The sequence below is a fragment of the Photobacterium nomapromontoriensis genome (assembly GCF_050336815.1).
Taxonomy (GTDB): domain Bacteria; phylum Pseudomonadota; class Gammaproteobacteria; order Enterobacterales; family Vibrionaceae; genus Photobacterium; species Photobacterium nomapromontoriensis.
In genome coordinates, this window is the sequence record NZ_JAKJSL010000039.1 from 1 (window position 1) to 83,322 (window position 83,322).

Sequence of the window (83,322 nt, forward strand, 5' to 3'; positions counted from 1 at the left end):
TGATGATCATCCTCTCAGACCAGCTAGGGATCGTTGCCTAGGTGAGCCTTTACCCCACCTACTAGCTAATCCCACCTGGGCCAATCTTGGCGCGAGAGGTCCGAAGAGCCCCCTCTTTGGTCCGTAGACGTTATGCGGTATTAGCTATCGTTTCCAATAGTTATCCCCCACACCAAGGCATGTTCCCAGGCATTACTCACCCGTCCGCCGCTCGTCAGCAAAAGAAGCAAGCTTCTTCTCTGTTACCGCTCGACTTGCATGTGTTAGGCCTGCCGCCAGCGTTCAATCTGAGCCATGATCAAACTCTTCAATTAAAAGTGTTTGCTGCTATAAATAGCGGCTCAATGAAATACTGTTTGTTCATTACCAAAGTAATGAACGAATTGACTGTGCCAAAATAACTTCTCTATAAATAGATACGCCATTTTGTATTGGTCACTCAGTTTCATTGATAATTCTTTTGTTGACTATCATTTCACGAGTGCCCACACAGATTGCATGGTCAAATTGTTAAAGAACGTTGACTCAACACATCGTGTTGGTCGAGGCTGCGTATATTACCAAGCAAAACCTCAGTGTCAACAAAAAACTTGAATAATCTTTTCTTCAAACCCTTTGCCAACAATGCTTGAGAAGACAAAACCAAAACTTTTAACGCTTAGGTCAGCTTACTCGAGCAAGGCCGCCGATTTTTTCACCATCAAGCTATTAAAGTCAAGCTCAAAGGTGAGAATAAATCGTCAAACCCATTTCATCAACACGTTATACACAGATTGTGCATAGCTTACTAAGAAGCCGTATCCCCGTTGGTGAGGTCGTATTATAGTGAGAAGGACTCGAATGACAACTAGTTTTTTATGTTTTTCGAGCAACAGGCGAGAATTACCTCAGAAACAGGGTAAAAACAGCAAAAATCGATCAGCCCACACTAGAGAAGTTACAAGCAAGATAAGCCTCTACAACAATAAGCGTAGCTAATAATGTGATTTGAAGTCTGAGAATATGAGGGGCGACAGGCATTGCCCCTCTTTTCTGGCTATGTTAGTGAAACAATAAAGGAAGGGTTAAGAAGGTTTTCACGGTGATAACCGAGTGGTTCCCCGCTGAGTTCACGCACTTTTGCTCCCGCACTTTCTGCGATACATTGCCCGGCGGCGGTATCCCACATCATGGTTGGACCCAATCTTGGGTAATATTGAGCGCGCCCCTCGGCTACGAGACAAAATTTCAATGATGAGCCAACTTCAGCGAGCTTGTGATCTCCAAGCAGCTCTAGATAACCCGCTAACTCCTCACTAGGGTGTGAGCGGCTCCCTACCACTGTCGGTATTGTTGCTGGCCGTACCTTTATTAGTTCTTTACCTGCCTTAGTAATCAACCAAGCCTGTTTACCATTAGCAAGCCAGCTTTTTCCTAACGCAGGAGCATGAACAACAGACATGGTGGGTTTACCGCCTTCAATCAATGCAATATTAACGGTGAACTCCCCATTCTTCCGCAAAAACTCTTTTGTGCCATCTAACGGGTCGACAAGCCAAAAAGACGTCCACTCCTGTCGTTCACTCCATAATGAATGCTCGGACTCTTCTGATAGCACGGGGATATAGGGGGTTAATGCAGCCAATTTTTCGATAATAATTGCATTCGCCGCTAAATCGGCCTCAGTTACTGGGCTCTTATCTGCTTTTTCTGTGACCTGCACATGATCATGGTAATGACCCATAATGGTATTACCCGCTTCAATTGCAATGTCATAAAGTGCATCTAGTTGACTTCCCACGTACTACTCCTTGTGTTTATCCAACAATGTTCTGTTCTTGAAGTGAAATGATGCATCGCTCTACAAGCTGCTCGACTGTCAAACTTCCTGCTGACAAATGAATTTCAGCGTTCTCCGGCTGCTCATATTCAGCATCAATCCCTGTAAAGTGTTTTATTTGACCTGCTCGGGCTTTTTTATACAAGCCTTTGGGATCACGCTTCTCGCATTCATCCAGCGGTGTGTCTACAAACACTTCAAGAAACTCACCTTCCGGCAGCATATCTCGTACCAGCTGTCGTTCATGTCGATGTGGTGATATGAATGCACTGAGTACAATAAGCCCTGCATCGGTCATCAGCTTGGCCACCTCACCAATACGACGGATGTTCTCTCGCCTATCTTCTGCTGAAAAGCCCAGATCTTTACATAAGCCATGGCGAACATTATCACCATCCAATAGGTAGGTATGGTAACCCAAGGCTGATAACCTTGATTCTAAGGCACCGGCAATGGTTGATTTACCCGCACCACTCAGTCCGGTAAACCACAATACACATGGCTTTTGACTTTTTTGCTGTGCCCTTAACGCTTTATCGACTTGGTGGTTATGCCACACAATATTCTCATTACTGTTCGATTGAACGGCCGTAGTCATTCTCAACTCCATTTTTTCTCAAACATTAAAAAGGAAACAATTGCGGTATCATCATCAATACCACCACTGAGTAAACACATGAAATAGGTAAACCAACTCGGAGGAAATCCTTAAGCTGATAGTTACCTACGCTGTAAACCAGCAAGTTAGTTTGATAACCATAGGGGGAAATAAAGCTAGCACTGGCTCCAAACAATATCGCCATAATAAATGGCATGGGATCTGAGCCGTAGCTTACAGACAAACTGTATGCAATTGGAAAAGCCAAAGCGGCAGCCGCATTATTAGTCACCAATTCCGTTAGGACCAATGTCAATAAGTACACCGCTATCAACGCGCCATACAGACCCCAGCCACCAAATGCTTGCATCAACATACTGCCCATTTGATCTGACAACCCACTAGACAGCATTAATTGGGCCAACGATAACGCCGAACCAACAATGACAACAATATCGATGGGAAAACGACGACGAAGTTCAGTAAATGAAATCACGCCACTCGCCACTAGTATCAGTAAAAACGTAGCAAGCCCCTTAATGAAGGGAAAGACATCAAACAATGTCATCCCTATCACTGCGGCAAACCCTAATAAAACACCGATACTTTTGCGGCTATCCAAACGAGCACTGGAGTCCAAGCCATTAACCAGTACAAACTCACGATTTAATTGCTGTTTTTTATTATGAAATTCTTTTCCTGGCACGATAACTAACGTATCTCCAGCATGTAATTCAATATTCCCTAATCCACCAGCTAACCTTTCATGACCACGTCGAATGGCAACAACGACGGCATCAAAACGCTCACGGAATTGAACACTTTTCAGCGTTTTCCCCCTGATCCCAGCAGACTGACTCACAATCACTTCCAACATCGACTGGCCATTTAGATGATGCTGACCAAACAATTGAATGCCATTAATCTCCTGCAATGTGGTGACGCTTTCCACATCACCGCAAAACAACAAGGTATCACCAACCTGTAAGCAGGTATCGGGGCACACAGGGGCTATCGTTTTTCCATCACGTAAAATTTCAGCTAAAAACAAGCGTCGCAATGCTCGCAATCCATTCTCAGCTATCGACTTACCTACTAAGGGAGACCCCTCTTTCACTTTCGCCTCTAAAAAATAAGGAAAGTCATCTTGGGAGTGATCATCATAAACAGGCAATAAATAGCTCAATGGGATCAGTATCAGTAAACCAATAACCAATACCACAATACCAATCACCGTAGGCGCAAAGAACCCAAGGCTCGGCAAGCCAGCATCTTCCACAAAACTATTAATGATCAAATTGGTTGAGGTACCAATAAGGGTCAATGTTCCACCGAGGATGGCAGTATAAGAAAGAGGGAGTAGTAGTCGGGATGGAGCATGGCGCTGATTGCGTTTTACCGCACCGATCAGGGATACAACTACCGCGGTATTATTGGTAAAAGAAGAGAGAATAGCGGTCGATAATCCCAACTTTGCTATGACGGTTGATTGACCGCCATGCGAAATTTGCTGCCCAACCCAGCTGATCAACCGCGTTTTTTCAAGCGCAATAGAAACAAGGATCAATAACACTAAGGTTAGTAATGATGAATTAGTAAAATTACCCGCTAATGTGGGTAAATCAATCATCCCAGCCTGAAAGCCAACAAAAGCTGCACCTGCAAATAAATACGCAGGCTTAATTTTGGTGGTCAACAGGCAGGCGATTATCACCATTAACATGGTGAGAACCATTCCTTGTTCCCATTGCATTGTCATTACCCCAACAATTTACTGATATCCTTCGCATCCCAATGAGGGAAATGCTTGCGGATCAGCGCATTGAGTTCGACTTCAAATGCCGATATATCGGTACGGGTTGAAGGCTGTGCATCTGAGAGGGCTTCATGGATCATGCCCGCTCCCACCGTCACATTAGTCAACCTATCGATAATGATAAATCCACCTGTATCTGGACACTGCTGATAAGTATCAACCGCTATCGACTCGGTTAAATTGACGTCACATAGCCCAATGCCATTGAGAGGCAGACTCTCAACCTTAAAGGTATTCAGGTTATTAATATCAACTTGATGACGAATGGACGTTACCGAACCGACCGTTTTCTTGCCCGCGACTTTAATATCATATTCTCGACCCGCCTCTAATGGCGCCTCTGCCATCCAGACAATATCAGCCAGTACATGATTAGTGAGCGGTACATCACTGTCTGCAACAACCAAAGTATCACCGCGGCTAATATCAATTTCATCAGTCAGTGTTAGGGTTACTGCTTGACCAGCAAAAGCCTCTGGTAGATCACCATCAAATGTCACGATGCGCTCAACGGTCGATGTTTTTCCTGATGGTAGAGCTTTAATGACATCACCTGGACGGACAGTGCCTGACGCTATCGTGCCAGCAAACCCTCGAAAATCGAGGTTAGGACGGTTAACGTATTGCACAGGGAAGCGGAACTCACCCGACTGGCGATCACGGCTAATATCGACTGACTCTAATAACGAGAGCAAGGGTTCACCGTCATACCACGCCATTTTGTCACTTAGATCAACGACATTGTCCCCATCCAAGGCCGATAGCGGAACAATGCTAATATCAAGATAAGGGTTGATTTTTTCAGCAAAAGCCAAATACTCGTCTCGGATTGACTCAAAACGTGCTTGTTCAAACTCAACCAAGTCCATCTTATTAATAGCCACCACGAAATGACGAATACCCAATAAGCTTGCAATGTAGGAGTGACGACGAGTTTGATCCAGCACGCCTTTACGCGCATCAATTAATATCACAGCGACATCACAGGTGGATGCTCCCGTCGCCATATTACGAGTGTATTGCTCATGCCCAGGGGTATCAGCAATGATGAATTTACGCAGCTTGGTGGAAAAATAACGGTAAGCAACGTCAATCGTAATGCCTTGCTCACGTTCAGCCTGCAGACCGTCAACCAACAATGCCAAATCGGGTTTATCACCTGTTGTACCAACTTTTTGGCTATCAGCATGGATTGCCGCGAGCTGATCTTCATATATTTGCTGAGAGTCATGGAGCAATCGCCCGATCAGGGTGCTTTTACCATCATCAACCGAACCACACGTTAAAAATCGAAGCAGGGATTTATGCTGATGCTGATCCAGATATGCTTCGATACCCAGTTCAGCAACTTGTTGTTCAATTACGCTGTTCATCGTCTCTCCTTAGAAATATCCCTGGCGCTTCTTAAGCTCCATCGACCCCGACTGATCGTGATCAATCGCCCTTCCCTGTCTTTCACTGGATGTCGCCACCAGCATCTCTTCAATAATGCTCGGCAATGTCTTGGCTTCCGATTCAATCGCCCCTGTCAATGGGTAACAGCCAAGGGTTCTGAATCGAACACTTTTGTGTTCAATCTTTTCTCCAGGTTGCAGCTCCATTCGATCATCATCAACCATGATCAACATACCATCACGATCTACCACTGGTCGCACAGCGGAAAGGTACAAGGGAACAATTTCGATCCCTTCCAGATAGATGTACTGCCAGATATCCAGCTCGGTCCAGTTAGACAACGGAAAGACCCGAATACTCTCGCCTTTATTGATTTGGCCGTTATAAGTTTTCCAAAGTTCTGGACGCTGATTTTTCGGGTCCCAAGTGTGGTTCTTATCGCGAAAGGAATATACTCGCTCTTTGGCGCGCGATTTTTCTTCATCACGGCGCGCCCCACCGAAAGCTGCATCAAAACCGTATTTATTGAGTGCCTGCTTCAACCCTTGAGTTTTCATAATGTCAGTATGCTTGGATGAGCCATGGCTAAATGGGCCAACTCCCATTGCAAGGCCTTCTGGATTTTTATGTACCAGTAGCTCAAAACCATATTTTTCTGCCGTACGATCACGAAACTCAATCATTTCACGAAATTTCCAATCAGTATCAACATGCAGCAACGGGAAAGGGATCGTTCCTGGATAAAATGCCTTTCGTGCAAGATGCAACATCACTGATGAATCCTTACCAATGGAATACATCATTACGGGGTTATCAAACTCTGCAGCGACTTCACGGATGATATGAATACTCTCCGCTTCAAGCTGCTTAAGGTGGGTAAGTCGTTTGGGGTCCATCACTCTCTCCATGTTAAGCCAGCTTCACAACCGTCGTCTGTTGACCACTATTGTTGTGCAAATGCTGTTCCTGTTTTCCAAACCAATGTAGTTTTTCTGAAAGATTAACGACTTCACCAATCACAATCAGTGAGGGTGACGCCGCTTGTTGAGCTAATTCCGCCAGCCTGTTCAGCTGACCTTTATATACTTTTTGTGCCGATTGGGTGCCGCGTTCAATAATGGCAATCGGGGTTTCAGGTGAGCGACCATACGTAATTAACTTTAGCTGAATATCCTGAGAGTTCATCAACCCCATATACACTACAAGGGTCTGGTTGCCGCGTGCCAACGTACTCCAATCAAGATCTTTACCATCGGGCTTAATATGCCCCGTCACAAACATCGCTGTTTGGGCGAGATCTCGGTGGGTTAACGGGATCCCGGCATAAGCAGTGGCACCAGCGGCTGCGGTCACACCAGGGACAACTTCAAAAGGAATGTTATGATCAAATAACACTTCAAGTTCTTCACCTCCGCGACCAAACACAAACGGGTCTCCCCCTTTTAGACGTACAACGCGCTTGCCTTGCTGAGCATAATCAACGATCAGACTGTTGGTTTCCGTCTGTGGGACGCTGTGACTCCCCGCTTTTTTACCCACACAAACCAATTCAGCATCTCGTCGGACGAGATCCATCACCGCATCGGAAACTAAGTAGTCATACAGCACTACATCAGCCTGCTGCATCAACTGTAGAGCACGCAACGTCAGCAGTCCCGCATCCCCAGGGCCGGCGCCAACCAGCGCAACTTTACCCTGGCAATCGATGCCATCAGTCAGTAATTCCAACTCTTGTTTTGCCGCTTCGTCATGACCAGCAGCAATCAATGAAGCAAATCGCCCGGAAAAAACTTGCTCCCAGAAACGGCGACGAGATGCCAACGACGTCACTTTCTGAACGAGACGAGATCGGAAGCGCCCGGCCACCTCTGCCATGGTGCCGAGATGCTGCGGTAGCAGCGCTTCAAGTTGCTCTCGGATCAAGCGGGCAAGCACCGGAGCCTGACCCGAGGAAGAAATCGCAACAATGATAGGTGAGCGATCAACAATGGAGGGAACAATAAAGCTACAGCGCTGGGTATCATCAACCACATTCACCAATACCTGACGCTGATTAGCTGATTGATAAACCAACGCATTCACTGCTTTGTGGTCTGTGGCTGCAATTGCAAGGAAAATACTATCCAGACAGTCAGGTTCAAACTCTGCACCAAGGTGCTTGATCTGACCGTCTTTCAACGCATTTTGAAATTCAGGAGACAACGTATCTGCAATAACACGCACATCCGCTCCCGCCTTAAGCAACATCCGAGCTTTTCGCCAGGCAATCTCGTTACCGCCGACCACTAAACATGGACGTCGTTTCAGATCGGTAAAGATTGGCAAGTATTCCATTTTCCAGCGCCCCTAAATTCCGTTGATAGAAGCACTATAGATGTGACTGAATATTACCTGAAATTCTAAAATTGCATCTTTTATACCCAAAAGTTTCAGTCAGACCATAACGCATCTATTTTTGGATAGTTACGCTAGATAATATTATGACGACTAACTAACACAACATCCTAGGCTATTGATAAACAATTCTGTTTCAAAATAAATGCATCTAGATACCCACCAACCACTTCCTCCTTTTATATAACAAGAACAAAAAATTAATTCTGAAAAATGAAATAGTCGGTTACGTCACTTATTTGACAATAAAAATGAGATACACCACACACAAAGATTAACTCACTAAGTAACAAGCCAACCATTTTTGATACCTTACGCTCACTTTACTGCCCCCCTATCATCATGGAGATGAACATGAAGTTATCCGTCAAACCGCTATCAATCGCAATTTTAGGCGGTATGCTTGCCCTTGCAGGTCCAGCCTCAGCAGAAACCATTAAGCTTCGTATTCTGGAAACGACTGACATCCATACCAATGTTATGGATTATGATTACTACAAAGACAAGCCAACCCAAAAAACAGGCTTAGTACGTACAGCGACCTTGGTAAAACAAGCTCAAGCTGAAGTCGTAAACAGCGTATTGGTTGATAACGGTGACCTCCTTCAAGGCAGCCCGATGGGTGACTATATGGCAGCCAAAGGCATTAAAGCTGGAGAAATTCATCCAGTTTACAAGGCGATGAATCAACTTAACTACGATGTTGGTAACCTAGGTAACCATGAATTCAACTACGGTCTTCCCTTCCTTCACACCTCACTAGCTGGTGCGAATTTCCCTTATATCAATGCCAACGTCTACGATTTAAAGACAGGCAAGAATATGTTTACCCCATACATCATCAAGTCACATACCTTCAAAGATACTGATGGTGTAGAACATGAAGTCAAAGTTGGTTACATAGGTTTTGTTCCACCACAGATCATGATTTGGGATAAGAAAAATCTTGAAGGCAAGGTGGAAGCAAAAGATATCAAGCAAACTGCCGAGAAATATGTCCCGCAAATGAAGGCTGAAGGAGCCGATGTTATCATCGCCATTCCTCACTCTGGCGTATCATCTGATCCGTATCAGGTGATGGCCGAAAACTCGGTATACTACCTGACAGAAGTTGAAGGCATTGATGCCATTGCATTTGGCCACTCACACGCGGTGTTCCCAAGTAAGGCGTTTGCGAATCTTCCCAATACCGATGTAGAAAAAGGCACCATCAATGGCGTAGCTGCTGTCATGCCTGGCCGCTGGGGCGATCATCTGGGCATCATGGATCTAGTCTTAGACAAAGAAGATGACGGCTGGAAAGTCATCTCAGCCCAAACCGAGACCCGTCCAATTTTTGATAAATACAAAGCTAAACCGTTGGTCGATGCTGACAAAGCGATGCTCGATGCAGTGAAAGACGATCACAAAGGCACTCGTGAGTTTGTCAGCCAGCCGATTGGTAAAGCCAATGACGTAATGTACAGCTTCCTTGCCTTGGTTCAGGACGACCCTACGGTACAGATCGTTAGCCTCGCCCAGAAAGATTATGTTGAACGCTTTATTCAAGGTGACCCAGACCTTGATGGTATTCCAGTACTATCAGCAGCTGCACCATTCAAGGCCGGCGGCCGTGGTAACGATCCAACAAACTTCACTGAAGTAGAATCGGGGCAATTGACTTTCCGTAACGCAGCTGACCTATACCTGTACCCTAATACGCTCGTTGCAATGAAAGTGACAGGCAAAGAAGTCAAAGAGTGGCTGGAATGTTCTGCGGGTCAATTCAACCAAATTGATCTGAACAGCACCGCACCACAAGGCCTGATCAATTGGGATGGCTTCCGTACCTATAACTTCGATGTCATTGACGGCGTTAATTACAGCATCGATATTTCACAACCTGCGCGTTATGACGGTGACTGTAAGCTGATCAACGACAAGGCTGAGCGTATCCAGAATTTGACTTTCAACGGTAAGCCAGTCGATCCAAAACAGCCTTTCCTTATCGCAACCAACAACTACCGTGCCTACAGTGGTAAATTTGCGGGCACAGGTGAAGCCTTTGTCGCCTTTGCCTCTCCGGATGAAAACCGTACCGTACTGGCTGATTACATCACGCGTATCAGTAAAGAGCAGGGCCAAGTGATACCAAGTGCTGATAATAACTGGCACTTTGCCCCACTGAAGAGCGACAAGGCGCTGAACATCACATTTGAAACATCACCAAGTGAGAAAGCGGCGACGTTCATTAAAAATAAAGGGGAATACCCAATGGAGAAAGTAGGCAGCGACAAAGTCGGCTTTGCTGTCTACCGTATTGACCTACAAAAATAACGCTTCCTAACCGCTACCATGAATATACCGCAGCCTAGGCTGCGGTATTTTTTTGTTATAATGACGCCAAGATCCCACAAAGAGCCTGCAATAATGAAGTCTGTCCTAGCCCAGTATCTCCAACAACACGATGCCGATCAGACCACTATCGAGCAAGTCTTAGCAGCAGCCGAACTGATGGATCTTCCGACCCGACACATTCTGCTTAATCAAGGGGAGTATCCCGGGTATGCCTTTTTTCTCGTGAATGGAATTTGTCATGCTTGCTATCTCACCGTTGATGGTCGTCAATTCAGCAAAGAGTTTTACTGGGATCAAGATGTGTTGATTGGCTTTGAAAGCCTGCTCACCGACGCGCCTTCCGCCTTTTTGCTTGAAACCCTGTCAACAAGCCAATTATTAGCGATCCCTATTGAACTGATTACCCAATGGCGAGCAGAACAGAACCCACTCTACATCCGCCTTCTGGAGCGTCAGTTACAATTTAAAGAACATAAAGAACGCTTTATGCTTATGCATACTCCCGAAGAACGGCTACAGCTATTTTGTGATAGTTTTCCAGAGCTACTGACACGGGTTACGGATTACCAGATCGCCTCCTACCTGGGTATCACCCCCACCAGCCTGAGCAGAATTCGAAAACGGTTATCACAGCCAAATAGCGACCATTAAAAATAACACGTCAAGATTATCTTTTGTTAAGGCAATAACAGCACCATACCGTTACCCTAACGAGCCATCACGACCTAAACACAGAATAAAACGAGGATATAGCCATGCAATGGCAATGCCTGAGCTTTGAACAACTTACCACCCACCAGTTATACGATTTACTCAAACTGCGCAGTGATGTTTTTGTGGTTGAACAACAGTGTGCCTATCCAGATCTCGATAATCACGACCGCACAGCAGACACTTACCATCTACTTGGTTATCGTAATCATGAACTGGTCGCTTACCTTCGGCTGTTGCCGCCAGAAACGACCTATCCTCAGATCAGTATCGGCCGGGTAACAACAGCAAGCCAAGCAAGAGGGGCCGGATTGGGCCACTGCCTACTCGAGCAGGGGCTGCTTACCGCCGAACGACTATGGCCGGGACAAACCATTGAAATTGGCGCACAGTCTCATCTGCAGCATTATTACCAGCGCTATGGCTTTGAGGCATTTTCGGAAGAATATCTGGAAGATGGGATCCCACATATTGATATGCGTCTGACTAAATCCCGCCCATAAAAAAGCCACATCCGTGGCTTTTTTCTTACCGCTGACTACGAACAAAACTACCATCCGAACGGCGGAAGAACATGATAGGCTCGCCATCCAACTGTTCAATTTGCAACGCATCCAAACTGCCATCTGTGGTCTGTCGGTAGCGTAACCACTGCCCAGCCTTAATCTGGCTCAACGGTTTATCGTTACCTTCAATCGCAGCCACTGCATACAAATCAGATAAGGGTAACGACTTATCTCGGAAAATATTCGCCAGTGTCTCGCCACGCTTTACTTCATAACGCTGCCACGGTTTGGCCACAGGTTTCGTCACTGGAGTCTCCGCAGGGACGGTAGCTTGGCTGATCACTTCAGGCTCTTCCAAGTTCGGCAGCGGCCGAATCACAGAACGTGATGGTGATTCTGGCTCAATACGCTCACCGACTGTTCTGACAGGTTCTGGACGATTATCCAAGTTCAAAGGTAGATCTCGACGAACGAGCTCATCCCCTTGTGAGGGTAATGGCACACGAGTTGGCAATAAAGTGACTAATACCACCAAAGGCACCAATACAGCTAACGCTCGGCGATGAAATCGTGGCAATACATACCATTTCGCTTTTATATTGGCGAATTTCAGTGGACCAAGGCTTAATGCCTGCATCAGCGCCGCTTTATCAAACGTAATGCGAGGCCATGAAAATTCTCTTTTTTTCGTTGAACGGCGTTTGGCCTGTCCCATAAATAACACTCCAGCGCTTGCAAACTCGCGCGATTAAACGACAGCTTGTCACAATGGTTTACCCTCGGGGGGGGAAACTGTTATCCTGCTTGCTTTATTTACTCTACCAAAGAGATGACACCATGTCTGACGTAAAACTAGATACAGTTGAAACTAAAGCAAGCTACGGTATCGGTCTTCAAATGGGCCAGCAGCTAGCACAAAGCGGCCTAGAAGGCCTAAATGTGGCTGCTATCGCTAAAGGTATCGCAACTTCTCTTACTGGCGATATGCCTGAAATCGAAGTTGATGACATCAACAATGCACTACGTGAACTTCACACTCAAGCAGAAGCTGCTCGCCAGGAGCAAGCAAAAGCGGCGGCGGCTGACGGCGAAGCGTTCCTAAACGATAACGCACTACGCTCTGAAGTAACCGTTACTGAGTCTGGCCTACAGTACGAAGTACTTGTAGAAGGCAACGGTGAAATCCCAACGTCTGATAAGCAAGTTCGTGTTCACTACCACGGTGAACTAACTGACGGTACAGTATTCGACAGCTCGGTATCTCGCGGCCAACCCGCTGAATTCCCAGTAACAGGCGTAATTAAAGGCTGGGTTGAAGCACTACAGATGATGCCTGTTGGTTCTAAGTGGAAGCTTTACATTCCTCAAGATCTTGCTTACGGCGAGCGTGGCGCAGGTGCCGCTATCCCTCCGTATGCTGCGCTAGTATTCGAAGTGGAACTACTGGATATCCTGTAAACCTTTCTTAATACAAATAAAAACGGTGCTTCGGCGCCGTTTTTTTTTACTCAATAGTACATCACACCAACGTCTCTAGCTCGCCTTAAATAATCAGTGTGAACTATTCATTTATTTTTCAGTCAATTTATACTCTTAGGGTATTTTAATGACTAGGCTTATAATACGGTCAAACCCTAACTCTCTTTCATTAACTTAATCCCATCACAAGGAGGACAGTGATGACACCGTTCATCTCTCGAACCAACGTTACTTTTTGGTCAGTTTGCCTTATCGTACTCAGCTTGAGCGCACCTAGCACAAGCTACGCCTTTAGCCTATCAGACTTATTTGGTGGTAATGAAGCTGAATCAACAGTTAAGAACCCATTAACTGAAATGCTCAGCAGTCAACTCGATATCTCACCAGAACAAGCCGCAGGCGGTGCAGGGGCATTGCTCTCTATCGCGTCCAGCCAATTAGATGGTGAACAAGCCAGCGAATTAGCAAAAATGATCCCGGGTGCAGAAGCCCTTACCGGTAGTCTACCACCGGGCATCGGTGCACTACTTGGCAATATGGATACCATCCATCAAATCTTTGCAGCGCTTGGCTTAGATAGCAAAATGGTCAGCCAGTTCATCCCTGTCGTGATGCAATTCCTCGGGGATAAGGGCGCCAGTGCCGGACTACTTGAAAACCTCAGCAAGGTATGGAGTATGCCAGCGCCTGACAAACAGTAACAGAATCGCGGAACGATACCTCGATAATGTCCATGTTCTGTCATGTAACCGTCAAAAAACAAAAAGCCTTACTTAAATAATAAGTAAGGCTTTTTTATCGAAGAAAGTGATTAATCAGATCCCTGAACCATCGGTTTCAACATCATCTTCATGAAGACCACATTCACGTTTTAGCCCAAAAAAACGCGTTTCTTCTTCTTTCATTCCTGGCTCCCATTTTTTTGTCGTATGGGTATCCCCAACCGATAAGTAACCTTGATCCCTCAATGGGTGATAGGGCAAACGGTGCTCTGTCAGATAACGGTGTATATCTTGATTATTCCAGTCAATTAATGGCAAAAATTTATAATGGCCATTTTGAATAGCTAAGACAGGCAGCGATGAACGAGTTGCCGACTGCTCACGTCGCAAGCCAGAAAACCACGCCCCGACATTTAGCTCATCCAATGCCCGACGCATCGGCTCCACTTTATTGATCCGATTATATTGCTTGATCCCATCCAAGCCCTGCTCCCACAACCGACCATAACGTGCTTCTTGCCAGCCAGAGCTATGATCAGCCCGATAGACATGCAACGTCAGTCCCAACCGCTCTGTTAATGTATCAATAAACTGATAGGTTTCAGGGAACAAATAACCAGTATCGGTTAAAATGACCGGGATCTTGGGGGCATCTTGCGTCACCATATGCAACATCACCGCCGATTGGATCCCAAAGCTGGATGCCAAAGCAAACTGCCCCGGTAAATGGTCAAGAGCCCAACGAACCCGCTCTTGGGCAGTCATCGTCTCAAGTTTCGCGTTAATCGGTGCCAGTTGAAGGATCTGCTCTACCTTACTTTGTTGAAGCAGTTGCGAAAGTTGAACCTCAGGCATAGAAATCCCTCACAGAAATCTGCACTGATTCTATAATGCCAGTACGGATCGTAAAATCACCAAACGCTTCATCGGCTTCACGCTCTGTGGCCCAACGACCAACCAAACTATCTATTTCAGCCAGAATCTGCTCGACTGTAATATTCTCACGGTACATTTTCGGAATCCGAGTACCATTACGATTTCCGCCCAGATGGACGTTATAGCGCCCAGGCGCCTTACCCACCAGCCCGATCTCAGCCAACATCGCCCGTCCGCACCCATTCGGACAGCCCGTCACACGCAGGATAATATTATCGTCCTTCGGCAGACCATGCTTCGCTAATAGCTGCTCAATCTCGGTCACAAACTCGGGTAAGAAACGCTCTGCTTCAGCCATGGCTAAAGGGCAAGTCGGCAATGACACACATGCCATTGAATTCTTGCGTTGTTCACTGACGGCATCATCGATCAGGCCATGATCGCGTGCGATCTTTTCAATCTTCGATTTTTCTTGTGTTGGCACGCCCGCCACGATCAAATTCTGATTGGCCGTCATCCGGAAGTCACCTTTATGGATCTTAGCGATTTCAGCAATCCCTGTTTTGAGCGCTTTACCCGGGTAATCCAATAATCGGCCGTTTTCAACAAACAGCGCTAAATGGTGTTTACCATCAATACCTTCAACCCAGCCGATACGATCACCACGATCGGTAAACGCATATGGGCGGCTAGGCGCAAATGCGATTCCGGCACGCTTTTCCACTTCCGCTTTAAAAGTATCAACACCAACACGATCCAGCGTATATTTGGTCTTCGCATTTTTACGATTAGAACGGTTCCCCCAATCTCGTTGGGTGGTAACCACAGCAGCCGCAACCTCGAGTGTTTTCTCAAGCGGGACAAAGCCAAAATCGTCGGCCCGGCGCGGATAGGTACTCTTATCGCCATGGGTCATGGCCAGACCGCCTCCCACCAGCACATTAAAACCAACCAACTGCCCTTTTTCAGCAATCGCAATAAAGTTCAGGTCATTGGCATGCACATCAACATCATTTTGTGGGGGGATCACCACCGTCGTCTTGAACTTACGCGGTAAATACGTGCTGCCGAGGATCGGCTCTTCATCGGTTGTCTCGAGCTTTTCACCATCAAGCCAAATTTCCGCATAAGCACGGGTTTTCGGTAGCAAATGCTCACTGATCTTGATGGCCCACTCATAGGCTTGTTGATGCAGTTCTGATTCCACTGGGTTGGTGGTGCACAGTACATTACGGTTTACATCCCCTGCGGTGGCAATCGAATCGATACCAATTTGCTTCAATGTCTGGTGCATCAATTTAATATTAGGCTTAAGCACACCATGGAATTGGAATGTTTGTCGAGTTGTCAGGCGAATACTGCCATACAGGGTATGCTCTTTCGCAAACTTATCGATAGCCAGCCATTGCGTCGGTGTGATCACCCCGCCCGGCATTCTGGCCCGCAACATCACATTCTGGAGCGGCTCTAACTTCTGCTTCGCTCGCTCAGCCCTAATATCACGATCATCCTGCTGATACATGCCATGAAAGCGGATCAGCTGGAAATTGTCGGCAGTAAAGCCCCCCGTAATACGATCTCCCAAATCTGCTTCAATCGTGCCACGTAAGAAATTACTTTCGCGCTTTAGACGCTCGTTATCTGACAGTTTCAGCTCACTCATTAGTACACATCCTTTTGATAACGCTTGCTCTTACGCAGTTCATTAAAATACTGCTCAGCTTGCTCACGGGTTTGCTGGCCTTGTTGCTCGGCAATGGTCAGGAGGGCGAGATGCACATCCTTGGCCATTCGGTTGGCATCACCACAAACATAGACATGGGCGCCATCCTGTAGCCATTGCCATACCTCGCTCGCCTGTTCCAGTAACCGATGCTGAACATAATCTTTCTCTGCCTGATCACGACTAAATGCAACATCAAGACGATAGATAACACCCGACTTGAGGTACTTTTGCCACTCCACCTGATATAAGAAGTCGTCGGTAAAGGTCCGATCACCAAAGAAAAGCCAATTTTTGCCCGTTGCATCCCGGTTATCCCTTTCTTGCACAAAAGCACGGAACGGTGCAATACCGGTCCCGGGACCGATCATGATCACTGGCGTATTATCATCAACGGGTAGTTTGAAGTGATTATTAGTTTCAACAAACACCTTCACCGTATCGCCCTCTTCCAGACGCTGTGCAAGATAACTAGAAGCACCACCTTGACGAACCTCATCGCCTTTGTCGTATTCCACAAGACCAACCGTCAAGTGCACCTCTTCGCCCACCTCTTCCTGACTTGACGCAATCGAATACAAGCGAGGCGTCAACCGTCGTAGCAACCCAACCAACTGATTCGCATTCAACACCGTTTTCTTCTCACCCAGCACATCAATCACTTGTGTATTAGCGGCATAATCACGTAGCTTGTCTTTATCTTCAATCAGCTTTGCCAGCTTCTTGCTTCCGGATAATTCAGCATAACGTGTCACTAACTGAGGATTGGCCGTTGTGATCTCATACGAAGCAATGAGAGCCTGCTGCAGACTGACTGGCTGTCCATCAACCTCAACAACATCGGCTTCTGTCAGCCCGACTTTTGCCAAAATCGCCGCAACTAACGCCGGATCATTGTCATACCACACACCCAGTGCATCGCCGGGCTGATAAGTCAGCCCTGAGCCTTCTAAATCAATTTCGACGTGACGGACATCTTTGCCTGAGTGGCGACCCGTAATTTTCTGACTCACCAGAAGCGAAGCGGCAAAAGGGAATTGCTTACTATAAGCCGTCACCGCCATCTGTGCGGCTTGCCCCACAGGAAGCTGAACCACTTCCGCTTCGGAGACCGCTAGAGTTTCTTTTACTTTCTCCAGAGCCTGCGTGCGCCACTGTGCTGCTGTGATCTCATAATCAACATCACAATCAAGACGTTCAAGCATTGGCGTCGCACCAAGCTTCGTTAGGTAAGCATCAAAATCTTTGGCGGTCTGGCAGTAAAACTCATAACTCGAATCGCCTAAACCAATCACGGCATAGTGCAGATTGGGGAGTGTCGGCGCTTTTTTCGATTGCAAGAATTCATGCAATTCAATGGCACCATCCGGCGCTTCACCTTCGCCATGGGTCGATGCCACAATAATGACATGAGTTTCCTTTGCCAGATTTTTCCCTTTGTAGTCACCGGCAGCAAAAAGTTCAGCGGCAATGCCTGCGGCATCGGCTTCTTCTTTCAATGCCTGAGCGACTCCTTTTGCATTTCCCGTCTGAGAGGCGTAGATAATGACAAGTTTCCCTGCAGGTTGACTGGCCAGTGCCGCGACTGGTTGCTGAGAGGGCAAAGCCTGTCCTGCAACTTGAGTTTGACTTAACCCCCAAAAATAACCACTGATCCACGCCAGCTGCTGTGGCGAAAGCTCTGTGGCAGCTTGTTGAAGTTGATCCATTTTTTGATCATTCAACGGACTGGCCAGAGCTGAAAGTTCCTTTAGTATCATGACACGACGATCCCTATACATTGCGTATGGGTTAGATTAGCCACTCAGGGAAATAACAAGAAAGAATAGATAAGAATGTTTTATAACTTTTGGTTAGGGTATGAAGCGGACACGGGAGACACAAGCCCCCCGTGGCGACACCGGAAGGGGATCAGAAAGTATCAGCGATGCGCACTTGGTGGAAACCAACTTCAAAAGCGCGTTCAGTCGCAGTATCTATATCTCGATAGCACTTTTCACTACCAGAACCATCTGTCAATGGGACGAACCCACCTCTACGATGGCGAAACTCGACGATCCAACCATTGGCTTGAATAGAAGGCTCAATCACTGCCTCCACAATATCACTGGAACTATAGAGCTGCTGCAATTCAGTTAATGTCATACGTACAATCCCCTACCGTCTTGCCTTCTATAAAAATGGTACAAAATGAGGGAAACAGGCAATAAAAAAGCCACGAATTAATCGTGGCTTTACGAATACACTAACTTTTCAAATAATTAGAAGTCGATTTCAACGCCCGCAAACCAACCATCCGCTTTAAATTGGCCACCCGCATTGATAAAATTAAAATCGTAATCCATCACTCGATAACCCGCACGCAAATTTAAGTCAGCAGCAATCAGCGGGATCCCCCACATCACACCAAGCTGGCCATCAACGGTGCTAGTACCGTCATACTCTCCCACATTAAGATCACTGAAAATAGATAGCGGTGTCATTGGAATGCCCAGCTCAACATTACCATAAAGGTTAGGCTGCCATTCACTGAATGATTGGTTGTAGAACTTACCAGAATTAAACTGGCTCAACGTCAAACCCAAATCAAACGCAATAAGATCGTTATCTAAAATTTCATAGTATGCGGTGAAATCAGTCTGACCAAATGATACGCTGCCGTTATCTACATCGGTATAACGAATGCGTGCATTAGGGATAAGAGGGATAAAGTGCTCTAACGCCACGTAGTAAGAACCAGAAGTATTACTATCACCATTCGCATGGCTTTCATTCACTTTTGCATCAGAAAACCATGCATCAGCCCCTGCTTTTACGCCCAAAAGCATTGCCGCCTGAGCTGGCACTGCCACTGATAGTGCGACAGCTGCAGCTATCGCAGAAAACGCCAATTTTTTCATCTTGAGTCTCCGCTCTTTATTAGTATGTTAAAACGGCCAAGACTATACCAGATGCTGCTCAAGAAAACCGCATTTCCATTAGGTATTCAAGTGTTTCTCAAGCAATAATCTACTCTGCTGCGATTTGCTAAAGAATATAATGTTATCGCTCTTCTAGCGATAATCGCGATTACGATGGCGGCGTTCTGCCTGACGTTCACGATAGAACCAGACCCCGATAGCAATAACAATCAACCAAGGTAGTAGCTTAAACATTACCCCGATCATCCCCGCAATAGCCATTACGATAAATCCTGCCGCCACCGCAAACACCATGCCCAACACGCTGATCCCGGTAAAAAGCAGAGCGAAAGCAAAAGCGATTAAAAACAGTAGTTCAAACATTGTAATCTCCATTTTGTTGCATCATCAATTAACTCATTTATATAAAGCACAAACTGGACCAGAATTGCAAAAACAATAAAGTACTTATAAATTAAAGATATAAAAAAGCACGCCATGCATCAGACGTGCTTTACAATTGTTTTACTGGTATTTTTCGCCAACTTAGTTAGTCAAAATAACCACGATATAAATTAAACATCAAGATGGGCAGGAATTTTGGCCAACGCCTGCTGCAGTACTTCAATGCCAGAACCTGGCTTGTGAGCATTCTCACTAATATGACGTCGCCACTGACGCGCTCCTGGCATATTCTGGAATAACCCTAGCATATGACGGGTCACATGATTCAGGTACGAGCCTTCTGCCAGCTGACGTTCAATATACGGATACATCGCCTCAACAACCTCACGACGTTTCATCACCGCGTGAGTACTGCCAAACAGACGCTGATCGATCTCTGCCAGCAAGTATGGATTCTGGTATGCCTCTCGACCAACCATCACACCATCCATATGGATCAAATGGGCTTCAATCTCTTCCATCGTCTTCACCCCACCATTAAGTGCCATGGTCAGATGTGGGAAATCACGCTTTAATTGATAAACCCGTGGGTAATCCAACGGTGGGATCTCACGATTTTCTTTTGGACTCAAACCACTTAGCCACGCTTTACGGGCATGAATGGTAAAATCCTGACATCCGCCTTTTTCACTCACCGTGCCAATAAAGTCGCTCAGGAACTGATATGAATCTTGATCATCAATACCGATACGCGTTTTTACTGAGATAGGAATATCAACCACCTCACGCATGGCTGCCACACCTTGAGCGACAAGATCGGCTTCGCCCATTAAGCAGGCACCAAAACGACCGTTTTGCACCCGATCTGACGGGCAACCTACATTAATATTGACTTCATCATATCCGCGTTCTTGCGCCAGTTTTGCACAATGCGCAAGTTCAGCAGGATTCGACCCCCCAAGCTGCAGTACTAGTGGGTGCTCTTCTTCGTTATAGGCAAGGTAATCCCCCTTGCCATGGATAATCGCCCCCGTTGTCACCATCTCCGTGTATAACTGAGTATGACCACTCAATAAGCGGTGAAAGTAACGGCAATGACGGTCGGTCCAATCGAGCATCGGGGCAATGGAAAAGCGGCATGATGGGTATTCAACCTTCTCTGCGTGCTCGGTAGTTGTATGTTCATTAAGTACAACAGCGCTATCTGTCATCGGAAACCTCATTATTGACCCGCTTAACCTATTATCTCCGGTAATCTCTCATACCGCCCCTGTGCCGCTCTGATACCGTAAACCATCGGCGATCCAGACAACAAAGAAAGCGGATTCTACCGCAATCCCGACCCTATCCCAAATATCATGTTTTTAGTCAGCCCATACCACAACAACACGATATGTTTCACCGACCTACAGCTACCATCAAAAAGAACACCGCGAACCAACATATAATAACAAAAACACTTTAAAATCAATAGAATAAAAATAGCATCAAAAAAATGTACAGCAAATTAAGCTTTTGAACACCAACAACCCAAAAAGCCTGTACAGCAGATATTTAAGCCTTAATATCAATAAATTACATCAGCTAAAGAATGTCAATGTCACATATAGACATATTGGACGTGTATTTTAATCAAAAAGCTGTACGAACACCATTGAGCATCATGTAATCATAAGAGACATAACAAGCCAAATACTTACCAAACAAAAACGCACATAACTAACTGATTATCAAAAACAATTATCCCTCACCTGTCCGTGTACAGCTTTTTGGCTTTTTTACCTATGATGCGACAAAAACAAATTTAGCAAATAAACCCATTATATCAGTCAATTAAACAACAAAGCGTTAACGTAATTGTTCTGTTTTTTGTAAATCGCCCAGTTCAACCCAAAAGCTTCCATTCTGTTCGTATTAAGCGTGATCAACCACACGCTTTATTTGGCATATCCTGACGGAATCTCTATCTCCGAGATACGTTTAGAGATGAATATGATAGGATGATATACTTATCGCTTGTATTTTGAGGTTGTATGTCAAATAAGGGGCAGTTGCTGGAAACTGCACAGCAACTCTGTGAGCAACGAGGTGTAAGACTTACTCCTCAACGGCTTAAAGTTCTGGCGCTCATTATCGAGCACCATAGCTCTATCAGCGCCTACGAGCTTTTAGATCTACTGCGGGTGAGTGAGCCTCAAGCTAAACCACCTACGGTATACCGAGCCCTCGACTTCCTTCTCACTCAAGGTTTTGTGCACAAGGTAGAATCCACCAACAGCTATATAGCCTGTTGTTTGTTAGGCCATGCCGATCACTGCTCGCAGCTGCTGATCTGTGATGAGTGTGGTACGGTAGAAGAGTGCCACGATGAAGAACTGGCAAAGTTACTTCGCCATCGAGCAGAACAAAAAGGCTTTGATGTTTCTAACCATGTTGTTGAAAGCCATGGTATTTGCAGGCAGTGTAAAAACAAGTAAGCACATTATTTTTCTTTAGATAAAGACAGTCGTTATCAGATTATGCGCGCAGAATTCGTAAACCCTTTCTTGGCGTCACTTTTGAATGTTCTCAAAACAATGGCGTCCATGGACTTAGCCCCGCAAAAGCCTCGCCTTAAACGAGATGAAGTCGCCCGAGGTGATGTCTCGGGTCTAATCGGTATGATTGGCCCTCAAACGAGAGGCTCAATGTCGATTACCTTCGATGAAGGCCTCGCGCTGGAAATTATGCAGCGAATGCTCGGTGAGCGCCCGAACGGGATCAACGAGGAAGTCACCGATATGGTTGGCGAAATCACCAATATGGTTACAGGTGGCGCCAAACGTATTCTTTCTGACAAAGGCTATGATTTTGAAATGGCAACACCTGCTGTCGTTTCTGGTCGAGGACATACCATTACTCATAAGTGTGATGGCATGATCATCATCATGCCGTTCGACTCTGAGTACGGAAAAGCCTTTATTGAAATCTGTTTTGACGGTTAATATCCCATCGCAGCAATTCCTTTTTAACAGCCGGTTCATTCCGGCTGCCGTCACACTCCTCTATCATCAAACTTATCACTTTGATTTTTATGTGAAGTTGCCACGGTTCTCGGATAAAAAACTACCAACCGCCATATATTCGATCTAGACTGAGTATGCTGGATAAGCATCAAGGCTCGTATCCTTAGCTGCTATCTAGCGTATCATTTTGCCTGTCTACAGAGGCAAGCAAGGAAATACCCTCATTCAAAGGAAAGATCGTAACATGAGCAAACTGACTGGAACCGTAAAATGGTTCAACGATGAAAAAGGCTTTGGCTTCATTTCTGGTGCGGATGGCAAAGATGTATTCGTTCACTTCAGTGCTATTCAGGCTCAAGGCCGTCGCACACTGCAGGAAGGACAAAACGTCGAGTTTCTCGTCACAGATGGTCAGAAAGGTCCACAAGCAACTGATGTGATTGCCTTGTCATAATGGACTAGTATACCGTTCCCCCGAAAAAAAACGCCGCTAAGCGGCGTTTTTAATAGTTATTTTTTATGCATTAAAATCATTGACGCCACTGTTTGAACGCATTGATTAAACCATTCGTCGAGCTATCATGACTCGCCACTGCATCAGTACCGGCCAATTCTGGCAAAATATTATTGGCCAACTGCTTACCCAGTTCAACGCCCCACTGATCGAAACTGAAGATGTTCCAGATCACGCCCTGAGTAAAGATTTTATGCTCATAAAGCGCAATCAGCGAACCCAACACTGTTGGTGTGATTTGCTTAACCAAGATTGAGTTCGTTGGGCGATTACCTTCGAATACTTTGAATGGTACCTGTTCAGCAACCTCAGCCAATGTTTTACCCGCAGCGAGGAACTCAGCTTCAACCTGTTGCTTGGTTTTGCCAAAGGCCAGAGCTTCAGTCTGTGCAAAAAAGTTCGCCATTAACTTAGGATGATGATCGCTCAGTGGATTATGGCTGATCGCAGGCGCAATGAAATCACATGGGATCAATTTCGTGCCTTGGTGGATCAACTGATAGAACGCATGCTGACCATTGGTACCCGGCTCACCCCAGATAATTGGACCAGTCTGATAATCAATTGGGTTACCGCCACGATCAACACACTTACCGTTTGACTCCATGTTGCCCTGCTGGAAATAAGCCGCAAAGCGATGCATATATTGGTCGTAAGGCAGGATAGCCTCAGTTTCTGCACCATGGAAGTTGTTGTACCAAATACCAATTAAAGCTAACAATACCGGTAGGTTTTGCTCAAGCGGGGTTTCAGCAAAGTGCTTATCCATCGCATGGGCACCATCAAGCAACGCTACGAAATTATCAAAACCAATCGACAAGCTGATTGATAGACCGATAGCAGAGCACAGAGAATAACGTCCACCAACCCAATCCCAGAACTCAAACATATTGTCAGTATCAATACCAAACTCCGCAACCGAGGTCGCATTGGTAGACAGTGCGGCAAAGTGCTTAGCGACATGAGCCTGATCAGCGGCTTCAGCCAAGAACCAGTCACGCGCTGAATGCGCATTGGTCATGGTTTCTTGAGTGGTGAATGTTTTTGAGGCAATCAAGAACAACGTCGTTTCAGGGTTTAGTGTTTTCAGCGTCTCAGCAATATGCGTACCATCGACATTGGATACAAAATGCATGTTCAGGCGCGTCTTATAGGCAGCGAGGGCTTCTGTCACCATGTAAGGGCCCAGATCTGAACCACCGATACCGATATTCACCACATCCGTAATTTCTTTACCGGTATAGCCTTTCCACTCACCATCAACGATACGGGCAGTGAACGCCTTCATTTTTTCCAATACCGCATTAACGCCAGGCATCACGTCTTCGCCATCAACCACGATAGGCGTATTACTACGGTTCCGTAGCGCGGAATGCAGTACAGATCGATTTTCTGTTTGGTTAATTTTCTCACCACTGAACAAATCAGCAATTGCCGCTTTGACTTCTGTTTGCTCTGCCAGTGCAAGCAACTTAGTCATGGTCTCTTCTGTGATAAGGTTTTTCGAGTAGTCCAATAGAATATCGTCGCCGAAGTGGGCTGAGAACTTGTTGAAACGCTCGCTGTCGCTCGCAAATAACTCGCTCAGCTGAAGATCTTGCGCATCTTCAAAATGGGCAGTCAGCGTTTTCCACGCCTCGGTATGGGTCGGATTAATGTTCTTCAACATGGTGATGTTCCTGATTTTGAATTGTTAATCCATTCGCGTTGTTAGGTAAACTCAGCGATGGATCCCCGATCTGAGTGAATGTAATTCTGCCGTGTTGCCTAGTGTAGCTCAACCTACAAGGTCATCACTATTTTGGTAATTTTACAACTTATGAATAATTATGACGTGAAGTGACACCTACCTTCATTGCGTCAGGTCACAAAATACAGAGTAAATGATCCACCAATAAAAGTGCAATATATTCAGCCGATGTCACACTTTAAACACGACAATAACAAAGGATGGGAAAGATGTGGTTCCAAAAAATAATTTCACTGCGAGCTCGCGCTCGTGGATTTCACCTGATCAACGATGAAATTGAACAACATATACCCGAGTTAAAACAGTTTCACATAGGCTTAGCACACTTATTTATCCAGCATACCTCCGCGAGCCTTACTGTGAATGAAAATGCCGATCCGACAGTAAGAAGTGACATGGAACGGTTTTTCAATCGTATTGTGCCGGAACGAGCTCCCTATTATCAGCATACCGATGAGGGCGATGATGATATGCCAGCTCATATCAAAGCCGCATTACTGGGTAATAGCCTGACTTTACCTATTTCACAAGGCCGTCTGGCACTGGGGACATGGCAAGGGATATATTTGGGTGAGCATCGGGATCACGGTGGGTGCCGCAATATTGTCATCACACTGCAGGGCGAAGAACCCAACGATTGGAGATAAGAACGGTCGATTCAAACAAAGAAAAGCCGCACTGGAAACGAAAACGGTACGTTAACGGGATCCATAGCGGCTATAACATTGCGCATTGCAATGGGAGAACGATGAGAAACTTATACGTAGGCCATCGCAACCCGAGACGTCAATTTTGTCACGAGTTCATAAGCAATAGTCCCGATGTGCTCTGCGACAATCTCTGCTGGCAGTCCTTGCCCCCACAGAACCACTTCATCGCCAACCTTGTCGGTCGTATCCGGACCTAAATCAACCGTCAGCATATCCATCGATACCCGTCCAGCCATCGGCACAATCCGGCCATTAACCAACACGGGCGTCCCATTCGGTGCGGTACGAGGATACCCATCACCATAGCCAATAGCGATCACCCCAATTTTTGTATCACGCTGACTGGTCCATATACCGCCGTAACCGACCGATTCACCCTGCTTAACGTCCCGCACAGCGATCAAACTTGAAGTCAGGGTCATGACAGGTTGTAGGGCAAAAGCCGCAGCAGAATGCTCTTCCTCAACAAACGGTGAGACGCCATACATGATGATACCAGGACGAATCCACTCCATGTGGCTATCCGGCCAGGCTAAAATTCCAGCGGATGCTGCGAGCGAGCGCTCACCACTACACCCCTGGGTAAGACTAAGGAATGTACTAACTTGATGATTGGTCACTTCGCTGCTCAATTCATCGGCACAACCAAAGTGACTCATATAACGCAATGGCTTCGCGACATTTTTACAATGATGAAGACGCGAGACAAATTCAGCATATTGTTCAGGGCGAACCCCTAAACGGTGCATTCCCGTGTCAATTTTTAGCCAAACGACAACTGGGCCATCCAGTTCAGCCTGCTCAAGCGCTTCAAGTTGTTCAATAGAGTGAACAACTGTATGAATATTATTCGTCACCAGAACAGGAAGGTCAGCAGCACCATAGAAGCCTTCCAGCAACAAAATAGGCTTAACAAGACCTCCGGCACGTAATGTCAATGCCTCCTCGATACGAGCAACACCAAAGCCATCTACGTCAGGCAAACTACTGGCGACCCATGACAGACCATGACCATAGCCATTGGCTTTCACCACCGCTAAGATTTTGCTATCCGGTGCCTGAGCTCGGATCTGGTTGAGGTTATGGGTTAACGCCTGTGTATTGATATAAGCTGTTGCCGCTTTCATCGAAAATCCTACTTCTACTGCTCCGGTATTCCGGGACTACTTCTATTTGTTATTCGTCATCAAAGGCCGGGCCGGCATAATTGTCGAACCGTGAAAACTGCCCTTGGAAGGTCAGGCGTACAGTACCAATCGGACCATTACGCTGTTTACCCAGAATAATTTCAGCAATCCCTTTCAGGGCACTGTCTTCGTGATAAACCTCATCACGGTAAATAAACATAATTAAATCGGCATCCTGCTCGATCGCACCAGATTCACGTAAGTCTGAGTTAACCGGACGCTTATCCGCACGCTGCTCCAATGATCGGTTAAGCTGCGACAGGGCAACGACTGGTACATTGAGCTCTTTGGCCAATGCTTTCAATGATCGCGAGATCTCTGCGATTTCCAGAGTACGGTTATCTTGGTAGCCTGGTACACGCATCAATTGCAGGTAGTCAATCATGATCATGCTCAGACCACCATTATCGCGAGCGATACGACGGGCACGGGAACGCACTTCCGTCGGGGTCAGGCCAGAACTGTCATCGATGTACATATTCTTCTTTTCCATCAGAATACCCATCGTTGACGAAATACGTGCCCAATCTTCATCATCTAATTGACCCGTACGGATCTTAGTCTGATCAACCCGAGACAACGACGCGAGCATACGCATCATGATCTGCTCAGCGGGCATCTCTAACGAGAAAATCAGTACCGGTTTTTCCTGCTCCATGGCTGCATTTTCACACAGGTTCATGGCAAAGGTCGTTTTACCCATTGATGGACGGGCAGCCACAATGATCAAATCAGAACCCTGTAGCCCCGCAGTTTTCTTATTAAGATCGGTAAATCCCGTTGATACCCCAGTCACACCATCTTGTGGTGACTGATACAAAAGCTCAATACGCTCTAACGTTTTCTCAAGGATCGTATCAACACTCTGCGGCCCCTCGTTTTCCGAGGTACGCTGTTCGGCAATGGCAAACACTTTACTTTCTGCCATGTCCAACAGCTCTTCGCTGTCTCGCCCCTGAGGATCATAACCGGCATCGGCAATGTCATTGGCCACACTGATCATTTCACGGATCAGAGCCCGCTCACGAACAATTTCTGCATACGCTAAGATATTGGCAGCTGACGGGGTATTCTTAGCCAGTTCAGCCAAGTAGGCAAAACCACCTACATCCTCTAGCTGAGCAGAACGCTCAAGATGCTCAGACAGGGTGATCAAATCAAGCGGTTGCCCCCCTTCCAGCAAACTTGCCACACCCTCAAAGATAATGCGGTGAGGACGGCTGTAAAAATCCTTGGCAACGACCTTTTCTGCGACAACATCCCATTTTTCGTTGTCGAGCATGAGGCCACCAAGCACCGATTGCTCGGCCTCTAGCGAATGCGGCGCCATCTTGATCGCGTCCATTTTGGGATCTTTCGAATAATTCGGTTTGCTTTTCTCTGCCATAGGAATTGAAATGATTGCCGGAAACTAAGCCGTGCATTATACCCTAATTCAGGATGAGTCCCTCTATCAATATAGTGTCGAACTTGAATTTCCCTGTGAGATTTTTCATATTACGCCCATCAACCGTAGATGGTAAGCCTGTGACCAAATCTTAACCCAACGCTGACAGAAATAAGGTAAACTTCAGCATTCCGTTCACACTTGCTGTTTTCAATCTTTCAGGAGGCCGATTGGCAAGATACTTACTGGCATTGTTGCTACTTGTCCAAGGACATGCCAACGCTGCCGATGATGACCAACCCACCCGTATTCCACCACCATGGAGCAGCGAGATCGAGCTGGGTTACCAATCTCTGGGAGGCAATTCCGATTCTCAAACGCTCAACACTCGAGTTGGTGTCACCTATGTTAAAAATCAGTATCGTCAAACGGCTGAAGCGAAGCTCTTATTGGCTGAAAAAGATGGGGAAGAAGACAAGCGTAAAGGGCAGATAGAGCTACAAAGCGATAAGAAAATCAACGAACGAACCTATGTGCTTGGCAACATCAATTACTTCGATGATCGCTATGGCCCCTATTTCATTGATTTCACCTTGGCCACGGGTCTGGGTTATCAGTTAATCCGCCTTGAGACCTTCCAGATGGAAGTGGAAGCAGGTCCTGGCTATCGCCACCAAGAGCCCAATATCGATGAGATTGATGATGATGATATCATCTTGCCCGATATGGTCGATGAGCTGATCATTAGAGGCAGTGCCAAGATGGCTTGGAAGCCATCGAAAGATATTGAAATTAATTTACGAATGACGGGCATTGCAGGTAACAGTAACAGCACGATGGAAACCGAGATCAACCTGACAACAGCGGTCAATGAACATGTTGCCATCAAGTTGAGTAACACCCAAAAAGTGAACAGCTGGGTACCCGAAGGGCTAAAAAAACGCGACTCCGCCACGACCATCAATCTTCTGTTTAAGATGTAGGATGTATACCGATATGCGAAATGGGAGAAGATCCCTGCACCTATTTCCCTTGAATTGAGCGTACTAAGCTCACGTTGCCCCTACATCTTGAGATAACAGGATATAGCAGACATAAAAAAACCAGCCCGAAGGCTGGCTTTTCATATCAACACTAGACGTTATTAAGCTTCAGCTACAACGTTTAGAGTGATAGTTGCGAATACTTCAGAGTGTAGCTGGATGCTAACTTCGAATTCGCCAGTAGTACGTAGTGCGCCTTCTGGAAGACGAACTTCGCTTTTAACTACTTTAACGCCAGCTGCAGTGATTGCATCAGCGATATCACGCGTACCGATAGAACCGAATAGTTTACCTTCGTCACCTGCTTTAGATGCGATAACTACTGCTTCTAGCGCGTTAAGAGCGTCAGCACGTGTTTGAGAAGCAGCTAGTTGCTCAGCAACTTTAGCTTCTAGCTCTGCACGACGTACTTCGAACATCTCAACGTTCGCTTTAGTAGCCATAACTGCCTTGCCCTGTGGGATAAGGAAGTTACGAGCGTAACCAGCTTTAACGTTAACCTGATCGCCTAGGCTACCTAGGTTACCGATTTTATCAAGTAGAATAACTTGCATTATCTTGTCCTCTTAAACTTAATTAAACCGCTACCGATTACAGATGCTTATCTGTGTACGGTAGAAGTGCTAGGTAACGAGAACGCTTGATAGCGCGAGCTAGCTGACGCTGGTATTTAGCGCGAGTACCAGTGATACGGCTAGGTACAATCTTACCCGCTTCAGTGATGTAGTTTTTTAGAGTTGCTACGTCTTTGTAGTCAATCTCTTGAACGCCTTCTGCAGTGAAACGGCAGAATTTACGACGACGGAAGAAACGTGCCATGGGCTTATCTCCTGAACTAAATTTTTTCAATGTGGTCGGCATGTAACACTAATTTACCGATACCATTTCGACCGGTTTGGTAAGAGACAAAGCCGCTTACCTCAATGTGACTGCCGACAGCTAAATCTTGAGTGAGAACTTGTTGACCTTGACCACTAACCACCACGTTGATGTAACAATACACTTGGCGTGGCAGGTTAGCTTCTTGCTGATAGGAACGATGCTCAAGCACAAAGTGACAATGAGGGATCCCTGCCAGCGACTGGCTTCGTTTGGGCGGTTTAGCGATAACGCCAGACAGCACCAGACGATTGGTCATTTAACAATTACTCAGCTGCTGCTTCGTCTTCAGACGGTGCAGCGTCTGCACGCTCTTCACGCTTAGTGAAACGCTCTTCTTTAGCCTTCATCATTGGAGATGGCTCAGTGATAGCGCCCTTGGTGCGCATGATCATGTTACGGATCACAGCATCGTTGAAGCGGAAGTTAGACTCAAGCTCGTCAACTACAGACTGCTCAGCTTCAACGTTCATTAGAACGTAGTGTGCTTTGTGCAGTTTGTTGATTGGGTAAGCCATTTGACGACGGCCCCAATCTTCTAGACGGTGAATCTGACCACCAGAATCTTTGATAGCAGCAGTGTAACGCTCGATCATGCCCGCAACCTGTTCGCTTTGATCAGGGTGCACCATGAATACGATTTCGTAATGACGCATTGGTTGCTCCTTACGGATTAATCAGCTTCTCGATTTGGCTCGGTCGTCCAAGAGAAGCAAGGAACTAAAGATAAATAACCGAGAATTTGGATGCAGAATAGTATAGAGAACGGGCAATTTAAGCAAGCGAATTTTACGCTTCAGCGGAAGATATCTATGCGCCGAACTTAGCCCGGATATTCAGACAGATAGACGTCTGCGTAACCATGAGCAGCGCGGCATTACACCGAAAAAAAGGAGCAACGCGTTGCGAGGCTCCTGTTAATTTATGCAATTGTTATTACTAAACGCGGCGGCTATTGACGCTGACGTACAGCCTCAAACAAGCAAATGCCGGTAGCTACCGATACATTCAGACTGGATACCGAGCCTGCCATCGGAATTTTGATCAGGTCATCACAGGTTTCACGCGTCAGGCGACGCATGCCTTCCCCTTCCGCACCCATTACAATTGCAAGTGGCCCGGTCAGCTTACTCTGGTAGATATCATGTGTAGCTTCACCAGCCGTACCCACCACCCACACGCCTTTATCTTGTAAGGCACGCATTGTTCGCGCTAAGTTGGTAACACGCACCAAGGGCATGATCTCAGCAGCACCACAGGCCACCTTGCTCGCCGTGGCGTTAAGCTGGGCAGAGCGATCTTTAGGCACAATCACGGCTACCGCACCAGCAGCATCGGCATTACGCAGACAAGCACCCAAGTTATGCGGATCAGTCACGCCATCCAGCACCAACAGCAATGGGTTCTCCTGGCCCGCCAGCAAGTCATCAAGATCATTCTCGTTGTACTGCTTGCCAGGGCGAACACGAGCAATAATGCCCTGATGAGAAGCGCCGTCCACTTTATCATCCAGTGCCTTACGGCCGGCCTGCTGGATGGTAATACCCAACATCTGTAGCTCGTTGATCACCGGTAGCAAGCGATCATCTTGACGATCTTTTAAGACAAAGACCTCAATAAAACGTGCAGGATCGGATGCCAGTACCGCGTTAACGGCATGAATGCCGAAAATCATGTCATTACTCATTGATTAACTCTTCTTTGCTTCTCGTTCTTTCTTACCCGCACGTTGCTTTTTACGCGCTTTCGTCGACTTTTTCTTACGTTTCGGCTTATCCGTTCCCTCAGCCTCTGGCTTATGGAACGGCTTTTTATCGCCTTCTGCTTTTGGTATCGCGCCCGCCTTCAGTTTATTACGGACAGAACTGCGATCCTTTTTCGACTTAGCACGCTGCTCTGGTTTAGCCTCGCCCTCGTCGACACGATATGTTTTCAGGCTCTGACGCTGTAAGCCTTCGGCTTTGCGCATCCGTTGTTTTTTCTCGCGACCTTTACTATCACGAGCATCTCGCGCTTTGGCCGTTTTACCGGCGCCACGAGGCTTGCGGGTACTATCAACAATATCAAAGTCAATCTGACGGTCATTCAAATTGATTGACGCCACCTTCACCTTAACCGTATCACCTAGACGGTAAATCTGGCCGGAGCTATCACCAATCAAACGCTGACCGATTGGATCATACTGGTAGTAATCATTGGCCAAGTTTGAAATATGTACCAGGCCATCAATGTTTAGCTCGTTCAAGCGGACAAAGAAACCAAAACCGGTAACATTGGCAATCACACCATCAAACTCGTCGCCAACGTGATCCTGCATGTACTCACACTTGAGCCAATCTGCCACATCACGCGTTGCATCATCAGCCCGACGTTCCGTCATTGAGCACTGTTCGCCGAGGGCATCCATCTCATCAAATGAGTAATGGTAGCCACCTGTCGGCGTCCAACGATCTTTATTCAACCCTTCTTTCTTCGCGATCAAATACTTGAGCGCACGGTGCAGGGTCAAATCTGGGTAACGACGGATCGGCGAGGTAAAGTGTGCATACTGACTAAGAGCCAAACCAAAGTGACCAATGTTATCAGCCTGATAAACAGCCTGCTTCATTGAGCGCAATAGCATGGTTTGGATTAATTCTTTGTCCGGACGATCTTGAATCAAATGTGCCAACGCCGCATAGTCTTTCGGTGACGGCTCTAGACCGCCGGAAAGCTGCAGGCTTAACTCACCCAAGAAATCACGGAAACCAACCAGGCGCTCTTCCCCTGGCATATCATGCACACGATACAGCGCAGGCTCTTTTGATTTCTCAACAAAACGAGCCGAAGCGATGTTTGCTAAAATCATACATTCTTCGATGATTTTATGGGCGTCATTACGCACAGCCGGCACGATACGATCAATCTTACGATCCGCATTGAAGATAAACTGAGTTTCTACCGTTTCAAACTCAATCGCACCACGCTCTTCACGAGCATCCTTGAGCACCTTATACATGCTGTACAGCTCTTCAATGTGCGGTACCAGCGGCGCATAACGCTCACGCAGTTCCTCATCACCTTCGAGCATCTTACTGACCTTGGTATAAGTCAGGCGAGCATGGGAGTTCATTACCGCTTCATAGTGCTTGTAACCTGACAGGTTACCCGCCTCTGAAATGGTCATTTCGCAGACCATGCACAGGCGATCCACCTGAGGATTCAGCGAGCACAAGCCGTTAGACAGTACTTCCGGTAGCATAGGGATCACCTGAGACGGGAAATACACTGAGTTACCGCGTTTAACCGCTTCATTGTCTAATGCCGTTCCCGGACGCACATAATAACTCACATCCGCGATAGCAACCCACAAGCGCCAGCCTCCGGACTTTTTACGCTCACAGTACACGGCATCATCAAAGTCACGGGCATCTTCGCCATCGATAGTCACCAATGGCAGGCTGCGTAAATCAACACGTCCTTGCTTGGCTTCTTCTGGCACTTCTTCGCCTAGGCCTTGAATTTGCTTATCAACTTCAGATGGCCATTCATGCGGAATATCGTGAGTACGCAAGGCAATTTCAATTTCCATACCCGGCGCCATATTTTCGCCCAGTACTTCGACAATTTTGCCCATCGCGTTATGTTGACGTGTCGCACGCTGATTGATCTCAACCACGACCACATTACCCATGCGGGCTCCCTGGCGATGTTCATTCGAGATCACAATATCCTGTGCAATACGGGAATCATCCGGCACCACATAGCCCATGCCGTCTTCAACGAAGAAGCGACCGACGATCTGCCCTTCATAGTGCTTAAGTACACGGACTACCCGCCCTTCACGACGGCCACGCTTATCCGTACCAGCAACCTGAGCCAAAATATAATCGCCGTGGATCACACCGCGCATCTGGTGGTGAGGCAGCATTAAATCATCGTCTTTACCTTTCGCGCCATCAGGACGCAAGAAGCCAAACCCATCACGGTGGCCAATGACATGGCCTTTGATCAGGTCAAGACGTTCCGGCAGCGCATAACACTGACGGCGGGTAAAAATCAGTTGACCATCACGCTCCATCGCGCGCAGGCGGCGACGTAGGCCTTCATACTGATCATCACCCTCTAGTTTCAGTTCTTCGAACAGCTGATCGCGACTGATCGGTGTAGAAAACCCACGGATCACCTCCAGCAACATTTCTCGGCTGGGAATCGGGTTTTCGTAATTTGAAGCTTCGCGATCGCGAAAAGGGTCGACCGGTAAATCGGTAGTACCTTTTGACATAGTTAGATCCAAGTTGGCGAAGATATAACTGTAGTATATCCAAGCCATAGGTGAACAGACGGGAACAAAGTCTAAATTCTCTGCTCCACTCAATTGATTGAGAAGTTATTGATTGACGTTTGACTAGTCAATCGGTCGATCCAGCAATACCCGCAGCGGCGGATTATCGTCAATCAGACTCGCAAGGGAGTGCCGATCAAGCTCGTCCAAAAATGCCTGACGTGCTGAAAACAACATTCCTTTTAAGCGGCATGCCGGCGTAATGTGACAAAACTCTTCACTACAGTTAACAATCTGCAGTGGCTCTATTGCCCTGACAACATCACCAATAATGACCTTCTCGGCAGGCATTCCTAAACGGATCCCACCATTCTTACCTCGCACGGTCTCGATGTAGCCTAATTGGCCGAGCCGGTTAATGATTTTCACCATATGATTTCGAGAGACACCATATACGTCTGTCACTTTAGTAATGCTCGCCAACTCACCTTGCGGCAAAGTGGCCAGGTATATGAGGGCTCTAAGGCCATAATCGGTAAAACTTGTCAATTGCACAATAACTCCTCCTGCTGCCATTTTAATCTTCTTATTGACTAAAAGATACAGATCAGATAAAAACCCAGTAAAACATGCATAATGAATGCAACATTATAAATAGGTAAAGTCATGCTCAATTCAAATACGATTGCAATCATCAAAGCGACAGCGCCAGTGATTGCCCAAACTGGCCCGGCCTTAACCGCGCATTTTTATACTCGTATGTTCCAGCATAACCCGGAACTACAAGATATTTTCAATATGAGTAATCAACGCAATGGCGATCAGCGTGAAGCATTGTTCAACGCGATTTGTGCCTATGCCAACAACATTGATAACCTTGCTGTATTATTGCCAGCCGTAGAAAAAATTGCTCAGAAACACACCAGTTTTATGATCACTGCGGAACAATACGCGATTGTGGGTAGCCATCTGTTAAGCACCATTGATGAGCTGCTGTCTCCAGGCCAAGAGGTTCTGGATGCATGGGCTGATGCTTATGGTGTATTAGCAAATGTATTTATCCAGCGCGAAGAAGCCATCTATCAGGACAATGAAACCAAGGCTGGAGGCTGGCGAGGCACTCGCCAATTCACACTCGCAGAGAAAAAAATGGAAAGCGATGTGATCACTAGCTTTACGTTTAAACCAGTTGACGGCGGTGACGTTGCAGCGTTCAAACCTGGCCAATATCTGGGGATCTATCTACAACCGGGGTCATTTGAATTCCAAGAAATTCGCCAGTACAGCCTGTCATGTGCGCCACAAAATGACCATTACCGTATTTCTGTTAAGCGAGAGACGGGTGGCAAAGTCTCTAACTTCTTGCATGATCACTTGAACGTCGGCGATAACGTTAGTCTAGCGCCTCCTGCGGGAGACTTCTTTTTAGACGTAGAACCAACCACACCAGTGACATTGATTTCAGCGGGAGTCGGACTCACTCCGATGTTATCGATGCTAGAAACGCTGACCCAACATCAAGCCAATGTTCATTGGTTACACGCGGCTGAAAATGGTCGTCACCATGCATTCAACGCTCATGTTGCAGCCTTGGCCGAGCAACATACTCATATATCAAACCATGTCTGGTATCGAGAACCGCTGGCATCTGATCATCCGGCAGAAGACTTCCACACGGCTGGCATCATGGATCTTACGCCGCTGAGTGAACCATTGTCTGAGCCTAATATGCATTTTTATTGCTGTGGACCTGTTGGCTTTATGCAGAATATTGCCAAGCAATTACTGGCGATGGGTATAGCGGAAGATCACTTACATTATGAGTGTTTCGGCCCACACAAAGTGCTATAACGGCCACGGTTAACCGTTGGATAGATAACAGAGAGGCGTATCTGCCTCTCTGTTTATTTTTATTCAGCAGCCTCGATGACGCGGCATTATTACCAGAAGCTATCACGCCTTTTAGCCCGCGCAATAACATTGGCTGGCATGCGGTTTTCTAGCCCTTGACGCAGGTGGGAGATTTTACTGTGAACTCGATGGCTAGCAGCCACGGTGTTATACAGCCAGCGGTAAGCATCTTCAAAATCTAACGGGCTACCGTAATTACTTAATAGCAGTTCCGCCAATTGGATCCGTGCATTCACATTGCCCATTGCAGCGGCTTCACGCAAATACGGAATCGCACGTTCTTTATCCTGTTGGACCAATTTCCCTTGAGAATAGTATCGACCAAGCTGTTCTAATGCAGCGGGGGAACCCTGCTGAGCGGCCAACTGCATATAATACACACCAAGCTCAACGTCACGCTTAACACAAACCCCCCATGCCAGCATGTCCCCATAAAGGAATTGATAGGACGGTGACTCAACTCGGATAGCTCGAGCTTCAATATCTTGTACTAACTGACAATCATCGGCTTTGACCCGCTGTAACTGAGTATTGCTTTCAAACATTCGAGCCAGTTCATTATCACTATACACAGGTACAGCATCACCCACTGCTTCCAATGCCGACGCAGGTGTCGCAGCCAGCAATGTCAAACTCAGAAGTAAGGGACGCAATTTCATCAGCAAATCTCTATCCAAACGTGGTTTATTTATCGGCAATGGCCGGTAATACTTTAGACAAAATTTGAGGAGGAATCACATTTACCAGCCTTCAAATAAATAGCGGCAATGATATTTTCAAGCAATCGTCGTTACCAATATTTGGAACCAAGATCCACGCTCAGCCAATCTCTGGCGATAAAAAAAAGCCAACCTCTCGGTTGGCTTTCAATCTCATCAAGATGACTCATAATCGCGTTAGCAATTACTCAGCGTATGGGTGAACCTTGATGATAGTTTCGTTACGGTCAGGACCAGTCGAAATAATATCGATTGGCACACCCGTTAGCTCTTCAATACGTGCGATGTAATTCAACGCTGCTTGTGGGAGCTCATCTAATGATTTCACGCCAACAGTATTCTCAGACCAACCAGGCATTGTTTCGTAGATCAGCTCAAGGTTCTCATAAGCATCAGCGGCCATTGGAGATACTTCTAGAAGTTCACCAGATTGGGTTTTGTAGCCAGTGCAAATTTTCAGCTCTTTCAGACCGTCAAGTACGTCAAGCTTAGTCAGACAGAAACCTGAGATAGAGTTGATTTGTACAGCACGACGCATAGCCACCGCATCAAACCAACCAGTACGACGTAGACGACCCGTTGTAGCGCCGAACTCATGACCAACAGTACCTAGGTGCTTACCTACAGGATCCTGCTTATCTAGGCCATCGTAAAGTTCAGTCGGGAATGGACCTGCACCTACGCGAGTACAGTAAGCTTTAGCGATACCCAGGATGTAACCTAGGTGACGAGGACCAAAACCAGAACCTGCAGCAACACCACCAGCGGTAGTATTCGAAGATGTTACATACGGGTAAGTACCGTGATCGATATCAAGCAGTGTACCCTGAGCGCCTTCGAACATGATCTTGTCGCCACGTAGACGCGCATCATCAAGTTCTTTAGTCACATCAATAACCATTGCAGTCAGGATATCCGCCTGAGCCATAACGTTTTCAAGAACTTCTTCGTAGCTCACAGGCTCAGCATTGTAGTAGTGCTCAAGCTGGAAGTTATGGTAAGCCATCACTTCTTTTAGCTTGTCAGCAAATGCAGCCTTATCGAATAGATCACCCACACGCAGACCGCGACGAGCAACTTTGTCTTCGTAAGCAGGACCGATACCACGACCAGTTGTACCGATCGCTTTTTTACCGCGAGCAATTTCACGAGCCTGATCGAGCGCAACATGGTATGGAAGAATTAGCGGACACGCTTCTGACAGGAACAGACGCTCACGAACAGGAATACCACGTTCTTCTAGTGGACCCATTTCTTTCATCAGTGCGTCTGGAGAAAGTACAACACCGTTACCGATGATGCATTTAACGTTGTCACGTAAGATACCTGATGGGATCAGGTGAAGGACTGTCTTCTCACCGTCAATAACAAGAGTGTGTCCAGCATTATGGCCACCTTGGTAGCGTACTACATACTTTGCATCTTCAGTTAAAAGATCAACGATCTTTCCTTTACCTTCGTCACCCCATTGGGTGCCAAGAACGACTACATTATTTGCCATCTTTCTTCGTCTATCAGTAGTTAAAAAAGGATTCTAGCACCTTAAAGGTTACCTTGCAGTCATTTTTGACCATGATCTCTTTTTCCACCAGGCCAGTATCACGAGCAAACATATTCGGTATTTACAGACGAAGATACATCATATAAGCCATCACTCCACCCGCAACCACCAGACAACCACCGATACGACGCAAGCTATTATCATCTTGCTGGCTCAACTGACTCACCATATTGCGCCAGCCTCGCGGAGCCAGTAACGGTCCAAGCCCTTCAAAGACCAAGACTAAGCCGAGCGCTACCCATATTGTATTATCCATTTTCGTCCCCTAATCATATTTGGGTTGCAGTATATACCCAAGTAACCTGAGTACGGACTCAAGGAGAGTTCAACACACTCAATTCAAGGGAAATAACAGGCAAAAAAAAGGCAAGACCGAAGTCTTGCCTTTCATCCGCTACCGGGAATCTTAGTTCACGGTGCCGCTTGCATCTTTCATATACTTGAAGAATTCCGTATTCGGGTCAATTACCAGAATATCACTCTTCGAATTAAAGCTGTTCTCATAGGCCTTCAACGAACGCAGGAAGTCATAGAATTCCGGGTTCTTGTTAAAGGATGCGGCATAAATCTCAGCCGTTTCTGCATCTGCATTACCACGAACCACCAAGGCTTCACGATTCGCATCTGCCAGAATGGTGGCAACTTTTAACTCAGACTCAGCACGAATAACTTCAGCCTTCTCACGACCTTGAGAACGATGCTTACGGGCAACCGACTCACGTTCTGCGCGCATACGACGATAGATAGATTCACTGATCTCATCAGGCAGATTGATTTTCTTCATACGGAAGTCAACCACATCAACACCCAAGTCTTTCATTGCACTAATCTTAATATCCGCTAGCACGTTTTCCATGATCTGATCACGCTGGCCTTCCACTTCTTTACGAGGGGCAACTTCAGCGACAATATCAGATGCAGGTGCAACGTCATCCGCCGTAGGTTCAGGGCTAGAACGATCAGGGCCCGAGACAATTTGCTTGATCTCACGCGAACCAATTTCAGAACGCAGGCTATCAACCACTTTACGCTTAAGCAGCGCTTCAGCCGTTGACTCGTTACCACCACCCGTTGTTAGGTAATACTTACCAAAATCTTCAATACGCCACTTCACGTAGGTATCGATGATCACGTCTTTCTTCTCAGACGTAACAAAACGATCGGCCTGATCATCCATGGTCTGGATACGAGCATCTAATCGGCGAACACTATCAAACACTGGCACTTTAAAGTGCAGACCAGGCTCATAGATACGCGCCACATCCGAATTGGCATCTTTTAAGATACGACCGAATCGCACCACGATTCCGCGCTCGCCTTCCTGTACCACAAACATCGACATCAACAACGTCGCGATAAATACCACAATCACTGGGATCATTAACTTACGCATAATTAATATCTCCCTTGACGGCTGGTATCAGCTCGTGGCGCAGGGGCCGTGGCTGGGGCAGTTTTCACTTTCTCCAGCTCAATCCCATAATTACCACTAGTGCTCTGTTTTGGCTTAGTGCTTTGCTGACTAGGATTAACCAGTTTATCCAGCGGCAAATAAAGTAAGTTACCGCTTGAATCGGAGTCAACCATCACCTTACTGGTATTGGCATAAACTCGCTCCATCGTTTCAAGATACAAACGATTGCGGGTCACTTCTTCAGCAGCCAGGTATTGCGGTAACAGTTTATTAAACTGTGCCACTTCACCCAACGCACCATTGATCACACGCTCAGAGTAACCTTCGGCTTCTTTCTTAATACGTTCTGCTCGACCGGTAGCTTTTGGCAAAATATCGTTGCTGTAGGCTTCGGCTTCACGGACAAAACGCTCTTCATCTTCTCGTGCAGCAATCGCATCATCAAAGGCATCTTTCACCTCTTCTGGCGGACGTGCAGACTGGAAGTTCACATCAACAACAAGCAGACCCATGTCATATTTCTTGATGATGTTATCAATAGCTTCTTGCGTATTCGCGCGGATCACCTGACGACCAGTAGTCAACGCCTGGTTCATGGTGGAGTCACCAATAACCGCACGCAATGCTGAATCAGTCGCCTGACGCAGGCTGTCATCCGCATTGGTTACACTGAACAGGTATTTCTCAGGTTCCGCGACACGGTACTGAACATCCATTTCAACTTTCAGTACGTTCTCGTCTTTGGTTAGCATCAAACCTGAGCTGCGCAAAGAACGGATTGCCTGAACGTTAACGGGTATCACTTCATCGATAAATCGAGGTCGCCAGTTCAAACCCGGATCAACCATTTCAGGTACGACCTTACCGAAGCGCAGTACAACACCACGCTCAGCTTCGCCAATGGTATAGAAGCCCGATACGCCCCATACTATTGCCGCCAACACCGCAATTGCCCCTAAACCGACTGCACTACCGCCAGTTGAAGGTCCCTTTTTATTCCCAAAAATACCACCGAATTTACGACTTAGTTTTGAAAAAACCTCATCCAAATCCGGTGGACCTTGATCTCGACCACCGCGATTATTGTTCCCCCAAGGGTCTTTATCACGGCCGCCGTTGTTACCAGGCTCATTCCACGCCATTATAGAACTCCATCAATATGATATGACGACAGTTTTTCTTATTACTCTAGCAGTCCATTAAGCAACGATAAAGTCATCTAACGAAGTACTTTCTCTTTTTTGCAATCGAGACCAGTCTGCCAATGGTAAACGTATATCAATTCTGAGACTGCCATCAGTCTCATATTCTTCACTGACAATACAGCCTAACTGATAAAACTTGCTTCGCATACGCCCAATGTACTGAGGCGGTAAACAAAGCGTATGTTTTACCATGGTGCCAGATAAACACTCAGTCAAGGCTTCGAATAGCAGATCGATACCCTGCCCTTCCATCGCCGAAACCCACACCCTGCAAGGTCGGCCTTCGTCATCTCTTTCGATGCGAGGTGTAGCGCCTTCCAGATTGTCTATCTTGTTCATCACCAGCAACATGGGAACATCGCCAGCGTCAATCTCTTCCAGTACCGTATCTACCGCTTCGATATTTTCACGAAAACGATCATCACTGGCATCTACCACATGCAGCAACAGGGTCGCATCCTGAGTTTCTTTCAATGTCGCCTTAAATGCAGCCACTAAGTCATGCGGCAAATGACGAATAAAGCCAACAGTATCTGCCAGAATCGAAGTGCCAACATCGACCACATCAATTTTTCGCAAGGTTGGATCTAACGTCGCAAACAGCTGATCAGCCGCATACACGCCAGCATTAGTAACACGGTTAAACAAGGTCGATTTGCCCGCATTGGTGTACCCCACTAGCGAAATCGTCGGGATTTCCGCCCGATTACGGGCTCGACGCCCTTGATCACGCTGTTTCGCTACCTTATCAAGACGCCGTAAAATCGTCTTGATCCGCTCACGAAGTAAACGGCGGTCGGTTTCCAACTGGGTTTCACCTGGCCCTCGCAAACCAATCCCGCCTTTTTGGCGTTCAAGGTGAGTCCAACCACGGATCAGTCGAGTAGAGATATGACGCAGCTGAGCCAGCTCGACTTGTAGCTTACCCTCATGGGTACGCGCACGTTGAGCAAAAATATCCAAGATCAGGCCCGTACGGTCCACAACCCTGCATTTACAAATTTGCTCCAGATTTCGCTCTTGCGCTGGAGAGAGTGAATGGTTAAATATAACAATATCGGCGTCTTCAGCCCGAACTGCTTCGGCAATTTCCTGTGCCTTACCTTCGCCCACGTAATACTTAGGGTGGGGAGTTTTACGACTACCTGTAACAACACGTAGCGTATTGACTCCCGCAGAGGAGACCAGCATTTCACATTCGCTTAAGTCTTCCCATTCCCCTTCTTGCGTGAAGTTGATATGTACAAGAATTGCCTGCTCACCGGATTCATAACGGTCAAACAAGCAACCAACTCCTTAATGAAGAACTTTTACTCTTCAGGTTTGTCCTGAGAACGCTCACCCGTCGCAGGACGATCACCAGCATGGTGGTGATTCACTGGACGAGCAGGAACTACTGTTGAGATAGCATGCTTATACACCATCTGGTTAACAGTATTTTTCAATAGGATCACGAACTGATCAAAAGATTCGATCTGGCCTTGTAACTTGATACCGTTGACCAGATAGATCGATACAGGGATTCTTTCACGACGCAAAGCGTTCAAAAACGGGTCTTGCAGAGATTGCCCCTTAGCCATTTTTTCTTTTCCTTTATTAGTTTGTAGTTGTAGTTAGCAACGAACACAATTAAAAACACGCAAAACAGTAGTGAGTATACACGCTATTCAAACGTCACATCTAACAGAGTTTGTGACCGTTTGTACGGCTAATTCTACATTACTGCTATCCAACCACGTCAGTTCATTCCAGCTTCTTAGCCAGGTGATCTGACGCTTCGCCAATTGACGAGTTGCGCAGATACCACGGAAAACCGCTTCATCTAAATCACAAGTCCCGTCCAAATATTCCCACATCTGGCGATAACCGACACAACGTATTGACGGCAGATCAGGGTGCAGATCACCGCGATCATACAAAGCACGAACTTCCTGTTCAAAACCAGCTTTGATCATTTTGTCAAAACGCTGCTCGATCCGCTGATGCAGTACAGCCCTGTCCTTGGGCATTATTGCAAATTGGTGAACCTTGTAAGGTAAGGCATCACCTTGGGTTTTCGTCAGCTCAGTTAAAGTGTTACCCGAAATACGAAAAACTTCCAATGCTCGTGATAATCGCTGAGGGTCATTAGGATGAATACGAGCCCCGGCTACCGGATCAATCCTGACCAGTTCCTCATGCATGGCCAACCACCCCCGCGCCTCTGCCTCTTGCTCAATTTGAGCCCGAATAACCGGATCTGCAGCGGGCAAAGGTGATAAACCTTCCAATAATGCTTTGTAGTACAACATGGTACCACCAACCAGTAAAGGAATTCGGCCTGCTGCCACTATATCAGCCATTTCCTTTAGTGCATCTGCACGAAAGTCTGCAGCTGAATAACTTTGCGCTGGATCACGAATATCTAGCAATCGATGCGGGGCTAAAGCCAGCTCATCAGCATCTGGCTTGGCCGTGCCTATGTCCATTCCTTTATAGATAAGGGCAGAATCGACACTTATCAACTCCACCGGGAGTTGTTGGCGTAAACGAATGGCCAAATCGGTTTTACCCGATGCTGTTGGCCCCATCAAAAAAATGGCTTGTGGTAGTGGCTTAGTCATAATCAAATGCTTCTATTGCTGCCGCGAGATCAACCCGTCGTAGCAATGTTGGATAATAATGTTCAAGTTCGGCCCCCCAAAGTTGCTCCAGCTCTGTCACCAACTGGATGGCCTGTGACAAGCTAAAGGCCTCAGAAGGACTCACCAATTGCCCGGCTAGCCAGTCCAATAACGGTTCCCACCCCTGAGCATCAGGATCGTCGGCCACAGCGGCCAAGTAACCCAGCAATAACGGGATAAGCTTTTGCAAATTCTGCTGTCGCAGCGGCTGACAGACAGACAGAATGATCAAACTTTGTTTGTTCTTGGCTTTAAGCTGGATCCCTAGCTGTTTGAGCAATAAGGCATGTTGTTCGATACAGTCTACCATACTCGGCTCAACAGGCACGGCGTGTGGGATCAACAAGGGCTGTGGCTTAAGCCCTTCATATTGCGCCTGACGCAATTGCCCTTTGGTTCGTAAGTGTTGGGCCCGCTCCAACCCCAGTAACGAGACCCCATCATCACGGCTGACCAACAAAAATTTCTGCTCAACCAAACATAAGGCTTTCCCCAGACCAATCCCATTGCTGCCCCCCAAGGCATCTTGACGCATGGGGGGGACGGAAGATATGGAAGCCTGTTGCGCAGGCAACGTCACTGGGCGAGCATCGAGAGGAGGATAAGACGTGACCGAGGCTGTCGGCGCAACCGTCTGTAGCAGTTGTTGATAAGCATCAATCTCTTCAGGTGTAGGCCCGTCATCATGATGATGGGGCGACCCGCCAGATCGGGACGAATTCGCGGTGTGTGCTGATGAATGTTCCCGTTCACTACGAAATGAACGCTCATGGCCCGTACGTTGTGCTGAAGATGCTCCTATCGATTCAGTATTCCGAGATGGTGCCGCTGACAGCCACTCTTGTGATGGCGCTTTATTGGGGTAATCCGGCGTATTAGCAATAGCGGCTAATGCCGCATCCGGCTCCTCAACACCATGTAACGAGGGCTCAGAGACGCGATATGCATACTCTGATGCCATCTCATCACGCTCCCCACCACCTTGAGCACTGGCTCTTGGTCGAGGCACGGTCAGTACCGTAGCATCATCGGCGGCTCCTTCAATTAATGCACTCTGGAGCCCCTGACAAATAAAGTCATGCACCAACCGAGCCTGATGAAAGCGCACTTCATGCTTAGCCGGATGGACATTGACGTCCACTTGATGCGGATCAACATCAATGAATAACACATAAGCGGCATACTGATCCGGGGCCAAACTCGCTTCATAAGCTTGGCGAATGGCATGATTGATCAGTTTATCTTTCATCATCCGGCCATTGACGTAACAGTATTGAATATCGTTTTGGCTACGCGCGCCCTGCGGGCTGCAAATCCACCCCGTCAGGGTTAAATCTCCGTGCGCTAATTCAACCGCCAAAGCATGCTCAAGGAAAGCACTGCCACACACCGAAGCCAAACGGCGTTCTTTCTGGATCTGTGTGGTAGCTGCTCGGTATTGCCGGATCATTTTACCGTTATGCCGCAGGTTAATCGTCACATCCATTCGGCTGAGGGCAATACGTTTTAACAGCTCATCAATATGGCCAAACTCGGTTTTTTCCGTTCGAAGAAATTTACGCCGGGCAGGGGTATTGAAAAACAGATCCAGCACTTCTAATGTCGTACCGATAGGATGGGCTGAGGGTTTAAGCTGGACCTCCATGTCTCGTCCTTCAGCATACGCCGCCCACGCCTGCTCTTGCTCCTCTGTCCGAGACGTCAAAGTCAGGCGCGATACAGAACTGATACTGGCCAATGCCTCGCCGCGAAACCCAAGGCTAACAATGGCTTCAAGATCATCGAGCGTGGTAATTTTGGATGTTGCATGACGGCTCAATGCCAAGCCCAGTTCCTCTTTCGGGATCCCTTTGCCATTATCCCGAATTCGGATGGTACGGCTCCCCCCTTTATCAATATCAATATCAATACGGGTTGCACCTGCATCAAGACTGTTCTCAACCAGTTCTTTGACCACCGAGGCTGGCCGCTCAACAACTTCACCAGCGGCAATTTGGTTTGCCAACCTAGCAGGCAAGATCTGAATGGGCATAATTTTACCGATATCTATAAATATTTGATTTTACGCTTTTATTTAGCTACTTGGTATGGTCAATTGTTGACCTACAGCCAATTTATCTGAGCGCAATTTATTGGCATCACGTAAACGCGTGATACTGACCCCATAATGAGCAGCGATTTTACCGAGAAATTCACCCCGCTTGACCGTATGCTTAACCGTTTTACGGTTCGTAATATCGATCTTAAGTTTTTGCCCAATCGCAAGTTCATCGGAGCGCAATGCATTCAATTTACGGATACTTGCTACCGACACCCCATACTGACTGGCCACCTTGCCAAGAAACTCACCGCGCTTAACCGTATGTGTTAAGGTTTTAGCCATTGGCTGAGATTTAGCTTTCGGTACTGCCGTCGCTACGGGTGCCGCAAGGGCTTTGCCTGGGATCACCAAAACCTGACCAATACGTAAGGTATTCGATTTCAAGTTATTCGCGTTTTTTATCGCCTCGACGGTCATACCATACTTGCTGGCAATGACACTCAACGATTGACCACTGCTCACCTTATGCTTTATGCCTTGCTGCCGTGAAGCAAACAAGGTGCCTTCTGGTGGCTTGTCATTAAAATAGGATAGCACGCCACGGTAGACCGCATCTGCCAACTGCCTCTGATGCGAGGTTGAGTTAAGCAAGCGTTCTTCTTTCGGATTAGTAATAAACCCCGTTTCCACCAACAACGATGGAATATCCGGTGATTTCAATACCGCCAAACTGGCATGCTCAGGCTTCGTTTTATGGAGTGATGCCACCTTGCTCAACTGTTTCAGCACCCGTGAGGCAACGTCATAGCCTTCTTTTTGAGAATGGCTAAACTGCAGATCTAACACCGCCATGCTGAGGTATTGATCATCTGTATCGCCAGACAATACATCACCACCACCCAACAATTCAGACTGCTTCTCATGCTGCTCCAGCCAACGGCCGATTTCACTATTAGCACGGCGGGTATTTAATACCCACACCGATGCTCCGTGGGGTTTAGGCGTATGAAAACCATCAGCATGAATCGAGACCAGCAGATGGGCTTTATTCTTACGAGCAATTTCAGAGCGCTTATTCAGATTAACAAAATAATCCCCACGCCGAGTAAGTACGGCCTTCATACCAGGCGTCGCATTGATACGATCTGCCACCATTTGGGCAATCCGCAGCGTGACATTTTTTTCATATTTGCTACTAGGTCCAATTGAACCCGGATCTTCTCCCCCGTGACCAGGATCAACCGCGACAATGATGTCATCGGTACCATAAGGTAATATTGCTTTCTGGTTCGTCACAGGTTTTGTCGCAGCAGATAACTCGGCGCTATCCACCTGACTTTTCGCATGAGGCAAATCCAAGACCAAGCGATGACTTGCATGCCCATCCGGAGTGGGAGCCAAGGTGAACAATGACGGTTTAGTACCGGTTTTAGTTTCAAACACCAACCGATATGTGCCCTTCTCGGGCGCGCCACTACTGCGAATAGTTTTGAGTACCGCACTGCCTTTCACCACGATAGGCAACTTTGTTTTTAGTGAAGTCTGCTTTAAATCAACCACCAGACGATCAGGTTTCGTCAAAGTAAAATAGCTATACTCCGCCTTATCCTGCATGTCGAGTACCACTCGGGTCTCATCAGGCGCAGGCCAGACACGGACTCCCTTTAACTCGTTGGCCATAACCATTGAGCTAAGTAGCCCCGCACTTATAATGACTGCATTAAAAAAAGCCCGTAACGACATCCTATCTGTACAACTCCAAACGTTTTATCAGCGCACAACCGTAGTCATTATTTGCGGTGATGGTGACTTTTCGCTGTTCACCCTCATAACGCATATCTAACTCCAGATCCGGTTCTGGTAATAAGCCCGCACCTTTTTCTGGCCACTCAACCAAACAAATGGCATCGTCAGAAAAATAGTCACGGATCCCCATAAACTCCAGTTCTTCAGGATCAGCCAAGCGGTACAAATCAAAATGATAAACCTGCCAAGGTGGCAATTCATACGGCTCAACGAGCGTATAGGTCGGGCTTTTCACATTGCCAATATGACCCAGTGAACGAATAAAACCACGACTAAAAGTGGTTTTACCTGCCCCCAGATCACCATGGAGGTAGATAGTAGTTTGACGCTCGCAAGCGTGGGCCAATTGATGGCCAAGATCTACAGTGGCCTGCTCATCAGCAAGTAGGGTTTCAAATGTTTGCATTGTATTCTTTATCTTGGATTTACTAATTGTCGAATATAAGGGAACAAGTCGCTGGCAAGCATACCACGCTCCCCATCTATCGCGCAGCGATCAGCTGCCGTACTATGGATCCATACACCACATTTTGCCGCATCAAGTAATGACAGCCCTTGTCCAAGTAAGGCACCAATAATGCCCGACAGTACATCACCCATACCACCAGTCGCCATACCGGGGTTTCCCGCCGCACACAACCAGCACTGATTGCCATCATCAATGAGAGTGCCAGCACCTTTTAATACTGCCACCCCGCCATATTTTTGCTGTAGCGCCCTGACAGCAACAAAACGATCCGCTTCGACCTCTGCAACAGAGCAGCACAGCAGACGAGCCGCTTCGCCGGGATGAGGCGTGATTATACGATTATTTTTATAGTCTGGAGAGATCGCTAATAAGTTCAATCCATCGGCATCAATAACCAACTTTTTTGCTGTTGTTGCCACAGCGTGATACAGCAATCGACTCCAGTCAGACAGGCCGAGTCCCGGACCTAGCACGACGACATCGGCCCAGCGACAACGCGATTCAATATCACCAGCACTACCATCCCAACCTTTTGCCATTATTTCAGGGATCGCAGTGATAATTGACAATACATTGTCAGGTTGCGTGATGACGGCGGTGAGTCCAGCGCCAGTGCGGGCAGCAGCCTGAGCGGCAAGTCGGATCGCGCCGCCCATACCATGATCGCCACCGACACACAGGATCCGACCATGATCGCCTTTGTGAGCCGTACGACTACGAGGGGGTAAACAGCGGTCAACATCCGTCGCTGTCACCCGCCTGACAGCCGGTAAACATAAATGATCAAATACAGCCGAAACCCCAAGCCCAGCAAATACCAACTGGCCAATGTAACGGGCGGCCTGACCCGTCATCAACCCTTGCTTACAGCCAATGAAGGTCACGGTCACGGCTGCCAATATCACCTCACCCAGTACTCGCCCGGTATTGGCGCAAAGTCCAGAGGGGATATCGACGGCAACCACGGGCACCGATCGCCGATTGATCATTGTGATCAACTTTCCCACATCGGATCGTACAGATCCTGCCAACCCTGTTCCCAATAAAGCATCGACAATAACGTCAACCGTCTCAGGTATCGCCTCTGCCGGAGCGTTTATCGTTCCACCATCCGCCAACCAAGCATCTCTGGCCTTCGCCGCATCACCCACCAATTGCTCTGAATTTCCCAGCTGCCAAAGGGTCACAGAATACCCGGCTTGCCGGGCTAACCGAGCCACAACATAACCATCACCGCCATTATTTCCCCCTCCGCAACAGATCAATATCTGTCGGAATTGAGGATAATAATGGCCTAGTTGAGCAAAGACTGCCGCACCTGCGCGCTCCATCAATTGGTACATTTCAAGCTGTGATTGCCGAGCCGCTTCTTTTTCTCCCTGTCGAACCTGCTCTGCCAAATAAAGCCGTTCTGACCCATGTCCCGTCATTGTCACTTTCCTCCTGCCAGCCACAGAGCATACTATTGCTGATTGTTTTTCCAACAGATACCGCAATCACATCAGTATAGATCCGACTCAGGCTATGATTCTAACCATTCATTGATCGACCACTTCATGATTAGCGGGTGCAATTTCCCTCAACAACTAGAATGAGTGTGGTACACTTCCGCCCCCAATAAAGCCAGGTACCACAAAGCATGACTATCGACTACCGCGATCTTACCGACAAAATTAAGCTATGGGGCCAAGATCTCGGCTTTCAGCATGTCGGGATCAGCGATGTCGATCTAACTCAGCACGAAGCACAGCTCCAACGCTGGCTAGATGCTGGCTACCATGGTGAAATGGATTGGATGGCCAGACATGGCATGATGCGGGCCCGCCCAGATGAGCTACACCCTGGTACGGTCAGAGTGATCAGCGTCAGAATGGATTACCTCCCCCCTGAGGCGGGGTTCGCTCAAAGCTTAAATCACCCAGAAACCGCTTATATCAGCCGTTATGCGCTAGGGCGAGATTACCACAAATTGATCCGCAACCGACTTAAACGTCTCGGCCAACAAATTGAACAGGAGGTTGGGCAATTTGGTTATCGCCCATTTGTTGATTCAGCGCCAATTCTAGAGCGGCCACTGGCAGATAAAGCAGGGGTAGGCTGGACGGGAAAACACTCACTGATTCTCAGTAAAGAGGCGGGATCATGGTTTTTCTTGGGCGAATTGCTTATCGACTTGCCGCTACCGATCGATCAACCAGTCGAAAATCAATGCGGTAAATGTGTTGCCTGCATGACAAGTTGTCCCACCGGTGCCATTGTGGAAGACGGGGTTGTGGATGCTCGCCGTTGTATTTCTTATCTAACCATTGAATATGATGGGGTGATCCCAGAAGAATTTCGTGCACCTATCGGTAACCGTATCTATGGTTGTGATGATTGCCAGCTCGTTTGCCCGTTTAATCGATTCTCTAAGATAACCACCGAGCAGGACTACTACTGCCGTGAGGCTTTATATCAGCAATCACTTATCACGCTTTATCAATGGAGTGAGACTGAGTTTCTCAAACATACCGAAGGGTCAGCAATCCGTCGCATTGGGCACATCCAATGGTTGCGTAACCTGACAATTGCTATGGGCAATGCCCCTTATGACGTCAATATCATTGCGGCACTTAAACAGCGCCTCGGCGAAAATGAACTTGTTGATATTCATATCCACTGGGCGTTAGAACAGCAACAGGCTCACCACGAAACAGTTGCAATCACGGTGCTACCCGCCCGCACTAAACGCTTGATCAGAATTGTCGAAAAAGGTCTGCCGCGTGATGCCTAAATCGCGCTATTTAGCCACCTGCAACACAACAAAACTGCCCCCAAAAATGATGTGAGCCGAAGCCGACTCTAACGCAAATGTGGAAAACATTTTCATTCTTGCGTTTTTTTGCTCAAATAAAAATATTAAACACAGGTCAAAATCCTGCACCTAATAAAAGTTATTCAAATCGACGCGTTGTGGAAATTGGTGTATATAACCATTGAAGATAAATAATATAACCAATGATAATCAATGGCTTAGCCTGTTGATAATATATCAACGGCTTTTATTTAAGATGAGGATAAAAAGATAAATACAGACTTGTTCACACGGCATCGGCACACGTAATTAACCGACTTACCCACAGTTTAATTTTGTGGATAACTCTGTGCACGATCTCATTATTTTCAACCCAAAGACAACTCTAGCCCACGAATCACAAGGGATTCCAGCTAAACAAGGCAGGGATAAGTAAAGCAGATACGATTCACAGCCCTCTGTCGGTAACATCACTGTGTTACCCGTATCAACAAAACAAAAGAGCATGTGTCGTCATATAGACAGCAGTACGCATGTACTGACTACAGAGCATCGTGATTTTCTGAGATAACAACAAACAGCCAATTAAGGCCGTTAAGCAAATCACTGATGATGTCATTGAAGCTGCTGCTTCTAAAGGTCCTATAACCACTTGTTACAGAACATTGAAGCAATACACACAGTTACCGATTGTCGAATAACGAAGGAATATTGCAATTGAACTAATACTTCACAGTAGTAGCTTTGCCGTTCCCATGCAGTCTGCAGTGGCGGCATAATTGGAGCGACACACGAGGTTCCCGATCTTCGAGGAGCTAGGCGTGACCTCAACCTTGACAAGGTTGTGTTTGACCTACTTTACCTGTGTTCACTGTCTCACCACTTTCGTCATGAGATTTAAATTGGAGCGACACACGAGGTTCGAACTCGTGACCTCAACCTTGGCAAGGTTGCGCTCTACCAACTGAGCTAGTGTCGCATATTCTCTAACGAGAATTGGTTGCGGGGGCCGGATTTGAACCAACGACCTTCGGGTTATGAGCCCGACGAGCTACCAAGCTGCTCCACCCCGCGTCCGTATTGTGTCACCGTTAAGTACCGTGAGAACTATTTCCTTTACCACCTAAGCAGTAAAAGGCAATTTGGAGCGACACACGAGGTTCGAACTCGTGACCTCAACCTTGGCAAGGTTGCGCTCTACCAACTGAGCTAGTGTCGCATATTTACCGATAAGTCCGATAACAACTGGCTTCCACATCAAAAAAGAAGTGGAGCGACACACGAGGTTCGAACTCGTGACCTCAACCTTGGCAAGGTTGCGCTCTACCAACTGAGCTAGTGTCGCATATTTACCGATAAGTCCGATAACAACTGGCTTCCACATCAAAAAGAAGTGGAGCGACACACGAGGTTCGAACTCGTGACCTCAACCTTGGCAAGGTTGCGCTCTACCAACTGAGCTAGTGTCGCATATTCTCTAACGAGAATTGGTTGCGGGGGCCGGATTTGAACCAACGACCTTCGGGTTATGAGCCCGACGAGCTACCAAGCTGCTCCACCCCGCGTCCGTATTGTGTCACCGTTAAGTACCGTGAGAACTATTTCCTTTACCACCTAGCAGTAAAAGGCAATTTGGAGCGACACACGAGGTTCGAACTCGTGACCTCAACCTTGGCAAGGTTGCGCTCTACCAACTGAGCTAGTGTCGCATATTCTCTAACGAGAATTGGTTGCGGGGGCCGGATTTGAACCAACGACCTTCGGGTTATGAGCCCGACGAGCTACCAARCTGCTCCACCCCGCGTCCGTATTATTTGAAAAACAAAACATTTTAAGAATTGCCTTTCGAGGCTGCGCATTATACGAGGAAAATCGCCGGATGCAATACTTCTCAAGAAAAATCTGACTTTTCCCTCGCGACTGCCTAATTCACCATCAAATATTAAAAATCTGCTCACGATAGTAGCGCAGTTCATTAATGGAATCACGGATATCATCCAATGCTAAATGGCTACCTTTTTTATTTAACCCATCAAGCACTTCAGGTTTCCAACGACGAGCCAGTTCTTTAAGTGTGCTTACATCCAAATAGCGGTAGTGAAAATATTGCTCCAACTCTGGCATGTGTTTATACAAAAAGCGACGATCTTGACCTATGCTGTTACCACAAATGGGCGATACCCCTTTCGGTACCCATTGCTCAAGAAATGCAATCGTCTGGCGAACCGCCGCCGCTTCATCAAGTTGACTTTGGCGCACTCGCTCGACCAAGCCACTATTAGTATGGGTAGTGGTACACCACTCATCCATTTTCGCCAATTCAGCGTCAGGCTGATGAATGGCCAACACGGGGCCTTCTGCAAGAATGTTTAGCTGAGCATCGGTAACGATAGTCGCCATTTCAATAATTTGATGGGTTTCTGGATCCAACCCCGTCATCTCTAAATCAATCCAAATAAGGTTCTGATCGCTGATCGTCATCGGATATTGCCTATTCTATGAGTAAACCATGTATGATAATACCAAACGCAGCTAATGTCTGATGCTGATAGCCAGCAATTTAACAGACAGGGGCTACCGCAGGTATTTTACCGTAAGCCAACTTAACTGAACGATATTCTTGTGGCCAAACAGAAAAAGCTTACCAAAGGTCAGAGCCGTCGCGTACGCTCCAACCAAAATAAACGTCTACAGCGTGAAAAAAATGAAGTCCAGTGGGATGAATCCTTATTGGAGTCTGCCCGTGAAGGCCTAGTGATCACTCGCTTCGGTCAGCACGCGGATGTTGAAGACCCTGAAACCGGGATCATTCACCGCTGTAATCTCCGCCGTAGCATCCAGAGCTTAGTCTCTGGTGACCGTGTAGTCTGGCGACCCGGTGTAGAGACCTTGCATGGGATCTCCGGGGTTGTCGAAGCTGTTCACGACCGGGAATCGATGCTGACGCGTCCTGACTATTATGATGGTGTTAAAGCTGTCGCAGCGAACGTCAATCAGATCGTCATTGTTTCTGCCATCTTACCGGAGCTGTCGCTGAACATTATCGACCGCTATCTAATTGCAGCAGAAACGGTAGGTATTAAACCACTCATCGTCCTGAATAAAATCGATCTTCTTGATGCGCCCACACGAGCGAGCGTAGAAGACACGCTTTCCCTTTACGGCAAAATTGGCTATCAGGTTCGCCTTGTCAGTAGCGATACCGGGGAAGGTATGGATGTGCTGAAAAGTGATCTCAAAGATCATGTGAACATTTTTGCCGGGCAATCAGGGGTCGGTAAATCCAGCATGGTCAACAGCCTGATGCCGGAAGTCGATGCTGAAATCGGGGATGTGTCTGAAAACTCTGGTTTAGGTCAGCACACCACAACGGCAGCACGACTGTACCACTTCCCGGAAGGCGGGGATTTAATTGACTCGCCGGGTGTACGTGAGTTTGGCTTATGGCACCTTGAACCCGAACAAGTCACTGAGGCTTTCGTGGAATTTAGCGACTACCTCGGGGGATGTAAATTCCGTGACTGTAAACACGGGGACGATCCAGGCTGTATCATCCGCGAAGCCGTGGAAGAGGGCAAAATCAGTCGAGAACGTTACAATAGCTACCACCGGATCATTGAAAGCATGTCCGAGAATGTCGCCAACCGCCAGTTCTCTCGGAACAAACCTGACTAATCCCTCCTCATCGCTCCCCCGAAAAAGGGGAGCTTGTTCAGCTATCGCTATTAACTGACTTTAGTTATTAACTTAGGTATGATGGCAAGTTAACGTTATGAATAAATCTTGTTGATCGCTGATAGTTTCTGGAAACGATACCGTGCACGATAATTTCAAAATCGGCCTGCAGTACTGCGCGCCCAAACAAACCCTGACCCAAGTTGCTGGCAAACTGGCCTCGCTGAAAGCCGGGAAATTGACGACGGCGGTGATCCGCTGGTTTATCCGTCAGTACGGCATTGATATGAATGAGGCGCGTAATCCGGATCCAGCCGCTTACGCTACCTTCAATGATTTCTTTGTACGAGAACTAAAAGACGGTGCTCGTCCTATCAATCAAGATAGTCAAATCATCTGCCATCCTGCAGATGCCTGTGTTAGCCAGCTGGGTCCGATTACCGATGGTGAACTGATCCAAGCCAAAGGGCACACTTACGAAGCTGTCGAACTACTCGGTGGCGACACTGAACTGGCTGCTGAATTTAAAGATGGCCATTTCGCCACGCTGTACCTGTCACCGAAAGATTATCATCGCGTACACATGCCATGTGACGGTACCCTGCGCCAAATGATCTACATCCCTGGCGATTTGTTCTCGGTCAATCCACTGACAGCACAGAATGTACCCAACCTATTTGCGCGTAATGAACGTGTCGTTTGTATTTTCGAGACTGCATTTGGACCAATGGCACAAGTTCTGGTTGGTGCCACTATTGTCGGTAGCATTGAAACTGTCTGGGCCGGCACTATCACGCCACCCCGCAGCCCACAAATCCATCGCTGGGACTACCTGGTGGACGGCGAACAAGCCATTACGTTGAAGAAAGGCGAAGAGATGGGTCGCTTCAAGCTCGGCTCAACCGTGATCAACCTGTTCCCGCACGGTGCCATCAACTTTGTTGAAGACCTTACCCCAGGCACACCAACACAAATGGGCAGCGCCTACGCACAACGTGTCGCAGACGATTCCACAGAAGTATAACTGGTTAACATTTTCAAACAAAAGGGGGCGGTCTGGCCCCTTTTTTTATGTAGAAAATTGACCACACCGAGGAATTTTTAACCACCCAAATAGTATGCTGATACGAGTCCAATAATCGAAGCAAACCAACATACTATGAAAAATATAACCTTTTCCCAGCTCGTTAAACTGCTGGTCGCGTTCGGGATCCCGCTAGGGATACTGGCGCTACCTATTGATGCAATTCCAATCGATAACCTAACCCTGATCCAGCACCGATTGCTGGCAATCTTTGCCCTCGCGGCACTACTCTGGGTGCTCGAACCCGTCCCTGTTTTTGCTACCTCCATATTGATCATTGCCCTTGAACTGATCATGATTTCCGATAAAGGCCTGAATCTATTTCGCGTCCCCCCTGCCGGACACGATATGGGCGAAATGCTAAAATACACCGATATCTTCGGCGCTTTTTCATCACCGATCATTATTCTGTTCATGGGGGGCTTTGCACTCGCCATCGCCGCCTCGAAATATGAACTGGATAATAATCTAGCTCGAGTGTTACTGAAGCCTTTTGGCACCCAACCGAAGTTCATCATGCTTGGGTTGATGCTGATCACGGCTATATTCTCAATGTTCATGTCCAACACGGCCACAACCGTGATGATGCTCGCTCTGCTGGCACCAATTGTCGCTTCCGTCCCCAAAGGGGATATCGGGATCAAGGCACTGGTACTGTGTATTCCAATTGCGGCCAACACTGGCGGGATCGCTACACCAATCGGTACCCCACCCAATGCTATCGCCCTGCAATACCTGACTGGTGATAATGCGATCAGCTTTCTGGGATGGATGATGCTTGGTCTGCCCTTTGTTATCGTCCAGCTCACCTTTGCCTGGTGGTTACTGCAAAAGCTATTTCCCTCATCCCAAAGTCATATGCAACTTAAGCTAGAAGGAGCATTCCAAAAAAGCTGGCAAGCGATTGTGGTCTATATCACTTTTGCCTTAACGATCTTGTTGTGGATGACCACCAGCCTGCATGGCATGAACACCTATGTGGTCTCCATTATTCCTCTGGCCGTGTTTACCCTGACAGGGATCATGGGTAAAGAAGAACTCAAACTGATTAACTGGGATGTTCTGTGGTTAGTCGCAGGGGGAATCGCGATTGGAATCGGTCTCGATAAAACCGGGCTGGCCGAAGCCCTTGCCCATGCCGTTGACTATAGCTCTCTGTCACCCATTGCGGTCGTCCTAACCTTGTCGCTCATTTGCTGGATCATGGCAAACTTCATGTCTAACACCGCCACCGCCAACTTATTAATGCCAATTGCCGCAGCCGTTGCCGCCTCAATGGAAAGCCTTGTCACCATGGGTGGCCTGCAGGGCGTACTGGTTGTGGTCGCCTTCTCGGCCTCTCTCGGTATGATCCTACCCGTATCGACCCCACCCAACTCGCTGGCCTACTCCACCGGGCTCATTGAAAGTAAAGACATGGCCAAAACCGGTATCATTATCGGCGTGGTTGGTCTCGCCATCGTTTACCTTGCGGCATTAATCATTACCTAGCCGATCCACCAAAAGGCCGCACCCGCGGCCTTTATTGCGAATAAATACCCATCATGATTATTCATCACCCAAAAAAGACAAAATGTAACTAATGATTAATCAATCATTGCCGATAACATCTAATCCGGCACTGACTCGCCGACAGAAACCCCCAATAAGCATGTTGCCTAATTATCGAGCTACTCATCAAGCAGAAAGGCCGCAAAGAGAAACGATATGAAATTAACGATCAAGCTAAAAATACAGATCGCCATTGCGGTGATCATCGCAGCCGTCAGCACCGTACAGGCCTGGATTTCCATCTCTCAACTCACACAGGAAACGACCACCGAAGTCAGTGATCAGATGCGCGGAATCGGCCAAGCCACCAGCCGTAACATCAGTGACTGGATCGCCATTCGCAGTGAAATGATGCTGGCAAATGAAAGTCTCATCGCCAATCAAGATAATATTGACCGTGAACTACTATTAACCAAACGAGCAGGGCAATTTCTGTCAGTCTATGCCGGGTTTGATAATGGTAAAATTGCCTATGGCGATAAATCTGAAAGCTGGCCTGCCGACTACGATCCCCGCACTCGTCAGTGGTATCAAGATGCCATGCGCAAAAATGGCCTGATCCTCACCGAACCTTATAAGGATTTTGATGGCAGTATGGTGGTGAGCTTTGCTAAAGCATTCCACGGCCAGCACAAGGGTGTGCTTGCCGCTGATCTGACTATCACCGATATCATTGAGCGCGTACTCGATCTGCATTTAGACAACGACGGCTTTGCGTTCTTGGTCGACGGCAACAACAACATTGTCGCGTATCGTGATGAGTCACTGAGCCAAAAACCGCTCTCCCAGTTAGATACCGATCTAACACCAGCATTACTGAAACAAATTGAATCGCAGCAATCAATCCATACCTTTATGCTCGATAGTAACGGGCGCAACCAGTTAATCTATGCGACCCCTATTGCGGGCACAGACTGGACGCTCGCACTAGTAGAAGATAAAGCATTAGCTTACGCGTCTATTGATAAGCAGATGACCTTCGTTATTTTGGCTTCATTGGCGCTTTATGTTGTCATTGCCATCATTGCCACTATGATCATTAATAATCTTTTGCGTCCACTGTCCCGTTTAAATCAGTCAGTCGAACAACTCGCTCAAGGTAGTGGAGATCTTACCCAGCGTATTGAAATCGAGCGGATGGATGAAATTGGTGAATTAGCCAGTAATATGAACCGCTTCCTCGGCCAGCTACAAACCATGATTAAGAGTATTGTTGACCAGTCCAACTCACTTGGTGAGCATGCACAACGATCAGCACAACAAACGGAGCTCGCCACGGTGAGAGTGGCGGATCAACAAAACGACATCAACCAAATAGCCACTGCCATCCATGAGATGTCCGCCACCTCCGCTGAAGTCGCTAGTCATGCCGAAATGACAGCGGCGGCTGCACAGGCATCCACGGCATCGTGCGAAGAAGGCCAAGGTGTCATAGGTAAAAACCGCGAAGCAATTACATCACTGGCCAATCAGGTGCAAGATGCCGCTCAGGTGATCCATAAACTGGAAAACAATGCACAAGACATTAACCAGATTTTATCAACCATCCAGAGCATTGCCGAACAAACCAATTTACTGGCCCTGAATGCCGCCATCGAGGCAGCACGGGCCGGTGAGCAAGGTCGAGGATTTGCCGTCGTCGCTGATGAAGTCCGGGTACTGAGCCAACGTACCCATGACTCAACCGAAGAAATTCGCGGCATGATTGATACCTTACAACACAATACTCGCCAAGCCGTAGACAGTATGCAAGCCAGTACCGAACTAGCAGGAGAGAGCGTCGGTTTTGCCGAGGATGCCAGTGAGAGCCTCAACCAAATCACCCTCGCCATCACTGAGATCTCTGACATGGCGACACAAATCGCCAGTGCTGCCGAAGAGCAGCGAGCGGTCAGCGAAGATATCAGTCGCAATACCCAAGCGATAAAGGATGTGTCCGACCACTTGGCTATACAAACCGATGAGGTCACTCAAGGTAGCAAAGAAATGCACCGTGCCGCGACGTCGATGCGCACCGATGTACTGCGCTTCAAGATCTAATTTGCACGATCACTGCGGCTGTCTAATGACAGCCGCAGATATCTCACCTCAAACAAAAATCATTAACTGCCTCCCAACCTGAATTTCGACCTTTCATATTTCATGCAATATATTGAGATATAGGTACAAAATAAAAAATCCTCACACAAATTACACACACCCTAGCCAATATCCACTTACACTAAAAACGGTGCATCAACAGAAGCGATCATAAACACATAGCCTGATCCGCATTCCGAATGGTGCTCGCTCACGAGAAAACAAAGAACACGAGGAGAATGTAGTGAAAAAGCATACCCTAGCCGTCTTGGTTTTAACCGCCGCAATCTGTGGCGTAAACACGGCCAGTGCCGCAGAATGGAGTTATCAAGGCGAGCATGGCGCAGCACATTGGGGAGAAGAATTTGCGACCTGTAGTCAGGGCATGAACCAAACCCCGGTTGACATCAAAACCCCCACCGAGGCGGAGCTGGCCCCACTGCATATTGACTATCAAGGTACGGTGACCAATATCATCAACAATGGCCATACTGTTCAGGCCAATGTCAGCGGCAACAATACCCTTCAGGTTGATGGCGATACCTTTGAGCTGAAGCAATTTCACTTCCACACCCCGTCTGAAAACTTCATTGACGGCAAACAGTTCCCACTAGAAGTGCATTTTGTTCATGCTAATAGTAAAGGCCAGCTTGCCGTTATTAGTGCAATGTTCGAAACGGGACCTCGGGGGAATGAAGCCTTTAATGATCTTCTGACGACCATTCCAGCTAACGGTGAACAAATCGCCATCAGCAATCCCCTCAGCCCAGCAGCACTATTGCCTCGCGAGCGTGAATATTTTCGTTTTAACGGCTCATTGACCACCCCACCATGCAGCGAAGGGGTACGTTGGTTTGTTATGCAAGAGCATCAAACCAGCAGTAAATCGCAAACAGACGCCTTACACAACGTGATGGGAAATAATGCTCGGCCATTACAACCATTGAATGCTCGGCTGATATTGAAATAAGCCTTGTAGTATTTCAATAAACGGCATAACAGCCATCAAACAAAGGTGATATTGATAGTCATTTGCATTTAGGTGGGGTTTTGAGTATGATTTAGCCATTACGGTAAGATGCCTTGGAATCCTAACCTACTGCTTATTCGTAAATACACTGTAAATGCTCGCTGTTCCCCCAGCACTGGCCGCTATGCACACATGAAAAAGCGCGGTGATTTGCCGCGCTTTTTCATCAACTTAGATCTTATATTGCTAAGCAGGATCCTACTCTAGCAACATTATGCAATCTCGATCGGGAATGCAGTCACTTGATCAATGTGATCCAGCTGCTGCGCGAGCATGATCAACCTATCCACGCCCAAAGCCACACCAGCACAATCTGGAAAACCCGCACGCAACGCGTTCACAAGATGCATATCTATCGGCTGGGCTGCGAGCCCCATCGCGATACGCTTATGGTTATCTGCTTCAAAGCGAACCAACTGCTCATCACCGTCAGACAATTCATGAAATCCATTCGCCAGCTCAATCCCTTTGAAATACACCTCGAATCGCTCGGCCACCCGGCTATCCTCTGAACTGATCTGAGCAAGTGCGGCCTGAGATGCTGGAAAATCATAAACAAAAACCGGCACTTGCTGGCCAATTTCAGGCTCAATACCAATACTGAAAAGCAGCTGGAGCAAAGTATCACGATCCTCTTCTGGATCCGCAATATCGGCTAACCCCAGCTTGGCGGCAGCCTGTTTTAACTCAACCATCCCCCCCGCTAGTGGACATACCCCCAACACCTCAATAAACGCCTGTTGGTATGTCATGCGTTGTGCCGAACCACAACCTAATACCAGCTGCAGTAACTCATCCATCTCATCCATCAGATCTTGATGATCAAATCCCGGGCGGTACCACTCCAGCATGGTGAATTCCGGATTGTGATAACGGCCTGATTCTTCATTTCGGAACGATTTACAGATCTGGTAAATCGGACCACTGCCCATCGCCAGTAAACGTTTCATATGGAATTCAGGGCTCGTCATCAGATAAAGAATCTGACCTTGCGCAAAACCGGGGCCTACAAACTCAGTCTGAAAAGTGTGGAGATGCACATCGGTCACTGTCGCCTGACTCATTGCAGGGGTATCAACTTCCATCACCTCACGACGAGCAAAGAAATCACGAATAGCAGCCAGAGTCGCTGCACGCTGTTTAAGCTGGGCAAGGGTTGCCGTAGATTGCCAATGGGTTGTCATAGCCGATATTCATCTTCATCGTGGTATCAATATTAGCCATGATTTTAGCAAATCTGTGCCTATCGCACAGCCATCTCCCCACGTTGTCACTCTCAAAACAAAATATGAAAATTTGTGAAAGAACATGATCATTTCACCACCACAAAGAAAGCAAAACAACCACCAAAAACACACCAAAGATTAACAATTGCACCACAGATAGCGCACAACTGTAATATTCACTCGTATGGTGATTCCAAAGGGGAATGGAAAACTTTTTTTTATTATGACCTTAGGACAAATACCAGCTACACGTGATTAATGAGCCATAAACAAACGAAACAAATAAACTCAATCATTTAACAATCACAAAACATGACAATTTGTGACAATAATCACATTTTCTGTAATCACTTTATACTTTATGGTTATTTCATTAAAAAAGCCGCGTCTAAATCATATTTTCTCTCGCTTTTGTTTCATAAAATAGCAGCAGGATTTCAAGGATAAGTACGCTCAGGCGTACTTTTTTAAATTTTATCGTCTTACCTTCGGAGGATAGCTGTGAAGACTATTACCACAGATATCGCTGTTATCGGCGCTGGCGGTGCCGGCCTGCGTGCAGCCATTGCTGCTGCAGAAGCAAACCCAGACTTGGAAATTGCACTGATTTCTAAAGTATACCCAATGCGTTCGCACACCGTTGCGGCAGAGGGTGGTTCCGCAGCTGTCATCAAGGATGAAGATAGCTTAGATAATCACTTCAACGATACTGTTGGCGGTGGTGACTGGCTATGTGAACAGGACGTTGTTGAATATTTTGTAGAAAATGCAACACGCGAAATGACTCAGCTGGAGCAGTGGGGCTGTCCATGGAGCCGTAAAGAAAACGGTGAAGTGAATGTGCGTCGCTTCGGCGGGATGAAAGTTGAGCGTACTTGGTTTGCCGCGGATAAAACCGGCTTCCATATGCTACACACCCTGTTCCAGACCTCTATTAAATATTCACAAATTAACCGCTTCGACGAATACTTTGTGGTTGATCTGATCGTCGATGACGGTGAAGTTCAAGGTCTTGTGGCTATCCACATGTCTGAAGGCGAACTCGTTTGTATCAAAGCTAAATCGGTTGTGCTTGCAACCGGTGGTGCTGGTCGTGTGTACAACTGCAACACCAATGGTGGCATCGTGACCGGTGATGGTATGGCAATGGCATTCCGCCATGGTATCCCACTGCGTGACATGGAATTCGTTCAATACCACCCAACCGGCCTACCTGGTACCGGCATTCTGATGACAGAAGGTTGTCGTGGTGAAGGCGGTATCATGCTGAACAAGAATGGCTACCGCTACTTGCAAGATTACGGTATGGGCCCAGAAACACCAATCGGCCATCCTAAAAATAAATACATGGAACTGGGTCCTCGTGACAAAGTTTCACAAGCCTTCTGGCATGAAATGCAGAAAGGCAACACCATCAAGCACCCGCTTGGCGATGTTGTGCACCTGGATTTACGTCACCTAGGTAAAGAATACCTACACGAGCGTCTACCGTTTATCTGTGAGCTATCAAAAGCCTACGTTAACGTTGACCCGGCAGAAGAGCCAATTCCAATTCGCCCAACCGTACACTACACCATGGGCGGTATCGAGACAGACAACCACAATGAAACTCGCATTAAAGGCTTGTTCGCGGTGGGTGAGTGTTCTTCTGTTGGTCTGCACGGTGCAAACCGTCTAGGTTCTAACTCGCTGGCTGAGCTAGTTGTCTTTGGTCGCCTAGCCGGTGAAGGTGCCGCTAAGCGCGCTGAAGAATTCAAAGGCTGGAATGACGCAGCAGTTACCGCACAAACAGAAGCCGTTCAAGCGCGTATTGATGCCCTATTGGCACAAGAAGGCGATGAGAACTGGGCCGATATCCGTACTGAAATGGGTCACTCCATGGAAGCGGGTTGTGGTATCTACCGTCAACAAGATTTGATGGAAGCGACCATTGAGAAGCTGGCTGAATTGCGTAAGCGTTTCAAGAACATCAGCATCAAAGACAAAGGCAAGGTTTTCAATACCGATCTGCTTTACGCTATCGAAATCGGTTATGGCCTAGAAGTTGCGCAAGCAATGGCTCACTCAGCACTAGAGCGTCGCGAGTCACGTGGTGCGCACCAGCGTCTAGACGACGGTTGCACAGAGCGTGATGACGTGAACTTCCTGAAGCACACGTTAGCATTCTACAACGGTGACGACGCACCTCGCATTGAGTATAGCGACGTGACAATCACGAAATCTCAGCCTAAAGCCCGTCTATACGGTGCTGCTGCTGAAGAAGCTGCTGCACAAGAAGCCGCTGAGCAAAAGCAACAAGAGGAGCAGGCATAATGTCAGATAATCGCATCCAGAAAGTAGAAATCATGCGTTATGACCCGGCCAAAGACGCAGAACCGTACTTCGAAATGTTCGAAGTTCCGTTCAATGAAACCATGTCAGTACTTGATGCGCTGGGTTACATCAAAGATAACCTAGACAAAGATCTGGCTTACCGTTGGTCTTGCCGTATGGCGATCTGTGGTTCTTGCGGCATGATGGTTAATAAGGTGCCAAAACTGGCCTGTAAGACTTTCCTTCGCGACTACCCGAATGGCCTAAAAATCGAAGCATTGGCTAACTTTGCAATCGAGAAAGATCTGATTGTCGATATGACGCCATTCATCGAGCGTTTAGAAGCGATCAAACCATACATCATCGGTAATGAGCGCACGCCGGAAGACGGTCCAAACAACCAGACGCCAGCGCAAATGGCGAAATACAAGCAATTTGCAAGCTGCATCAACTGTGGCCTATGCTACGCAGCTTGTCCGCAGTTTGGCCTGAACCCTGAGTTCATTGGCCCTGCCGCGCTAACACTGGCTCACCGTTACAACCTAGACAGCCGTGACAACGGTGCTGATGAGCGTATGAAGCTGATCAACGGTGAAAACGGTGCATGGGGCTGTACATTTGTGGGTTACTGTTCTGAAGTTTGTCCGAAGAGCGTTGATCCAGCAGCAGCGGTTAACCAAGGCAAAGTGGAATCATCTAAAGATTTCGTTATTGCCATGCTGAAACCTCAGGAGGCATAAGGATGAGCAACCGTAAACCTTACGTTCGCGAAATGACCCGTACTTGGTGGAAAGATCTTCCTTTCTACCGCTTCTACATGGTCCGTGAAGCAACAGTACTACCATTGATTTTCTTCACTATCTGTTTGACCTTTGGTCTTGGCAGCCTAGTGAAAGGCCCTGAAGCTTGGCAAGGCTGGTTAGAGTTCATGGCCAACCCTGTTGTCATCATTCTGAACATCGTGGCATTGGCGGGTAGCCTGTTCCATGCTCAGACATTCTTCAGCATGATGCCGCAAGTTGTGCCAATCAAACTGAAAGGCAAAACTGTCGACAAGAAAATCATCGTTCTTGCTCAGTGGGCAGCGGTCGCCGCTATTTCACTGTTCGTTCTAGTACTCGTTTAAGGAGAGCACTGTGGTTAATCTAAATCCTAAGCGTTCTGACGAACCAGTATGGTGGGGCCTATTCGGTGCTGGCGGTACATGGTTTGCAATGCTAACCCCTGTTACTGTCTTGGTGCTGGGTATTATGGTTCCGCTTGGCATGCTTGATGCTGACGCGATGAGCTACGAACGTGTATCTGGCTTTGTCACCAGCATTATTGGTGCGCTGTTTACGATTGCAACGCTTTCGCTACCAATGTGGCATGCTATGCACCGTCTACATCACGGCATGCACGACCTGAAGTTCCATACAGGTACTGTTGGCAAAATTGCTTGCTACGCAACAGCATTCCTTGTGTCAGCCCTTGCTGTGATCTTTGTGTTCATGATCTAAGATCGGCTTGCTGAAAAACAAAAAAGCACCGCACATCGCGGTGCTTTTTTATGTATGGAACTTAACGATCATAGTCGTACATTACCCCCAATAAAAAAGGCCGCCATGGGCGACCTTCTTCAATCAGCAGGTAAAATTTATTTTACACGGCCAACATATTCACCTGAACGGGTATCAACTTTGATCACTTCGCCGATAGCGATGAACAAAGGAACACGTACTACCGCACCGGTAGACAGAGTTGCTGGCTTACCGCCTGTACCCTGAGTATCACCTTTCAAGCCTGGATCGGTTTCAACCACTTCTAGTTCGACAAAGTTCTGTGGTGTAATAGCAATCGGGTTACCGTTCCACAGTGTTAGTGTGCACGTGTTATTTTCAACCAACCACTTCGCATTATCACCCGCCGCTTTAACATCAGCCGCGATCTGCTCGAAGGTTTCATTGTTCATGAAATGGAAAAATTCACCATCGCTGTACAGGTAATCCAGCTCAGTATCAATTACATCAGCAGCTTCAACTGATTCACCAGATTTGAAAGTCTTCTCAAGAACCTTGCCAGAAAGCAGCTTACGGATCCGAACTCGGTTAAACGCCTGACCTTTACCTGGTTTTACAAATTCGTTTTCGATAATGACACACGGTTCATTATCTAGCATAATTTTCATTCCGCTGCGGAATTCATTGGTGCTGAAAGACGCCATGTTTTTCCTCTTAACATCTTCGAGTTGTCTACAATGCCGCATATAATAACCCGAAACGCATCATCTGTTGAGCAAAACTGGCTTAATGATCTTGCTAATGCGATTTCTGATCCGATCCAGCTACTTAAAACCCTAAAAATAGATCCCACCCCATGGGAACAGGGTCTTGCTGCTCGGCAATTATTTGCGCTGCGTGTCCCTATGAGCTTTGTCGAAAGAATGGAGATTGGCAACCCTTATGATCCATTGTTGCGACAAGTACTGCCCCTTGCTGAAGAATTCGACATCCATGACGGCTACTCTGTTGATCCGCTCGACGAGCAAGATAATGCCATTCCCGGCTTGCTGCATAAGTACCATAATCGGGTATTGATGATCGTCAAAGGGGGCTGTGCGGTAAACTGCCGCTACTGTTTCCGTCGCCATTTTCCCTATCAGGATAATCCAGGCAGTAAACGTAACTGGCAAGTTGCGCTCGACTATATTGCGGCGCACACGGAAATCAACGAAGTGATCTTATCTGGCGGTGACCCACTGATGGCCAAAGACAACGAGCTGGCCTGGTTGATTCAGGGGATTTCAGCCATCCCCCACATTACGCGACTGCGTATTCACTCTCGCCTGCCAGTGGTGCTTCCGACTCGTATTACCGACACGCTATGTCAGCAGCTCGCCGACACCCGCTTACAAGTGGTTTTCGTCACTCATATTAACCATGCCAATGAGATCAATGCCGAGCTGATAGCCGCCATGACCAAGCTCAAACAGGCCAACGTCACGTTACTGAATCAAGGGGTCTTACTGCGTGGTGTCAATGACTCGGTCATAGCCCTGAGCCAGCTAAGCGAAACACTGTTTACCGCCGGTATATTACCCTATTACTTACACGTTCTTGATCGTGTTCAAGGGGCGGCGCATTTCATGGTTGATGACACCGAGGCTCGACGCTTAATGGCCGGCCTAATGGAGAGTGTCTCTGGGTATCTGGTGCCTCGACTGACGCGCGAAATCGGTGGCAGAAACAGCAAAACGCCGCTTGATCTCCATCTTGAATAACACCTTCAATATTTTGGATTAATAGCTACTCATCAAGGCAGCGAAGCTGCCTTTTTTTGTAATCGTCATCTTTCACTCATACTTTCCTTAATAAATTCAAAATAGTGCCGCTTATTAAAAGCTTACGCTGCAAATTGGAACGCAGCTCACAAAATAAGCTAGGTACAATGATGCCCCTTAAACACAAACTCACCGCCTGCTTTGTCGCTTTGTCGTTAATCATTATTTTACTTCTGTCAACGCTGTCTTATCAGGCTCTGCGTGACGCCACCCTGCAGCGACTTAATGGGGAACTGGTCACTGCAGCCAATGCGGTGCAAAAAATCATTGGCCCACACACTCATGATCAACTTCACAACACCACGCCAGAAAACTATGCCGAGATTTCTGCCTATCTGGCCGAGTTTACCAGTGCCTCAAAGCTGGACTGGGTTTACTCCACAGTGATGGTCAACGGCCAGATCAATTATACCTATATCAACCAGACGCCCGAGGAAATGCATTCTGGCCGCTATGAAAGCTGGTATATGGAAGAGTACAAAATTGTCCCGAAGATGCTACATGTCGCCTTCAGTACCGGACAAGTGCAGTATGAAGACTATCAAGGCGAATATGGCCGTTACCGCTCCATTTTCCTCCCGTTCTATAACCAACAAGGTAAGCAGTATGTCATTGGCGTTGATATTTCACTGACTGACATTGATGCGATACTCAACCTAGCTCTTACACACACAGTGTTAGCGGGATTGTTTGTCATGATCCTCGTACTCGTCATTGAACGCCTGATCGCCTCCTCCTATCGTTTACCGGTCAATAGACCAAGCAAAGAATATCGGCAGCAGCGCTGACGATAACTGCTGTTGAACAACCTACGCAATGTTATTCAACAGCATTCATTTTAATCACAATATATTGTTTACTAGGAATGCCCCGTACCATGAAAAAATCACTCAGTTTGATCACTCTTGCCCTAATGGGTATGCATAATGCCCATGCCGCACCTTTGCTTAGTGATTTGAATGATACCCAGGCAGTTGAAACGCGCATTGCCGCTAGCAATGCTTGGCTAGAGATTGACACTCAAGCGTTTTCTAACAACCTTCAGTTGCTCAAGAAACAACTGAATGGCCAATCGAAAATCTGCGCCATAATGAAAGCCGATGCTTATGGAAATGGTATTGCCGGATTAATGCCAACCGTTATTGCCAACCAAATCCCATGCATTGGGATCACCAGCAATGAAGAAGCCCGAGCGGTACGTATGCACGGCTTTAAAGGCCAGCTGATGCGTGTTCGCTCGGCCAGCCGCAACGAGATTGAAGCGGGTCTGGCTTATCAGATCGAAGAGCTGATTGGCACTCGTGCACAAGCCCTGCAAATCATTGATATCGCGAAAACCCATGATACCCAAGTGCCAATTCATCTAGCGCTGAATACCTCGGGTATGGGGCGTAACGGTCTTGATCTCAGCACGGAAGAGGGCAAAGAAGAAGGCTTGGCCATTGCCCAGTCTCCCGACCTGAAAATTGTCGGTATGATGACTCACTTCCCTAACGAAGATATCGCCGTTATTAAACAGAAAATCGGCCAGTTCAAAACCGAAACCCAATGGCTGATCGACAACTCACCACTACAACGTGAAGATATTACCCTGCATGCGGCTAACTCATTCCTTACCATGAACGTACCTGAGGCGCACTTGGACATGGTGCGTCCCGGAGGCATCATTTACGGTGACTACCCAGGAAAGAGCCCATATAAACGTATTGTGTCATTCAAAACCCGCATTGCATCACTGCATCACTTCCCTGCCGGCAGCACCGTTGGTTATGGCAGTACTGCGGTACTCGATCGCGACGCCACACTTGCCAATTTACCGATTGGCTACTCTGATGGTTTTGCCCGCTCACTGGGAAATAAAGGAGAAGTATTGATCAACGGTCAGCGCGCTAAGGTTATCGGCGTGGCATCAATGAATACCGTGATGGTCGATGTCACCGACATTCCAACCTGTAAAGAAAATGATGAAGTGGTCATTTTTGGCCCACAGCGCAATGATAAAATCAGCAGCAGTGAAACGGAATCAAACAGTGGCCGGATCTTGCCTGAGCATTACACCATCTGGGGTTTAGCTAACCCACGAATTTATCTATAAATAGCCACATATAACCTTTAATAATGGCAGGCTGGCGCATCGTCAGCCTGTATTTATTAATGAAATATTTTTATCACCAACATTAAAAAAGATCATCCGCAATTTACTCGCTATTTAGTCCAACAAAGCGCATAGTCGCGCTCCAATCTGCTATTTGATAACAGCTAACTGCAAAGCTAGCCAAACTTTGCCACGCCTATCCAAAATCATTACCACGAGAACGAGTAACGCAATGAAAATTGGCATTCTCTCCCAGAACGAAAACCTGTATTCCACCCGTCGTCTCCGCGAAGCTATTGAGCAACGTGGCCATGAAGCGGTTATTATCAACGCCTTACGTTGTTATATGAATATTAACTCGGTCAAACCATCGATTCATTTCGAAGGTCAGGATTTGACAGGCTTTGATGCCATCATTCCTCGTATCGGTGCCGATATTACTTTCTTCGGCTGCTCGGTACTGCGCCAGTTTGAGATGATGGATGTGTTTTCGGTCAACCAGTCGATTGCCATCACTCGCTCACGAGATAAACTTCGTTCGCTGCAACTCCTGAGCCGTAAAGGTGTGGGGATGCCGATCACGGGGTTTGCCAGCAAGCCGGATGATGTGCCTGATCTGATCAAAATGGTTGGTGGCGCACCGATTGTTATCAAGTTGCTTGAAGGTACACAAGGCATTGGCGTGGTACTAGCGGAAACACAAAAAGCAGCTGAAAGTGTCATTGAAGCGTTCATGGGGCTAAAAGCCAATATCATGATCCAAGAGTTTATCGAAGAAGCGGGCGGTGCGGATATTCGCTGCTTTGTGATCGGCGATAAAGTGATTGCCGCAATGAAACGTCAGGGCGCAGAAGGAGAGTTCCGTTCTAACCTTCACCGTGGTGGTAGTGCATCATTAGTACGCATCACACCAGAAGAGCGTAAAACCGCTGTAGCCGCCGCCAAAGCAATGGGGTTAAGCGTGGCTGGCGTTGACTTACTGCGTTCAAACCGTGGCCCGCTGGTGATGGAGGTGAACTCATCACCAGGCCTAGAAGGTATCGAGGGCGCAACGGGCAAAGATATTGCAGGTATGATTGTCGAGTACATTGAGAAAAACGCAGGCAAAGCGGCTAATCGCCGTCGTAACTCACAGCAATAATACACAGAGCAAAACCGAATATTAAAAAGCAGCCTTCGGGCTGCTTTTTCAGCATTACACCACGGCGTTAAGCTTGATACTGCCTGAGATCACCCCTTTTACTTGATCTGCCATCTTACAGTGTGCCATTTGCGGCACAGTCATCGGCATGGAACGCCAATTACGCGGCAAACCCGTTGGGATCAGAACCTCAACGTTAATCATTCTTGGTACCTATTTTTTTTATTACTCTAGGTCAAACCTTATCGATTAATAATGCCGATATCTCACGGGTTATGGCGCAGGTGATCACCGGTATTGGCTTCCTCGGAGCCGGCGTCATGATGACCCGTGACGGCCAGATTCATGGCGTCACTTCGGCGGCTGTGGTTTGGATGCTAGCGGCACTGGGCATCACCATTGGTCTTGGCTATGGTAAAACCGCGATGATTATGACCAGTTTAGTGGTCGCTATCCTGTTTGGCGTCGATAAACTGGAAAATAGCCTGCGCTTCCTGCGTAACGGCGTACATTCCCACCTCAGTGATCGTCGTCAACGTAAACGCTGCACACCACAGACCTCCCAAGACAATTCATAGCAATCAACATCCCCCCAATTGGCATAATCCATACCGCCCCACCATGCTGGTGGGGCTTCTCTGTCCACTTTAAATGTACAGCTTTACCGCGGAAAAGCATCTTTTTTATGATCGCATCGTCGACCAGCACTGGGTTACCACAATATCAATGTAACCTATTGTTTCTTAAGGAAATAAAATAGTGTACAGCTTTTCGAGCTTTTATCTCAATGAACCACATAGGTAAAATACTGCCGGATTAAGCGGCACCCATCGCGTAAAAATGCATTTTAGCCCCAAAAACAGCTTTTATTGCCAATAACAGCAAAAAGCTGAACGCCCTTAAGATCATGGAGACACAATCGATTTTAATGCTGTAAGTTATTGTTTTTAAAAAGATTTACTTAACGTACAGCTCTTTTGGCTTTTTTCTCAGTGAACCAAATCGCGACATTGAGTAATATGATAGGCGTAATAGTTATAGTTTTTTGCCTACAGTAGGATTTTTACTAATATGGAATCGAAAGGATATGCAGGTATGCCAGCCAGCGTACGCTCTTCTCTTGTAAGTAATCTTCTTTACCTACGAGTCTTCCTGATACCTCCGCTAACATTTTCCCTAGCACTTGCAACTTCGCTTTTTTCATAGAGCCTAACGATCACAAATCACTTAGCTTTCTCGCACCTCACACCTCACACCTCACACCTCACACCTCAAAAAAGCGTACACCTTTTCAACAAAAGTACACCAATAAGATGTGCAAACTACACACCATAAGCCAGACCGGATTAACCGGTATGTAAGTTACTGTTTTTACTGAATATAATTCTTGTGCAGCTTTTCGAGGATTTTACCCGACGAACCCTGTACAACAATTCACACAAACAGAGCGGGTAAACCAGAAGAGGAATGACGGTAAATACAGGCATAAAAAAACGGAGACCGAAGTCTCCGTTTTTATAGTTTATCTGTAGGTTGGGGGTTACATCATGCCGCCCATGCCACCCATACCGCCCATGCCGCCCATATCAGGCATTGCAGGAGCGTCTTTTGCAGGAAGGTCAGTGATCATCGCTTCAGTCGTGATCATCAAACCAGCAACCGATGCGGCGAACTGCAGTGCAGAACGCGTCACTTTCGTTGGATCCAGGATACCCATTTCGATCATGTCGCCGTACTCACCGGTAGCCGCGTTATAACCGTAGTTCCCTTCACCAGCACGAACGTTGTTAGCAACAACTGACTCTTCGTCACCTGCGTTCTTCGTGATTTGACGAATAGGTGCTTCCATCGCACGTAGTGCAACACGGATACCCACGTTCTGCTCTTCGTTGTCGCCTTCAAGGCCAGCAACTTTAGCAGCAGCACGAATCAGTGCAACACCACCACCGGCTACCACGCCTTCTTCAACAGCTGCACGAGTTGCGTGCAGTGCATCTTCAACGCGGTCTTTCTTCTCTTTCATTTCAACTTCAGTAGCTGCGCCCACTTTGATCACCGCAACACCACCAGCAAGTTTCGCTACGCGCTCTTGCAGTTTCTCTTTGTCGTAGTCTGAAGTTGCATCTTCAATTTGCTGACGGATCTGAGCAACACGGCCCTGAATCATCTCTTCTTCACCAGAACCATCAATGATAGTGGTGGTTTCTTTAGTGATTGTAATGCGCTTCGCCTGACCTAGGTCTTCTAGCTGAACTTTTTCAAGCTCAAGACCGATTTCTTCAGAAATCACCGTACCCGCAGTCAGCACAGCGATATCTTGTAGCATCGCTTTACGACGGTCACCGAAACCAGGTGCTTTAACAGCAGCCACTTTCACGATACCGCGCATGTTGTTCACAACCAGTGTTGCTAGCGCTTCACCTTCTACGTCTTCTGCAATGATAAGCAGTGGACGAGAGGCTTTCGCTACGCCTTCAAGGGCTGGCAGTAGTTCACGAATGTTTGATACTTTCTTATCAACAAGCAGAATGAATGGGCTGTCTAGATCAACGCTGCCCGCTTCTTGGTTGTTAATGAAGTAAGGAGACAGGTAACCGCGATCAAACTGCATACCTTCCACAACATCAAGCTCATCTTGCAGTGCTTGGCCTTCTTCAACCGTGATAACACCATCACGACCTACTTTTTCCATTGCTTCTGCAATTAGATTACCCACAGTGGAATCTGCGTTAGCAGAAATCGTACCCACCTGTGCAATCGCTTTTGAATCGGCACAAGGAACAGACAGTGCTTTTAGTTCTTCAACCGCCGCCACGACGGCTTTGTCGATACCGCGCTTAAGATCCATTGGGTTCATACCAGCAGCGACAGCTTTCAGGCCTTCAGCGATAATCGCTTGTGCCAGAACGGTCGCAGTTGTTGTACCGTCACCCGCTGCATCGTTCGCTTGAGAAGCGACTTCCTTAACCATTTGCGCGCCCATGTTCTGGAATTTGTCTTCCAGTTCAATTTCACGTGCAACAGATACGCCATCTTTGGTGATAACAGGCGCACCGAATGATTTATCCAATACCACATTACGGCCCTTAGGCCCCAAGGTTACTTTTACCGCGTCAGCCAGAACATTTACACCTTCCAGCATACGAATACGTGCGTCGTTACCAAATTTTACGTCTTTAGCAGCCATGTCAGTCTTCCTTTCTTAATTTTTAATTTGAGATGATCGGATTATTCAACGATTGCCATGATGTCATTTTCAGACATGATCAGGACTTCTTTACCATCAATCTTTTCAGTTTTGGTGCCGTAGCCTTCTGCAAAGATAACAGTATCACCAACTTTCACGTCCAACGGTTGTACCGTGCCGTTTTCTAGAATGCGGCCTTTACCTACAGCCAGTACAACACCACGGGTAGATTTTTCAGCCGCTGAACCTGTCAGCACGATGCCGCCTGCAGATTTTGATTCAACTTCTTGGCGCTCAACGATAACGCGGTCGTGTAAAGGACGAATGTTCATTGGTCGTCTCTCCTGATTAGGTAATATCCATACGATAATAAGGTAAACGGTCACTGCCGATTACTTTTTCTGATACCTAGACATGTTGGGTCGTTTTTTAAGATCCCAAGCCCTGATGGCCATTTTTTTACTAAATATCTATCAGAACTTTTGCCCGATCACACTCTTTGGATTAGGGTAAGCAGGCATTTCTTTCCTGAGACCACTATGGCAGTCGATCACGCTTCCGACAAACACGGACTCCTGTCCGATCCCATTCCAGATGTTCTGCGGCGTCTGACCATCCCGATGATATTCGGTATGGTCTCGATCCTGATGTTCAATTTGGTTGATACCTTTTTTATTTCCCTGCTTGGTACCGATGCGCTGGCGGCGGTCAGTTTTACCTTCCCGATTACTTTTGCTCTGAACTGTATCACCATGGGGATCAGCGTGGGTATCTCAACCAGTATCGGCCACCGTCTGGGCAGCGGCGATACCCAGAGTGCAGCCCGCCTGACCACTCACGGCTTATTGCTGGCAATGATGATGATGGTCCTGGCGGCAGGCCTTGGCTTGCTCACCATCAAGCCGCTGTTCACCTTGATGGGAGCGTCAGCTGATTTGTTACCGATTATTCATGACTATATGGAAGTATGGTATCTGGCAATTCCGTTATTGGTGATCCCTATGGCGGGTAACAGCGCGATTCGGGCAACCGGTGATGCAACCACCCCCGCCAAGATCATGATCCTTGCGGGCGCCATTAACGGTGTACTGGATCCTTTACTGATCTTCGGTCCTGGCCCCCTGCCCGCTCTCGGGGTAAAAGGGGCTGCCATTGCCAGTGGGATCAGCTGGGCCTGTGCCCTTGCGTGCTCTCTCTATATTCTGATCAAGCGTGAAAAACTGGTTGCCCGGCCTCAACTGACGACGCTAGGCCAAGATTGGGGGCAAATTCTCCGGATAGGGACACCTGCCGGGATGTCAAACGCGCTTACGCCCTTGTCGGGTGCATTACTGATGACACTATTGGCAGCCCAAGGCACTGCATCCGTTGCTGCCTATGGGGCAGCAATGCGAATAGAATCAATCCTGATCACCGTAATGATGGCCCTAGGATCGGCGTTGATGCCTGTGATGGCACAAAATCTTGGGGCTGATAAACCAGAACGGGCATTCTCTGCTCTCTTTACCGCGATGCGCTTTGCGATTGTGTTCCAGTTACTGATTTTTATCATGATGGTGCCACTGAGCTGGCCTTTGTCATCACTATTTAGCCAAGATCCTGCCGTACAATCGCAACTGTGGCACTATTTATTAGTGGTACCTGCCAGCTATGGCCTACAAGCGGTTTGTTCGCTGCTGATCAGTGCTCTCAATGCGATGCGCCGTTCCTTTCACGCGCTCATTGGCAACTTACTGCGACTGTTTGCCCTGCTGCTTCCCGCCGCTTGGCTCGGCAGCCAGATTGCAGGCACCGAGGGGCTATTTATCGGTATTGCTGGAGCCAATATTTTCAGCGGCCTAGTCGCTTATCTGTTTGCTATCAAACTACGTAAAAATTGGCCTGATGATGTCCGTATTTCTCATCAATAGCCGCCCTGTTAAATATGAACAGCATGAACAAAAAAGACAGCCTTGGCTGTCTTTTTTGTTTTCATCATAATCACACAATAGTGCATTGCGCTATTGTTCATTAATCAACGTAAACGCGGTGAGTCATCATCGTCCGACTTCTTATCTTTACGTTCATATTCACCATCAAACACATCGCCATTTGATGCGTCATCCCGTGAATGGTGATTAAACGGACCTTGCTGACCAAAATCTGGTCCCTGACCGAATCCCCCGCTAAAACCTGATCCTGATGCCATCCCTTGCACCTTAACCCGACGCATCAACTGCTTCGCCAACATCGCGCGTGGGGCGGGCAATAAAATCAGCATCCCCATTGCATCAGTCATAAAACCTGGGGTTAATAGCAGTACCCCGGCGACGGCAAGCATGACACCTTCAACAATCTGTTGAGCGGGCAACTCCCCTTGTTGCAAGCGGTTTTGCACCGACATCAACGTGGCTATACCCTGGCTGCGGACTAACGAGGCCCCCACGACCGCGGTCACCAATACCAAGCCTACTGTCGGCCACAAGCCGAGGAAGCCGCCAACCTGAATAAACAGGGCAATTTCGACAATTGGCACGACAATAAACAAAAACAGTAAAATAGGAAACACGGCTTACCCCTTGCTGGTTCGCGGTCTAGGCGGGCCATATCTGTAACACATTGTTGACACACTACATGATGGCCTATGGTTAATTACACATATTGGGTGATAGTCGATAATTTTCAACTCACCGCAATCGATATTGAATGTAACGATTGATTACAATACCCCAATCCATTGCTCAAACATCATTGTCACATTTTGTCATAGTTATTCATTTTTAAGCGCTAACAAGGGGGCAATTGTTAACAGCGAATGTGATTTAGATCTCATTATCGTGCAAATGTTTTCAGTCACCACCAAAAAGTGATCTGGGTTATGTTTTTACCCCTAAAGGGGAGTATTATCGGCTTCAGACAAATAGGTGTCAGGTATGATCATCTAGCCAAAAACTCTGCAGAATGGACTCTAACTTTCAGAATTGGCTCAATATTTGAATTTAATTAGCAGATTCCACTAAGGCCACCTCATGTCTCAGATGATTGATCTAGAAAAAAATGAAGCAATGCTAAACAACGTAGCAACCCGTATTGAAGAAGATCTACTTGGTGAACGTCACATCCCTGCTGACGCTTACTGGGGTGTTCACACTCTGCGTGCAGTTGAAAACTTCAACATTTCTAATACCACCATTTCTGATGTACCAGAATTTGTTCGCGGCATGGTTTTCACTAAGAAAGCAGCAGCAATGGCTAACAAAGAATTGGGCGCTATCCCTTCAGAAGTCGGCGAATACATCATTAAAGCTTGTGATCTGATCCTTGAAACAGGTAAATGCATGGATCAATTCCCATCTGATGTTTATCAAGGTGGTGCTGGTACGTCTGTAAACATGAATGCCAATGAAGTTATCGCTAACCTTGCACTTGAACTAATGGGCAAGGAAAAAGGCGAGTACGACATCATTAACCCGAACGACCACGTCAACAAGTCTCAGTCAACTAACTGTGCTTACCCTACTGGTTTCCGCGTTGCGGTTTATAACAGCCTAATGCAGATGCTAGAAGCACTGGCTTACCTACAAACGGCTTTCGATGCGAAAACAGAAGAATTTGCCGGCATTCTGAAAATGGGTCGTACCCAGCTTCAGGACGCAGTACCAATGACTGTAGGCCAGGAATTCCGTGCGTTTGCTGTTCTAATTAAAGAAGAAATCAAGAACCTACAGTACACTGCTCAACTTCTACTGGAAGTGAACTTGGGCGCAACGGCTATCGGTACTGGCTTGAACGCAGCAACAGGTTACCAAGAGTTGGCTGTTCAGCGTCTTGCTGAAGTCACCGGCCTACCATGTGTACCAGCTGAAGATCTTATCGAAGCAACCTCTGACTGTGGCGCTTACGTTATGGTTCACGGTGCGCTTAAGCGTACAGCCGTTAAACTGTCTAAGATCTGTAACGATCTACGTCTACTGTCTTCAGGTCCACGTGCTGGTCTCAATGAGCTAAACCTACCTGAAATGCAGGCAGGCTCTTCAATCATGCCAGCTAAAGTTAACCCTGTAATCCCAGAAGTGGTTAACCAAGTTTGCTTTAAAGTTATTGGTAACGACACCACTATCACTTTCGCTGCCGAAGCAGGCCAGCTTCAGCTAAACGTGATGGAGCCAGTGATCGGTCAGGCACTATTCGAATCTATCAGCCTACTGAAGAATGCGTGTATCAACCTACGCGACAAGTGTATTGATGGCATCACTGTGAACAAAGAAGTGTGTGAATACTTCGTGTTCAACTCAATCGGTATCGTCACTTACCTAAACCCATTCATCGGTCACCATGAAGGCGACATCGTTGGTAAGATCTGTGCTGAAACAGGAAAGAGCGTTCGTGAAGTCGTTCTTGAGCGCGGACTACTGACGGCAGAGCAACTTGATGATATCTTCTCTGTGCAGAATCTAATGCACCCGGAATACAAAGCTAAGCGTTACAATTAATCAGTAACCGAACAGCTAGGCGGATTTTCAGGATGAAGGTCCGCCTTTTTTTTTGCTACAGATTCCCCCTTTATTATATTCCTTATAATTTTTAAATTTTTTCCACTTTTAGACAGGACAAACACATGGTTGGTATAGAACTTTTAGTCGTTCTTGCATTCATTTACTTGGGTGCCCGAATTGGCGGCATTGGTATCGGTCTGGCAGGTGGTGCCGGCGTTATCGTACTCTCTCTCGTGCTTGGCATGCCAACAAGTCAAAGCTACATTCCAATTGACGTTATCTTGATCATTATGTCAGTGATCACCGCGATTGCTGCAATGCAGGTTGCAGGTGGCATGGACTGGTTGGTTGAACTCGCTGAGAACTTCCTGCGTAAAAACCCTAAACGTATTACCTTCTACGCCCCGATTGTGACCTACCTGATGACATTGATGGCAGGCACTGGGCACACAGCATTCTCAACACTACCCGTAATTGCAGAAGTTGCCAAAGAACAAGGTATTCGCCCATCGCGTCCACTTTCTATTGCGGTTATTGCCTCGCAGATTGCCATTACAGCCTCTCCGATTTCGGCGGCAGTTGTGTTCTTCTCAGGCCTGCTTGAGCCACTGGGTGTTGGTTACCTAACCCTATTGGCTATCTGTATTCCAACGACCTTTATTGCCTGTATGATCGGTGCTTTTGTGGCTAACTTCCTTGGCTGTGAACTAAAAGATGATCCGATTTATCAAGAGCGTCTAGCCAAAGGCCTGATCAAACTACAAGGCTCAACTAAACGCGAAATCTCACCAAATGCGAAAAAAGCGACATTTATCTTCCTTGCCGCTATCGTGATTGTTGTGGCTTACGCTGCCGCGATCTCAAGCTCAATTGGCCTGATTGATAACCCAGCACTCGGTCGTAACGAAGCAATCATGACCTTCATGCTAGCAGCGGCAGCAGCCATCGTTTACACCACAGGTATTGACGCGTCTAAAATCCCTTCAGCCCCAACATTCCGTTCTGGTATGACAGCATGTGTCTGTGTACTGGGTGTGGCATGGCTAGGTTCAACCTTCGTTAACGGCCACGTTGATGGCATTAAAGAAGTGGCCAGCCAACTACTGAGTGACTACCCATGGATGCTGGCTCTGATCCTATTTCTGGCTTCTATGCTGCTGTACTCACAAGGGGCAACAACAACCGCACTAATGCCTGCTGCATTGGCTATCGGTGTCGCGCCGCTAACGGCCATCGCCTCTTTCGCAGCGGTCAGCGCACTGTTCGTACTACCAACTTACCCAACGCTACTGGCGGCGGTTGAGATGGATGACACCGGCTCTACCCGTATCGGTAACTTGGTATTCAACCATCCGTTCTTTATCCCAGGCCTTGTTACCATCACAACGTCTGTGGCATTAGGCTTTGTATTTGGCGGACTGTTCTTGTAATTCTCGATAATAACAGACGCATAAAGGCTGCCTGCGGGCAGCCTTTTTATTAGCTGGAGCAAGAGCAGAGACGAGTCACGAGGGACTAGAGGCGAGAAGAAGCCAAGAACAAAGAGATACAGTGCAGGAACGAGGAACAGCTAACAAGCAAAGGGAAAAAGTCAGAGGCGAGTCACGAGAGACTAGGGACGAGAAACGAGGAAAAACCAAGAGCAATAGGCAAGGAAAAGCGAAGAGCAACAGAGCCAAGAACCAACAGCATCGTAAGCGGTGATAAATAGAATGCCTTCGCCCCATCCTAGGGCGAAGACCACGAACAACTGCGGATTCCCATCGCCGTTGTTCAATCCAATGAAACGTTAATCCCAACGCATCACTGGCATCGTGTCTTTTATGCTACAGAGCAGGCTAAGACAGGAAAGCCTGCCAGATAATAGTAGCCATTGGGGCACCCCAACGATAGAGATAAATGTGTTATGCAGCGATGCAAAAATGGTATGAAATTAGACGACCTACGCACCCTTGTTGCCATTGCTCAACAAGGCAGTTTTCGGGCAGCGGCCTGTGCTCTCGATATTCCCCCCGCCACCCTCAGTCGTCGATTACAACGACTGGAAGACACCCTTGGCAGCCAATTGGTGATCCGTGACAGCCGTAATGTTGCGCTGACCCCCCTTGGTCAGCGCTATTGCGAACGCTGCCAGCCGCTGTTGGAAGGGTTGGAGGCGGCAACCTCTGAGCTCCACGACAGCAGTCACAGCAATCCTCGTGGTGTGTTGCGCGTATCAGCACCAGTCGGTTTGCTGACTCATCAATTGATGCCACTGTTTAACCAGTTTCTGGCCCAACAGCCTGATATCAGTTTGACCCTGACCCATTTATCCAATCAGCATCACGACTACAGCCCAGAACAATATGACGTGGTATTTAGGGTTGGTCAGCAACCTGATTCCAGCTTTGCCGCCGCCAAAATCGGCCACTCACAACGGATCCTCGTCGCCAGCCCTCATTACCTTGAAGACTTCGGTATGCCAGAGCATCCCGATGATCTCAACCTCCATGCCCGTCTGGCCAGTGTTCCTGAATTTGAGTGGGCACTCACTAACAAAGAAAATACCGCAGAGCCGGAGACTATCTGGATAAACTCGCCAGTTAAAATGGCTATCGCCGATCTCAACAGCATAAAGCAAGCGACAATCAACGGCCTAGGGATCGCCTGTTTACCCAATTATGTGGTCGCGGATGCAATCCACGATGGTCGTCTGGTAACCATGATGAACAACTGGTACTCGCCATCACGGCCAATCTACATGCTGTACCAACGGCTCGGTTATATTCCGACTCATATCCGACTGTTTACCGACTTCATGCGACATAGCCTGACAGAATCAATGCCCTTTACACCACACAAATGAAACAGGGCAGTGCTCAATCCGGTCTTAGGGAGATATAGTTATATAATGATATATACACTTTATTTCCTATCTATTACTACCAAGAGACGAGCCCTGCCAGATGACATTACTCCAACGGTATCGCCACGGTTTTCGCGACTTACTCACCTTACTGATTATCGCTGGCGCACTCAGTACTGGCTTACCTGCCAGTGCCTTGACATTGCCCGATACACCCGCAGTACAAACTCAATTTGTTGCGGTTGATGACGCCTTCCCGTTTAATTTCATCCAACAGGGGGATCGCGTCTATCTCGACTGGCAGGTAAAACCCGGCTACTACCTGTACCAGCAACAGCTGAGTATCTCTGCAGATAATGCTGAGCTTGGGCACATTGAAATACCTGACGGGCACCCTTATCAGGATGAGTTTTTTGGCCAGACCAATATCTATACCCAACCATTGACGCTCAGTGTGCCGCTCATTCAAGCAACCAGCCACGGTAGCCTCACGGTACGGTATCAAGGGTGTGCTGAAGCGGGATTTTGCTACCCACCGGAAATCCGTCAGATCCCACTGAATGCGGTAATGGGCCAGCAGCCATCAGAAAATAAACGCCATACAGTCTCGTCACCTGCCGAGATAAAGAATGGTAATATTAAAGTAAGTACTAACTTCGATAAGGCAACATTCGCTGCACTCGAGGCGGCTAGTGAGATCAGGCCAACCCCAGCCACTCAACAAGATCAGCTCGCAGCCGCGCTGGCCGGCCAATGGTGGACCCCGCTGCTCTTTCTTGCCCTCGGCATAGGTTTGGCCTTTACTCCCTGTGTCTTACCCATGTACCCCATTTTAAGTGGTATCGTACTCGGTAATGGCCAACTCACTCAGCGTCAGGCCTTCCAGCTGGCTTTTATCTATGTACAAGGCATGGCACTCACCTATACCTTGCTAGGGTTAGTGGTTGCTTCTGCGGGGATGCAATTTCAAGCGGCATTGCAACACCCTGCCATCCTCATCGGGTTAAGCGTCCTGTTCGTGTTGCTGGCGCTGTCGATGTTTGGGGTCTATACCCTACAGCTGCCCAGCACATTGCAAACCGGGTTAACTAACCTGAGCAATAAACAACAAGGCGGCCACGCCAGAGGCGTGTTTCTGATGGGGATGATCTCTGGACTGGTATGTTCACCATGCACCACTGCACCACTGTCTGGTGCTTTGATCTATGTTGCCCAGAGCGGGAACTTACTCACGGGCGCCGTCGCGTTGTACGCGCTGGCGATCGGGATGGGGATCCCATTGATACTGGCGACCATGTTCGGCAATAAGCTACTGCCAAAAGCGGGTAACTGGATGAGCCACGTCAAAACCGTCTTCGGTTTTATTTTACTGGCGGTACCATTGTTCTTACTTGAACGTATCCTGCCCCACTCCGTCATGCCCATCTTGTGGGCGCTGCTGGGTATTAGCGCCTTTGGCTGGCTTTACCATGTCAAAAATACCCTCAATGTGTCATGGCGTAGCCGTGTATTGACCGTCATTGCCATGGTCGGACTATTTCTCTCAGTACAACCGCTTTATCCGCTATTCACCGGCACCGCAGATCAACCGTCAAGCCAGCCCCAAATGACCATTGAATTTGAGAAAGTCAGTGACATTGATGATTTAACACTGGCATTGGAAGAGGCGAAAGCCAGAGGCTTGCCTGTCATGCTCGACTTCTATGCCGACTGGTGCGTGGCCTGTAAAGAATTTGAACTGTACACCTTCCACGATCCGGAAGTCGCCAGTCAACTCGGTTACTTTATCTTGCTTCAAGCCGATGTGACCCAAAGCTCCCCCGAGGATATCGAGTTAATGCAAGCAATGAATGTACTTGGGCTGCCCACGGTGGATTTCTGGGACAGTGAGGGAAAGCGTATGGAAGGCTCCAGATTAACGGGCTTTATGAAGGCAAAACCTTTTTTAAAGCACCTCTCCGATCACCGGATCACACGCTCGCATGAAGACTCTAAATAAATTGCCATCATAAGATTTAAAAAACAACTCACATCGAGTAGGGTGAGGCGTCGCCGCCTCATCCCTCTCACAGAACCGTACGTACGGACCTCGTATACGGCTCATGTACATTTCCATTCAGCGTAAGTGCTGAACACATGCCCTGTCACAACATGTTCAATATTGACTAAACCAAGTTCATTGAACCATTGATTTGTCATAGCGTAGCTCGATAACGGACTCGCAGAGCTTCTCCAGCCTGTCATTCGTATGTGACTAAACGGCGGTTTATATCCTCGCTGTTTCAATTCTCGATGAAGC

Annotated in this window: 72 protein-coding genes, 8 tRNA genes, 1 rRNA gene and 2 pseudogenes; 31 read left to right on the forward strand and 52 right to left on the reverse strand. The window is 47.4% G+C overall.

From position 1 onward, the window contains the following. The 7 genes from L4D12_RS16635 to cysG all read right to left on the reverse strand — a co-directional run. Window positions 1-314 (reverse strand): 16S ribosomal RNA (locus L4D12_RS16635); the annotation flags it as partial. Window positions 315-1,036: 722 nt separating this feature from the next. After that, a complete protein-coding gene (gene cysQ, locus L4D12_RS16640) occupies window positions 1,037-1,780 on the reverse strand; it encodes a 3'(2'),5'-bisphosphate nucleotidase CysQ (RefSeq protein WP_428448966.1) in 744 nt (247 codons plus the stop codon). 16 nt (window positions 1,781-1,796) lie between these two features. Then, window positions 1,797-2,417: an adenylyl-sulfate kinase gene (gene cysC, locus L4D12_RS16645; RefSeq protein WP_428448967.1), complete on the reverse strand. Its 621-nt coding sequence runs from the start codon at window positions 2,415-2,417 to the stop codon at window positions 1,797-1,799. Between the two features lie 25 nt (window positions 2,418-2,442). Then, window positions 2,443-4,170 carry an SLC13 family permease gene (locus L4D12_RS16650; protein ID WP_428448968.1) on the reverse strand — a complete coding sequence of 576 codons (1,728 nt, stop codon included), beginning with the start codon at window positions 4,168-4,170 and terminating at the stop codon, window positions 2,443-2,445. A gap of 5 nt (window positions 4,171-4,175) precedes the next feature. Next, entirely contained in the window at window positions 4,176-5,606 is a 1,431-nt protein-coding gene (cysN, locus tag L4D12_RS16655; protein WP_428448969.1) for a sulfate adenylyltransferase subunit CysN, read from the reverse strand. A 9-nt stretch (window positions 5,607-5,615) separates the two neighbouring features. Further along, window positions 5,616-6,524 (reverse strand): sulfate adenylyltransferase subunit CysD, encoded by a 909-nt coding sequence (gene cysD / locus L4D12_RS16660; RefSeq protein WP_428448970.1) that lies wholly within the window; start codon window positions 6,522-6,524, stop codon window positions 5,616-5,618. Window positions 6,525-6,537: 13 nt separating this feature from the next. Beyond that, window positions 6,538-7,962, reverse strand: a complete 1,425-nt coding sequence (cysG, locus tag L4D12_RS16665; RefSeq protein ID WP_428448971.1) for a siroheme synthase CysG — start codon at window positions 7,960-7,962, stop codon at window positions 6,538-6,540. Between the two features lie 414 nt (window positions 7,963-8,376). On the opposite strand from cysG, the gene L4D12_RS16670 reads away from it, so the two are divergent. The 3 genes from L4D12_RS16670 to L4D12_RS16680 all read left to right on the forward strand — a co-directional run bounded on the left by L4D12_RS16670 (window position 8,377) and on the right by L4D12_RS16680 (window position 11,573). Next, the gene (locus tag L4D12_RS16670; RefSeq protein WP_428448972.1) at window positions 8,377-10,338 is read left to right on the forward strand and encodes a bifunctional 2',3'-cyclic-nucleotide 2'-phosphodiesterase/3'-nucleotidase; all 1,962 of its coding nucleotides are present in this window, start codon (window positions 8,377-8,379) and stop codon (window positions 10,336-10,338) included. A gap of 93 nt (window positions 10,339-10,431) precedes the next feature. After that, a complete protein-coding gene (locus tag L4D12_RS16675; protein ID WP_428448973.1) occupies window positions 10,432-11,010 on the forward strand; it encodes a Crp/Fnr family transcriptional regulator in 579 nt (192 codons plus the stop codon). A gap of 104 nt (window positions 11,011-11,114) precedes the next feature. Beyond that, window positions 11,115-11,573, forward strand: a complete 459-nt coding sequence (locus tag L4D12_RS16680; protein ID WP_428448974.1) for a GNAT family N-acetyltransferase — start codon at window positions 11,115-11,117, stop codon at window positions 11,571-11,573. A 25-nt stretch (window positions 11,574-11,598) separates the two neighbouring features. Here L4D12_RS16680 and L4D12_RS16685 read toward each other — a convergent pair whose 3' ends face one another. After that, entirely contained in the window at window positions 11,599-12,291 is a 693-nt protein-coding gene (locus L4D12_RS16685) for a LysM-like peptidoglycan-binding domain-containing protein (RefSeq protein ID WP_428448975.1), read from the reverse strand. Between the two features lie 122 nt (window positions 12,292-12,413). Between L4D12_RS16685 and bamJ the strand changes: the two genes are divergently transcribed. Together bamJ and L4D12_RS16695 are read left to right on the forward strand one after the other, a co-directional pair. Continuing rightward, entirely contained in the window at window positions 12,414-13,034 is a 621-nt protein-coding gene (gene bamJ, locus L4D12_RS16690) for a BamJ family beta-barrel-assembly machinery protein (RefSeq protein ID WP_428448976.1), read from the forward strand. Between the two features lie 221 nt (window positions 13,035-13,255). Further along, a complete protein-coding gene (locus L4D12_RS16695) occupies window positions 13,256-13,756 on the forward strand; it encodes a DUF2780 domain-containing protein (protein ID WP_428448977.1) in 501 nt (166 codons plus the stop codon). Between the two features lie 114 nt (window positions 13,757-13,870). Here the strand turns inward: L4D12_RS16695 and L4D12_RS16700 are convergent, their stop codons facing one another. The 7 genes from L4D12_RS16700 to dusA all read right to left on the reverse strand — a co-directional run bounded on the left by L4D12_RS16700 (window position 13,871) and on the right by dusA (window position 20,892). Beyond that, complete coding sequence (locus L4D12_RS16700; RefSeq protein WP_428448978.1) at window positions 13,871-14,632, reverse strand: phosphoadenylyl-sulfate reductase; 762 nt, start codon at window positions 14,630-14,632, stop codon at window positions 13,871-13,873. Continuing rightward, window positions 14,625-16,316, reverse strand: coding sequence for an assimilatory sulfite reductase (NADPH) hemoprotein subunit (cysI, locus tag L4D12_RS16705; RefSeq protein WP_428448979.1), 1,692 nt, complete (start codon window positions 16,314-16,316; stop codon window positions 14,625-14,627). Before cysI ends, L4D12_RS16700 begins: the two co-directional genes overlap by 8 nt. Beyond that, the gene (locus L4D12_RS16710) at window positions 16,316-18,136 is read right to left on the reverse strand and encodes an assimilatory sulfite reductase (NADPH) flavoprotein subunit (protein WP_428448980.1); all 1,821 of its coding nucleotides are present in this window, start codon (window positions 18,134-18,136) and stop codon (window positions 16,316-16,318) included. Before L4D12_RS16710 ends, cysI begins: the two co-directional genes overlap by 1 nt. A gap of 151 nt (window positions 18,137-18,287) precedes the next feature. Then, window positions 18,288-18,521 (reverse strand): thymidylate kinase, encoded by a 234-nt coding sequence (locus L4D12_RS16715; RefSeq protein ID WP_428448981.1) that lies wholly within the window; start codon window positions 18,519-18,521, stop codon window positions 18,288-18,290. A gap of 116 nt (window positions 18,522-18,637) precedes the next feature. Further along, window positions 18,638-19,276, reverse strand: a complete 639-nt coding sequence (locus L4D12_RS16720; RefSeq protein WP_428448982.1) for a TIGR04219 family outer membrane beta-barrel protein — start codon at window positions 19,274-19,276, stop codon at window positions 18,638-18,640. A 153-nt stretch (window positions 19,277-19,429) separates the two neighbouring features. After that, window positions 19,430-19,660: an envelope stress response protein PspG gene (gene pspG, locus L4D12_RS16725; protein WP_428448983.1), complete on the reverse strand. Its 231-nt coding sequence runs from the start codon at window positions 19,658-19,660 to the stop codon at window positions 19,430-19,432. 191 nt (window positions 19,661-19,851) lie between these two features. Beyond that, window positions 19,852-20,892 (reverse strand): tRNA dihydrouridine(20/20a) synthase DusA, encoded by a 1,041-nt coding sequence (gene dusA / locus L4D12_RS16730; RefSeq protein ID WP_428448984.1) that lies wholly within the window; start codon window positions 20,890-20,892, stop codon window positions 19,852-19,854. A gap of 822 nt (window positions 20,893-21,714) precedes the next feature. Here dusA and zur point away from each other — a divergent pair. From zur to L4D12_RS16745, 3 genes are all read left to right on the forward strand, one after another. Then, window positions 21,715-22,158: a zinc uptake transcriptional repressor Zur gene (gene zur, locus L4D12_RS16735; protein WP_428448985.1), complete on the forward strand. Its 444-nt coding sequence runs from the start codon at window positions 21,715-21,717 to the stop codon at window positions 22,156-22,158. 42 nt (window positions 22,159-22,200) lie between these two features. Beyond that, entirely contained in the window at window positions 22,201-22,665 is a 465-nt protein-coding gene (locus L4D12_RS16740; protein ID WP_428448986.1) for a chemotaxis protein CheX, read from the forward strand. A gap of 265 nt (window positions 22,666-22,930) precedes the next feature. Next, window positions 22,931-23,140, forward strand: coding sequence for a cold-shock protein (locus tag L4D12_RS16745; RefSeq protein ID WP_428448987.1), 210 nt, complete (start codon window positions 22,931-22,933; stop codon window positions 23,138-23,140). Window positions 23,141-23,216: 76 nt separating this feature from the next. On the opposite strand, the gene pgi is transcribed toward L4D12_RS16745, so the two are convergent. Next, complete coding sequence (pgi, locus tag L4D12_RS16750) at window positions 23,217-24,869, reverse strand: glucose-6-phosphate isomerase (RefSeq protein ID WP_428448988.1); 1,653 nt, start codon at window positions 24,867-24,869, stop codon at window positions 23,217-23,219. A gap of 290 nt (window positions 24,870-25,159) precedes the next feature. On the opposite strand from pgi, the gene L4D12_RS16755 reads away from it, so the two are divergent. Continuing rightward, entirely contained in the window at window positions 25,160-25,597 is a 438-nt protein-coding gene (locus L4D12_RS16755) for a secondary thiamine-phosphate synthase enzyme YjbQ (RefSeq protein WP_428448989.1), read from the forward strand. Between the two features lie 110 nt (window positions 25,598-25,707). Here L4D12_RS16755 and alr (L4D12_RS16760) read toward each other — a convergent pair whose 3' ends face one another. Then, the gene (gene alr, locus L4D12_RS16760; RefSeq protein WP_428448990.1) at window positions 25,708-26,787 is read right to left on the reverse strand and encodes an alanine racemase; all 1,080 of its coding nucleotides are present in this window, start codon (window positions 26,785-26,787) and stop codon (window positions 25,708-25,710) included. 49 nt (window positions 26,788-26,836) lie between these two features. Next, window positions 26,837-28,234 carry a replicative DNA helicase gene (locus L4D12_RS16765; RefSeq protein WP_428448991.1) on the reverse strand — a complete coding sequence of 466 codons (1,398 nt, stop codon included), beginning with the start codon at window positions 28,232-28,234 and terminating at the stop codon, window positions 26,837-26,839. A gap of 230 nt (window positions 28,235-28,464) precedes the next feature. On the opposite strand from L4D12_RS16765, the gene L4D12_RS16770 reads away from it, so the two are divergent. After that, a complete protein-coding gene (locus L4D12_RS16770; protein WP_428448992.1) occupies window positions 28,465-29,217 on the forward strand; it encodes a DUF481 domain-containing protein in 753 nt (250 codons plus the stop codon). A 161-nt stretch (window positions 29,218-29,378) separates the two neighbouring features. On the opposite strand, the gene rplI is transcribed toward L4D12_RS16770, so the two are convergent. The 7 genes from rplI to nsrR all read right to left on the reverse strand — a co-directional run bounded on the left by rplI (window position 29,379) and on the right by nsrR (window position 34,975). Next, window positions 29,379-29,831, reverse strand: coding sequence for a 50S ribosomal protein L9 (gene rplI / locus L4D12_RS16775; RefSeq protein ID WP_428448993.1), 453 nt, complete (start codon window positions 29,829-29,831; stop codon window positions 29,379-29,381). 37 nt (window positions 29,832-29,868) lie between these two features. Continuing rightward, entirely contained in the window at window positions 29,869-30,096 is a 228-nt protein-coding gene (gene rpsR, locus L4D12_RS16780; RefSeq protein ID WP_005421136.1) for a 30S ribosomal protein S18, read from the reverse strand. A gap of 16 nt (window positions 30,097-30,112) precedes the next feature. Beyond that, complete coding sequence (priB, locus tag L4D12_RS16785; protein ID WP_428448994.1) at window positions 30,113-30,415, reverse strand: primosomal replication protein N; 303 nt, start codon at window positions 30,413-30,415, stop codon at window positions 30,113-30,115. Between the two features lie 7 nt (window positions 30,416-30,422). Continuing rightward, window positions 30,423-30,812, reverse strand: a complete 390-nt coding sequence (gene rpsF / locus L4D12_RS16790) for a 30S ribosomal protein S6 (protein ID WP_428448995.1) — start codon at window positions 30,810-30,812, stop codon at window positions 30,423-30,425. Window positions 30,813-31,108: 296 nt separating this feature from the next. Beyond that, window positions 31,109-31,843, reverse strand: coding sequence for a 23S rRNA (guanosine(2251)-2'-O)-methyltransferase RlmB (rlmB, locus tag L4D12_RS16795; protein ID WP_428448996.1), 735 nt, complete (start codon window positions 31,841-31,843; stop codon window positions 31,109-31,111). Between the two features lie 3 nt (window positions 31,844-31,846). Continuing rightward, window positions 31,847-34,420, reverse strand: coding sequence for a ribonuclease R (gene rnr, locus L4D12_RS16800; RefSeq protein WP_428448997.1), 2,574 nt, complete (start codon window positions 34,418-34,420; stop codon window positions 31,847-31,849). 123 nt (window positions 34,421-34,543) lie between these two features. Continuing rightward, window positions 34,544-34,975, reverse strand: a complete 432-nt coding sequence (gene nsrR / locus L4D12_RS16805) for a nitric oxide-sensing transcriptional repressor NsrR (protein ID WP_428448998.1) — start codon at window positions 34,973-34,975, stop codon at window positions 34,544-34,546. A 111-nt stretch (window positions 34,976-35,086) separates the two neighbouring features. Here nsrR and hmpA point away from each other — a divergent pair, with 111 nt between their 5' ends. After that, on the forward strand, window positions 35,087-36,271 hold the full coding sequence (gene hmpA, locus L4D12_RS16810; RefSeq protein WP_428448999.1) for an NO-inducible flavohemoprotein: 1,185 nt from the start codon (window positions 35,087-35,089) through the stop codon (window positions 36,269-36,271). An 89-nt stretch (window positions 36,272-36,360) separates the two neighbouring features. On the opposite strand, the gene motX is transcribed toward hmpA, so the two are convergent. The 12 genes from motX to L4D12_RS16870 form a co-directional block, all read right to left on the reverse strand. Further along, window positions 36,361-36,990 carry a flagellar protein MotX gene (gene motX / locus L4D12_RS16815; RefSeq protein ID WP_428449000.1) on the reverse strand — a complete coding sequence of 210 codons (630 nt, stop codon included), beginning with the start codon at window positions 36,988-36,990 and terminating at the stop codon, window positions 36,361-36,363. Between the two features lie 244 nt (window positions 36,991-37,234). Continuing rightward, entirely contained in the window at window positions 37,235-38,551 is a 1,317-nt protein-coding gene (locus tag L4D12_RS16820; RefSeq protein WP_428449001.1) for an adenylosuccinate synthase, read from the reverse strand. 121 nt (window positions 38,552-38,672) lie between these two features. Beyond that, the gene (locus L4D12_RS16825; protein ID WP_428449002.1) at window positions 38,673-38,867 is read right to left on the reverse strand and encodes a DUF2065 domain-containing protein; all 195 of its coding nucleotides are present in this window, start codon (window positions 38,865-38,867) and stop codon (window positions 38,673-38,675) included. A gap of 150 nt (window positions 38,868-39,017) precedes the next feature. After that, window positions 39,018-40,004: a protease modulator HflC gene (gene hflC, locus L4D12_RS16830; RefSeq protein ID WP_428449003.1), complete on the reverse strand. Its 987-nt coding sequence runs from the start codon at window positions 40,002-40,004 to the stop codon at window positions 39,018-39,020. Window positions 40,005-40,006: 2 nt separating this feature from the next. Beyond that, window positions 40,007-41,167, reverse strand: a complete 1,161-nt coding sequence (gene hflK, locus L4D12_RS16835; RefSeq protein WP_428449004.1) for an FtsH protease activity modulator HflK — start codon at window positions 41,165-41,167, stop codon at window positions 40,007-40,009. A 57-nt stretch (window positions 41,168-41,224) separates the two neighbouring features. Then, the gene (hflX, locus tag L4D12_RS16840) at window positions 41,225-42,514 is read right to left on the reverse strand and encodes a ribosome rescue GTPase HflX (RefSeq protein WP_428449005.1); all 1,290 of its coding nucleotides are present in this window, start codon (window positions 42,512-42,514) and stop codon (window positions 41,225-41,227) included. Between the two features lie 26 nt (window positions 42,515-42,540). Then, entirely contained in the window at window positions 42,541-42,810 is a 270-nt protein-coding gene (hfq, locus tag L4D12_RS16845; RefSeq protein ID WP_428449006.1) for an RNA chaperone Hfq, read from the reverse strand. 87 nt (window positions 42,811-42,897) lie between these two features. Then, window positions 42,898-43,833, reverse strand: coding sequence for a tRNA (adenosine(37)-N6)-dimethylallyltransferase MiaA (miaA, locus tag L4D12_RS16850; RefSeq protein WP_428449007.1), 936 nt, complete (start codon window positions 43,831-43,833; stop codon window positions 42,898-42,900). Then, window positions 43,826-45,925 (reverse strand): DNA mismatch repair endonuclease MutL, encoded by a 2,100-nt coding sequence (gene mutL, locus L4D12_RS16855; RefSeq protein WP_428449008.1) that lies wholly within the window; start codon window positions 45,923-45,925, stop codon window positions 43,826-43,828. The genes miaA and mutL overlap by 8 nt, the downstream gene beginning before the upstream one ends. A gap of 42 nt (window positions 45,926-45,967) precedes the next feature. Beyond that, a complete protein-coding gene (locus L4D12_RS16860; RefSeq protein WP_428449009.1) occupies window positions 45,968-47,677 on the reverse strand; it encodes an N-acetylmuramoyl-L-alanine amidase in 1,710 nt (569 codons plus the stop codon). A gap of 1 nt (window position 47,678) precedes the next feature. Then, complete coding sequence (tsaE, locus tag L4D12_RS16865) at window positions 47,679-48,146, reverse strand: tRNA (adenosine(37)-N6)-threonylcarbamoyltransferase complex ATPase subunit type 1 TsaE (protein WP_428449010.1); 468 nt, start codon at window positions 48,144-48,146, stop codon at window positions 47,679-47,681. 8 nt (window positions 48,147-48,154) lie between these two features. Then, window positions 48,155-49,639: an NAD(P)H-hydrate dehydratase gene (locus L4D12_RS16870; protein ID WP_428449011.1), complete on the reverse strand. Its 1,485-nt coding sequence runs from the start codon at window positions 49,637-49,639 to the stop codon at window positions 48,155-48,157. Between the two features lie 209 nt (window positions 49,640-49,848). On the opposite strand from L4D12_RS16870, the gene queG reads away from it, so the two are divergent. Continuing rightward, window positions 49,849-50,982 carry a tRNA epoxyqueuosine(34) reductase QueG gene (gene queG, locus L4D12_RS16875; protein ID WP_428449012.1) on the forward strand — a complete coding sequence of 378 codons (1,134 nt, stop codon included), beginning with the start codon at window positions 49,849-49,851 and terminating at the stop codon, window positions 50,980-50,982. A 924-nt stretch (window positions 50,983-51,906) separates the two neighbouring features. On the opposite strand, the gene L4D12_RS16880 is transcribed toward queG, so the two are convergent. From L4D12_RS16880 to orn, 9 genes are all read right to left on the reverse strand, one after another. Continuing rightward, window positions 51,907-51,982 (reverse strand) — tRNA-Gly (locus tag L4D12_RS16880). A gap of 18 nt (window positions 51,983-52,000) precedes the next feature. Then, window positions 52,001-52,077, reverse strand: a tRNA-Met gene (locus L4D12_RS16885). A gap of 69 nt (window positions 52,078-52,146) precedes the next feature. After that, window positions 52,147-52,222: transfer RNA gene (locus tag L4D12_RS16890), tRNA-Gly, on the reverse strand. 50 nt (window positions 52,223-52,272) lie between these two features. After that, window positions 52,273-52,348, reverse strand: a tRNA-Gly gene (locus L4D12_RS16895). 49 nt (window positions 52,349-52,397) lie between these two features. Then, window positions 52,398-52,473, reverse strand: a tRNA-Gly gene (locus L4D12_RS16900). Window positions 52,474-52,491: 18 nt separating this feature from the next. After that, window positions 52,492-52,568, reverse strand: a tRNA-Met gene (locus tag L4D12_RS16905). A 68-nt stretch (window positions 52,569-52,636) separates the two neighbouring features. Further along, window positions 52,637-52,712, reverse strand: a tRNA-Gly gene (locus L4D12_RS16910). An 18-nt stretch (window positions 52,713-52,730) separates the two neighbouring features. Continuing rightward, window positions 52,731-52,807 (reverse strand) — tRNA-Met (locus L4D12_RS16915). A 131-nt stretch (window positions 52,808-52,938) separates the two neighbouring features. Continuing rightward, a complete protein-coding gene (orn, locus tag L4D12_RS16920) occupies window positions 52,939-53,484 on the reverse strand; it encodes an oligoribonuclease (RefSeq protein WP_428449013.1) in 546 nt (181 codons plus the stop codon). A gap of 141 nt (window positions 53,485-53,625) precedes the next feature. Between orn and rsgA the strand changes: the two genes are divergently transcribed. The 5 genes from rsgA (at window position 53,626) to L4D12_RS16945 (ending at window position 60,362) form a co-directional block, all read left to right on the forward strand. Beyond that, a complete protein-coding gene (gene rsgA / locus L4D12_RS16925) occupies window positions 53,626-54,678 on the forward strand; it encodes a small ribosomal subunit biogenesis GTPase RsgA (RefSeq protein ID WP_428449014.1) in 1,053 nt (350 codons plus the stop codon). Window positions 54,679-54,820: 142 nt separating this feature from the next. Then, window positions 54,821-55,702, forward strand: a complete 882-nt coding sequence (gene asd, locus L4D12_RS16930; RefSeq protein ID WP_428449015.1) for an archaetidylserine decarboxylase — start codon at window positions 54,821-54,823, stop codon at window positions 55,700-55,702. Between the two features lie 135 nt (window positions 55,703-55,837). Continuing rightward, window positions 55,838-57,253 (forward strand): SLC13 family permease, encoded by a 1,416-nt coding sequence (locus L4D12_RS16935; RefSeq protein ID WP_428449016.1) that lies wholly within the window; start codon window positions 55,838-55,840, stop codon window positions 57,251-57,253. Window positions 57,254-57,469: 216 nt separating this feature from the next. Next, window positions 57,470-59,353 carry a methyl-accepting chemotaxis protein gene (locus L4D12_RS16940; protein WP_428449017.1) on the forward strand — a complete coding sequence of 628 codons (1,884 nt, stop codon included), beginning with the start codon at window positions 57,470-57,472 and terminating at the stop codon, window positions 59,351-59,353. 283 nt (window positions 59,354-59,636) lie between these two features. Next, window positions 59,637-60,362: a carbonic anhydrase gene (locus L4D12_RS16945; RefSeq protein WP_428449018.1), complete on the forward strand. Its 726-nt coding sequence runs from the start codon at window positions 59,637-59,639 to the stop codon at window positions 60,360-60,362. Between the two features lie 272 nt (window positions 60,363-60,634). On the opposite strand, the gene epmA is transcribed toward L4D12_RS16945, so the two are convergent. Then, complete coding sequence (gene epmA, locus L4D12_RS16950; RefSeq protein WP_428449019.1) at window positions 60,635-61,606, reverse strand: elongation factor P--(R)-beta-lysine ligase; 972 nt, start codon at window positions 61,604-61,606, stop codon at window positions 60,635-60,637. A 543-nt stretch (window positions 61,607-62,149) separates the two neighbouring features. On the opposite strand from epmA, the gene frdA reads away from it, so the two are divergent. The 4 genes from frdA to frdD are packed head-to-tail and all read left to right on the forward strand — an operon-like array spanning window position 62,150 to window position 65,460. Continuing rightward, window positions 62,150-63,961, forward strand: a complete 1,812-nt coding sequence (gene frdA, locus L4D12_RS16955; RefSeq protein ID WP_428449020.1) for a fumarate reductase (quinol) flavoprotein subunit — start codon at window positions 62,150-62,152, stop codon at window positions 63,959-63,961. Further along, complete coding sequence (locus L4D12_RS16960; RefSeq protein ID WP_428449021.1) at window positions 63,961-64,701, forward strand: succinate dehydrogenase/fumarate reductase iron-sulfur subunit; 741 nt, start codon at window positions 63,961-63,963, stop codon at window positions 64,699-64,701. The genes frdA and L4D12_RS16960 overlap by 1 nt, the downstream gene beginning before the upstream one ends. Before the next feature lie 2 nt (window positions 64,702-64,703). Beyond that, a complete protein-coding gene (gene frdC, locus L4D12_RS16965; RefSeq protein WP_428449022.1) occupies window positions 64,704-65,087 on the forward strand; it encodes a fumarate reductase subunit FrdC in 384 nt (127 codons plus the stop codon). Window positions 65,088-65,097: 10 nt separating this feature from the next. Beyond that, window positions 65,098-65,460, forward strand: coding sequence for a fumarate reductase subunit FrdD (gene frdD / locus L4D12_RS16970; RefSeq protein ID WP_428449023.1), 363 nt, complete (start codon window positions 65,098-65,100; stop codon window positions 65,458-65,460). 137 nt (window positions 65,461-65,597) lie between these two features. Here frdD and efp read toward each other — a convergent pair whose 3' ends face one another. Then, window positions 65,598-66,164, reverse strand: a complete 567-nt coding sequence (gene efp / locus L4D12_RS16975; protein ID WP_428449024.1) for an elongation factor P — start codon at window positions 66,162-66,164, stop codon at window positions 65,598-65,600. Window positions 66,165-66,197: 33 nt separating this feature from the next. On the opposite strand from efp, the gene epmB reads away from it, so the two are divergent. From epmB to L4D12_RS17000, 5 genes and pseudogenes are all read left to right on the forward strand, one after another. Further along, on the forward strand, window positions 66,198-67,220 hold the full coding sequence (gene epmB / locus L4D12_RS16980; RefSeq protein ID WP_428449025.1) for an EF-P beta-lysylation protein EpmB: 1,023 nt from the start codon (window positions 66,198-66,200) through the stop codon (window positions 67,218-67,220). 167 nt (window positions 67,221-67,387) lie between these two features. Further along, window positions 67,388-68,068 carry a hypothetical protein gene (locus L4D12_RS16985; protein WP_428449026.1) on the forward strand — a complete coding sequence of 227 codons (681 nt, stop codon included), beginning with the start codon at window positions 67,388-67,390 and terminating at the stop codon, window positions 68,066-68,068. Window positions 68,069-68,157: 89 nt separating this feature from the next. Beyond that, complete coding sequence (gene alr / locus L4D12_RS16990; RefSeq protein ID WP_428449027.1) at window positions 68,158-69,375, forward strand: alanine racemase; 1,218 nt, start codon at window positions 68,158-68,160, stop codon at window positions 69,373-69,375. A gap of 232 nt (window positions 69,376-69,607) precedes the next feature. Beyond that, entirely contained in the window at window positions 69,608-70,516 is a 909-nt protein-coding gene (gene rimK, locus L4D12_RS16995) for a 30S ribosomal protein S6--L-glutamate ligase (protein WP_428449028.1), read from the forward strand. A 112-nt stretch (window positions 70,517-70,628) separates the two neighbouring features. Next, window positions 70,629-71,094 (forward strand): annotated as a pseudogene (locus L4D12_RS17000) (MgtC/SapB family protein). Window positions 71,095-72,056: 962 nt separating this feature from the next. Here the strand turns inward: L4D12_RS17000 and groL are convergent. Both groL and L4D12_RS17010 read right to left on the reverse strand, forming a co-directional pair. Then, window positions 72,057-73,703: a chaperonin GroEL gene (gene groL / locus L4D12_RS17005; protein ID WP_428449029.1), complete on the reverse strand. Its 1,647-nt coding sequence runs from the start codon at window positions 73,701-73,703 to the stop codon at window positions 72,057-72,059. A 41-nt stretch (window positions 73,704-73,744) separates the two neighbouring features. Further along, window positions 73,745-74,035 (reverse strand): co-chaperone GroES, encoded by a 291-nt coding sequence (locus L4D12_RS17010; RefSeq protein ID WP_107351003.1) that lies wholly within the window; start codon window positions 74,033-74,035, stop codon window positions 73,745-73,747. 207 nt (window positions 74,036-74,242) lie between these two features. Here L4D12_RS17010 and L4D12_RS17015 point away from each other — a divergent pair, with 207 nt between their 5' ends. Next, window positions 74,243-75,613, forward strand: coding sequence for an MATE family efflux transporter (locus L4D12_RS17015; protein WP_428449030.1), 1,371 nt, complete (start codon window positions 74,243-74,245; stop codon window positions 75,611-75,613). 104 nt (window positions 75,614-75,717) lie between these two features. On the opposite strand, the gene L4D12_RS17020 is transcribed toward L4D12_RS17015, so the two are convergent. Continuing rightward, window positions 75,718-76,251 (reverse strand): FxsA family protein, encoded by a 534-nt coding sequence (locus L4D12_RS17020; protein ID WP_428449031.1) that lies wholly within the window; start codon window positions 76,249-76,251, stop codon window positions 75,718-75,720. Between the two features lie 460 nt (window positions 76,252-76,711). Between L4D12_RS17020 and aspA the strand changes: the two genes are divergently transcribed. From aspA to L4D12_RS17040, 4 genes are all read left to right on the forward strand, one after another. After that, window positions 76,712-78,175 carry an aspartate ammonia-lyase gene (gene aspA / locus L4D12_RS17025; protein WP_428449032.1) on the forward strand — a complete coding sequence of 488 codons (1,464 nt, stop codon included), beginning with the start codon at window positions 76,712-76,714 and terminating at the stop codon, window positions 78,173-78,175. Between the two features lie 125 nt (window positions 78,176-78,300). Continuing rightward, the gene (locus L4D12_RS17030; protein WP_428449033.1) at window positions 78,301-79,608 is read left to right on the forward strand and encodes an anaerobic C4-dicarboxylate transporter; all 1,308 of its coding nucleotides are present in this window, start codon (window positions 78,301-78,303) and stop codon (window positions 79,606-79,608) included. 497 nt (window positions 79,609-80,105) lie between these two features. Continuing rightward, window positions 80,106-81,023, forward strand: coding sequence for a LysR family transcriptional regulator (locus L4D12_RS17035; protein WP_428449034.1), 918 nt, complete (start codon window positions 80,106-80,108; stop codon window positions 81,021-81,023). Between the two features lie 100 nt (window positions 81,024-81,123). Next, window positions 81,124-83,022, forward strand: a complete 1,899-nt coding sequence (locus L4D12_RS17040; protein ID WP_428449035.1) for a protein-disulfide reductase DsbD — start codon at window positions 81,124-81,126, stop codon at window positions 83,020-83,022. A 101-nt stretch (window positions 83,023-83,123) separates the two neighbouring features. Here the strand turns inward: L4D12_RS17040 and L4D12_RS17045 are convergent. Next, window positions 83,124-83,322 (reverse strand): annotated as a pseudogene (locus L4D12_RS17045) (group II intron reverse transcriptase/maturase); the annotation flags it as partial.

Coding starts and splice junctions, on each gene's coding strand:
- cysC (WP_428448967.1), bottom strand. CDS start 2,417: ATGACTACGGCCGTTCAATCGAACAGTAATGAGAATATTGTGTGGCAT.
- L4D12_RS16650 (WP_428448968.1), bottom strand. CDS start 4,170: ATGCAATGGGAACAAGGAATGGTTCTCACCATGTTAATGGTGATAATC.
- cysN (WP_428448969.1), bottom strand. CDS start 5,606: ATGAACAGCGTAATTGAACAACAAGTTGCTGAACTGGGTATCGAAGCA.
- cysD (WP_428448970.1), bottom strand. CDS start 6,524: ATGGACCCCAAACGACTTACCCACCTTAAGCAGCTTGAAGCGGAGAGT.
- cysG (WP_428448971.1), bottom strand. CDS start 7,962: ATGGAATACTTGCCAATCTTTACCGATCTGAAACGACGTCCATGTTTA.
- L4D12_RS16670 (WP_428448972.1), top strand. CDS start 8,377: ATGAAGTTATCCGTCAAACCGCTATCAATCGCAATTTTAGGCGGTATG.
- L4D12_RS16675 (WP_428448973.1), top strand. CDS start 10,432: ATGAAGTCTGTCCTAGCCCAGTATCTCCAACAACACGATGCCGATCAG.
- L4D12_RS16680 (WP_428448974.1), top strand. CDS start 11,115: ATGCAATGGCAATGCCTGAGCTTTGAACAACTTACCACCCACCAGTTA.
- L4D12_RS16685 (WP_428448975.1), bottom strand. CDS start 12,291: ATGGGACAGGCCAAACGCCGTTCAACGAAAAAAAGAGAATTTTCATGG.
- bamJ (WP_428448976.1), top strand. CDS start 12,414: ATGTCTGACGTAAAACTAGATACAGTTGAAACTAAAGCAAGCTACGGT.
- L4D12_RS16695 (WP_428448977.1), top strand. CDS start 13,256: ATGACACCGTTCATCTCTCGAACCAACGTTACTTTTTGGTCAGTTTGC.
- L4D12_RS16700 (WP_428448978.1), bottom strand. CDS start 14,632: ATGCCTGAGGTTCAACTTTCGCAACTGCTTCAACAAAGTAAGGTAGAG.
- cysI (WP_428448979.1), bottom strand. CDS start 16,316: ATGAGTGAGCTGAAACTGTCAGATAACGAGCGTCTAAAGCGCGAAAGT.
- L4D12_RS16710 (WP_428448980.1), bottom strand. CDS start 18,136: ATGATACTAAAGGAACTTTCAGCTCTGGCCAGTCCGTTGAATGATCAA.
- L4D12_RS16715 (WP_428448981.1), bottom strand. CDS start 18,521: ATGACATTAACTGAATTGCAGCAGCTCTATAGTTCCAGTGATATTGTG.
- L4D12_RS16720 (WP_428448982.1), bottom strand. CDS start 19,276: ATGAAAAAATTGGCGTTTTCTGCGATAGCTGCAGCTGTCGCACTATCA.
- pspG (WP_428448983.1), bottom strand. CDS start 19,660: ATGTTTGAACTACTGTTTTTAATCGCTTTTGCTTTCGCTCTGCTTTTT.
- dusA (WP_428448984.1), bottom strand. CDS start 20,892: ATGACAGATAGCGCTGTTGTACTTAATGAACATACAACTACCGAGCAC.
- zur (WP_428448985.1), top strand. CDS start 21,715: ATGTCAAATAAGGGGCAGTTGCTGGAAACTGCACAGCAACTCTGTGAG.
- L4D12_RS16740 (WP_428448986.1), top strand. CDS start 22,201: ATGCGCGCAGAATTCGTAAACCCTTTCTTGGCGTCACTTTTGAATGTT.
- L4D12_RS16745 (WP_428448987.1), top strand. CDS start 22,931: ATGAGCAAACTGACTGGAACCGTAAAATGGTTCAACGATGAAAAAGGC.
- pgi (WP_428448988.1), bottom strand. CDS start 24,869: ATGTTGAAGAACATTAATCCGACCCATACCGAGGCGTGGAAAACGCTG.
- L4D12_RS16755 (WP_428448989.1), top strand. CDS start 25,160: ATGTGGTTCCAAAAAATAATTTCACTGCGAGCTCGCGCTCGTGGATTT.
- alr (WP_428448990.1), bottom strand. CDS start 26,787: ATGAAAGCGGCAACAGCTTATATCAATACACAGGCGTTAACCCATAAC.
- L4D12_RS16765 (WP_428448991.1), bottom strand. CDS start 28,234: ATGGCAGAGAAAAGCAAACCGAATTATTCGAAAGATCCCAAAATGGAC.
- rplI (WP_428448993.1), bottom strand. CDS start 29,831: ATGCAAGTTATTCTACTTGATAAAATCGGTAACCTAGGTAGCCTAGGC.
- rpsR (WP_005421136.1), bottom strand. CDS start 30,096: ATGGCACGTTTCTTCCGTCGTCGTAAATTCTGCCGTTTCACTGCAGAA.
- priB (WP_428448994.1), bottom strand. CDS start 30,415: ATGACCAATCGTCTGGTGCTGTCTGGCGTTATCGCTAAACCGCCCAAA.
- rpsF (WP_428448995.1), bottom strand. CDS start 30,812: ATGCGTCATTACGAAATCGTATTCATGGTGCACCCTGATCAAAGCGAA.
- rlmB (WP_428448996.1), bottom strand. CDS start 31,843: ATGAGTAATGACATGATTTTCGGCATTCATGCCGTTAACGCGGTACTG.
- rnr (WP_428448997.1), bottom strand. CDS start 34,420: ATGTCAAAAGGTACTACCGATTTACCGGTCGACCCTTTTCGCGATCGC.
- hmpA (WP_428448999.1), top strand. CDS start 35,087: ATGCTCAATTCAAATACGATTGCAATCATCAAAGCGACAGCGCCAGTG.
- motX (WP_428449000.1), bottom strand. CDS start 36,990: ATGAAATTGCGTCCCTTACTTCTGAGTTTGACATTGCTGGCTGCGACA.
- L4D12_RS16820 (WP_428449001.1), bottom strand. CDS start 38,551: ATGGCAAATAATGTAGTCGTTCTTGGCACCCAATGGGGTGACGAAGGT.
- L4D12_RS16825 (WP_428449002.1), bottom strand. CDS start 38,867: ATGGATAATACAATATGGGTAGCGCTCGGCTTAGTCTTGGTCTTTGAA.
- hflC (WP_428449003.1), bottom strand. CDS start 40,004: ATGCGTAAGTTAATGATCCCAGTGATTGTGGTATTTATCGCGACGTTG.
- hflK (WP_428449004.1), bottom strand. CDS start 41,167: ATGGCGTGGAATGAGCCTGGTAACAACGGCGGCCGTGATAAAGACCCT.
- hfq (WP_428449006.1), bottom strand. CDS start 42,810: ATGGCTAAGGGGCAATCTCTGCAAGACCCGTTTTTGAACGCTTTGCGT.
- miaA (WP_428449007.1), bottom strand. CDS start 43,833: ATGACTAAGCCACTACCACAAGCCATTTTTTTGATGGGGCCAACAGCA.
- mutL (WP_428449008.1), bottom strand. CDS start 45,925: ATGCCCATTCAGATCTTGCCTGCTAGGTTGGCAAACCAAATTGCCGCT.
- L4D12_RS16860 (WP_428449009.1), bottom strand. CDS start 47,677: ATGTCGTTACGGGCTTTTTTTAATGCAGTCATTATAAGTGCGGGGCTA.
- tsaE (WP_428449010.1), bottom strand. CDS start 48,146: ATGCAAACATTTGAAACCCTACTTGCTGATGAGCAGGCCACTGTAGAT.
- L4D12_RS16870 (WP_428449011.1), bottom strand. CDS start 49,639: ATGACGGGACATGGGTCAGAACGGCTTTATTTGGCAGAGCAGGTTCGA.
- queG (WP_428449012.1), top strand. CDS start 49,849: ATGACTATCGACTACCGCGATCTTACCGACAAAATTAAGCTATGGGGC.
- orn (WP_428449013.1), bottom strand. CDS start 53,484: ATGACGATCAGCGATCAGAACCTTATTTGGATTGATTTAGAGATGACG.
- L4D12_RS16935 (WP_428449016.1), top strand. CDS start 55,838: ATGAAAAATATAACCTTTTCCCAGCTCGTTAAACTGCTGGTCGCGTTC.
- L4D12_RS16940 (WP_428449017.1), top strand. CDS start 57,470: ATGAAATTAACGATCAAGCTAAAAATACAGATCGCCATTGCGGTGATC.
- epmA (WP_428449019.1), bottom strand. CDS start 61,606: ATGACAACCCATTGGCAATCTACGGCAACCCTTGCCCAGCTTAAACAG.
- L4D12_RS16960 (WP_428449021.1), top strand. CDS start 63,961: ATGTCAGATAATCGCATCCAGAAAGTAGAAATCATGCGTTATGACCCG.
- frdC (WP_428449022.1), top strand. CDS start 64,704: ATGAGCAACCGTAAACCTTACGTTCGCGAAATGACCCGTACTTGGTGG.
- efp (WP_428449024.1), bottom strand. CDS start 66,164: ATGGCGTCTTTCAGCACCAATGAATTCCGCAGCGGAATGAAAATTATG.
- epmB (WP_428449025.1), top strand. CDS start 66,198: ATGCCGCATATAATAACCCGAAACGCATCATCTGTTGAGCAAAACTGG.
- L4D12_RS16985 (WP_428449026.1), top strand. CDS start 67,388: ATGATGCCCCTTAAACACAAACTCACCGCCTGCTTTGTCGCTTTGTCG.
- alr (WP_428449027.1), top strand. CDS start 68,158: ATGAAAAAATCACTCAGTTTGATCACTCTTGCCCTAATGGGTATGCAT.
- rimK (WP_428449028.1), top strand. CDS start 69,608: ATGAAAATTGGCATTCTCTCCCAGAACGAAAACCTGTATTCCACCCGT.
- groL (WP_428449029.1), bottom strand. CDS start 73,703: ATGGCTGCTAAAGACGTAAAATTTGGTAACGACGCACGTATTCGTATG.
- L4D12_RS17010 (WP_107351003.1), bottom strand. CDS start 74,035: ATGAACATTCGTCCTTTACACGACCGCGTTATCGTTGAGCGCCAAGAA.
- L4D12_RS17015 (WP_428449030.1), top strand. CDS start 74,243: ATGGCAGTCGATCACGCTTCCGACAAACACGGACTCCTGTCCGATCCC.
- aspA (WP_428449032.1), top strand. CDS start 76,712: ATGTCTCAGATGATTGATCTAGAAAAAAATGAAGCAATGCTAAACAAC.
- L4D12_RS17030 (WP_428449033.1), top strand. CDS start 78,301: ATGGTTGGTATAGAACTTTTAGTCGTTCTTGCATTCATTTACTTGGGT.
- L4D12_RS17035 (WP_428449034.1), top strand. CDS start 80,106: ATGAAATTAGACGACCTACGCACCCTTGTTGCCATTGCTCAACAAGGC.
- L4D12_RS17040 (WP_428449035.1), top strand. CDS start 81,124: ATGACATTACTCCAACGGTATCGCCACGGTTTTCGCGACTTACTCACC.